The organism is Nostoc sp. UHCC 0870 (assembly GCF_022063185.1).
Lineage (GTDB): Bacteria > Cyanobacteriota > Cyanobacteriia > Cyanobacteriales > Nostocaceae > Trichormus.
In genome coordinates, this window is record NZ_CP091913.1 from 1,816,258 (window position 1) to 1,931,600 (window position 115,343).

A 115,343-nucleotide genomic window follows, 5' to 3' on the forward strand; every position below is an offset into this window, starting at 1 on the left:
CCGTGTAGTCGTAGCCCAACATTCCCCGTTTAGCAACTTTCATTCCTGTGGCGTTAGCAACGATCGCCTGCTCGAATGATATCTTTGAACCATCAGCAAAGCTTGTCACCATGTGGGCTTTTTGTCCCCAACGCTTGGCGAATCCTTCTTGGGTAGTAGGGTTGCGGTAGGGGTCTTGTAAGCCTTTGATGTTACCGCACAATAGGGGAGTCAGACCAATACTTTTAACAAAGCGGTAAAGGTTCATCTCTACCCCTGGTTGGTCGCCATCACAAGCGGAGAGAATCACGCCGGCTTTATCAGCGTAGACTTTGAGAATAGAGCCTACAGTGCCGTCCAGTTCGGCATTCATCATAATAATATGTTTATGATGGGCGATCGCTTCCATGACGATATGTGCGCCAAATTCCACTGCACCAGTCACTTCGATAATGGCATCGATGCCTTCCGCCTGACAGATGAGTTTAGCATCTTCGGTAATAGCATACTGACCTTGAGCGATCGCAGTTTCTAATTCGCCGACACTATTCACAACCTGAATTTCTTCAATCCCAGCTTCTTGATAAGCGCGTTGAGCCTGGTCAATACTCCGGTTGAAAATAGCTACCAACTCCATCCCAGGGACAGAATTAATGATTTGGTTGGCAATTCCCCGACCCATAAAACCAGCACCAATCATCCCCACTCTTACGGGATTACCAGCAGCAGCACGAGCTTGTAGGGCGCGATCGATAATAATCATTTCGTTAATTCCTTTTATTTAATAATTAGAGACAGGAGGCAGAAAAGACGAAGAAGTGTTTTCTTTCAATGCCCAATGCCCATTCCTAACAAACTACTTCCACTGGCTCAGGGCTACCAATGGGGATATTTTCTAATAATGGCCAGTTAGCGTCTTTGTCAGAAATTACTGTGACTTCTAAAGGCCAAGCAATATTAAAAAATGGGTCGTTATAACGTAGTCCTCTTTCGTATCCAGGTGTGTAAAATTCACCTACTTGATACACAACTTCTGCATCATCAGTAAGAGCTTGATAACCGTGAGCAAACATTTCTGGTACGTACAAAGCTCGGTGATTATCTGCGGTCAGTTCTACACCAATGTGCGATAAAAATGTTGGTGATTCAGGACGCATATCAATAATTACGTCATAAATAGCACCTTTAATGCAACGAATTAATTTAGTTTCGGCTGCGGGTCTGAGTTGATAGTGCATTCCTCGCAATGTACCTTTTTTATAGTTATAAGAAAGGTTACACTGAGCAACTGCTGGTTTTAAACCATGATTTGCAAATTCTTGGGCGCAGAAAGTCCGAGCAAAAAAACCTCGGTTGTCTGACTTTTCTTCTAAGTCAATAATAAATGCGTCTTTGAGTTCTGTCTGGGTAAAAATCATAGCTACCTGGAAGAAGATATTGATGAGAACAAATAATTAGTAACTAATCAGTTAGTATTTACGCTAGATAAATTCCTCAACAGGAATTTTATGATATCCCTGACTTCTTGAAGAAGTCGGGGATATTAACACGGGATAAGAACACACTAATCGCTCGGAATTTACTTGATATTCCAGAAGAAATCTTGGTTGATTTGTTCAGTACGAATCAAATACTCTAGTTGCTTTAACCGTGTGAAGCCTCTAAATAAGAAAGTGTCTTCTGTCATGTCGATTTGGCTGAATAAATCAAATAGCTGTCTCGCGCCACGTTGAGCATCCCAATCACACTTAAATCCAGGTAGGATACTGTTGATTTTCTCAAAGGATACCCGATAACTGCGGTTATCTGCACCGTTGTCACCAAAGGATAATTTGCATCCGGGGAAGGTATCAGCAATGATTTGGGCTATTTCTTTAACGCGGTAGTTGTTAGCTGTATCACCAACGTTAAAGATTTGGTTGTGAATAATATCGCGGGGTGCTTCTAAAGCGCAAGCTATGGCTTTGCAAATATCCAATGCGTGGACTAATGGCCGCCAAGGTGTACCATCACTGATCATTTTGATTTCTTTGGTAGTCCAAGCCAAGCCAGACAAGTTATTCAACACAATGTCAAAGCGCATTCTGGGGGAAGCACCAAAGGCTGTGGCGTTCCGCATGAAGGTAGGAGAGAAGTCGTCATCAGCCAGGAGTGTGACATCTCGTTCAACTAAAGTTTTGCACTCGGCGTAGGCTGTTTGGGGATTAACAGGGGATGCTTCTGTGACATCACCTTCGGTAGCTACTCCATAGACACTACAGGAAGACATATAGACGAAGCGGCGCACACCCATTGTTTTCGCCAGATTTGCTAGACGGACAGAACCTAAATGATTGATGTCGTAGGTAATGTTGGGTGATAGTTGTCCGGTGGGGTCGTTGGAGAGTTCCGCCATGTGGACGATCGCTTCTACACCCTCTAACTCTTCGGGGGTGATGTCGCGGATATCTTTGTTAAGGGTTTTAGCAGTGATTGGAGTCCCGTTATATAGCCAGCCAACTTTATAGAACCCAGTATCTATACCAATTACTTCGTGTCCGCGTCCAGCTAACAAAGAGGGTAATAAACAACCAAGATACCCTTCTGTTCCAGTTACTAAAATTTTCATTGTGGTCAATTTCTGTATATTGGGGACTGAGCATGAGGTATAGGGATAAAATCTTCCCCTACCCCTCTGCTGCTTATCTATGCAATAACTACATTCTCTAAGTGCGATCGCGCTGGAATTTGTGCGGCGATCGCTTTGCCAATTTCTAGGGAAGAGGTGGCTGCCGGTGACGGTGCATTGCAAACATGGATCGCATTTTGACTAGGTATAATCAAAAAGTCGTCTACTAGCTTGCCGTCATCCATTAAGGCTTGGGCGCGTACCCCTGCATGGGTGGGGACTAAATCCGACCCTTGGACTTCGGGAATAAGTTTTTGCAGACTTCTGGTAAAAGCTGCTTTGCTGAAGGAACGAATGATTTCTTGGATACCTTCGTCGGCGTGTTTGGCTGCGAGTCTCCAAAAACCAGGGTAAGTCATCACCTCAGCAAAGTCTTTCAGGTCGAAGTCGGTTTTGTGGTAGCCTTCGCGTTTGAGGCTGAGAACTGCGTTCGGCCCTGCATGGACGCTACCATCAATCATTTTGGTAAAGTGAACGCCCAAGAAAGGAAAATCGGGGTTGGGAACTGGGTAAATCAGGGTTTTCACCAGATACCGTTTTTCGGGGGTGAGTTCGTAATATTCGCCCCGGAAGGGTACGATTTTCGCTTTGGGGTTGACTCCATCTAATTTAGCAATGCGATCGCTATGCAATCCGGCACAATTAATCACAAAACGGGTTTCAAAGTTGCCGTTGTTAGTTTCTAGTACGTGATTGCCACCACTGGGGGCAATTTTCAGCACTTTGGTATTGAGGCGTAACTCTCCCCCCTGCTGTTGAATTAATTCGGCGTATTTTAAACAAACTTGTTTGTAATTAACAATCCCTGTGGAAAAAACTCGAATTCCACCTACACAACTAACATGAGGTTCAATTTCTTTGACTTCTTCTGGGCTGATTTTCTGGACTTTTATGCCGTTGTCTACACCACGTTGGTAGAGAGTTTCTAGGCGTGGTAATTCTTGATCATCTGTAGCTACAATTACCTTGCCACAAATCTCATGATCAATGCCATGCTCTTGGCAGAATGCTACCATTGAGTCTCTACCATCACGGCAAAACTTTGCTTTGAAACTCCCTGGCTTGTAGTAAATTCCAGAGTGAATCACACCACTATTATTACCTGTTTGGTGAAATGCCCATTGGCTTTCTTTTTCTAACACTAAAATTCGGGACTGGGGATAGCGTTGACCTAAAGCCATCCCTGTAGATAGCCCAACTATTCCCCCACCGACAATAGCAAAATCGTACATTGGTATTACTGCATTAATGTTGAAATAAGGCAGAAAGCAACAGGCAGTTGGCAAGAAGAAAGAGTTTTGTTACCCCTCGTCTTTCTTTATATGCTTCTACCTATTTGTGCCTTTCTACTCATATAGGTAAAAATTATAACCTCACGGAAATTCACGTATCAAAATCTCAACCTCAAATTATTTTTGAATTTTGACCCTTCACTTCCTTCGAGGGCAAGATTTTGAATTTTGAATTCCGCTTTGCGATATTACCAAACTTTCCAAGGAGCTTGATTATTTTTCCATAGCTCTTCTAGATAATTTTTGTCTCTTAAGGTATCCATTGGTTGCCAAAAACCATTGTGTTTGAAAGCAGATAACTGGTCTAATTCTGCTAACTTTTCTAATGGTTCTTTCTCCCAAGCTGTAGCATCATCAGCAATAAAATCAATAACTGCTGGTTCTAATACGAAATAACCACCATTAATCCAAGCACCATCCCCGTCTTGCTTTTCTTTAAAGCTAGTAATTTTAGTTTGTTCATGTCCTAGAGAAATTGCCCCAAAACGTCCTGCTGGTTGAACTGCTGTGAGTGTTGCTAGGGTCTTTTGTTCTTGGTGTAACTTAATTAGTTCGGTAATATTAACATTACTGACACCATCGCCATAAGTAAAGCAAAAAGTTTCATTACCAAGATGTTCTCGAACGCGCTTTAAGCGTCCACCTGTCATAGTGTTATCACCTGTATTAACTAGGGTGACACGCCAAGGTTCAGCATAACCCGAATGCACATTCATTTGATTAAATCGCATATCAAAAGTTACATCAGACATATGCAAGAAGTAGTTAGCAAAATACTCCTTAATGATGTAACCTTTATAACCACAACAAATAATAAAATCATTAATGCCGTGGACAGAATAAGTTTTCATAATGTGCCAGAGAATTGGTTTACCACCAATCTCAACCATTGGCTTCGGTCTGATGCTGGTTTCTTCACTGAGACGTGTACCCAGCCCTCCAGCCAAAATCACCGCTTTCATGCAATTACCTCAAAGATATGCAGGTCAATTATTATGGAAAATTTATCCGAATGAAGAGGATGCACATAGATGTATGGGAGAAAAACTCATTTATTTCGTAGTTTTATCCGTACATAATCTAACTTTTATTCGAGGTAATTAAATAAAGGAATAGTAAATAAAAGTTTTAAATATATAAAAGCTTTGTAAATAGAAATAAATTAGACAAAAATAATTTAAATCGATGTTTTTAATGTTATTTCTTTGAATTAAAATAGTCTTAATTCCGGTATTTAAGTCTTGTCAAAAAAGACTATTTAGCAAAAAAATCCGATATTAATACCATAAACTTAGACATTATTCAATAAAATTGATATCAAAATAAGCTGCGCCTACAAAGGTAAATTTACTATTTTATTAACGTATACATGGCACTAGATGTTTAGTCCGTAAAAAAAATAAATTTATTGGTTAAAATGTCAAGCTATTTGATGGGTTTGTAGTAAGGACTTTAGTCCTGATTTTTTAAGGACTAAAGTCCTTACTACGAACTTACTGGATTGATTCAGTGAATCGGTATTCTAGTGTGTCAAAAAAACGTATTCCCCATCACCAATCCCTTTTACTGATTTATGTTGAAATTGTTGCTGGCATATCCCAACATAGCAGAACTTTGCAATAAAGCATTACATTTGCTTTCTTCAACGATACAGATACTACTGAGTGCTTGCTGATAAACTTCTGTATCTTCTTGTTCTAAGGAAAGTTGGGCAGCTATTTCTAAATCTTCAATGGCTTGGACATAATCTGGGTTAGAGTTATCACCCATTAGTTGTACAAGTTCATAGCGAACCATACCCCGTTTCAGGTAAACTTTGGCGAGTTTGTCGTTAATTTTTAAGGCTTGATTAAAGTCAACGATCGCCTTTTGGTATTGTTGCAGAGACTCGCTACTATATTGAGCGATGAGATAGTGGACAGAACCACGCTGAAAATAAGCTTCGGATTTGGCAGCATTAAGTTTCAGTGCCTGATCAAAATCTGCGATCGCTTCTTGATATTCTTTGAGAGTGTCGTTGCTATATTTAGCTATCTGGGAGTAGACAATGCCCCTCCTGATATAGGCTTCAGCTTCTTTTTCATTAATACTCAGGGCTTGGTTAAAATCTGCGATCGCTAGTTTATATTCTTTGTCAGGGTCGTTGCTAAATTCTGCCAGCATATAGCGAGCATTACCCCGATTCACAAAAGCTTTGGTTTCTTGGGGATTTAGCTGCAAAGCAGCACTGTAGTCTATCAGTGCGCCGTCGTAGTCTTTTAGGTTGTAGCGGGCATTTCCCCTGTTAACGTAGGCTTTAGCGTTGTTGGGTTCTTGTTGAATGGCTTGGGTAAAGTTTTCTACGGCTTGTTTATAGTCTCGCACTTGGTAAGCAGCATGACCTTGCTGGTAGTAATCAGCAAAACTCAACTTAATACTACCAATTGCAGGCTTTGTCATGAAGCTTTGCTGGGCATAGTTATTCTGAGACACCAAGGGACGCGTCAATTTCATCATCACGTCCAAATATCCCAAAGCCCCAAATCCCAACAAACAACACAATATTGGATACAGCCTTTTTCTGCGCCGATGGCGTTGAGGTGCAAAGTTAGAGGCGGGTAACTGCCAGTTTGTTTGATACAAAGGCATCACTGGCAATGGTAAGCCAATAGGTGGGATCGATTGAGTGTAGAGTCTTTTTTTGGCTGTGATGCGGGGACGTAAATGTTCTTTTTTTTCTATTGCCTGTACTGAAGGAAAGGGATCTCTACCACCCAAGCGTACCGCCCGTTCACACCAGGGACAGCTGTGCAGGTGGTTGCTATAGCTATGCTGGGGATTAGCACTACAAGTAGTGAGGGAGTCTTCAGCTTCCGCGAGGGCAGACAACCAAGCTTGAGCATGGGGACGCTGTTGGCGGGCATAGTGTCCATCCTCAAAACACTGCACAAACAGTTCTTGCAACCTGGGATGAAGCATTTCCCAAGGCGGTGCAATGGGTGTAGGTAGATAGGGGACTTTGCGCTTTTTACTGTAGGTAAAATGTCCAGCAGCAATTCTGGCTTCGTAGGGTGGTGGTTCGGGAATCCCCTGAAAAATACCAGAGAAAGGATGTGTCCCTTCCATTAATAATTGAAAGATCAGTACCCCTAAACCAAATAAATCATGACTCAGATCGCGATCGTGGTGAGCAAAGATTTTATTCTGTAACTCTGGTGGGGTGAACTCTGGTTTACCCACCGGACAACGATAAACTACATCGTTTTCCGAATCGCGCACTTGGAAGGAATCAGTATCTACCAAGGTGACTAGGGCTGTGTCACTGACGAGGATATTCGACTCGTTGACATCACCCACACAGTAACCACTATTATGTAGAGATGCAAAAGCTGCTGCCAAGTTGCGAGCTGTGCGGAGAAGATACTGATAGCTGAATAATGGGCAGTGTTGGCGGCGAGTCTTGGGGTTATAAAAATCGATAATGGGACGCATTCCGCGAATGCGGGGCATTAAAAAGCCAACAATGCCGTTGTTTTCATCTGTCCCCCACAATAATTCTTGAGGCCAAGCAATGGAAATATGCCCCAAATTCGCCGTTGGGTTTTCTGGTGGGTTGGCAAGCATCGCCCGGAGTTTATGGGCATGAGCAACTGTAGATTTGTGATAAACCTTAGCTACTAAATCGCCTGCGGATGGCACAGCATAAATACAAGCTTCACCACCACGCCCCAAACTGACGCTGAGGCTGAGAATTTCTTCCTGGGGAAGATAACGTAGTACCTTCATGATCAATCACGGTTAAGGGTTTTATTGGGAATTGGGGACTGGGGACTGGGGACTGGGGACTGGGGACTGGGGACTGGGGACTGGGGACTGGGGACTGGGGACTGGGTACTTTGCTCCCTGCTCCCTGCTCCTCTGCTCCCTGCCCCTCTGCTCCCCTGCCCCTCTGCTCCCTGCCCCCTGCCCCTCTGCCTCACAAATGGTTAAAGGCAGCTAAAATCAGCGTTAAATCATCCTCAGTACGTTGTGTAATTCGCTCAGAACCTAAAAACCTGACTAACTGTTCTTTTGCTTCTGCTTTATCCTCTACTTTTTCGACAAAATCGAATAAAGGAAAAAAGAAGGGTTTGTGAGGTTCACCAACAACCATATTCAAAGCCAGCATTTGTAGTCCATCAGTGAGGAGTGCAATGTTGACTATGGTTTCGCGCCATAATCTCATTTGGGCTGTATCTAAAGCACCTGGTGAAGTTAAAAAAGTCGTTTCGTTGATATATTCGCCGTTGTTAGGTATGGTCAGTGCTAGTAAGTTGCCCATGTGATCCTTCGCCACTGCCAAACCGTCACCAATTTGTGCTGCTGCTACCATTTCGGGTGAGGCGATCGCAATAATTAAGGTAGTTGCTAAATCCTGGGGCGGTTTTTGGCAAGCCTCCGCTTCATCTTCCACGGCTTTTTTAGCGGCTAGCAAGGCATCATTTAACAGCAATTGCACCGTTTCATCTTCAGCTAGAGAATCTCTAGTTATATCTTTGAGCGATAGGTTTTCTATGGCTGTTTCTACAGCTACCATCGCCCCGACTTTCCCCTGGCTGGCAGAACCCGCGCCATCAGCAGCTGCTGCTATCAACACGTTATCAGGCAATAGTTGCCAGTGGTGAGCATCCTGACACAGCTGCTTATTTTTGATGTGGCTTGTACCACAGACAGAGGCGGCGACTACCTGCCAATGAGGGTTCTGTTTTGATGTTTTCATATATTTGTTTTGTCAGCTAGCTGTGAAAGTGTCAAGCTGCATTTAGATAGAACCCCAGCCAATGGGCGGTAATGCAATTTGCTCATCTATCTGCGAATGGGAAACTGCTGACATACTAGTCGATAACCAAACAAACATCTCAATAAAGTTCAGTCCTTTCAGTTTTAAGGGTGTCCGTACAGCGATTTGATTGAGGCGCATCATATTTGCGTTTTCTACACCCACGCTAAAAAAGGCAACGCGTTTATTGGTTTCATCTCCTTGCAGGCGGATTGCTGCTTGTTCTACTAAATGATCTAGTTCACCTTGTGGTTCACCATCCGTAATCATAAACACCCACGGGCGATAGTAAGCAATACCGTTGGCACGATACAAAGATTTACGCTCTTGCACCATATCCAATGCTTTATGTATGCCCGCCCCCATACTCGTTAATCCTTGTGCTGTCAAAATAGGGGGGTTAAATTGATCAGCTGTGACAAAATCTTGTACTACATTAATATGACTATCAAAGGTAACGATCGCAATTTCTACCCGTCTGGCTGCTATGGAATTTTTTACTAATTCATCCTTCAAACTCAGCAAGCCCTGGTTAAGAGCTTCTATCGCCACGCCTTGCATTGAACCAGATGTATCGAGTAACAACACACAAGGACAACGTGGTTCTGGATTCTCCGCAAACTCTACTACTTCATCTAGTGTTAATGTATCATTCATAACGTTTTGTGTTATGTTATAGTCCAAAGCTCTATGTTCCTTTTTTCAAAGTATATATTTTCCACAGCCGAAGCCGACAAGACCACAGGTAGATGTTTGATGGTGGCTGGTTCACTCTTCATTAAACAAACCATTCTCACCGCAAGTTCTACATATTTAAGGAAATCTTAATCAGGATGTAGATGAAATAAAGATATGATGAAGGGTTTGGATAGAAGACATTAATCATCTACCAAAATTTATATAGCGCAAACACAGAATATAATAAATAATTAGCATTTGCCTACATAAATTTTTAAAGAGTTTATGTGGAATTTTTATTTTTCTATATAGAAATTAAATTCAAAATCATATTCATCAATATGTTCAAAAATACCTATTGTAACTAAGAGAACTTAAAAGCAAAATTTGTAAAAAAATAGAAACCTCAAGTATAGAGTTAGCAATTTGACCAACTATTAATTAAGCACTCAGACAGACTTAATTCTACAACTTGTCTTCCTGTCACCTGTCACCTGTCACCTGTCACCTGTCACCTGTCACCTGTCCCCTTCTTCATATGAATCATTCCGGTACGTTTGCAGCAATACGTCCTCAGCGTTTATTAAGACAACTATCTAGTTGTTTAGACACCACTTGTTTGCAAGCTGTGAGTAACTTCGTTACTTGGTCAATTTATCTGGAAAATGGGACAATCACTTATGCTACCCATTCTGTAGAACCATTTGACAGATTAGAACGTCATCTGCGTCGCCTTAGTCAAGAATTTCCCCTAATAACGGCGGAAGTACGGGTACAGTTACGCTTGTTGTTTGAAACTGACCTATACAATCAAACCAACGAAAATCAAAATCCTGATATTATTCAGCCACAGGATTATCAAGCTATCCAATGGCTTGTTAATCAGAAATATGTAGATACTAAACAAGCTACCGTACTGATTCAGGAATTAGTTAAGGAAGTAACTGAGTCATTTTTGCTGATTAAAACTGGTAATTATCAATTAAGCGATTCATCACAGAAATTACCTGTAATTTGCCTCTTAGATGTCACTAAAGTTATAGAACGTTGTCAAATAAGATTACAAAATTGGCAGACTTATGTACCTAAAATTACCTCTCCTCATCAACGCCCCTATCTATTACTAAATAATACAATCCCTGGTAAAAATTCGACTCAACTCCAGCCAGCATTAACTTACTGGATGAAGGGTTTTAGTCTGCGTCATCTATCCGTGATTATGAATCAAGATGAACTGCAACTAGCACAACATTTATACCCTTACATCGTGACTGGAGAGATTATCTTACATGAACCAGACCCACCATTTGATCAGTTACCCAAGATAGTGACAGAATTTTCATCAACACCTCAATACACAACCGCCTTACTTGAGAAAAAGTTAGTTGATACAGTTGTAGAACTCAGTAGCAATGCTACGCCCATCACCCCAATTGTAGAGAGAGAAAATGTCGCTATTGTCAAGAGATCGCCACAAATTCCCACTCAAACAAAAACAACCAACAAAGAATTAAATAACACGAACTCTGTTCCCGAAAGAGTAACACCGACTACCGTCACCCCGGAAAAGCTTTATAAAATTGTTTCTGTAGATGATAGCCCCACAATTTTAAAAGAAATTACTTATTTTTTAGAAAATGAAAATTTTACTGTCATAGCAATTAATGACCCCTTAAAAGCTGCTATGTCAATTATTAGACACAAACCAGACTTAATCCTACTGGATCTCAACATGGCGGGAATTGATGGTTATGAATTGTGTCGCATTATCCGCAATAATTCTATGTTTAAAAATACACCAATTATTTTCGTTACTGGGTCTAAGGGAATAGTAGATAAAGTAAAAGCTAGATTAGTCGGTGCATCGGGATATTTAACTAAACCGTTTACCCGTGCAGAATTGTTAAAAATGGTTTTTATGCACTTAACTTAATTAAAAAATTGGCTTGCGAGTTTTTAATTAACGTCAGTTCGGGTCAAGAAGATTTATTCAGAAACTCATCCCTATTTATATAATGTGGTGTTGCGTTGCACTGCGTTTTAATGTAACATAATGAATATGTATACTAAGTAATTAAGCAAAATTAATACTTGAGGGGAAGTTTCAAGCTTTGCGTGTGGTCAGGAAATAAAAGTCCTCTCAAGTTTTTATAGAACTGTAGCAATTATTGCTAATGACACTAGAAATTAGCAGTAAAATTTCTGGATGAAGTTTGGTAAAAAAATTCAACTTTCAGCAAACACTGAAATTCCCACTCACAATTTGGGAAATTTGATAGTAACGGCTGTGTGATACAACGCAAAATATCAATGATGAATTCCAACAATTTCCAGAAATTAGTAGCACTTACCAATGAATACGGGATTAATTGCCAGCCAGCCTCAGAAGAGTGCTTGGTTGCATCCTTACCTGGATATGATGATTTTTTATTAGCTTTTACTTGGTCTGGTGCAGTTGAAGGAGAGCCACCAGAGCATGAATTAATTGCAATTAGCGTACAGGATATTACTCAAGAAAGGACAGTGGTAGCTTGGCAGATTCCTACTTATTTATTTGGGAACGTTTTAAGGCAAGCACAGATGCTTGTAGCTGCTCATGTAGATTTTATTAGATGAAGCATAAGCCTGCCAGGTTATTGAGATTGACTATCAAAATCATAATCCCACTTTTTGATGTTTTACAGGAAAAAGCGGGATTATAGTTCTTACCGACTGCTAACTCCATCAGTTGTGCGTCCGCTCATTTCATACTCGTGGATGCGGTAAATGGCGATCGCTTCTGAACGTCCCTCAGCATCAATCCAGGTTCGATTTATAGCAGGTGATAGCGTTTTATTACGTTCTTTGATCAAGTGCATTGCGCGATCAATGTCTGGTTGCTCTGTGAGGCGCGAGGCTCGACCATTTACAATTACGCTGCGCCAATGAAGAGACCCGTGGATTTCTTCCACTTGTAAGCAGATTTCTGGATTCGTATCTATATCATGAGTCTTCATGCCGACCGTTGTAAATAGATAAATGTCCGAATCTTCCAGATAATAATACATTGGCATCACGTAGGGTTTGCCTTCATGTATGCAGCCAAGATGACCGTATTCTACTTGGTGTAGCAGTTCGTGCATTTCTTTTGAACTCATTTCATCAATATCTAACATGACTATTCTTCTAAATATTTATTTGATTAGTAGTATTAAAGACGACTGTGTGTTAGTGTGGCTTTAGACCATATGTTGCAAGCGAATCACACGCTTTGAATAACTTTTCATCACCTCTACAGCAAAGAAAAACTCTAGTCACATAGTTTGGTTTTATTGTGCCGAATTACTGATTTTTTGCTGATCAAATCTCAGTCTACGCAAAATCACTGATTAGTCCCCTGACTTTTTACTAAAATATAAAACATCAAATAATTCTTGTATCTTGCTAGGTAAATAACTTGAATATCATCTATTCCTTTTGGGTGTTTTAATTTTGTATAATTTATACACAATTAAGATATTAAATCCAACAATATAACGCTAATACAAGCTATTCTTTGATTTTTTAGCCCAATATAGTTAAATCTCATCTAATAAATATTTCCATAAACAAATTGAGTTTAAGTACATACCTAAAGATAGATACAAGAAACTTTGAAAAAGTTTACATTGCTGGTATCACTTAGTGAATTTAAGAAAAACACATGGCTGACATTGTTGATACTGCTGTAAACGCTGGTTCATTCAACACCTTAGTTGCTGCGGTTAAAGCTGCTGGGCTAGTTGATACGCTCAAAGGTGCTGGACCATTCACCGTTTTTGCGCCTACTGATGAGGCATTTAATAAACTTCCAAAAGGTACAGTAGATGCTTTACTGAAGGATATTCCCAAGCTTAAGAAAATCCTAACTTATCATGTTGTTTCAGGTAAGGTACTTGCAGCCGATGTAGTTAAGATGAAGTCAGCTACTACGGTACAGGGTTCTGATGTGAAAATTGATGCTTCTAATGGTGTCAAAATAAATGATGCTAATGTGGCAACACCAGATGTTGCTGCTGATAACGGTGTTATTCACGTAATTGACACAGTGTTGATTCCTGCGTAAAAAAACGCTTAAAGAATAGAGAATACTATTCGTGAGGTGGAGATTTTAGAGAATCGCCACCTCATTACTATCTAAATATATTTACTCAGGTATATTTACATATTTATCTATTGCAGATAACAATGTACTTAGACAGTATTTTCAGATATTTATTGTTTTAATGAGTTCGCATTTGTGAGGAGCAACTAGATTTTTATTTGGGCTGAATAATATAGCAAAATGCTAATTTTCTCAAATATTGCCAAGAGTGAGAAAGATGGACTAGTAAGCAAATTCAAGTGTATTTTTTGACTGTATTTGCTCCTATGAGAGTCAACTAAAATTACACAAAGGATTTTATGAAAGCACTATTAATTTACCCTCAATTTCCCCAGTCTTTTTGGTCTTACGATCGCTTTATGCAAATCGCCGGACTCAAAGCCGTCTTACCTCCCCTGGGAATCATTACAGTAGCAGCACTTTTACCGCAGGACTGGGAAATTAGATTTTGCGATCGCAATGTCAATCTGGAAACAGAAGCTGATTGGCTCTGGTGTGACATCGTTATCCTGTCGGCAATGCTGGTGCAGAAACCAGATTTTCATGCCCTGATTCAAAAAGCGGTGCGGTTAGGTAAAAAAGTCGCCGTTGGTGGCCCCTATCCCACCTCTATCCCCCAAGATGCCCTGAACTCTGGAGCGCATTATCTGGTTTTGGATGAAGGGGAGTTGACAGTTCCCCAGTTTCTCGAAGCACTCAAAGAAGGCAAAGAGCGAGGCATTTTTCGTTCCGTGGAAAAACCTGATGTCACCCAAAGCCCCATGCCGCGTTTTGACCTGCTGCAACGGGATGCCTACTTGATGATGGCGATCCAATTTTCTCGCGGTTGCCCCTTTAATTGCGAGTTTTGCGATATTATTACGCTTTACGGTCGTAAACCACGCACTAAAGAACCTCACCAAACCATAGCCGAATTACAATATCTTTATGATTTAGGTTGGCGAGGCTCACTCTTTATCGTTGATGACAACTTTATTGGCAATCAGCGTAATGTCAAACGCTTTCTCACAGAATTGATTCCTTGGGTGAAGCAGCACAACTACCCATTTACCTTTATTACTGAAGCTTCTGTGAATTTAGCAGAAGATGATGAACTGCTACAGCTGATGAAGGAAGCAGGCTTTTATGCTGTCTTTCTCGGTATTGAAACCCCTGACCAAGATAGCTTGCAAGTAACACAAAAACTACAAAATACTCGTAATCCCCTCATTGAAGCCTGTCGTAAGATTAATGATGCCGGGATGCTCATCTATGCCGGCTTTATCCTTGGTTTTGACGGAGAACGCCAAGGCGCAGGAGAACGGATTCAAGCTTTTGTGGAACAAACTAGTATTCCTCAACCGATGTTGGGTATCCTCCAAGCTTTGCCCAACACTGCTTTATGGCATCGTCTGCAAAAAGAACAGCGTTTATTAGAAGGTGTTGGCGTGACTGAGGTGGGAGATCAAAATTCTTTGATGAATTTTATTCCTACCCGCCCCCTAGCAGAAATTGCGCGGGAGTATGCAGAAGGCTTCTGGACGTTATATGAACCGAAAAACTATCTCAGACGCTGTTTTCAGCAATGTCTCAAGATTAATTCGCCTTCTCACCGTCAGCAAACTATGCAATTTTCACCAGGTAAGGGATTGCGGATTGTAGCTCAGGTTATCTGGCTTCAGGGCTTACGGCGACCGGAAATTCGCTGGCAGTTTTGGCGACAACTCTGGACAATTCTGGTGAAAAAGCCTCAAGTTCTCAATATGTATTTAGGTCTATGCGCGGCGGGAGAACATTTTTGGGAGTACCGCGCTTTAGCTAGAGAACGGATTACTCAACAATTAGGCTATGATCCACTCAACGTCCCGGTGTTACCTGAGCCAGAAAGAAGGACTAAAGTCCTCTCTACGAGACGCTACGCGAAGACTACAAACCTTTAATTATTTATTCTGCACTGTAGCTGTAGAGAAGTTCCATGCAACGTCTCTACATCATTTTTTGGTGCAACTTCATAGAGAATTGGTATTAGTTCAAGAAAAATTTGCTTGAGATTGGGTCTTGTTTGAGGGATTGAACAAAATCTTTCAAGGTCATGAATTTGCCATCTAAGGTGAACTTAGGAGTGCCATTTTTAGCAATAATTCTCACTTCACCGTCTTGGATTTGAATCTTATCTTTAATGCTGTCCCATAGAGTATCAAAGCTCTCATCATCCTGGCAACCATTCGCTTCCAGGAAATTTTGACGCACTTCTATTTTGAGCGATCGCGCTTCTGCTACTTGGCTGCGCTCCTCAAAATGCTTAATGACATCTTCATCAACACCTTCTCGCAAGATTTTGTTTTCAGCCTGAACTTCCGCTAACTGAGTTTTGATGGTTTGCAGTTGTGAAATTAACGCGGCTGATCTCTGGTACTCAAGCTTTAAGGCTGCCTTGGCAGCAGTTAATAAGGCTTTATAATCTAACTGCTTTTCTGTTTGAACTTTTTCGGATTCCATATTTATCTCGCGATCGTATTCATTCAGTATTACGCAGAACCAAAGTAAGTAACCAAACAGCATTAATTACTGGACAGCAATTTCAGCATATATATTGGAAAACTGACTCCCGCCACAAATTGAATTTTTAATAGTATCAGCATCAACAACTGATTTATAGAGACGCGATGAATCGCGTCTCTAATTATATGATCCTGGATCTGAAAGATTTGATAAATCAGATGATAATTTGTGTCCATTTTGTATCAAAATTATCTGTAATTCTGTAATTATTCTGGTTTTTGTATGTGACTGGAAAATCTCTATAGCTTGTGCCGTTGATTAATTTCAACTAATCAGCCACAAAATTAATAATGATTATTATTCTTTGGCGTTGGCAACAGACTAAAAAATTGGTGTTGCTGTACTTGATGGGATCTAAAGATTAGTGAGAAAAATTTAACTTTTGTCCAAATTTAATTATTAAAATTTCTAATGTAAAAAGTTAAGTTATTTTAAATAATATATATAACCATGAAAAAAATTGACTAATGCTACCTAGTTGTGCTAACAATAAATATTTGTGACTACCTAATAAAACCTTCAAATTATGTAGCCTGCTGTATATAGTCACAGCCTAGAAATGCTGATAAACTACAACTCCTCAGTACAGCAGCCATATAAAAACAAATAACTAAATAATTGTTAGCCTATCTACTTGGGTGATAGTTCTTGGATGTTTATTATCTTTATACAGGCATCCAAAAGAATAGCCTGTGCTAAAATCAGCGTACCGGCACGACGCAGGTGATGGGAAAAATGCCATGTTTGAACGCTTCACAGAAAAAGCCATTAAGGTAATCATGCTGGCCCAAGAAGAGGCCCGCCGTTTAGGTCACAACTTCGTTGGAACTGAGCAGATCCTCCTGGGTCTGATCGGGGAAGGCACAGGAGTTGCGGCCAAAGTGCTGAAATCGATGGGTGTCAATCTCAAAGATGCCCGCATTGAGGTAGAGAAAATCATAGGCCGGGGTTCGGGCTTTGTGGCCGTAGAAATTCCGTTTACGCCACGAGCAAAGCGGGTTCTGGAACTATCCCTGGAAGAAGCGCGCCAATTAGGGCATAACTACATTGGCACCGAGCATCTGCTGTTGGGCCTGATCCGGGAAGGGGAAGGTGTGGCAGCCAGGGTGCTAGAAAACCTGGGGGTGGATCTATCGAAGGTCAGAACTCAAGTCATTCGGATGTTGGGAGAAACCGCCGAGGTTTCAGCGACCGGTCAATCTGGGCGCACTAAAACACCAACTTTGGATGAATTTGGCTCGAACCTGACCCAAATGGCCACGGATAACAAACTCGATCCTGTGGTGGGACGCGCCAAGGAAATCGAGCGTGTAATTCAGATTTTGGGTCGCCGGACAAAAAATAATCCAGTTTTGATTGGTGAACCTGGGGTAGGTAAAACCGCGATCGCCGAAGGTTTGGCATCACGCATCGCTAACAAAGATATCCCCGATATCTTAGAAGATAAGCGTGTTGTCACCCTAGATATCGGTTTGCTTGTCGCAGGCACTAAATACCGGGGGGAATTTGAAGAACGCCTGAAGAAGATCATGGATGAGATTCGCCAGGCGGGTAATGTAATTCTCGTAATAGACGAAGTACACACCCTCATTGGTGCAGGTGCAGCCGAAGGGGCGATTGATGCAGCGAATATCCTCAAGCCAGCTTTGGCGAGAGGAGAATTGCAATGTATTGGTGCGACAACCCTGGATGAGTACCGCAAGCACATTGAACGGGATGCTGCGTTAGAACGCCGCTTCCAACCAGTAATGGTAGGTGAGCCTTCCGTCGATGAAACAATAGAAATATTATATGGTTTGCGCGATCGCTACGAGCAACACCACAAGCTGAAAATCTCCGACGAAGCTTTAGTTGCGGCAGCGAAATTATCTGATCGTTATATTAGCGATCGCTATCTGCCAGACAAAGCCATCGACTTGGTTGATGAAGCAGGTTCGCGCGTGCGGTTAATTAACTCCCAACTGCCCCCCGCAGCCAAAGAGTTAGATAAAGAACTGCGCCAAATCTTAAAAGAAAAAGATGATGCAGTCCGTTCCCAAGACTTTGACAGAGCCGGGGAACTGCGCGATCGCGAAATGGAAATCAAAGCCGAAATTCGCGCGATCGCCCAAAACAAAACCAACACAGCTGGTGGTGACGGACTAGAACCCGTTGTCACCGAAGAAGACATCGCCCACATCGTCGCTTCCTGGACTGGCGTACCGGTGAACAAACTCACCGAATCCGAATCTGAGAAGTTGCTGCACATGGAAGACACCTTGCATCAGCGACTCATCGGTCAAGAAGAAGCGGTGAAAGCAGTTTCACGGGCTATCCGTCGCGCGCGTGTTGGGTTGAAGAATCCCAACCGACCCATTGCGAGCTTTGTCTTCTCCGGGCCGACTGGTGTTGGTAAAACCGAGTTGGCGAAATCCTTGGCTTCATACTTCTTCGGTTCAGAAGAAGCAATGATCCGCCTGGATATGTCCGAATACATGGAACGCCACACCGTCAGCAAGTTGATTGGTTCACCTCCTGGTTATGTTGGTTATAACGAAGGCGGACAATTAACAGAAGCTGTACGCCGTCGTCCTTACACCGTGGTGCTGTTCGACGAAATCGAAAAAGCCCACCCCGATGTCTTTAATATGCTCCTGCAAATTTTAGAAGACGGTCGGTTAACAGACGCGAAAGGACGCACCGTTGACTTCAAGAACACCTTGCTGATTTTGACCTCCAACATCGGTTCTAAGGTAATTGAAAAAGGTGGTGGTGGTATCGGCTTCGAGTTCGCCGAAGATCAAACCGAATCACAATACAACCGTATTCGCTCCTTGGTGAACGAAGAACTGAAGCAATACTTCCGTCCTGAATTCCTCAACCGTCTAGATGAGATTATCGTCTTCCGTCAATTGAGCAAGCTGGAAGTTACCGAAATTGCCGACATCATGCTCAAAGAAGTATTTGGTCGCTTGACAGAAAAAGGTATAACCTTAGAAGTTAGCGATCGCTTCAAAGACCGACTCATCGAAGAAGGTTACAGTCCCAGCTACGGTGCAAGGCCACTGCGGCGGGCAATTATGCGCCTGTTAGAAGATAGCTTGGCTGAAGAAATTCTGTCTGGTCGTATCAAGGATGGCGATGTCGCCCTAATTGATATTGATGAAAACGGCAATGTGCAAGTTACTTCTCAACAGCGTCGGGAATTGTTACCCCAAGGTGTTGAGTCTTAGTTAAAGTTTGGGATTTGATTCTCAAATAAAAATTAGCAAGCGGTAGAGGGTAAATTCCTCTACCGCTTTTGTTTTCTTGTCGGTTATGGCTAGTACCGCAAGGCGGAATTCAAAATTCAAAATTCAAAATTCAAAATGAATACAGCGTAAGCGTTTCATTGATTTGGAATGGTCTGTTTATTTCCGCCGTGTTGTACTAGGCTGTTGATGTCCAGTATAAAAATATAACTAATGACCGGAATCGAACGTCAAATTATTCTTGATGTTAGACAAGTTGCCAAACACATAGCAGACGCACCTCAAATGCAAAGACTTATTAAACGAGGACTAGCGGCTCATGTATTTGACAGTGATACTACCATGAAGCAAGTCGCTCAAGGCATAATAGAAAATGGAGAGTTCACTGGAATCATTCGCGGCTATGAGCGATACGGAATGTTTTTTAATGAACGGATAGGTTATAGAATCAGTCCAGATGGTAGCCGTATTCCACTTTATTATGGGGAGATAAAAATCAATGCAAACAACAAATACCACGTCATCCCCCGCACCAGACCTAGTGAATAATAACTGGGACTTTACAGAAGTATGGATTGACCCAATGTTATCACCTCCATACCTTCTTTTATTACTCTGTGATAGTAAGCAAAACTGTCAAATTTATGACCCGGCACAGGGTTATAAAATTGTATTTTCCAGTAATAATTATGATGCAGCTAAGTTGTGGTTATTAGAAGATGAGTATGAGCCAATTGAAGGTAGGCTTTTAGCTACAGAATTATTTTAACTGAAGGGATAGGTTATGCAACTTAACTGTGGATATATTCATCCACCTTTTCCTTTAAGTGGTAATTAATCATGCAAATAACTATTCCACCTCATCTACAAAGCACTTATAAATTAATCCAATGCGCTTTTTCTGATGGGATTGAAGCAGAAAATTATGACCTACTTTTAGCATTACTAAGTGAGGAAATGTCAGACAGAAACTTAGCAGAAGTTATCGCCTATTACGTTGGTAAAGATTATAGGATTGTACTCAATGACGTATACCGCGTACAGTCAATTGCTGTTCCGAAAGGTGAAGCTATTAATAATTTAAAAAAAGTTTTACTTAGTTGTGGTTATCAGGATTGGATTCATGAATTATCCTCATGATTTATGAAGCAGCTAAGTTATGGTTACTAGAAGATAAGTATGAGCCAATTGAAGGTAGGCTTTTAGCTGCGGAATTATTTTAATTGAGAGGATAGGTTATGCAACTTAGTTAAAATATATTTAGCAATGATACGAGATTTGTATAATAAATTTTAACCTAGCTTTTCAGATGCTAACCAAATCTGTAATCATATATATGTACTATACTGCTTCTGACGGTTAACTATGACTATCCAGTTTCGGTTTCATCCAGAAAAAGCTGTAGAAGCAGCAGCAAAATTTCTGAAGTTGCATGGTAAGCCTATGAAGTATTTAGGCTTGCTTAAGATGCTATACATAGCTGATCGTATCGCCTTAGATCGCATGGAGCAGCCAATTACGGGTGATCATTATGTGTCAATGGATTATGGTCCTGTTCTGAGTGGTGTTTATGACCTAATTAAAGGTAAACCTGTTGATGGTGCTTTACCTCTTTGGTCTGAGTATATTTATCCTCTCAATGTAAACTTTGTTGACTTACTAAAAGACCCAGGAAATGATGAACTGTGTGAAGAAGAGGAAGAGATTATTCAAGAGGTATATGCAACCTTTGGACATCTTGACCCATTTCATGTTGCTGAATGGACTCATGATTTACCAGAATGGGAAGACCCTCATGGTTCTGCTATTCCCATTCCAGTAGAAGCAATTCTGAAAAATGTCGGTAAATGTGAGGAAGAAATAGAGGTAATTAGACAAGAAGCAAGTCGAGAAGCCTATTTAGATGAGGTTATAAATGTCTAGCATTCCCATTAATGTGGGGGATGCTTTTTTAATAGATACACCTCCCAATGGACAGCATCTTTATATTGCGATCGCACAAACTTCTGATACTAAGTATTTATTCGTCAATATTACCACTCGTAAACCAAATTCGGAAACGGTTTGTATTCTCCTACCTGGTGCAGATGTACCGAATTTTATTGTCCGTGAGTCTGTTGTAGCTTATCAATATGCTCGTGAAATGGATGCTACTATACTTGCAAGTTTAATCACCTCTGGTAGTCCTATTCCCAAAGGTAATTGTTCACCTGCCGTTTTATCAAAAATTCAGCAAGGTGGGTTAATTTCCAAACGTTTAAAAAATAAATATAAAACTTTATTGAAAAGTTATTTGGGCATTGTTTAAATTGAATTATTTGAAGCTATGCTGAAGGCTTATCACTATTAATAATTTTATAGATAACTATAGTAATAGATGCGCTTAGTTTCCGTTAGCTAAAGGCTGGGTGGGAATTTCTATGCAAAACTCACAACCTTTACCAGGTTCAGAAATACACTGAATTTTACCTCCGTGTTCTTCCACAATAATCTTATAGCTAATAGATAATCCTAACCCAGTACCTTGTCCTGGTTGTTTGGTGGTAAAGAAAGGCTCAAAAATCCGCGATCGCACATTTTCTGGAATGCCACAACCATTGTCAGCAATACTAATTAAGATAGTATTATTTTCACTAACTTTTGTAGATATTGTAATTTGGGGATTGACAGTAATTTTAGCCAAAGAGATTGCAGATTTTAGAGCATCAATAGCATTGTTAATAATATTCAAAAATACCTGATTCATCTGCGCTGCATAACACACTACTTTAGGCAGTTCACTATACTCTCTCATAACTTCTATAGCGGGAAAATCATTTTTAGATTCCAGCCGATGTTGTAAGATTAACAGAGTGCTGTCGATACCTTCATGCAGGTCAACAGGCTTCATTTCAGCTTCGTCAAGTCTGGCAAAACTACGTAACGATAAAACTAACTGAGAAATTCGCTCTGCACCTATCATCATTGATTTAAGAATTTTTGGCAAATCATCAGCAATAAAATCTAAGTCTAATTCTGCTAACTGCTCTTGAAATTCTTTCTTAGGCTGGGGAAAATTTCTTTTGTAGCCCTCCACTAATTTAAATAAATTTTCCGTGTGTTCATGAACATAGGTGATATTCCCATAAATGAAGCTAATTGGATTATTAATTTCATGGGCTATTCCAGCTACTAATTGCCCCAAACTAGCCATCTTTTCACTTTGAATTAACTGGCTTTGTGTTTCTTGTAATTCTTTCAGTGCTTGGGCAATTTCTTCTTTTTGTACTTGCACCTGTTGCAAAGCTTCGGCTTGTTGTAGTGCTACTCCTAGCTGTACACCAACTTGAGCTAATAAGTTAGTTTCTTCTTCTTGCCAATAACGCGGTTGAGAGTTTTGATAAGCTACTAGCAACCCCCACAGTTTTTCACCTTGGCAAATCGGGACAAAAATTTCATTACGAGCATACTTACCTGCTTGTGTTTCTGGTAAAAGGAAGCGTTCTGGAATAGGTTGTGGTTTGACTATTGGTTGCCAACCATCAACAATAGAATCAGCTACAAATTCACCACTCCAATCAGGATAAAAGCGATAAATTGCCACTCTTTCGACTGCTAGTAAACCTCGCACTTCTTGAGTAGTGGTTGTAAAAATAGTTTCAATATCTAGAGAGTGGCGGATTTTTTCTACAGTGTTTGCTAATGCTCGTTGGCGTTCCGCAGCTTTGCTGAGTTCGGCTGCTTGGATTTGCGTTTGTTGTAAGTATTCGGCTTGCTGTAAGGCTACACCTAATTGGGTGCTGACTTGAGTAAGTAAGTAAACTTCATCTTCTTGCCAATCACGAATATCAGTATTTTGGTAAACTGCTAACAAACCCCACAGCTTTTGTCCGTGGTATATAGCAATAATTACATAAGCTCTAGCCTGATAAATTTCTAATACTTTGAGGTAGCATTCACTAAAATCTGCATTGTAAATATCATAACAAACCCGATACACTTCGCCTTTCGTGAAGCGACCACCTTCTGTGTCTTGTAAGTAAGTATCTGCTACTGGAGTTTTGGCTAACTCTTTAGCACTACATTCGCTGACATTTTCTCTTAATTCTGGTCGTTGTAACTGTTCATCGATGAGGGAAATCCAACCCTCTCCCACAGATTCAAAGACAAATTCCCCAGTCCAATCGGGATTAAAGCGATAGATGGCTACACGGTCAGCATTGATGAGTTTTCTGATTTCTGCGGTACTGGTGCGAAAAATATTTTCTAAATCCAGGGATTGGCGAATTTTTTCAATAACGATCGCAATTGTTTTTTGCCACTCTGCTGCTTTTTCTCTGGCTTTAGCTTGTGCTAGTTGTGCGGATTGTGCTTTGACTTGTTCTATATAGTCTGCTTGCTGTAAAGCCACTCCTAAATGTTCAGCAATTAATTGCACAAACTCAATTTCGGCAGCTTCCCATTGTCGAGTGCTACTACACTGATGGATGTACAATAACCCCCATAAGTCTTTACCTTTGATTAAGGGAACAGCGATATTGGCGCATACTTGGAATTTTTCTAGCATCTGAAGATAACAATCACTGATTCCAGCTTCATGGATATCAGCCATTGAGGTAATTGTACCTTGGTGATGAAGCCTAGCAAATTCCTCTGTAAGAGAGCGATCGCCCAATTTCGTACCTAATGCAGAAATCCATTGATTTCCCACATCTTCATAGATAAATTCTCCTTCCCATTCCAAGTTAGGAGTAAAACAGAACACCCCAACTCTGTCTGTGTTCAGAGACTGGCGGACTTCCTTTACCGTAAATTTAAAGATGGTATTGATATCCAAAGACTCACGAATTTGGGATATTACTCTAGACAAGGCTGTTTTCATCGTCTGTCTTAAAAATAGGGAATGGGGAATTGGGAATGAATTTATATCTCATAATTCCCTAAGCAGAGGTAAATTTAACGTAGTGAGTGCTGTTAACGGTAGTGTGGGTTTGAGCAGCGTGCTGAGGGGGAGGAAGGATAGCAACTAATGACTTTTACTGTAAAAATTGAGAGACACGATAAATAAATACCGTGTCCCTAGGGAAATATTCTTGGAAAAACTGCGCTTTGTTCCTAGTGAATCATCGCCGCTTAGTAGTGGTGCGTCGGAGTTCACGTTTTTCTTGCTCTTGAAGACGGCGATCGCGCCATCCTGCTAAAGTTAAATAGCCAACACCACCAGTAACTACTACTAGCAGCACTAAGGCGACTAAAGCCAAAATACTCAGAAATGGACTTTCCACGATGCCTCTATAGTCCGTTACGACCCCATACTACCATTGCAATTGACCAAGTAAACACAACTAGTAGTGATACCCAACCCAATGTCAAAATCGCCATAGTTTTACTTCTGAAATGATTTACAAAACGTCTCTAATATTTATCATACTGGTTACTGGGGACTGGGTACTGGGCAATTTTCCCATCTTTATCTCAACTAAAGATGAATCATGAAGCCATACCTAATCTCTCTTCCCAATTTTCAATCTTGATTATGAACCGAATTTTAGATCATCAATACATGGCAGAACGGCTAGAATCCCTTAAAGCCGGAATTATTGGGGGTTTGGCTTTGGGTTTGGCTTTCTTAATTACTAGCTTTGTCAATACCCTGGTGCTGGCCAAGTATTTTCCCATACTCGTAAGTCTGCAAAGAGATTTTAATTGGTATTGGTTAATGAGTGGGGCGATCGCTGGTTTTTCTGGTTTACTATTCGGTGTGACTTACCGCTATATCATCCGCACCGATCAAAATCCACACTTAAACTCTGGTGGTGTGTTGGCTTTTGGTTTGGTGCGTGGCTTAACTCAAATCGAAGGGTTAAATGCTAGTAGTACAGTTTTACCCTTTGTTGTATTAGTAGGTGAAAGTATATTGTGGTTTGCAATGGCTGCGATCGCCCTCGATATCGCTCTCCAACGCTCCTGGGTAAAACCTTTTAGTTGATTTGAACTACGGTGTAAGTGTTGTTGAATGCAGCAACAGCGAAATGAAACTAACTGTAGAGACCTTGCATGATACAACGTCTCTACAGTTATAGGAGAGGGGTTTTCCAGATCCCGTGAAAAGTCATATTTGTGAAACCCTGGAATAAATTTAAAGTGGTAGATAAATTTTAATTTGGAATTTTGATTGGTTCAGGCGATCGCTAACAGTGTTTTATGGTTTTAAATAATCCTTGGGGTTTTCTGCTACCCAACCGAGAGAAGAACTCGAACGAATTTCAAAATGCAGATGGGATTGTTTACCCGTTGGTTGTCCGGTTGTGCCGACAGTTCCTAGTACCTGACCTTTATTGAGTTGTTGACCAACTTTAACTTGAATACTATCAAGATGGGCATAACGGCTTTGCAGTCCACCATTATGGTTAATGATGACGAGATTACCGTAAGTACCCTGTTCTTGAGCAAATACTACCTTACCTGGTGCGATCGCTTCAACAGGAGTTCCCACATCTGCTAACAAATCTATGCCGCTATGGAAGAATACCTCACCTGTATTGGGGTTAATTTGCCAGCCATAGGGTAACGTCACCTCTCTCGCCTGCTGAAAAGGATAGCCAGATAGCTTAACAGAGGTAGTGAACATAGCAGTTTTAGGAGTCGCAGTAAAACCATTAGGCGACCAGTTTACCCCAGGTACAAAGACAATTCTGGGGTCTTGTTGACAACCATTCACCTCAAAGAGTGCATCAGGACGAACTTTAAATCTTGTCGCTATTTGTCGCCAAGTTTGACCGCGAGGTACTTCTACAACTACCCCATTGAAAGGAGGAATTTGTAATTCACTACCCACAGTCGGAAGCGAACCATCCTGAAGAGATGGATTCATACCCACAATCGTTTCAGGAACAAGATTGTAACGCTGTGCAATGCTAACCAAAGTATCACCACGAACCACCTTATGCCGCCGAAAACGAGACAAAGCCGAAATTGGGCAACCCTCAACAGCAGCACTAGCACTATTTGAGTTTGGCATTATAGCTGTTGTTAGTCCAAAAGCACTAACTAAGCCACAAAGGAGAAAAAAACGATAGGGAAAAGTCATGGATACAAGATAAGACAGCCTTAACTTTAGATTTTAGTTTGGGAAATTGGGAATTGTATTTTTTTCCCCCTGCTTCCCCAGTCCCCAGTCCCCAGTCCCCAGTCCCCAATCCCCAATCCCCTTCCTCAAAAAGCTACTGAATGGTGAACTACTCCTAGTTGCCTTGTCTGCGACACGCTGCGCGAACGGCTGAACTAGGAGCTTCTGTAATCGCGGGGGAGTGCCTGAACTTAGACTTTCGCCCAAGAACAGGACTTACCTCCCCTCCTACAGCAGAGACGGTTGAACCTTCCGCCTTGATCATTCTGATACCCTCTGCTCTAATATTTATCGCTGCGTTTCCATCCCTGTCATGATGAGTGTTGCAATGAGGACAAGTCCACTCACGGACATCCAATGACAACTCACCAAGTTGATAGAAACAATTAGAGCAGAGCTTGGAACTGGGAAACCATCTATCAATCTCAACCAACTTTCCACCCTTACGTTCTAGCTTATAGGCTAGAAAGTTGGTGAATGTTCCCCATCCCACATCAGATATTGATTTTGCCAACTTGTGATTACGAACCATGCCTTTGACATGAAGATTCTCTACTATGACAGCTTGGCTATCGCTGACTAACTTATAACTAAGTTTGTGCAGAAAATCTTGCCGCGAATTACTAATTCGCTCGTACACCTTGGCAACAACTCTTCTATATCTATTTCTTGATTTACTTCCTTTTTGTTTACGCGCTAATTTTTTCTGTTTGCGCTTAAGATTTTTTTCATGCTTTGCAAGGTGTTTAGGATTATCATATTTAGAAACATGAACACCGTCAGTTACAACAGCGAAGTGCTTCAACCCTAAGTCAATGCCGTAAATTTTACCCTCTGAAACAACAGGGTTTTCTCCTTCTACCTCAGTGAGTATAGATGCAAGATATTTCCCTGATGGCGTTTTACTCACAGTAACAGTCTTTATTGTCCCTTCAATCGCTCTGTGTATTTTGGCTTTGACTATCCCGATATTTCCGGGGAGCTTGACATCACCATTTACAACCAATACGTTTTGAGGATATTGAATAGACTGTTTTCCAAACTTAGACTTGAACTTAGGAAATCCAGCACGTTTTGCAAAAAAGTTTTTGTAGGCGGTGGTTAGATTGAGTGTTGTAGCCTGTAAAACTTGACTGTAACAATCAGATAACCACACCGTATCTTCGGCTTTTTTGAGTGCAGGTAAAAATGCGTTGAGTGCTGCACGGCTAAGTCCTTTCCCCGTTTCCTTATAAGTCTCAATTGACTTATTTAGAGCGTAGTTCCACCACCAACGAGCGCAGCCAAAAGCCTGTGCTAATTGAATTTGCTGCTCAACTGACGGATATAAACGGACTTGCACAACCTTGTGTAACACTCAACATCACCTCCTTGATATCTGTACTCTACCATAAATGTGTATTGTGGTAAAATACTCAAATAAAATAATTGGGGATTCGTCATACATCTGGAATTTGTTTTTGCATAAGCAAAAAATCAATTCCAGATGCAATCCTCACTTCGTGACGCTCCGCGAACATCCCCCGCTCCCTATCCCCACCTTATGAGTACATTGAAGGTGGGGACTTCCGCGACACGTTAAATTTATCTGTCCACTTCCTGGTGAATTGACTAAACTTATAAATTAGCAACTGCATTGCTGTCCTTCAGCGAAGTCATTATGAATTTATCTTTAAAGCAACTAGCCGCTTACTTGTCTTTATTGGCGATTGGCAGTGGGGCAGGTTTTTTAGGCAGTCGCTATCTTGTACCACAAAATCGCTCGTTTCAACAAATCAAAAATGTCACAGTGGCTTTACCTTCAGAATCTGTGACACCTAACCCTGTGAGTAGCTCTCCAGTGGCTATTGGTGGTGATAATGTCAATTTTATTGCTAATGCAGTACAAAAAGTAGGCCCCGCAGTTGTCAGGATTAATGCTACTCGCAAAGTACCCAATCCTATTTCTAATGCTTTAAACAATCCTTTATTACGGCGGTTCTTTGGCGAGGATGAACAGCCAATTCCCTCAGAACGGATTGAACGTGGTACTGGTTCGGGGTTTATTTTAAGTGAAAAAGGGGAATTGCTAACTAATGCTCATGTGGTGGCTGACACAGATACAGTAGTCGTCACTCTCAAGGATGGCCGGACTTTTGAAGGCAAAGTAGTGGGAGTCGATGATATCACAGATGTAGCTGTCGTCAAGATTCCTGGAGATAACCTACCGACAGTGAAATTGGGAAATTCACAAAATTTAATTCCCGGACAGTGGGCGATCGCGATCGGTAATCCTTTAGGTTTAGATAATACGGTTACTATCGGCATTATTAGTGCCACAGACCGCACCAGCGCACAGGTTGGTGTCCCCGATAAAAGAGTTAGTTTTATCCAAACCGATGCTGCCATTAACCCTGGTAACTCCGGGGGGCCTTTATTGAATGCCCAAGGCGAAGTAATTGGCGTTAATACCGCTATCCGTGCTGATGCTCAAGGATTAGGGTTTGCTATCCCCATTGAAACTGCTGCCCGTATTGCTAACGAACTTTTTACCAAAGGGCGCGTACAACATCCCTTTTTGGGGATTGAAATGACAGATTTATCTCCCAGCAAAAAGCAACAAATCAATCAAGAAAATAAGCTGAATATTCAACAAAAAACTGGCGTTGTGATTAAAGGTGTGCGACCTGATTCACCAGCTAAAGAGGCAGGACTACTCCCTGGCGATATAATTCAAAAGATTAACAATAAACCAGTAAAAACATCAGCACAAGTTCAGAAGCAGGTTGAGTCTAGCACTGTGGGAGATATTCTAGTCATAGAAGTTAACCGCATTGGGAAAATTATCACTGTGCCAGTGCAGTCTGGAGTTTATCCCGCCAAAAAGTAGTCATTAGTGATAGCGTACCCATTTTGGACTATTGACTGTCGTCACTGAGGCTGCGCCAACGCGAAGCGTCCCGCAGGGAAGTGTTGACTATTGACCATTAGACAAATGATCTAACTGCATCCTTTGTTCCATTTGGCGGAGAAAATAACCGGTCATCATAGCCGATGCTAGGATTCCGGCGAGGTTTTCTTTGTCGGTGGTAATTTGGACATTGAAACTTTCTGCGGGGAGCATTCCCACTAACCCTTGCACGTTCTGGGAAATAATTTGTTTTATTTCCGGGCTGACGGACTGAGCAATACGGGCTAGAACTTCTGGAGACTGATGTTGGAGATATTTAAGTAACTGATTGGGGTTTTCCCCAAAGTTGTCAGAAAGCAGTTGGTTGGGGTGTTCCTCGGAGTTATCGTTCAAAAAGTCAGGATCAAACACCATTGGCAATTTTTTTTAGCTTAGTTGCTAATTCTACTCTAAACCATAGTACAAGGGTAGTGGGTAATTGGGGATTGGGCATTGGATTTTCCCCTACACCCCTACACCCTTACACCCCCACACCCCTAATCTCTATTCCCCTGTTTCTAGTTCTAGTTCTAGTTGTTGTTCTTTCTCATTTTGGGCAAGAATTTGGGGGAGTTGTTCAATTTGGAAATATTGATGAAATTTTGGGGTTACTTGTAGCGAATAGGAACGGGATTCGTTATCTCGGCGTTTGCGAATAAAACCTAGTTCGACTAGTTCGGGAACGTGTTGATATACTCCTGAGCCGCGTAGGTTGATTAAATCGCTTTGGAGGATAGGACTATTAAGAGCGATCGCCGCTAGGGTTCGCAATGCCCCTAGTCCTAATTCTACGGGAATCAGCGTTTGTACTAATTCATGGAAGTCAGGCCTTAGTTGCAAGCTGTAACCAGCCGGCGTTTCTACAACTTCCAAAGCACCCTCTCGGTGGGCGTAGTTGTCCATTAGTTCAATTATGCCTTCCTCGACCGTCGCGCGATCGCAGGCGGCATACTCGGCGATTTCACCGAGTGATAAAGGCTTACCCTTCAAATAGAGAATCGCTTCTATCTTAGTCGCTGTGGCTGTATTCATTTATTCCAGAGTCAAGAGTCATTAGTCATTAGTCAATAGTCATTAGTTGTTAGTAATTGACTATTGACTTTAAGCTGCTTTATTTTTTTTCAGGCTGAAAGATTTATGTTTGAGAAATGTGTGGGATTATACCTCTTTTATTATTTTAAGTCAATATTAAAACCCCACAACTGATGGAAATTCACGCCTCATAAGAATGCTTTTTCCCTACTCAGTGCCTACTACTGAGGATAAATTCTGCGATCGCTAAGTCTTGGGGAGTTGTCACTTTCAAATTTGTCTCTTCTCCTTCCACAATTTGCACTGCGATGCCGCATTTTTCAAACAAAGCTGCATCGTCGGTGACTTCCCAACCTTGACTAACGCCTTCAGCGTGGCACTGTTTTAACAGTTTGACATTAAATCCTTGGGGTGTCTGTGCTGCCCAAAGATGACTACGGTCGGGTGTACTTTGAATTATGCCATTTCCATCCACGACTTTGATTGTGTCTTTCACTGGTACAGCCGCAATTAAGCCCGAACATCGACGAATAGCTTGGGCGCAGGCGTTCAGTAAATCTGGTGTTGCTAAACATCTAGCCCCATCGTGAATTAAAACTTGTTCTGCCTCCTGTGGTAGTGCCTGTAAGCCGTTATACACCGATTCTTGACGGGTAGAACCGCCGATAATTAACTCCACTGGTTTAGTTAGCTTTAAGTTGGCGAGAATTTCCTTAAATTCTGGCCAGTCAGTGGGTTGAGAAATAATCCCAATCCAAGTTATTTCGCTGGCTGCTTGTGCAGCTAGGAGAGTCCAAGCCAGAATAGATTGCGATCGCACCTCCAAAAGGAGTTTATTCCGTTGACCTCCCATCCTTTTGCCGACACCTGCGGCTGGAATTAGTAAATACACAGCATTCCTCAAACTTAATATTGGGGATTGGGGACTGGGGATTGGCGACTGAAACCCAATCTAAAATCCAAAATTTAAAATCGAAAATTGAATTACCCAATTCCCAATTCCCAATTCCTAATCGTTAACACCTAATATTCACCTAAAATAAGGAGCGAGTAAGCGTCAATAATTATTATGCGAGTAGTAGCCCTTGTACCTGGTGGAATTGGCGATCAAATTCTCTTCTTTCCGACTCTAGACGATTTGAAGAGATGTTATCCAAACGCACAACTAGATGTCGTTACCGAACCCCGGTCAAAGGCTGCCTACCGGGTGAGTAAGTCAGTCAATGATGTACTGGTTTTCGATTACAAAGACCGTAATAGCCTGGCAGATTGGGGCAACCTCGTAGGCACAATTCGCGATCGCGAGTATGATGCAGCCATTACCGTTGGTCAAAGTTGGTTAGTGGGTCTTTTCCTCTGGTTAACCGGAATTCCCACACGCATTGGCTACCAAGGTAAAGGCTCTGGATTTCTCACCAAAACTGTACCGTTTAACGCATCCCAGTATGTAGCAACAACTTACCATGACTTGCTGCAACCATTAGGTATTAGCACCACTAACCCAGAGTTAGTAGTAAATGTGCCTAAACCTGATATTGAGTGGGCGCAAACAGAACAAAAACGCCTAGGAGTAAATGAAACAAGTTATGTATTGATTTATGGCGGTGCTAGCTGGGTATCCAAACCCCAGGCGTTGGATCTTTACCCGCTAGATAAATGGCAAGAAATCATTCAAGACTTTCAAACTAAACAGCCAGATTTACCTATAGTAGTCATTCAAGGAGCGAATGATGAAGCATTAGTGCGATCGCTCCGAGATTTATGTCCCAATATTAAGGTGACTACCCCTGAAGATATCGGCAAGTTAGCAGCAATGATCGCTGGAGCTAGCTTGATGTTAACTACTGATAGTGTGCCATTACAACTCAGTGTAGCAGTACAGACTTACACCATTGGTCTGTTTGGTTCTACAGAGCCAAGCAAATTGTTACCAAACAGCGACAAGTTTCTGGGTATCAAATCTCCTACCGCAACAGTGGCAGATATTTCTCCCAAAACAATTTTACAAAAAGTCTGGGGAGGGTAAAAAGTGAGTGCTGAGTGCTGAGTGCTGAGTGCTGTTAGCGGTAGCGCGGCGTTTAGCCGGTGCTGAGTAATGAGTAATGAGTTAGGAGTTAGGAGTTAGGAGTTAGGAGTTAGGAGTGCTGTTAGCGGTAGCGCGGCGTTTAGCCGATGCTGAGTAGTTAGTTATGAGTAGGGGACAAGGAAGACAACGGAAAAGAAATGTTTTCCAGTCCCCAATCCCCAGTCCCCAGTCCCCAGTCCCCAGTCCCTCAAAATAGTGCAAAAAAGGCATCATCTAATTCGTAACCTAGCATTTGCGCCATAGATTTAATCCTCGCTTGCCAGGGAATGTCTTGTTGTTTCAACCAGTCACTCAAAAGAAAAACCTTGTGCATCAAAAAGATTTCTAGAGCTTCGGGATTATACTGAATACCTTCTTTTGCACTAAATTGATGCGGTACAAGCATAGCAGTATAACGAGCCAGTTCTCCGGCTTTCCAATCTAATAAAAATGGCAACCAGGGATATTTGGCATCTAACCGTACAAACCACAGGCGTAATTCAGGGATTTCTGACAGTTCGCGAGGATCTCCTGGTTCTAGGGGATAGTTGATATCAAACTGCAACTGCTGTTCATAGTTAGCGTAGACGCTTTGTGTTTTGTCTTGGGTTGCTCCTTCTTGTAGCAGTTGATTAATTACCGTATCGATGGGGGATAAATCCAGGTTGTTAACAGAATCGGTATTGAGTGCGATCGTGATTGTCATAGACTCAACAGCTACTTTTTGTACAGAGTGGTAGACTTGACAATTCACAGTACCAGCTTTCTGCAATTGCCGCTATATTCAATAATTACATTAGCGTAGCGGTGCATAGCCTATTACCAACCAATTTTACTGGTACAGTCGCCAATATCCGTTGGCTTTGCCATAATTAATGATCTAATCAGTAATTATCTATGGCTGCTTGCTAATGACAGACAACCAAGTCAAAATTCACCTGCTCGTTGGTATCCAGGGTTTGACGTTGTTGGTTTTCTATACAGAAGACTGTTGGCAGTTTCGAGTTTTAACCGTGGACGGTGCTGTTTTTGGACAAGGAAAAGTCTATTACAGTAGCCACGCCGCAGAAAAATATGGATGGGAATGGATTCATCAAAATTTTCAGGAATGAATGCTTTTTCTGATCAAACAGGGTGCGATCGCCTAATTTATATACTTTATTTTGGTTGAAATTGAAGTTAATCTGCTGTGGATAATGCCTAAGAAAATTAGAGAGTTAAAACAATGGCTACGTCAAGTAGGTTTTACTGAACTCCCAGGAAAAGGAAGCCACTCTAACTGGATACATCCCTTATATGCTGGAAAACTAACCGTATCAGGTAAAGATGGTGCAGACGCTAAACTATACCAGGAAAAGGATGTAAAACAAGCTATAAAAGAGGTAGAGGAGAAACAAGGGCAGGAGAAGCAGGAATATGAGTAAATTTAAGTATCAAATGTTGATTCAATGGTCAGAACAAGACAATTGCTTCTTGGTTGGATTTCCTGATTTTCCTGGACAGCATTGGCGGACTCATGGTGATACTTATGAAGAGGCTGTGACGAACGGCATTGAAGCCTTAGAGTCTTTAATTATGGCTTATGAAGCAACAAATGAGCCACTTCCAGAGCCAACTGTTAATCAAGCCGCCTAATTGTGCTGGTTGTATAATATCTAAAAACCTGATGCTGATGCTGTCTTCATTTTGAATTTTGAATTCACGGCGGTACTAGGTAGTTTATAAACAACATATTAAATGAAAACCTACGACTGGATTGTAGTTGGCGGTGGAATTACGGGTGCGACACTCGCCTACGAATTAGTCAAAATAGGCTTGAGTGTACTGCTATTAGAAAAAAACGAAATATCAGAAAATGCTACTCGTTACAGTTATGGTGGACTGGCTTATTGGTCAGGAAGCACACCACTAACTTGCCAATTATGCCAAGAAGCGATCGCGCGTTACCAAATTCTGTCTCAAGAGTTAGACGCTGATATTGAGTTACGGGAATTAGATTTATTGCTGACTATTGCTGCCGATAGTGACCCCCAAGCAACGGCTGCATTGTATGCTAACTGTGCCACTCCACCGCGTTTAATCAGTGTGGAAGCCGCTTGTGAACTAGAACCATTGCTAAATCAGGAAGCGGTTTCTGGTGCTTTAACTGTCAAACATGGACATATTCACCCCCAAAAAACAGCACAAGCTTACATCCAGGCTTTTTTACGTGGTGGTGGTGAAATGCAAATCACCGAAGTCTTACAAGTAAAATCAGGTAGTGTTACAACTACTTCTGAAAATTACTCCTGTGGAAATGTGGTTGTGTGCGCTGGCGGATTTAGCCGTAATTTATTAAAAACAGCAGGAATTCCGATCAAACTGTATTTTACCCATGCAGAAATTATAGAAACCCCACCTGCTAATTTACAGCTAAAAACTTTAGTCATGCCAGCCAATCTGCAAAGATTTAAATTAGAAAGTACATCTAAGACAGATGATAAATTATGGGATGAAGTAGGTAATCAACCAGTACCACCAATATTAGATGCAGGTGCAATTCAGTTTCAAAATGGTAGTTTGCGCCTAGGTCAAATTAGTCGTGTGCTGACAGATCCTTATGCAAATGTAAATTCAGAGGAAAGTGAAAATTGGTTAAGAAAAAGTATTACTAAAGTTTTACCTAAATTGGGTAATTTACCAGGAACTTTACATCATTGTTTAGTAGCATTTAGTAGTAATAATCTTCCCTTAATTGGTGCTATCCCAGGATATGATGGTATTCATATTTTTTCTGGGTTTAGTAATCCTTTAGTTTTTGTACCTCCTTTAGCACAGAGATTTGCTAAATTTATTACTAGCAATGAAGATGAGATTATTGTTCAATTAAATATAACTAGGACTAATATTTGATTTTTAACAGATAAATAGTCCAGTAGGGTGTGTTAGCGACAGCGTAACGCACCTTACCCAACGCCTTAGGTGCGTTACTTCTAGCTTTGTGATAATATTAACTATATTGAATTATGAATTACGAGTTAATTCTGGAATTTTTAGCTCAATATCATCAGTAGCAATTAAAGTTGCCGCTTCTTGTAAAAGCTCCTTTTGCTCTTGATGTATAGCTTCTAACCTCAGAGATATTTCTGCTAATCTTTGCTGTTTTCCTTGATTAACTGCTTCAATTAACACTGGTGTTGATTCTGTTGGTTGATGATTTATTGATTTTTGTATAACTGAATTGAAAATTTTAACTAAAGAGGAAAAGCTAAATTTAAGTATAGTTAGAATTAAGTTTAAAGGTACTTGCAGAATTGACCAACTAGCTCTTTCAATTAAGCCCATAATGGCTTTGATAATGCTCCAGATGAGAGTTAGTCCAAACAGTAATGCTACTAAACCAATAATCGGATGATTTGCTGCCCAATCTATTATTTGTACTAAACGCCACAATGTTGGATGCTGTATCAACCAATCATTAAAAGCAGAATTAATCCCTACGCTGGGATTTGCTAAGGCTGTTTGAATAGCTTTTGAGGTCATATGCTTAACTTGTTCAACATTTTGCACACCTTGACTTAATATCTGTGTCGCTGCATCAATAGTTTTATCAGCTGTTGTTGTAGCAGTTTCTTGTAATGATTGCCTAAGTGTCTGTGCAGAGTTAGTCAAAGAATCAATCGTTTGATGTGCTAAACCCTTTGCTGTTTGCCATTGTTGCCAAATTTCTTTGGATAATTTCATATCTATTGCAAGTGTCATAAGCAATTCAACATTTAGAGAATGTTTGAAAAGTTTTGATGGGTCTAACTCTTCTTCATTTTGAATTCAAAAAAGGTCATCGCTCAATAGCTACTTTACCTCGTATTTGTCCTATAGTGGTTCTCGCTTTAGTGATGTACAAGAACCCCACCCCCAACCCCCTCCCCGCAAGCAGGGCTACGGTGTATACACCAGTTATCGAATCACTATCATTCCTCGAATTACCCCACCCTAACCCTCCCCTTGGAAATGGGAGGGAACTAGATTTTCCTGTTTCCCCCCTTTCCAAGGGGGGATTAAGGGGGGTAATTCGACTTCTGTGTACACCGTAGGCAAGCGGGGAGGGGGCTATGATATACCTCATGTGATTAGGAAACCGCTATACTCCCAATACCCAATGCCCAGTCAACAAGAGGAAAAGGGGCTGGGGGCTGGGAGCGAGGGAGAAGAGCGGGAAGGGGCTTGTACTACAAACGAGAAGTGCTATATATTTTCTAATTCTCTGATAATTCCCATTGTCTCTACACTCACCGTGCAGACTCGCAGCAGTAAATCTATCACTTGTTCTTTATAATCTGCAAAGTTATAAGTATTGAACTTTGCCGCTATTGTCGCATCTTTGGGTTTCTTTTCTTTATATTGATCTAATATCCATTCTAAGGCAGAACGATTACCGAGGCGATATTCCCAAGCTATTTGGGGGATACCTTCTAGGCTGGTAATATCATCTAAAATAATGCTTCCCTTGGCTGTATCAGCTTTGAGTTTTGGTTTTGGTGTTTTTTGATGGTTTTGATTTGCAGGTAAATCAATCCTTTTTAAAGGGTATGGTTTTACTGTTTCATAATTGATATGTAAATCCATTAACTTTTGACCGCAGCTAACCCATTGATGAAAGTTTTCATAGAAAGGTATACGGGGAAATTCGCGTTTTAGGTTAATTTCGTATTTGCTGCGATAAGACGGGTGATGTAGAACGGCGTAGGTGTAATGAAATATATCGAGTTTGGTAATGGTAGAATCTTGGTAATGGTTTTGAAATTGTTTTAACCCCCAATCGGTGATATTTTCAATACGGTTTCCTTCTTTGTCGTAGCGGTAAAGAGGAAGACATTGAGTACCGCCAGAAGCAGGACTAACTGCATTCAGATCAACAACCGTATTAGCTGATATTACAGTAAAAGGTTTAGCTTCTGGTTGTCCCATAAAACCAATAACTTTATTTTTTAGTTCATTCTTGGTAAAAATGTTGGACATTTGGTAAGTTCTACCATTAAAGTGATAGTCAAAATAAAGATATTTTTTGATAAAAGGTCTATATAGACTAGAACTAATACATTTAGCATCAAAGTTCTTAGCTATGCTTCTTTTTAAATAACTCAACATATCTTCATCCCATTTGATGTCACAATCTAACTCTTCATTAGTTCTGCGTTTACGTTCATATACATCTACAAAAAACTTCATCTTGTTTTCTAATTTAGACTTGGAGAAGTCATACACCCATTCATCACGTTGAGTCTTAATACCTGAAGAAAATAATTGAAATATAGCCTGTTCAGAGTCACCAGCCTTAACATCTTTACTAACAAGAGGGATGAGATCATCAAAGTCATTATCTGATAAATTAATCCAATTATTTTTATTATCAGGGTGAATATGTTCAAAAGCCAAAGCATCAAATTTAGTTTTAGCTAAAAAATCTAGCTTTGCTTCTGCGGAATCTTCAGCAATATTTATATAGTAAATTTTGCAAGGTACACTAGTTTTACTTCGCTTCTTCACCATAAAGCTAATAGCTGTACCAACTTTCACCCCAAACACACTACCAGACTTATCACCCGTGCGGATATTTCCACCTAAATCAATAATATAAATTTCGCTAAATTCTTCAGCTACAATTTTTCTAAATCCGTCAAAAGTCTTACCATCAATAAACGAAGAATTAGTAATTAAAGCTAAAATCCCATTTTGACTAATCCGGTCAGAAGCCCATCTCATAAAACGGACATACATATCATATAATACAATTTGATTCTGGGCTGTGCCGCGCTTAACGTATGTGTCCTTAATACGCTTATCTACTTCAGGATAGGTACGATTAGCATTTTGATCATTAAAATTTTCCTGTTTAGCATTATAAGGAGGATTACCAATAATTACTGAAATATCAGCTTGATTTTGTCGCTTAATTCTTGCGGTGTTCTCCACACTCATAGCAAACAAATCTAACTGCTTACCTGCAAAAGATGTATGTTCTAGAGAATCAACAAAACAAATATGTTCAAACTCCTGATATTCATCCATCTTTTGTTTATAGGTATATTCAATATTTAAATTAGCAATGTAATAAGGTAAAATTGCCACTTCATTACAATGAATGTCATTTCTATATTTATATGAGAGACTCTGCTGAGGTAAATAATCAATTAATTCGGTGATAAAAGTACCTGTACCCGTAGCCGGATCTAAAATTTCGACATTTTTATCCGCCAGTAACTTACCAAAATTTTTATGTACTAAAAAATCTACACTTTCAATCATAAAGCGTACAACTTCATTAGGAGTATAGACAATTCCTAACTTATCAGCCGCTTTGGGATTATAGGCTTTATAAAAGTTCTCATAAAGTGATTTTAAAAATTTCTGCTTCTCATGATGATTGTAAATATTAGCCGCAGTTCTTCTAATTACGCCATAATAACGCTCAATGGTACTAAGCGTAGTTCTTTTAAGACTACCTGTAAAGAAACTATTTATGACTTCTTGCAAGTCACGAGCAATATTATTTTCCCGATGAAATTGGGATTCATTAAAAATATTGAGAAAGATATCCTCAGTGAGAATGTGCTGAATTATCATTTCCCGCACATCTAATAAAGTTACTTCCGGGTTAATTGATGATTTGCAGATATCCCAAAATTTTGTCCTGGCTGCTTGAAAAGGTAGATTAACTTCAGCTTGATGATCAATCAAAGTTCTGAGAGCAATTAAAATAGTGGGTAAATCTGTCTTAAATTTAGTAATTGCTTCTCGAAAATCTTCAACTTCAGGACGAACATAATTAATAAAATTGGTAATTATTTCATCTAAAGCATCAGCATCTTTCATCGGGATGCGCTGAGTTTCTTGTCCACCCTGAATTAATACGGCTGTTTGGGAATCTTCAAATAAAATGTTACTATCTGGGTAGCCTTTAGATAATTTCTTGTAAATTTCCTGGTCTAAGTTATCATCTTCATCTTTACTTTCCCAGTAACCCCAATCTAGCCGTAAAGCATCTTTAACCGTACCATCAGGATAGACAATTTTACCGCTAGGCGTTCTGTAATCTAATTCAGGAATTAATCTAAATTCTCTGGATTTACAATATTCATTAACTAAGTTTTGAAAAGCTACGCGAATAGATGTTTCTTTGCGTGTTCCGCCGTAATAAATAATCTTGTCTACTTCTGTGTAATATTGCGAAACTAGAAGCTTGGACATACTTTGTAATTTATTTATATTTTTGCGTATGTCTAATTTAATTTCTAGTATCAGAAACTACCTGAGTATAACTACATAATAAGCATCAATTTTGAATTTTTGTGATTTTTTTATCTTAAATTTGACCGTATTTACACTTGAAGAACCGGCTTGACTACAAAGCCTTAACCATATTTCCATATCACCAAGAGGAAATTAACAAGAATATTAAGTTTTTGTTACATATAGTGAGCATTTACTTTTATTATTTATTAATGTTTGTTAATAAAGTTTACGATTTTTATATCGATTTATGTCAGTTACAGGACAAAATGCCCATTGGGTAAGGTTTTTCTGATAAAAAACTGATATTGCCGAACAAAATCTTCAAACTTTGGCGGCATGAGTCGCCAAGAACATCCATTAGAGAACACGCATCAAAGGAGCAGAGGAAGCATGTTCACCCACGTCAAGTCCACCATTAGACACATTGCGCCTGATAACCTAGGCGGACGTAAGTTAATTAAGGTGGTCTATGTCGTGCTTGAGTCCCAGTATCAGAGTGCATTGTCGCAAGCGGTTAGCACGATTAACTCGAACAATACCAACCTGGCGATTGAAATCAGTGGTTATTTGATTGAGGAACTTAGAGATCCTGAGAACTATGAAGAGTTCAAAAGGGAAGTCGAGAGTGCCAATATCTTTATCGCCTCATTGATTTTTATCGAAGACTTAGCACAGAAAGTAGTAGCAGCAGTAGAACCACACCGCGATCGCTTGGATGTAGCGGTTGTCTTTCCCTCGATGCCAGAGGTGATGCGCCTAAACAAAATGGGTACATTTTCTTTGGCACAGTTGGGTCAGTCAAAAAGTGCGATCGCTCAATTTATGCGGAAACGCAAGGAAAAATCCGGTGCTGGCTTCCAAGATGGGATGCTGAAGCTGTTGAGAACCTTGCCTCAAGTGCTGAAGTTTTTACCAATGGACAAAGCACAAGATGCTCGCAATTTTATGTTGAGCTTTCAGTATTGGCTGGGAGGTTCGCCAGAAAACCTGGAAAACTTCTTGCTGATGCTAACGGATAAATACGTATTTAAATCTGTAGATAAACAAAACTCCTCATCTGTCGAATATCAAGCACCGGTAGTCTATCCCGATTTGGGGATTTGGCATCCTTTAGCACCAACGATGTTTGAGGATGTGAGAGAGTACCTCAATTGGTACACAGTCCGTAAGGATATTTCCAGCGATTTGAAAGATCCTTTAGCTCCCTGTGTGGGTTTGGTATTGCAACGCACACATCTAGTTACTGGTGATGATGCCCATTATGTGGCAATGGTGCAGGAGTTGGAATCGCTGGGTGCAAAGGTATTACCTGTATTTGCTGGTGGTTTGGACTTCTCCAAGCCTGTAGATGCTTATTTCTACGAACCCACTACCAAAGCACCGTTAGTAGATGCAGTCATATCTTTAACTGGTTTTGCATTGGTGGGTGGACCGGCTAGACAAGACCATCCCAAGGCGATTGAATCACTCAAACGCCTCAACCGTCCTTACATGGTGGCATTGCCTTTAGTTTTCCAAACTACCGAAGAGTGGTTAGATAGCGATTTAGGGTTACATCCGATACAAGTAGCTCTACAAATTGCCATTCCCGAATTAGATGGCGCGATCGAGCCGATTATATTATCGGGTAGAGATGGCACAACCGGGAAAGCGATCGCCCTCCAAGACCGCGTTGCCGCCGTCGCCCAACGTGCTTTAAAATGGGCTAACCTCCGCCGCAAACCCAAGCTGAATAAAAAAGTTGCCATCACCGTTTTCAGCTTCCCACCGGATAAAGGGAACGTCGGTACAGCAGCTTACCTGGATGTATTCGGCTCAATTTTCGAGGTGATGCAGGGACTCAAAAACAATGGCTACGACGTGCAGAACTTACCAGAAAACGCGCAAGCGTTGATGGAACAAGTCATCCACGACGCGCAAGCACAGTATGCTAGTCCTGAACTTAACGTTGCTTATAAAATGTCAGTGCCAGAATACGAGGCACTTACACCTTATTCCCAACGCCTAGAAGAAAACTGGGGGCCACCACCAGGACACCTCAACAGCGACGGACAGAACTTGTTAATTTACGGTAAGCAATTCGGTAACGTCTTCATTGGTGTACAGCCTACCTTTGGTTACGAAGGCGACCCCATGCGGCTGTTGTTCTCCCGTTCCGCCAGTCCTCACCACGGTTTTGCAGCTTACTACACTTACCTAGAGCAAGTTTGGTGTGCTGATGCTGTCCTGCACTTTGGTACACATGGTTCTTTGGAATTCATGCCAGGTAAGCAAATGGGGATGTCGGGTGAATGTTACCCTGATAATTTAATTGGCACAATTCCTAACCTGTATTATTACGCAGCAAATAACCCCAGCGAAGCCACAATTGCGAAACGTCGCAGTTACGCGGAAACAATTTCTTACCTGACACCACCTGCGGAAAACGCTGGTTTGTATAAAGGTTTGAAGGAACTCAGCGAGTTAATTGCTTCCTACCAAACCTTAAAAGATAGCGGTCGCGGTATCCCCATCGTCAACACGATTATGGATAAATGCCGCATCGTCAACCTGGATAAAGATATTAACTTGCCAGAAACCGATGCCAAAGATATGACACCCGAAGAACGGGATAATATTGTCGGCAGCGTCTACCGTAAGCTAATGGAAATCGAATCGCGGTTGTTACCTTGTGGTTTGCACGTCATTGGTAAACCCCCAAGTGCAGAAGAGGCGATCGCCACTCTGGTAAACATTGCCAGCTTAGATCGTCAGGAAGAAGAAATCCTCAGCTTACCCCGCATTATCGCCAGCAGTATTGGGCGAGACATTGACGAAATTTATCGAAATAGCGATCGGGGCATATTAGAAGATGTCCAACTACTACAAGACATCACCCTAGCTACCCGCGCCGCCGTTCGCGCCTTAGTAGAAGAACAAATCGACGCAGAAGGAAGGGTTTCCTTAATTTCCAAGTTGAACTTTTTCAACATGGGTAAAAAAGAACCTTGGGTAGAATCCCTGCATCAAGCAGGTTATCCCAAAGTTGACACCTCAGCCTTGAAACCCCTGTTCGAGTATTTAGAATTCTGTTTGCAACAAGTTTGTGCAGACAATGAACTCGGCGCATTACTCCAAGGCTTAGAAGGCGAATACATCCTACCCGGCCCTGGTGGCGACCCCATCCGCAACCCGGATGTATTGCCCACAGGTAAGAACATCCACGCCCTAGACCCCCAATCAATTCCCACATCTGCCGCAGTCCAATCAGCTAAAATCGTTGTCGATAGGCTATTGGCACGGAACAAAGCCGAAAACGAAGGTAAATGGCCAGAAACCATCGCCTGCGTTCTCTGGGGAACAGATAACATCAAAACCTACGGCGAATCCCTAGCACAAATTATGTGGATGGTCGGTGTACGTCCAGTTCCCGATGCTTTGGGACGGGTGAACAAGTTGGAGTTAATACCCCTAGAAGAGTTGGGACGACCCAGAATTGATGTAGTCATTAACTGTTCTGGTGTATTCCGCGACTTGTTCATCAACCAAATGAACCTGCTAGACCAAGGGGTGAAGATGGCGGCGGAAGCCGATGAACCCTTAGAAATGAACTTTGTTCGCAAACACGCTTTGAAGCAAGCTGAGGAAATGGGAATTAACCTCAGACAAGCAGCAACCCGTGTTTTCTCCAACGCTTCCGGTTCTTACTCGTCAAATATCAACTTGGCGGTAGAGAACAGCACATGGGACAGCGAAGCCGAGTTACAGGAAATGTACCTCAACCGCAAATCCTTCTCCTTCAATTCCGATAACCCCGGAATGATGGACGAATCCCGACAGCTGTTTGAAAGCACCTTAAAAACTGCTGATGCGACTTTCCAAAACCTGGATTCATCAGAGATTAGTTTAACGGACGTTTCCCACTACTTCGACTCCGACCCCACCAAGCTAGTAGCAAGTCTGCGTGGTGATGGTAAAAAACCAGCATCCTACATTGCAGACACCACCACAGCCAACGCCCAAGTCCGCACATTATCCGAAACAGTGCGCTTAGATGCCCGTACCAAATTGTTAAATCCCAAATGGTATGAAGGTATGTTGTCTCACGGTTACGAAGGTGTACGGGAACTTTCCAAGCGGTTGGTAAATACCACAGGTTGGAGTGCGACAGCCGGCGCAGTCGATAACTGGATTTACGAGGATACCAACGAAACCTTCATCAAAGATGAAGAAATGCAGAAACGGTTGCTAAACCTCAACCCCCATTCTTTCCGCAAGATTGTCTCAACTTTGTTGGAAGTGAATGGTCGCGGTTATTGGGAAACTAGCGAGGAGAATTTAGACCGCCTCCGCGAGTTGTACCAAGAAGTTGAAGACCGAATTGAAGGCATAGAATAGGATTAAATGGGCAGGCTTTACGCCTGCCTTAATCTTTCAGTCTGGAATATCACCATGAATGCTTTAACCGTCAACCTTCAATCAGTATTGGAACTGACAGATGAGCAATTTTTTAATCTATGTCAAGTAAACCGTGACTTGAAATTTGAACGCACTGCTACGGGAGAATTAATTATCATGCCACCCACGGGGGGAGAAACGGGAAATAAAAACGCTAGAATTACTCAACAAGTAATGAATTGGACTGATGCTGATGGTACTGGCATTGCCTTTGATTCTTCTACTTGTTTTAAATTGCCTAATGGTGGCGATCGTTCACCTGATGCTGCTTGGATAAAGTTGTCAAGATGGAATAGTTTAACTGAAGAGCAAAAAGAAAAGTTTCCCCCCATTTGTCCTGATTTTGTCATTGAGTTACTTTTGCCAAGTGATAGTTTGAAGGTTGCACAGGAAAAGATGAGGGAATATATAGACAATGGTGTGCGGTTAGGTTTATTAATTAATCGTAAATCTCGTCAGGTAGAAATTTATAAACAAGGTAAGGAAGTTGAGGTTTTGGAATCTCCTGTTACAGTATCAGGGGAAGATGTTTTAAACGGTTTCGTTTTGAATTTGGGAATGATTTGGTAATTTATTTTTTAGTTATGGATAATTGGCAAGATATGACTGATACTAGATTAGTCAGACCAATACATCCTGGTGAAGTAATTGCAGATATTCTAGATGATTTAGATATCGATAGCACGAAATTTGCAGAAATTTTAGGAGTATCTAATCAAATAGTTAATATTATTTTATATATTAAAATAAAGCCTGCAAGATTAAAATTTGGGCTATATAAACCTTCTTTTCCCGTCTCCTAGGGAATTGCGCCTGGGTGGACTAAGGTAAACCAATTTCTGGTAGATTGGCAACTTGTGGGGTGTTTCTAGCGTCAAGCAGTCAGCAATTACCCTTGCACTCACAAAGAGTGTCGGTAAAATGTCACTATTGTTGAGTACCCTAGTTTAAGTTGCGATCGCCAAATAACCGATGATTGAAGTTGAACATCTCAGTAAAATTTACGGTTCTACCTCAGCAATTACTGATGTTACTTTTAACGTTGAACCGGGGGAAATTGTAGGGTTTCTGGGGCCGAATGGCGCGGGAAAAACTACAACGATGCGAATTTTGGCGGGTTATCTCCCAGCTAGTAGTGGTACAGCTAAAATTGCTGGCTTTGATGTCCATGAAAGTTCTTTGGCTGTGCGTCAACGCATTGGCTATTTACCGGAAACGCCGCCGTTATATCCAGAGATGACGGTGGAGGGATTTCTGCATTTTGTCGCCCATATTAAAGGTATATCAGCAGGCGATCGCGCCGCCAAGGTGAAAGCAGCTATCAAACGTTGCAATTTGCAAGAAAAAAGTCAGGTAATTATTCGCAAGTTATCTAAAGGATATCGTCAACGGGTGGGGATTGCTCAGGCGATCGTTCATGATCCCCCGGCGATTATTTTAGATGAACCGACGGTGGGACTTGACCCCCGACAAATTATTGAGGTACGCAACTTAATTAAAAGCCTCGCCGGGACTCACACAGTTATCCTGTCTACCCACATTCTCCCAGAGGTGAGTATGACCTGTAACCGCGTCACCATCATTAATCGCGGTCAGGTGGTCGCAACTAATACACCAGAAAATCTGATGACGCAGTTGACAGGCGGCGCAGGCTATGAGTTGGAGATTGAAGGAGAAGCCGCCCTAGCCAAGCAGGTATTGCAAAACATCGCGGGTGTAAATTTGGTAGAGTCTGTACCTGTGAATGATCCTAGAGAAAACCGTTCCTACTTGCGGGTGCTTTCACAGGCGGGAAGCGAACCAGGAAAAGATATAGCTACAACTTTAGTCAGTTCTGGATTTAGTTTGCATGAAATGCGGCGTGTTAGTGCCACCCTCGAAGATGTATTCTTGCAACTAACCAGGGAAGAAAAAAATTTAGCCACAATTGATGAATCAGCAGCTAGTGAAGGAGAAACAGCGTAAATGGGTATAGTCCTGAGTAACATTATTGCCATTTATCGGCGAGAGTTACAGACTTATTTTGTCTCGCCTTTAGCTTATGCGATCGCAGGCGTGTTTTGGTTGATCGGCGGTTTATTTTTAGTGATGATTTTGCTGGGGCCGGATGGGATATTACCAGCCGTCGCCTTTATCGATTTACAAGGACAACAATTAAACGTCCCAGTCCCACCTATTGATGTCCCCTACGAATTTATCAAAGCATTTTTAGACCGCATGGGTTGGCTATTGTTATTTATTTTGCCGATTCTCTCAATGGGACTCTATGCTGAAGAACGCAAACGGGGAACTTTAGAACTCCTAGCCACCTCCCCTATTACTAACTGGGCTGTAGCTGTCGGTAAATTGTTAGGGGTGGTGACATTTTTTACTACTTTGATTTTACCGTTAATGGTATTTGAAGCGATCGCTATTAGTAGTTCTAATCCGCCTCTATCACCTGTAATTCCCTTAGTAGGACATTTGGGGTTAATCTTGCTAGCGTCAGCAATTTTATCTTTAGGAATGTTTATTTCTTCTTTAACAGACAGTACAATCCTCTCTGCTGTTTTCACTTTTGCTTTAGTTATATTGTTATTATTTGTTGATTTAATTGCTAAAAGTATTGGTGGGCCAATAGGTGAAATTGTTGGTCATTTTTCTCTGTTAAAACATTACAACACAATGATTCAAGGCATCTTTGATAGTAGTTCCTTAGTTTTATTTGGCAGTTACATCTTTTTAGGTATCTTCCTCACAGCGCAATCAATTGATGCGTTGAGATTTCAGAGACAATAGGGGTTTAGGTGACAGGTGACAGGTGACAGGCTTCCCTGCGGGACGCTAGCGCGAACGCCGTGAGCGTCAGCCGAACGGTGACAGGGGACTGGGGACTGGGGATTGGGGACAAGGAAATGAAACCCCACCCCCAACCCCTCCCCGTGAACGGGGAGGGGAGACAAAGCGTAGCTGTGGCGGGGTGGGGTTCTTCTGGTTTCAGACCTAATGAATAATGAATGATGACTAAATAAAATGACAACTATTAAACAAAAACAACTTTGGAAATATTTATTCTTACTGGGGCCGTTTTTCACTGTAGCGGGTTTAACGGCTGGGTTAGTGGCTGAAAGTTGGGGCGTAATTCCCCTAGTGCTGCTAATTACGGGAATTATTATCTGTGGATTGTGGGTAGTTTGGCAAAGTCAGCGAAGTCAATGGTGGAAACAACGTTCTACTCAGGCTGGTACTAATGCTTTGGTCGCCACTCTGGCGGTATTGGTAATCGTCGGATTGATTAACTTTTTAGCGACTCGCTACCAAGTGCGTACAGATTTAACAGATACGCAATTGTTTACTATTTCCCCCCAATCACAGGAATTAGTCCGTAACCTCAAGCAACCGATTAAGCTTTGGGTGTTTGATGTTAACCAAAATCCTCAAGATAGGGAACTGTTGGCAAATTATCGCCGCCAAAGTTCAAAATTTCAGTTTGAGTATGTTGATCCCCAAAGTAGACCGGGATTAGCAGAAAAATTTGGTGTGAAAGATTACGGGGAAGTATATCTAGAAGCTGGCGACAAGCGGCAATTAGTACAATCAGTAAATGTCAATGAACGCCTGTCAGAGATTAAGTTAACTAATAAACTGCAACAACTATATAGCGATCGCACTGCCAAAGTTTATTTCCTCCAAGGTCATGGCGAAAATCCTATTGTTGCTGGTGAAGGGGGAATGTCACAAGCTATTCAAGGTTTAAGTGATAAAAGTTACACCGCTTCAGCGTTAAGTCTGACAGATAATCCCAAAGTTCCTGATGATGCTGATGTTGTAGTTGTGGCTGGCCCCGAACGCGAACTATTTGATGCTGAGGTCAAAGCTTTACAAGCTTATCTTAATCGTGGTGGCAACGTGTTACTCATGGTTGACCCCAATACCAACCCCAATCTCAACAGTTTGCTACAAGAGTGGGGGGTGCGTCTAGATGATCGTTTGGCAGTGGATGTCTCCGGTGCTGGTGTAGGACTTGGCCCGGCTGCACCTATCGTGAGAGATTACGGACAACACCCCATTACTCAAGATTTTCGCAACGGTATTTCTTTTTATCGTCTAGCTAGACCTCTGGAAATTACTCCAGTCCCTGGTGTGCAGTCTACTCCTCTACTGCAAACTAAACCTTATCCTGATAGTTGGGCAGAAAGCGACCTCCAAAGTGAAAAATTAGAGTTTAACCCTGACAAAGACCTCAAAGGGCCTCTAACTCTAGGCGTGGCTTTAAGTAAAACAATACCAGCCAAACCCTCACCCACACCTGCACCAACTACTTCACCAACACCCGAAAATCAGGCTAGTCCTACACCTTCACCAACTACTTCACCAACACCTGAAAATCAAGCTAGTCCTACTCCTTCACCGACTACATTACCCACACCCCAAAATCAAGCTAGTCCTACTCCTACTCCTACTCCTACTGAAACTCCCCAAACGGAACAGCAATCCGAAAAACCTACTACTGAATCAAGGTTAGTAGTGATAGGTAACTCAGATTTTGCCACAGACAACATATTCCAACAGCAACTCAATGGTGATGTATTCCTCAACTCAGTCACCTGGCTAAGTCAACAAGATCAACAACCCCTTTCGATTCGTCCCAAAGAACCGAAAAACCGCCGTATCACAATGTCAGCCGCCCAAGCCAACTTTCTCACTTTATCTTCTGTAATAGTTTTACCCTTAATTGGCTTTATCGCCGCCGTTGCTATTTGGTGGAAACGGAGATAGGGGTGGTAATAGGTGATAGGTGACAGGTGACAGGTGACAGGTGACAGGTGATAGGGGAGAGGTGATAGGTGACAGGTGATAGGGGAGAGGTGATAGGTGACAGGTGATAGGTGACAGGTGACAGGTGACAGGTGACAGGTGACAGGTGACAGGTGACAGGTGATAGGGGAGAGGTGATAGGGGAGAGGTGATAGGTGACAGGTGATAGGAAGAAATAATGACTAATGATTATTGACTATGAAATTACCAAAGACGACTTTGATTTTAATGTTGCTGGCGTTGGGTTTGGGAGGGTTTGTTTATTTCTATGAAATTCAAGGTGCAACTCAGCGCGAAGAAGCTAAGGCGAATCAGCAACAAATTTTCTCTTTTGCGGAAGATGATGTGCAGGCTTTGACTATAAAGACTCCAAAACTGACCTTGAATTTGGAACGCAACCCTCAGCCTCAACCTAAGTGGTTGCTTAAATCTCCTGTGTCAGAGCCTGCAAATGATGCTATTGTTTCTTATTTAATGGATTTGTTGATTAAGGGGAAGAGCGATCGCGATCTACTTGTTCCTGCTAATCAAACTGGAGACTTTGGTTTAAATCAACCCCAGGCGACTATCAACATTAAACTGAAGAATCAAAAAACTCATCAGATAATCTTAGGTAAAGCTGATTTTAACCGTCGTTTTGTCTATGCTCAAGTTGATCCAATTACCCAAGCTAACGGTAATATAAATCTACTGTTGGTATCTACCGATTTTGAAAATGCGGTAAATCGGGAATTATCTGAATGGAAACAACCCACAAATCAGGTTGAGCAAACACCTACACCCAGCACCACTGAACCAACTCCAACTCAAAGTCAATAATTAATATGAAATAATCTAATTTAGCAGTTATCATCAGTAATTCTGATATCTGTTTGATTTATTAAAAAATCTATCTCTTTTTTATATTTCATATGTAAATTTAACAATTCTAAATACGCTATGGGAACTATGATTGGCCAAAAAACAGTAACAATGCCTATAATTAAGCGAGATATAGAGCGTTGACTTGAACTCATTTCTTTATCTTCCAGGAAGAAAAATAACCATTTTTTAAATAAAAAGTAAGCTATTACTAGGTAAAATACTATTGCAATGTAAAAAAGTGGCGGAAAGTGAGAGATGAAATTTTCATAACTTCTCATATAGATGAGATATTGATTTACTTGTGTTGATACTGAAATCATACTCGACTGATAATCATTATTGATAGAAAATTAAAAATTAATTCTTTTTTTAATTTCTCTTTTGAGAGATATTTTTAATTATTGATTACTCAACATTTATATATGAGCAATTCCACAGCAACTTTACTGATTTCTTGCCCAGATCAACGGGGACTAGTAGCAAAAATTGCCAATTTTATCTATTCCAATGGTGGTAATATTATCCACGCTGATCAACATACAGACTTTGCGGCTGGGTTATTTCTCTCCCGTATAGAATGGCAGTTAAAGGGCTTTAATTTACCGCGAGAATTAATTGGGCCTGCATTTAATGCGATTTCTCACCCTTTAGGTGCTAAATGGGAACTGCACTTTTCTGATACAGTCCCCCGCATTGCTATTTGGGTAAGTCGTCAAGACCATTGTCTTTATGATTTGATTTGGCGACAACGCGCTCAAGAAATGTCTGCGGAAATCTCTTTAATTATTAGTAATCATGCTAATTTAAAACCAATTGCAGACCAATTTAGTATCGACTTTCATCACATCCCTATTAATAAAGACAACAAACCAGAACAAGAAGCAAAACAACTAGAATTACTCCAAAAATACAAAATTGATTTAGTTGTTTTAGCTAAATATATGCAAATTGTTACTCCAGATTTTATTTCTAAATTCCCTCAAATTATTAATATACATCACTCATTTTTACCTGCATTTGTTGGTGCTAATCCCTATCATCGAGCTTTTGAAAGGGGTGTTAAAGTCATTGGTGCAACTGCTCACTACGCTACTGCTGAATTAGATGCAGGGCCAATTATTGAGCAGGATGTAGTCAGAGTTAGCCACCGTGATGAAGTTGAAGATTTAATTAGAAAAGGCAAAGATTTAGAACGAGTGGTGTTAGCTAGAGCAGTACGTTTACATTTACAAAATCGAGTCTTAGTATACGGTAATAGAACAGTAGTGTTTGAATAATTCGTAATTCAGTAATATAGGTTGGGTTTTGCTCACCAAAGGTTAGATATTATCGGCAAAGCCACCTATATTTCCAAAATAAAATCGGATTCCGATATTAAATCATCTCAAATTCTAGTTGATGACTATTAAGAAAATCATGAATGAAATGATCTACGACATTTGTATCAGCGAGTTCTAAATTATAAAAATCTACAAACTCATGTTCAAAATATGGGCCAGCGTGCCAAGTTCCTTCATTTAACTTAATAAAACAATTGCCTGGAATGCGGAAAGCAGCCATTTCTGCTAATACTGGTTCACTCACATCATTATGGGGGGGACAAACTGCAATTAGCCAATCTTTTCCTTCTAAAGAACCTAAACATTGTGTACACTGCACATGGCGAGTAATTTTATAAAACTTGCTCCCTCGCTTGTTTAGTCGCATAATATAAAAGCGCGGAGTGCCATTTTTTAAGTTGAGTTGGGCATCCTCTAAATCAAAAGCTTTACCATCGTTACTAGGAAAAATTACTTGTCCATAACGCCGAAAATTTTCTGGTGTAATTAACTGTGCGTGTAATTGTTCTACTGTTTGTGATGTATTCATAAAAGCATATTTTCTCAAATAACACTTACAACTTTAGATTATTGTAGTAACAAAATGACTATTAATCTCAGGTTGTATGACACTTGATTTCAGTCGCCGTCAATTTGTCTTGTATGGTTCAGTTACCTTTGCTACTATTCACTGTTGAAAGCTTGCAGCCAGCGAACGAAAACCCCAAGAATCAAGAGTGGCAACGGAGAGTTTAAAATAGCGATCGCACAGATGTGGGGGCGACATCTGCGATACATTCACGGTTGTTAAGAGAACGCGTAGGCACAGCCCGCCGCAGGCATCGCGGCGCGGCAATTGTGTATATTTATACTTATTTAGAACTAGTCATGGCAATGAGCGATCGCATTGCGGTAATGTACAATTGTGGCGATTTTGAACGCACAAACCGCCACAATTGAGGCGATTGGTTTGTTGATGGGCGAGGGCTAGTACGTTACGCGGAAGTCAAAAGTCATTTGTCTCAGCAGATATATTTATAAGTAGATATGGGGTTATATTTCTTTATATGAGTTTAAGCAAAATGCTTTTTGCCAATATTTAGGTTGAGCTAAAAGTAGCGGATATTGTATGAAAATAATCAGTTTGGGTATCCTGAACACTAAGGAACAGCAATTGTTGAACAACAATACAGAGAGGATATGAGGAAGTAATGCTAAAAGCAGTAGTTGGACACAGTAACGATCCAGATACTGATGTGGTGATCACGGAAGTATTGGAGCAATGCCTGACTGGACTAGCTGGCATGAAACCTCAGTCCGGGATTTTGCTAGCCGGCCTAGATTTTGATCATGCTGAAATCTTAGGGTGTATTCATCAGACCTTCCCAGGCATTCAATTAATTGGTGGGACAACCGACGGTGAAATGTCCTCAGTTTTAGAGTTTCAGCAAGACTCTCTCATCTTAATTCTATTTTGTTCTGATGAAATAGAATTTCATGCGGCAGTTGGTCGTCATGTCTCCTCCGATCCTATAGCGATCGCCCGAAAAACTGTCCAAACTGCCCAAGCACAGACTCAGTGTCCAACCGCTCTGTGCATTACCACTCCCGAAAGTCTGACCACTAGTGGACTCTCAATCCTGCAAGGGTTACAGCAAGCCTTGGGTGCAGAAGTCCCCATTGTCGGTGGCACAACCTGTGACCAATGGCAATTTAAGCAAACCTACCAATTTTTTGGACAAGAAATCCTCAGTGATGCCCTCCCCATCCTGTTACTCTCAGGTCATGTACTTTGGGGACATGGAGTATCAAGTGGCTGGACACCAGTTGGCAAAAAAGGAACGGCCACGAAAGTCGCGGGTAATGTGCTTTATGAAGTCGATGGACAACCTGCCTTGGAGTTCTATCGAGATTATTTAGGCGACATTCGCCCCTCTCCAGCCTATCGATTAGCAGTCTTTGAACCCAACCGAGATAGTTGGTACATGAGAACCTCCAATGGAGACTACGACCAAACCTCTGGCAGCATTACCTTTTTTGCAGATATTCCGCTCCACTCGGAAGTTCAAGTTGTACGATCTAACCGAGATGAAATGGTGAATTCGGCTCGCCTCTCCATGCAGCAAGCGATTGAACATTATCCTGGAACACAGCCAACCGTAGCGTTATTCTTCTCCTGCACGGGGCGAATGCACGTACTAGGAACTAGAACCAAGGAAGAGTATCAAGTATTGCAACCGGAAATACCTGCTGGGACAACTTGTGCTGGTTTTTATACTTATGGTGAAATTGCACCATTGCGCCCAAATGGTGCAGCGCAATTTCACAATGAAACTTTTGTAACTCTGCTGTTGGGAGTGGAGTAATCGAGCATGGATAATCCTTCTTGTGAGCAACTGCAACAACGGGTGAAAGACTTAGAAAAGCACAATCGTCTGTTGCAGAAAAAATTGGAGCGATCGGAATCCAACCGAGTGGAATTAGAAAACTCCTATGAAATCCAATCAAAGTTAGTCAACAGAGTCATTCAAGGGTTAGAAAAATCGCGAGCAGAAGCTGAAACCCGTAGCCAGGAGCTACAGGAAGCATTCAATAATCTGCAAATGATACAAGCAAAACTGGTGGAATCTGAAAAGATGTCGGCCTTAGGAGTTTTGGTAGCAGGCATTGCACATGAAATTAATAACCCCATTAACTTTATTCATGGCAATATTGATTATGCTTGTAGCTATGTGCAGAGTTTGATAGATGTGCTTAATCTCTATCATGAGATATACCCTGAGCCAGATGATAGGATTCAATACCTGATTAAAGAATTGGAACTTGACTTTGTTGTTAAGGATTTGTTCCAGCTTTTGAATTCAATGAAGACGGGGAGCGATCGCATCAGTAATATTGTCTTAGGATTACGCACTTTCTCGCGGTTGGACGAAGCAGAATACAAAAAAGCAAATTTGCACGATGGCTTAGATAGTACGTTGATGATCCTGCAACATCGGTTAAAGGCTAAAGATGATTTTCCCGGCATTACTGTAATTAAGCACTATGGGCAGTTGCCCCAAGTCCCTTGTTTTGCAGGGCAATTGAATCAGGTGTTTATGAATATTTTGGCTAATGCGATCGATGCAATAGAAGAACTTTATTCCCAACAAACACCACATGAAAATCAACATAACTCTGGTTGTATAACAATTAGTACATCTATCATTGATTCACAATGGGCAAAAATAGCGATCGCTGATAATGGGTTGGGTATGCCTGAACAGGTTCGGCAGAAGATATTTAATCCGTTCTTCACAACAAAACCTGTTGGTAAAGGCACAGGCATGGGCATGGCGATCAGTTATCAAATTATCATTGAGAAACACCGGGGTAGGTTGGATTGTTTCTCTAAAATGGCAAAAGGTACAGAGTTTATTATTCAAATTCCTCTTAAACAGTGAATCTGCAATACAACATGGTTTTGTTTCATCCCAAAAATAAGCGATGGGTTAGGCTTATCCCTAACCCATCCTAAAAATTCTTACAGATTTTCTTGACTACTCAGAAAAACTAACCCAACGCAGACCTTAAATCACTCTGCGCCTGTTCCAATGCTGCTGGTAACTTACTTGCGTCGCGTCCGCCGGCTTGCGCGAGGTTTGGTCTACCACCGCCGCCACCGCCGCAGATTTTCGCCACAGCACCAACAAATTTACCCGCCTGTAAGCCTTTCTTGTTCACTTCTGGACTAAAGGCTGCAACTAAGCTGACTTTCCCCGCTTCGGGAACAGAACCTAACACCACTGCACCGTTACCGATTTTTTGCAGTAAGCGTTCGGCTGCGGTTTTCAATGATTCGGGGTCAACGCCTTCTAACTCGGCGACGATGATTTTATGGTCGCCTAAAGTTGTCGCTGTTTGGAGCAAGCTGTCTGATTTAGCGATCGCTAATTGTCCTTTCAGCGTTTCTAGTTGCTTCTCAGCGTTTCTCAGTTCCGTTTGTAAAGTAGTGATTCTGTCTGGTAGTTCTTCGGGTTTGACTTTAAAGCGATCGCTTAAATCTTTAACTACTTTATCCCGTACATTCAAGTAATCTAGGATAGCTGGGCCGGAAACACCTTCAATCCGTCGTACTCCAGAAGCCACGCCAGCTTCAGTAATAATCTTGAATACGCCAATCTCCGCAGTATTACTGACGTGCGTACCTCCACATAATTCCATCGACACACCAGAAAAATCGATGACGCGGACTTCATCACCGTATTTTTCCCCAAACATAGCTACAGCACCTCTAGCTTTAGCTTCAGCTAAGGGTAATACTTCGATTTTGGCGGCGTGGGCTTCAGCAATCCAGGTGTTAATCTGTTCTTCAACTTGTTGGATTTCCTCTGGAGTTAAACCACGGGGACAGTTGAAGTCAAAGCGCAATCTGTCGAAGGAAACTAAAGAACCGGCTTGAGATATCCCCTCATCCACAAATTTCTTTAACGCTGCTTGGAGGAGGTGAGTTGCTGTATGGTTAGCTTGGGCGCGACGACGACAAGCGCGATCAATTTGGGCGGTGACGCTATCGCCTACGCGCAGTGTACCGCGTTCGATGCGTCCAAAGTGGACAAAGAAATCGGATTCTTTCTTCACATCTTCCACACGTACAACCACGCCGTCGCCGGAAATATAACCGCGATCGCCGATTTGTCCCCCTGATTCAGCATAGAATGGCGTTTGGTTGAGGACAATCTGCACGTCTGTTCCAGCTTCGGCTTCTTCTTGGGAAACTCCACCTACTAATAAAACTTCGACTTTCGCCGTTGCTGCTGGTTGCTCATATCCTATAAACTCGGTGGCGTGGATGTGTTCAGCGAGTTTGTCGAGAGAACCTTGCACTGTTAAGTCGATGGTTTCGTGGGCGGCTTTGGCGCGTTCAACTTGCTTTTGCATCTCGACATTAAAGCCAGCTTCATCAACAGTGAGGTGGTTTTCCTCAGCGACTTCTTGAGTGAGTTCTAGGGGGAAACCGTAGGTATCATAAAGGGTGAAAGCACTTTCACCACTAATTTGGGTTTGTCCTTGCTGTTTCACCTGTTGGATAATTTCTTCTAGGAGTTTCTCACCTCTATCTAAAGTTTTGAGGAAATTGGCTTCTTCCCGTTGCAGTTCCGCTTTGATTCCTGCTTCCCGTTGGCGGACATTGGGGTATGCTGATTCAGAAAGAGCGATCGCAGTTTCAGCGACTTGGTTAATAAATTCCCCAGTAATACCAATTAATCGCCCATGACGCACCACCCGCCGAATTAATCGCCGCAATATATAACCCCTCCCCACATTGGAGGCGCGGATTTCATCAGCAATCATGTGGACAACGGAACGGACATGATCCCCAATGACTTTTAGGGAAACTTTGGTGTTCTCATCGCTGTTGTGGTAATCAATCCCCGCGATTTTGGCGGCTGTTTCGATAATCGGGAAAATTAAGTCTGTTTCATAATTATTCGGCACTTTTTGGAGAATTTGCGCCATTCTCTCCAAACCCATACCAGTATCGATGTTTTTATTTTGCAGAGGTGTTAAGTTACCCTCTGTATCCCGGTTGTATTGCATGAATACCAAGTTATAAAACTCGATAAACCGGGTGTCATCTTCTAAATCTATATTGTCATCGCCCCGTTCTGGGTGGAAGTCGTAATAAATTTCGGAACAAGGGCCACAGGGGCCAGTGGGGCCGGATACCCAAAAGTTATCATCTGCACCCATACGCTTAATTCTGGCTTCCGTTACACCAATTTGATCCCGCCAGATAGCAAAGGCTTCGTCATCTTCTTCATAGACGCTAACTACTAGGCGTTCTTTGGGTAAGCCAAAAACTTCTGTGGAAATTTCCCAACCCCAGGCGATCGCTTGTTCTTTAAAATAGTCACCAAAACTGAAGTTACCCAGCATCTCAAAAAATGTATGATGCCGTTTAGTGCGTCCGACATTTTCAATATCATTAGTACGGATGCACTTTTGGGAAGTTGTCGCCCGGTTAAAATCTGGTGTGCGCTGCCCCAGGAATATCGGTTTAAATGGTAGCATCCCCGCGATCGTCAACAGCACAGTTGGATCTTCTGGTACAAGGGACGCACTAGGTAACGGTTGGTGTCCCCTTTGGGTATAGAAGTTAAGGAATTGAGCGCGGATTTCGTTACCGCCGATGGACTGGGGGTTTGAAGACATGGGAAGAAATGACAAACTAATTTTATTTAAAGGTAAAAGCTAGTACCGCCGTGAAGTCAAAAGTCAAAAGTCAAAAGAAATAATGGTTATATCATGTCCGCTTAATGGCTAATGAAACCAGATTGAAACTCCCCAGCGATCGCTACTCCTCTTCTCCCCTCCCCGTAAACGGGGAGGGGTTGGGGGTGGGGTTCAACGACTCTTGGAAGCATGACTAAGTTATCCGAACCGGGAATAGAGGTGCTTAGGCTAGTATTTTTACTCAGAACGCTGCTCACGCACCCCTCTGCTAACACTCACAACTCAGCACTTTATCTATTTTTGCATTTTGTTTCCCTTGTCTGCCACAAATTTGCACCGCTTCAGCACTTCCATCTCTGCGCGATTTCAGTAATCTATCTTGGAACAGATGCAGGATCAAGACATAATTCTTCAATTTCTAATTGATCTATGGCTTTAGTTAATGGCGTGAGAAAATTCAGTATAGGCGAGTTTACTGAAATCATTTTCTTTAAAAATATAAATTTTCATTATTTGCAATACATGAACAATTAAACATACTTTAAATAACTTGCAGTTTGCGAATGTAATCATTATATTTACTGATGCCTAGCTAGCTTTAATAAATAATTTATTTAATGGGCTTTTAAACTGTGTACAATCACTATTTCTATTCGTATTTTTGAATGAGTTTTATTAAAATTTTACATTTAAAAAAGTATCTAAAATTACAATTTTGTTTTGGTATTTTTTAGGTATTTTCCAGGAAAAAAACATAAAATTAAGCATAAACACTTAGAAGTTTTATGTATACCACAAGATTAAAGAGATACCTTTTTAGTTATTATTACTGATGCTTTAGATTAAGGTTACTATGATATTAAAGGTAAGTTAAATTTGGGTTTATTGGAAACTTAAATTATAACTTTATGGGTATTTTAAATTCAGTGAAATTATCATAACCTCATAAATACATAATTAATATGATTTCTTGGGAGAATATTCAGTATTTTTACTGTTTTAAAAATAAACAAGGAAGTTTTATCTAATCAGAATATGTGGGAATAGCCCAGGTTTTTATATGTTTTATTAAATGTATTAAGAGGATATTAAATTTTTAAGCTTTTACTTATTTAGAAGTAAAACTGTATAGATAAATACAAATATTTTTGGAGAATAATAAATATATAAGGTCTTGGAAAAATAAAGTTGAATATTAGCAAGAATAAAGGCAAAAAGCACACCAATGAAAACCAGCATTCTGGTCTTTGGAAGTCATAACTTTCTTGCCACACTTCCCGATCAAATTCATGATGCCAACACTTTTAATTTAAAAGTGATTAGTGATTTTAATCAGGCGGTGTCGCACATCCAAAATGTGCAGCCCGATATCATATTTGTGCAGACAAGTTGGAAGGGTAGCATAAAAATTTGTAGCTGGTTAAAAGAACAAAACCAGCTATCCTGGATACATTGTATTTTGATAGAGGATCGTCCTCAGCAGCTAGTCAAGAAAAGTCAACGCGGTTGGGAATGGGAGTTTGAGATGACTGCTAACGCACTAAATCAAGGTGCAGATGCTTATATTTGGTTATTAACTGAAGAAACAAACGATCGCCTAACAACTGCAACTAAAAGCTTAATTCTTAGTCAATTAACAGTTGGTGTGCGAAAAGTCCAAAAGTACCGCGATCTGATGAATACAAATGATATTCTCTCAGCGATCGCCTTAGCAGATTCACTAACAGATTTAAACAATCGTCGTGCTTTAGAATGGGATTTACCCAGACAAATCAACAAAGCCCGCACTCAAGATATTTCCTTGAGCTTAATTATTATAGATGTAGACTTCTTTAAAAAAGTTAACGATCAACATGGGCATTTAGTTGGCGATCGCCTTTTGCAATTGCTGTGTAGCCGTCTCCGTCACAATCTACGTAGTCAGGATATAGCATTCCGTTACGGTGGTGAGGAGTTTGTAGTGCTTTTACCTCATACAAATGGTGACGAAGCAATGACAGTAGCTGAACGTCTCAATCGTATAGTTAGAGAACAACCCTTTGCTATCAACAGTAACTTACATCTGCATATCACCATTAGTTTAGGTGTAGCTTGTTTCCAACCTGATGATGATGAAAAAGGAATGAACTTATTACATCGTGCTGATCAGTGTCTCTTGGCGGCTAAAGCAGCTGGACGAAACCAAGTCATTGGCTGGGAACAATACTCCCAAGTCTCCAACCTGGAAGCAGTTTCATAGGGGTATAGGGGTATAGGGGTATAGGGGGAAAGTGAGGAAGAATTCTAAACCCTTACACCCTTACACCCTTACACCCTTACACCCTTACACCCTTACACCCTTACACCCCTTTCACAATCGCATTTTGGCAATCTGTAACTGTACCGCGTTGTCCCATAACTTGGACTAAAGCTTTGTAACTGGACAAATTTTCTTGTAAGAGAGTTTTCGCTTGTAGGGCGTGAAATCTTTGTTTCTGCTGATAGGCTGACGCTGAAAAACCTAAAATCTTTAAAACACTAGCTAATTTACTCTGATCATCAGCACCACCTTCAGCCCGATCAAAGACTAAGTTTTCAGCTGCAATACCCGCCATCCAAACAGTGCAGTAACGATCCACCATTTGGGTACTAATTGTACCTTTCTCTAACTGCAAAGCTAATTCTTGGTCATCAAAAGTCACCCCACCTTGGCCAGATTGACCTTTTTTCCATGCTTCCCACGCGCTGAGAGTATAACCTGTGACGGGAATCCCCAAAAGGTGGGCGACGAGGAAATGTCCAGCTTCATGGTGAATAATGCGATCGCGGTGTTGTGGAGAAAATCGCGCAATCCAATCTAAAACAATCGTCCCCCCCTTACCTTGCAAGCTGAAACTATCAACTGTGGCTATACCCAAAATAGTGAAAGTAGCGATCGCTGGGATGGTAGGGGATAAGTTAATTAACGGCCCCAACAATGTCGATAGCGTTATCAGAAAAACAGATATAGCAACTAGATTGAGGGCAGTTTGGCTCATATTCGTAATTCGTAATGAAACGCGATTTTAAGTATTTTGTGCTTAATCTTCCTTAATTATATTGTTAAATGCTCAATGCTAGAAATGAGAAAGGAGCATGAAATAGTTGAACGATGATGAAAACACGGGTAGAGTCGCAGGGTGAGAATCCTAGAGATTGGTTATGGCCGTTCTGGCCGGCTTTGCCACTTTATCCCTACGGTAGAAGGCGGACGCTTTGCCGAGAAGTAGTTAAAGACAAAATTTGGACATTTGACCAGTTGCACGGCATCCTCTACACCATAGTCCCCATTCGGATGACTGTGATCAAGCTAGAAGCAGGTGGTTTGTTGGTTTATGCACCTGTGGCAGCAACTCCAGAGTGTGTCAAACTTGTTAGAGATTTGGTAGCCCAGCACGGAGAAGTTAAGTATATTATTCTGCCAACTAGTTCAGGTTTAGAACATAAAGTCTTTGTTGGCCCCTTTGCTAGATGCTTTCCCCAAGCCCAGGTATTTGTTGCCCCCCATCAGTGGAGTTTCCCCTTTAATCTGCCTCTGAGTTGGTTAGGGTTTCCGCCAAAGCGCACCCAGGTACTACCAGAAGATAGTAGCCAAGTTCCTTTTGCTGATGAGTTGGACTATGCAATTTTAGACATTAACTTAGGACGAGGCTCGTTTGTAGAAGTGGCGATGTTCCATAAGCGATCGCGGACTCTACTTGTAACTGATATAGTTTTATCCGTATCAGAAGATCCACCAGACATCAGCCAATTAGACCCCTACCCTTTGCTATTCCACGCCAGAGAACACGCACACCAAGTAATTGCAGATAACGCCACCAACCGCCGCCAAGGGTGGCAGCGCATTTGTTTATTTGCCATTTACTTTCGTCCCAGTGCGCTGCAAATTACTAGACTGGGGGATATGTTACGTGATGCAATGCAAGCACCAGATCACTCACCAAAGGCGTACTTGGGCTTATTTCCATTTCACTGGCAAGAAAATTGGCAGCAGTCATTTACAGCACTGCGAGGTAATGGCAGACCATTTGTAGCCCCCATTTTACAAACCCTAATTCTTCCCCAAGCACCAACCCAGGTACTCAACTGGGCGAATCAAGTCGCAAAATGGGACTTTCAGCAAATTATTGCCTGTCATTTTGATGCACCCTTTGCAGCTAGTCCCGATGAATTCCGTCAAGCATTTGCTTTTTTGGAGAAAAACCCCTCTAACTTCAGTAACCAACCTCTACTAGAAACAGATATGCAATTCATCAAAGAATTAGAAAGCAATCTAGTGCAGCGAGGTATCGCCACACCAGCTAAAACTCAGGTGTAGAAAATTGGGAAGGGACATTAGACTGACTCTCTCCTCTTTCACCTGTCACCTATCCCCTAGGGAACACCAAAAAATAAATTATCCGCAATTGATGGTTGGGTAGGGTGCGTCAGTATGAATAATTTCTGAGTATAGTTAGGTTCTATCGCACTGACGCACCCTACAGTTTGGATATTTTTTTATCTGGAAGTCCCCTATCCTCTGTCACCTGTCACCTGTCACCTGTCCCCTATCCCCTATACTCTTCCCGCGTATTGATATCCAATAATACAGCCGGATCATCAAAAGCAACTTTGTTAATTACGCTGTGAAATTCTTGGATAATGTGACGTAAACCTAGAGTTTCCTCGCGAATATTTGCTAAGTGCGATCGCATTTGATGAGCAAACAATATAGGATGCCCCATTTTATTTTGATATATGGGTGCAGTAATTAAGGCTGAATTTTCTTGATGTGCTTGTAATAGTTGTTGATAAATCTTTGCTTCTCTGGGTTGGTCAACTGCGGAAATTGCTAAAATTTTAAAATTGTAGGGAATATGTTCTAACCCTGTCAAAATAGAAGTTGTTTTCCCAGCATGACTATGAGGATTAATCACCGTTAAACTACCAACAAGACAATCCTTTTGTCGGTCAATATTATGTAAACCTAACACTACCACAGGAGTAAAGCCGATACTTAACCACTGTTCTAGTTGATAAGTTAATAAAGTTAGACCTGCACCCCAAGGTAGTGAGGCTTTGCAGATTCCCATACGAGTAGATTTACCCGCCGCTAAAATGAGAGCAAAGTTTGTCAATTTCCTCTTAATGCTGGAGGGAAGTTTCTGAGCGGAAGTAAGTCCGACCGCTCAGGCTTCTGATTTATTTTTAACTTAGCGGATGCGGGGTTTCACAACAGGTCTTGATAAGTTCTGTTGTTCTAGTGTTCGAGGAGTAGGCGAAGGCGATCGCTCTTGCTGGTCTTCCTCAAAAGACATCCCTTCCCTTCCTGGAGTGGTGTTGCCGTAGATATCCAGGTAAACTGATTGTTGAGACAGTCCTGCCGCAGCTGCAATCACTGTCCGAATAGCCTGAATATTCCGTCCACCTCGGCCAAAGACTTTCCCTTTGTCGGTACTGTCAAAGGCAATGCGAATCCAAACCCGTTTGAGAGCTTGAGAAATTTCACAATCAACACTTAAAGACTCTGGAGATTCTAAAAATGGCTGCATCAAAAACTTTACTAGCCCAACATAGTTAGGGCTAGCTGTTGCTGCTGTGGGATTATGATTCGGTTGTAACACTGACCTGTTCAAAGACATTGGCTTTTCTTAAGATGCTACGGACGGTGTCAGTGGGTTGTGCGCCTTGTTGTAGTCGCTTGACGATGCCGGGAACATCCAATCGGACTTCATCGGTTCTAGGGTTGTAGAATCCCAGTTCTTCTAAAGGACGACCATCGCGGCGAGAGAGACTATTCATAGCGACAATGCGGTAGCTCGCTTCCCGCTTTTTACCGTATCGCTTCAAGCGCAATTTGATCATGGTTGAAGAATTATTCTCCTGTTTGTGGATAATTTCAGGAAGCACCTATTTTGAATTCAGAACTTCCTAATACTGAAATGCTAATTTTAGCACTTGCCCAAGGTTTACCGCTATGAGTCTAGGGAGAAATATAAAACCAATTCGCAATTCGCAATGGACTAACGTCCCGCTCCGCTAACGCAATTCGCAATTAATTCAGCCACCCACAAGGGGTGGGGTTTTTACCTGCCTTCTCTACGTTCCCTGCGGGACGCTACGCGAACGCGGAGCGTGTCGTAGACAGAGGCTGCGCCAAGGGAAACAAGGCTTTTTTCTCTACGAGACGCTAACGCGAACGCCCACCAGGGGCGTTCGCGGAGCGGGACGTTCGCGTCAGCGTCTCGGAGAGAAGTACGGTATTAAACCTAACTTTTTCCGATAAATTCAAAATTCAAAATTCAAAATTGTACTCTTCCGCAGTTCGCGGTAGCGTTGCGTAGCAAAGCAAGCTACGCGCTAGCGTCACGCAGTGAATAACCTCTGTAACCTGTAACCTGTAACCTGTCACCTGTCACCTGTAACCTGTCACCTACCTTACAAATTCCCAAACCCTTTTTTCTTCTTATCTTTGGGTTTTTTCTTCTTAGTGCCAGCACCACTATTGTAACCGCGCCAACCGGGGGCTGAGGGGCGATCGGTCATACCGCCACCGCCAAACATTCCTGACATTCCCGGCATTCCTGGCATTCCTGGCATTCCGGGGAAGCGACCTTGACCCATTTGCTGCATGAGCGATCGCATTTTTTGGAAATCTGCTACCAGTTTACTTACATCTGATTCTCTGTAGCCTGAACCACCGGCAATCCGCCGCCGCCGGCTGGGTGAACTAGCTAATAAATCAGGGTCGCGGCGTTCTTGCATGGTCATGGAATTAATCATGGCTTCACAGCGTTTCAGCTGGGTTTCACCCTGTTTGAGCTGATCATCTGAAAGTTTGCCCATCCCTGGAATCATCTTCATGATTCCACCCAGAGAACCCATGTTCTTTAACAGGCGCAGTTGCTTAACAAAATCTGTAAAGTCGAATTTTGCTGACAGGATTTTCTCCTGCATTTGTTCAGCATCGGCCAGGTCAATTTCTTCCTGAGCTTTTTCTACTAAGGTGAGAACGTCACCCATACCGAGAATCCGTGAAGCCATGCGGTCTGGGTAAAAAGGTTGTAAGGCTTCGACTTTTTCACCCACACCCACAAATTTAATTGGCGCACCGGAAATTTGCCGCACTGACAAGGCCGCACCACCACGGCTATCACCGTCCATCTTGGTGAGAATTGCCCCAGTAATGCCGATTTGCTCATGGAAGGTGCGGGTTAGGTTAGCAGCTTCTTGACCCGTCATCGCATCCACTACTAACAGAGTTTCGTGGGGTTGGACGGTGGCTTTGATGCGGGCTAATTCCGCCATCATGTCTTGGTCAATTTGCAGACGACCAGCCGTATCAATAATTACCGTGTTTACGCCTTCAGCCTTGGCGCGTTCAACGCCTTGGCGGGCAATTTCTACGGGGTCTGCATCGCTTCCCAGTTCAAAAACTGGTACATCAATTTGTTTACCCAGGGTGATTAACTGGTCAATAGCGGCGGGACGATACACGTCTGTAGCTACTAACAAACAACTGCGATCTAATTTTCGTAAATGTAAGGCTAACTTAGCTGTGGCTGTGGTTTTACCAGTACCTTGTAAACCAGCCATCAAAACTACAGTTGGTTTTTGTTCAACTTCTGCGAGGGGGACATTTTCCTCACCCATCACCTGCACTAGCTCATCGTAAACAATTTTGATGAACTGCTGGTCAGGTCGCACACCACTAATAACTTCGGCCCCCTGCGCCTTGGCTTCAACTTCGCTAATAAAATCTTTGACTACTTGGAGGTTGACATCTGCTTCCAACAGGGCGCGGCGCACTTCCCGCAAAGCATCTTGGATATTAGATTCAGAAATTTTATCTTGTCCGCGTAGTTTCTTCCAGGCGGATTCTAAACGGTCAGCTAATGCGTCAAACATATCTTAGTTACAGTTATTGAGCCGATGGGGATGTCCGAATCACTGATCAGTGCGATTCAGCAAATTTCAATTTTTAATGTGCTATCTACCAGCTTAGTAGTTTTTTACCCGACTTGGAATGGGGGATGAGTGACAAATCAAGTCAAGTCGCTTCGCTCCAATTCAAAATTCAAAATTCAAAATTCAAAATTAAATACCCCACGGATAAATCCGGGGGCTTGAATTAATGCTGTTTCACTTTTTTCTTCTCCATAAATAAATTTAGGGGCTTGTATCCTTTTTTCTTTGGTCAAAAGTCAAAAGTCAAAATTAAATAACTGGGGACTGGGGACTGGGGACTGGGGAGAGTAACTAATGACTATTGAGGAAGTCTTCTACAGCATTGGCTTGAGTTGGTAACTCAAGGGTTAAAACTTCGCTACTATCATCTGTAACTAAAACATCATCCTCAATGCGGATTCCTCGGACATCGGCAAATTGTGATAAACGTTCCCAATTGACTATATTTTGATATTTTTCGCGGTTATTTGCATCATTTAAAATTGCTGGCACTTGATAAAAACCGGGTTCAATAGTGACTAACATACCTGATTTTAAGGGACGATTTAAACGTAAGTAGCCTAAGCCAAAGCGATCGCTTCTTTTTCTTCCTGCTTCATACCCTGCTAAATCCCCCAAATCTTCCATATCATGGACATCTAAACCCAGTAAATGCCCGATACCGTGGGGAAAAAACAGCGTATGGGCATCCATATCTACTAAATCTTCGGGATTACCCTGTAAAATACCTAAATTTACTAAACCTTCGGCGATGACTGTGGCTGCTAACAGATGAAGATCCTGATATTCTACACCGGGGCTAATTGTAGCGATGCAAGCATCATGAGCCGCCAATACAATATCATAAACGTCCCGTTGCGTAGGTGAAAATTTACCAGAAACAGGCCAAGTCCGGGTGATATCAGCAGCCCAACCCATTGGAGTTTCTGCACCGACATCAGCTAAGAGTAAATCACCTGGTTGCAAAGGATGGTGATATGCCTCGTTATGCAAAACTTCGCCGTGAACAGTGACAATGCTGTTGTAGGAGGTCGTCATATTATGGGCAATGATTACCCCTTCCATTGCGGCGCGGACTGCTGCTTCTAGTTTGGCTTTGGGTGTGGCGGACATCCCGGCTTTGTGTGCCTCAACGCTCACAGCAGCAGCTTTGCGTAACTCAATTAATGCGCCGGTATCGTGGGTGAGACGTAAAGTAGCGATCGCTTTTGCTAATTCCTGGTCTAATCCCTCAAGATGAGAGGGTGAAGATATTTCTCTTTGCAGAATTTGTGACTGTATCAAGGTAGTTCGATAATTCTGCACGGGAATTGATGCTGCATCCCTACCTCGATGCTTCAATTCCGACATGGTTCTGGCAACATCAGCACCAATTGCGGCGGCGATTTCCTCCCGTTTGGGCATTTCTCCATGCCAGAGTGCGCTACTAGGTTCGGGGTTGTCCATGAACAGTTCTAGCTTCCCAGATTCTAGACGAATCGCTGCATTGGGTAAAGGCAATCCCGCAAAATACAGGAAATGACTGCTAGCACGAAATGGAAAGGCATTAGCAGGAAAGTTGCGGGGGTTGCTGTAACCTGACCAGAGAATTACCGGAAAATTAATCAAACTGGCTAGTCTTTGCCGTCGATGCAGTAGAGTTTCAGCGAGGGAACTAGAACTGTTGTGGATCACCATAAATCAAAACTCAAACAACCTCTAGTTTCTATCTTCTTGTTGGGTATCTTGTTCTTCCTCATCGGCCTCATCTTCTACATCAGCCTCATCTTCATCTGGTTCTGTCTCGGTTGGCGATGTTTCAGACTCTATTGTTGGTCGTTCTACTTGAGGCGGAGATGCTTGTTTGCTAATATCGCAACTGACTAAACCTAATAAAACTAACCCCATAGAAATAGTAGCAAAAATATTTTTGCATATTTTTACTTTCCAGTTTGCTGCTTGATTGAACATAGTGTATTCATTCCTAAATACTTCCAGTTGAGATTTTTGCTTGACTTTGAACTTCTCTAGGTTCTTCTTGTAGTTTTCCCCACATTTACCAGACTATTCGCACATAAAATACCAGAAGCAGCCACCGCCGGCACACCGATTCCTGGTAAAGTGCTATCACCCACACGATACAAACCTTGTATCGGCGTGTGTGTACTAGGAAACATTCCTTTACCTGCTGCGATCGCTGGGCCGTAAGTTCCCTGATATCTTCGTAAATAATGAGCGTGAGTTAACGGCGTACCGATGAGTTCTAACACTACACGCTCTCGAATACCAGGGATAATACGCTCTAAGGCACGGTATAAAGATTGCGCTTTCTCTTGTTTTTTCACCTCATACCCATCATTGCGTTCCCATCCGGCGTAAGGTTCGAGGGTGTAAGCATGAACACCATGCTGTCCCTCTGGGGCTAAATTTTTATCCCACACACTAGGAATCGAAATCATGCAAGTATTGCCCGGTGTGCTGATATCTTGGCTGGAATCATGGACTACCACATGATGTCCTGTCAAATTATCTAAACCATCGGCGCGGATACCTAAGTGTAAGTGCATAAAACTCTCTACGGCTGGAGTCTCTAAAGCCGTTTGACGGTAAGCCGCAGGCAAATCTTCAGGGCGTAATAATTGATTATAAGTATCCCAAAGGGTAGCATTAGAAATCACAATTGGGGCTGACAATATTTCACCATTTCGCAACCGCACACCCTTGACTTTGCCAGACTCTACCAAAATTTGTTCAACGTGACACCCTAAACGTAACTTACCGCCCCAACGTTCCAACCCCCGCACCAAAGCATTGACAATTGCTGCACTCCCCCCCACAGGATACTCAACCCCAGCACGGGAACGTTCACCCAACATAAATGCTACTTCAGGGGCAATTGTGCCGTGTGCTTTTAAACCAGAAAGCAAGAAACACTCCAAATCAATCAGTCGCCGCACCCAAGGGTCTTTGACTGTAGCATCCATAACATCACCTACAGAAGACTGCACCAGAGATAAGTAAGGTAGCATTTTCGCCAAAGACGGCAAATAACGTTGCAACAATACTAAAATCACCTGCCAATCTGACCTCAGTGCTATGGTGGGAATACCTTTCATTGCCTCGTATAGTCCCAACAAGCGGTTTTCAAATTGTTCGAGTTCCTTCGCACCTTGGGGTGTAATTTTGTGTATTTCCTGACGATATTGTGCAGCATTGCTATACACTGCAAAACTGACTTCAGGGAAGTGATAATGTCCTAAAGGATCGTAGGGTATAACTTGGATGGATTCACCTAAAGCATCCAGAACCTGTTTAATCGGATTTAAACTTTGGCTGTCAGTTAAACCGCAATAAAAGGAGGGGCCAGAATCAAATTCAAACCCGCGTCGTCTAAAACTATGGGCTGCACCGCCAGCAATTGTATGACTTTCACACACAATTACTCGCTTACCATAACGCGCCAACAAACCCGCAGCGCATAAACCACCGATACCGCTACCGATGATGATGACATCAATAGGGGACAGGGGAGAGGTGACAGGTGACAGGGGAGTCATGAGTGGGTAGTGGGAGGAAGGAGACAAGGAAGCATCCCAATTGTTTCAAAATACAACACAAATAGCTTTAATGAAACCTCTGCGCCCCTCCGCGTGAACCTCCGCGACCCTCTGCGTTAAAAAATGAAATCAAATATGCTGAATGACCAACTACTAATGACTGAACCACTAATTGAACTAAAAGGCATTTCTAAATCCTTTGGGAACAATCGGGTTTTAGATAATGTAGACTTGACGATTTATCGGGGAGAGGCTTTAGGGATTATTGGCCCTTCGGGAACTGGTAAATCAACAATTTTACGCGTCATGGCTGGTTTGATTACTCCTGATGAGGGGGAAGTTTATGTGCAAGGAGTAAAAAGAGATGGGTTGATTGAGGATGCTAAAGACCCGGTTGGTATTGGTATGGTATTTCAGCAGGCGGCATTATTTGACTCGTTGACCGTGGAAGAGAATGTGGGGTTTTTACTTTATCAAAACTCTAACTTGCCGCGATCGCGTATTCGTGATTTAGTCAAAGAAAAATTAGAAATGGTAGGTTTACCGGGAATTAGCCACCTCTACCCTTCTGAACTGTCTGGCGGGATGCGAAAACGGGTGAGTTTTGCCCGTGCAATTATGTCTAACCCCGACAACCCGGAAGAAGGAGCAGAAGTTTTACTGTACGATGAACCGACAGCCGGACTTGACCCCATTGCTTCCACAGTGATAGAAGACTTAATCCGGGACTTGCAAATTACCCAAGGTGTTTGTAGTACCTATGCTATTGTTACTCACCAAGATAGTACAATCCGGCGCACTGCTGATAGACTAGTGTTCCTGTATCAAGGTAAAGTGCAGTGGCAAGGTCAAGTTAGTGAGCTAAACGGCACAGACCACCCATTAATTACACAATTTATGAGTGGTAGTGTGCGGGGGCCAATTCAGGTTGTTGGTTAGTGGGGCAAAAAAGGACAATATGCGCGATTTTATCACCACTCGTTTTGCATCTCGACGAACATTAAGGGAAGGCTCAGTTGGTTTATTACTCTTACTGGGATTAGGAGCATTTTTAGTCATTATCTTATGGCTGAATAGAGTTACCGCATCTCGCAGTTCTTACAAAGCTGTTGTAGAATTTGCCAATGCTGGCGGGATGCAAAAAGGCGCATCTGTACGCTACCGGGGTGTGAAAGTCGGTAACATTGCTCGTATTGAACCCAAGCCAAATGCTGTAGAAGTAGAAATTGAAATTTCCCAACCAGACCTAATTATTCCCCGTAATGTGTTAGTTGAAGCTAATCAAAGTGGCTTAATTAGTGAAAGTATTATTGACATCACCCCAAAAGCATCATTACCCACAGGCACAGAAATAGCTAGACCCTTAGATAAAAATTGTGACCCCAGCCTGATTGTTTGTAATGGTTCTCGGCTGAAAGGTAAAATTGGTATTAGTTTAGATGAATTAATCCGTAGTAGCACGGAGTTAGCAACTGTTTATAATAATCCTGAATTTTATCAAAGGGTGAATAAACTTTTAGAAACATCAGCAGAAGCAGCCACAGGCGTAGCAGCACTTAGCCGAGATGCGAGGAGTTTGAGCAAAAGCTTTCAAGGCCAGTTAAGTACATTTGCTTCTACTGCCAATTCCGTCCAAAGAGCCACCAATGAACTTACTGCTTCTACAAAGAAAACTGTAGATCAATTAGGTGTCACCGCAGGGCAATTTGGCACAACTGCAACTCAAGCCAATAAGTTACTAACTGACTTAAATAGTATTGTCAGCACAAATCGTTCTACATTGGTTGGGACTTTAAACAATCTTTCTGAAACTAGTAACCAACTACGCGCAACAGTCACTAGTCTTTCCCCCGCTATTAGTCGGTTATCCGATGGGGAGTTACTGAAAAATTTAGAAACCCTCTCAGCCAACGCCGCGCAAGCTTCAGCTAATTTAAAGGATGCAACTCAAGCTTTAAATGATCCTAAAAATTCTGTGCTACTGCAACAAACCCTAGATTCGGCTAGGGTGACTTTTGAAAATACCCAAAAAATTACTTCAGATTTGGATGAGTTGACTGGAGACCCTGCTTTTCGGAATAATTTACGGCAGTTAGTCAATGGTTTGAGTACCTTGGTTTCTTCCACAGACCAAATGCAAGAACAGGTCAAAGTGGCTACGACTCTAGAGTCAATGCAAGCAGTAGCCAGTAAATCAGAGTTGGCTTTGACCCCCAAGCAACAGGAAAAACCAATTACCTCTAACCCTCCAGCATCCGTCACCGTTGAAAGTACGGTTAACCCCCCTACGCCCGATAAATCATCTCAACAGAAACTATTGCGGCAATTACGGCAATATAAACGGAATGGGGAATAGGGAATGGGGAGACAAGGTAGATTTTTCCCAATACCCCTGCCCCCTGCCCCCTGCCCCCTGCCCCCTGCCCCCTGCCTAATTCCAATCTTGCTCTTCTCGTTTGCCGCGACTTTTATAAATGCCGCCGATATCATGTAACTGGCGGGTTTTCTCGAATAATTCGGCTTCAGTTATGCCCCATTGTTGTAAAACTTTATCTAGGTCGCTTTGTATGTCCCTTGCGCCGGGGAAGCCTTGATAGCGAATTTTGAGTCTGGCTAATTCTGCTAAATTGTAGTCTGTGGCTGTTTGAGCGAGTAGAATATTAATAAGAGGGCGATCGCGGTTGTAAAGTGGGTGTTGTTGGTCTTTACTTCCGTGCTGTTCAGTCATACTTTATACTTTGGTTAGATTGTTAATTCATTCCGAGTCTAGAGCTAAAATCTACCAAGAGCAACGATAATTAAAGATGACGGCTACCACACCTGAGTCCATACGGCTCTCACCACTGCCACAGGATCATAGATAAAGATACATTATCTTTAAGAAAATACAAAAAAGTTTAGATAAGGGTGAATTTTTTTAGATCACCCAAAGTCCAAGCAGCAAGGGAGCAATAACCCGCTATGTTTGAACACTTCACTTCCGAAGCCATCAAAGTAATCATGCTCGCTCAGGAGGAAGCTCGTCGCCTGGGACACAATTTCGTAGGAACTGAACAAATTCTCCTGGGTTTGATGGGAGAAGGAACTGGGGTTGCTGCCAAAGTGCTGACTGAGTTGGGTGTGACTCTCAAAGACGCACGTCGCGAAGTCGAAAAAATTATTGGTAGGGGTTCTGGGTTTGTACCACCAGAAATTCCTTTTACTCCTAAAGTTAAAAGTCTATTTGAGCAATCATTTAGAGAAGCTCACGGTCTCGGACATAATTACATCAACACAGAACACTTACTTTTGGGATTAACTGAAGCTGGTGAAGGTGTCGCCGCTAAAGTGTTGCAAAATCTGGGTGTTGACTTGAGAAATGTCCGCACTGCTGTGATTCGACGTTTAGGTGAAGACCCCACTGTGGTTATCGGCGGTACTAGTACCAGACGTAACCAAACCCTTACCACAGAAGAATTTGGCAGAAACCTCACCAAACTAGCCCAAGAAGGCAAGCTTGACCCTGTAGTTGGTCGCGAGAAAGAAATTGAAAGGGCAATTCAAATTCTCGGTCGCCGCACTAAGAACAACCCTGTGTTAATTGGTGAACCTGGGGTTGGTAAAACAGCGATCGCAGAAGGATTGGCACAGCGTATTATTAACCAAGATGTCCCTGAAGTGTTGGAAGGGAAGCAAGTTATCAGCCTGGATATGGGTTTATTAGTGGCTGGAACGCGCTTTAGGGGAGATTTTGAAGAACGCATCAAAAAAGTAATTGATGAAGTCCGCACGGCGGGAAATATCATCTTAGTAATTGATGAAATTCATACCTTAGTCGGTGCTGGCGGGACAGAAGGCGGCTTAGATGCGGCTAACATTCTTAAACCAGCCTTGGCGCGGGGTGAACTCCAGTGTATTGGCGCAACCACATTAGATGAATATCGCCAACACATCGAACGGGATGCAGCCTTAGAGCGACGTTTCCAACCGATTTTAGTCGGTGAACCCTCCATAGAAGAAACTATTGAAATTCTCTATGGTTTGCGCTCAGTCTACGAACAGCATCACAGAGTTCAGATTTCCGATGCAGCCGTAGTTGCAGCCGCCGAGTTATCAGACCGCTATATTAGCGATCGCTTTTTGCCAGATAAAGCTATAGACTTGATTGATGAAGCTGGATCTCGTGTGCGTTTACGGAACTCGAAGATTTCCAATGATAAAGAACTGAAGCGCAAACTCATTGAAGTTTCTAAATCTAAAAACGTAGCCGTTAGACTGCAAAACTTTAATCAAGCCGGAGAACTGCGCGACCAGGAAATTGCCTTGGAAGCAGAACTACAAGCCGCTTCCACAGAAAAAACAACTCATCCCATCGTCGTAGACGAAGAAGACATCGCGCAAATCGTGGCTTCCTGGACTGGCGTACCAGTTAACAAGCTGACAGAATCTGAGTCAGAGTTACTGCTGCACCTAGAAGACACCCTCCATAAGCGGCTTATTGGTCAAGAGCAAGCAGTTACATCTGTTGCTCGCTCCATTCGTCGCGCTAGAGTTGGCTTAAAGAACCCCAACCGCCCCATTGCTAGCTTTATCTTTTCCGGCCCTACTGGCGTTGGTAAGACCGAATTAGCCAAGTCCTTAGCGGCTTACTTCTTCGGTGCTGAAGATGCCATGATTCGGCTAGATATGTCCGAATACATGGAAGGACATACCGTCTCCAAACTTATCGGCTCGCCTCCTGGTTACGTCGGTTACGACGAAGGCGGACAACTCACCGAAGCCGTGCGCCGCAGACCTTACACCGTGTTGCTGTTCGACGAAATCGAAAAAGCACACCCCGATGTATTCAATATGCTGCTGCAAATCTTGGATGACGGACACCTCACCGATGCCAAAGGTCGCAAGGTAGACTTCAAGAACACCTTAATTATCTTGACTTCTAACATTGGTTCTAAGGTAATTGAAAAAGGTGGCGGTGGTTTAGGCTTTGAATTTGATAACCAAGCCGACGCTAGTTACAATCGCATTCGTAACTTAGTTAACGAAGAACTGAAAAATTACTTCCGTCCTGAATTCCTCAACCGTTTGGATGAGATTATCGTCTTCACTCAACTGGCTAGGGATGAAGTCAAGCAAATTGCTGACATCATGCTGCGTGATGTAGCTAGCCGCCTGACTGAAAAAGGCATCATCTTAGAAGTGACCGAACAGTTTAAAGACCTAGTAGTCACCCAAGGTTATGACCCCAGCTACGGTGCTAGACCCTTACGTCGGGCAATTATGCGCCTCCTAGAAGACTCCCTAGCGGAAGCAATTCTCTCTGGTGAAGTCGCTGACGGTTGCACAGTTATTGTTGATGTCAATGATGATGGTCAAGTACAAGTACGCCCATCAGAAAAGCGAGAGTTACTGTTAGCAAACACTGGCTATAGCGTTTCCTAATCACATTAGGTACATCATAGCCCCCTCCTTGCTTGCGGGGCTACGGTGTACACACAAGTTATCGAATCACTATCACTCCTCGAATTACCCCACCCTAACCCTCCCCTTGGAAAGGGGAGGGAACTAGATTTTCCGGTTTCCACTGTATGCAATTTTGCACGAGACATATATCTATCACTTGGAAAGGGGAGGGAACTAGATTTTCCGGTTTCCACCCTTTCCAAGGGGGGATTAAGGGGGGTAAAACCCGGATTTGTGTATACAGGTTGGGGTTCTTGTACCTCACTAAAGCGAGAACCGCTATATTAATTTACCCTTGGTATTTATACCGGGGTATTTTTTATTTCCAGATTATAGGGGCTAAAACAGCCATCAGTAACAGAAAAGCAATTTCTAAAACGTAGCTAACAAACACAGTGCGATTGAGCAACCCATCCCACAGATAACCCTGACGTTTAGGCTGGGGGATGCGTTTCAAAGAATGACTCCAACTGTGGTAGATACCAGGAGAGTTGAAACCATATTTTTGAGTCAGGATAAATTCAATTTCAGCTACACGGGGATAGAAACCGCGCTGAAAGTGTTTCCATTGACTTTCCAGAATCCAGAAAAATAGGGGAATAGTACAACCAATAATAGCGATAAGCCTGACGGCATCGCTAACCCTTACCGCGCTAGCAATCGGTTTTTGCTGTAACATCAATGCTAAAACACCCCCAGTCCCAGTAATTCCCAATGCTTTGATTACCCAAATCTGCTTGTTATAGTCTTCGATGGTGTTTTGCAGAAAAAAGTATTCCTCTTTGAGCAAGTCTAATTCAAAATTACTGAGAGGTTGGGGCTGGGGTTCAGTTTGTAATGGGTTAGACATTGGTGTTGGTAGAGTTCACTGAGATGAAATTAATATAATTCGTAATTTGTAATTCGTAATTCGTAATTCGTAATTTGTAATTAAGGCTTAGGTTGGAAAGTCACCGCCTTGGGCGAGTGGCGTTTGACGCAAGGAAACCCAACATTTACCGAGGGTTTAGTGAATACTCGGCGACGGAGTTCTAATACTCGTTCACGAGGTAAAAAGACTCGGCGACGGAGTTCTAATACTCGTTCACGAGGTAAAAAGACTCGGCGACGGAGTTCTGATACTCGTTCACGAGGTAAAAAGACTCGGCGACGGAGTTCTGATACTCGTTCACGAGGTAAAAAGACTCGGCGACGGAGTTCTAATACTCATTCACGAGGTAAAAAGACTCGGCGACGGAGTTCTAATACTCATTCACGAGGTAAAAAGACTCGGCGACGGAGTTCTGATACTCGTTCACGAGAATCTAGAACCCGATAAAGCAGTTATAATTTGACTCAGTAAATTAAACCATATCCCTCACATATTATTACTAGTGGTCTATCAAGTTAGTTTTGACGGTTCGTAGTAAGGACTTTAGTCCTGATTTTTCTAAGGACTAAAGTCCTTACTACAAACTTGCTTATCCCTCAACTCAAATTTGATGGACTACTAGAGGTGAGGTCAAAAATATTTCACCCTTCCCTGTAACCCTTGCCCTTTGCTCAAAATCAGCATCCCACAATTCCGCACACCATGCCATGATCAACTGGAATGACTACCTACAATCACTCTGCAAAGATTATGCCCAAAAGTGTAAATACACGTTAACGGACGTAGTGGGACAGCAGCGAGTTGAGCAGAAACACTCACCGCTACTGTTAGATTTTATGGTGCAGACGGTGCAATCTGGCAAGGAAGAAAGAAGCGCAGACCAGCAAGTTGAGCGTTTAGACGTGCTGGCAGGGTTGCGGAAGTATGCTAAAGAACACGTTTTGCTAGTAGGGCGGCCTGGTTCGGGGAAATCGACAGCGTTGTTGCGGTTGTTGCTGGAGGAAGCGGAGAAACCCCTCCCCCAACCCCTCCCCGAAGCGGAGAGGGGAGCTAATTCTCCCCCTTCCCTCCCCAAAGTGGACAGAGGAGTTAATTCTCCCCCTTCCCTTGCAGGGAAGGGGGTTGGGGGGTTAGGTCAAATCCCCATCCTAGTAGAGTTGCGCTATTACCAAACCTCAGTCCTAGACTTGATTCGGGATTTCTTAAAACGCCATCGCCTACTACTAGACACTGCAACCATAGAACAACTGCTGTGTCAGGGACAATTTTTGCTGCTTGTGGATGGTATTAACGAATTACCCTCAGAAAAAGCGCGGCAAGATTTATCTAAATTCCGGCAAGACAACCAAAAAAGCACGCCGATGATATTCACCACGCGGGATTTAGGCGTGGGGGGTGATTTGGGCATTACTAAGAAGCTGGAAATGCGACCCCTGACAGCAGAACAGATGCAGCAATTTGTCCGCGCCTATCTGCCAGAACAGGGTGAGCAGATGTTGCAGAACTTAGGCGACAGGTTGCGGGAGTTTGGAGAAACACCGTTGCTGCTGTGGATGCTGTGTTCATTGTTTCAGTCCACAGGAGACATCCCGCAGAACTTGGGTTTGGTGTTTCGCCAGTTTACCCAAAGCTATGAACGTAAATTTCGGCAAGATATCCCAGTTACAGATGAGTCTCGGCGGTGGTGGTTCTCGTTATTAAAACATCTGGCGTTTTACATGACCAAAGGGGATAAGCTGACAGAATTAAATGTTGCCATACCCAGATTAAAAGCAGAGGAAGTTTTAACCCAGTTTTTGCAAGCTGAGAAATTTGATAAACCACGCGACAGAGGTTTAAACTGGCTGCAAGACTTACTCAACCATCACTTAATTCAACTTGGGGCAAATGACCAAATTGAATTCCGCCACCAACTAATTCAGGAATATTACACGGCAGAATGTTTGCTCAAGCAGTTACCAAGCCTCAGTGATGATTGCCTCCAGCGAGAGTATTTAAATTATTTAAAATGGACTGAACCATTCAAATTGATGCTGAAATTGGTGGATGATGCGGCGCAAGCAATACGAGTAGTAAAGTTAGCCTTAGAGGTAGATTGGCAGTTAGGGGCAAAGTTAGCAGGAGCAGTGAAGCCGGATTTCCAACAACAGACAGTTGATTTAGTTGCTAGTTTAGAAGTCTCTTTCTTATTTAAAGTTCGGCTTTTAGGCTTAACAAAATCTGAGCAAGCAATATCTTATCTGAATCAATTACTAGAAAATGCAGACTCTGATGTGCGTTCTAGTGTGGCGGAGGCCCTGGGAGAAATAAAATCAGAGGCGGTGATTCCTGGTCTAATTGAATTGCTAAAAGATGACGACTCTGATGTGCGCTCTAGTGTAGTTATCTCTCTGGAAAAAATTAAACTAAAAGCAGCAATTCCTGAACTAATTAATCTTCTTCGACATGAAGACTTTGATGTAAGTCTTGACGCAGCAGAAGCTCTGGGGGCAATGAAATTCAAAGAAGCGATTCCTGAGTTAATTAATCTTATTCAAGATGAAAACTATCTTGTAAGAGTTAGTGCAGCAAAGGCCAAAGCACAAATCGAATTACCTTTAGTAATTCCTAGATACATTAATTTTAACCAATATGATTATAAATTGTCTGAGGTAGTTTCTTGGGTGACATCAGTTTTGAAAAATATCAAGTTCCATGAAGTAGAGTATGAGGTTATCACATCACTTCAAAAGATATTGAAATATGAATACTCTGTATTAGGAAATTATGGATATATTCTTAATCATGCAATTAAAGCACTTGAAGCGATACAAAAAGAATGTAATTACTATAACTACAGACTTACTCAACCAATTGCTGAATCCAAATCCCAACCAGATATCTCACAATCAAACCCAATTAAACCTTCTTTAATGCACATCCTCCACCTCTCTGACCTACACTTTGGCACATCTGACCAAGCCAAACTTTGGTCTAACCAACTAGCAAGCGACTTGCAAAACGAACTCAATATTCTTCAACTTGATGCCCTCATTCTCTCCGGCGACATCGCCAACAAATCAACCCCCGACGAATACGCAGCAGCCCAACAATTTCTTAACGAACTCCGCCAAGATTTCGCCCTCCAACCTGAGCAAATTATCATCGTTCCCGGTAATCATGACCTCAACTGGCAAATCTCAGAGGAAGAAGGTTACATCCCAACACTTCGCAGAAAATATCAAGGGTCAATAAATGAGAGTTGTGTAATTGATGATGGCGGTGCATATATTGCAGTTGTAGATCCAGAAAACCACAAAAGACGCTTTGAACACTTCAGCAACTTCTACCAAACTATCAAAAACCAACCCTATCCCCTAGACTATGACCAGCAATACACCCTCGACCATTTCCCCAACCAAAAGCTACTCATTCTAGGGTTAAACTCCGCTTGGCAATTGGATCATCATTACAAATCCCATGCCAGCATTAACATTAATGCACTCACCAAAGCCCTAACAGAAATTCGCCGCAATCAAGATTATCAAAACTGCATCAAAATTGCAGTCTGGCATCATCCCCTAAATAGTGCTTCTGAAGACCGCATCACTGATCATGGTTTTATGGAACAGTTAGCACAAGCAAACTTCCGTTTTGCTCTTCATGGTCATATCCACAAAGCCGAAACCAGCCTTTACAAATACGATATGAGCGCAAGTGGACGCAAGCTTGATATCATTAGTGCGGGAACTTTTGGCGCACCTGTGTGGGAGTGGGTTTCCGGTTATCCTCTGCAATACAACCTGCTGAAGTTTGCAGACAATAAACTAACCGTCTACACCCGCCGCCGTGAAGAACTTAACGGTGTATGGAAACCCGATGCAAGATGGCTAATGGGTGCGGGACAAAATCCATTACCTTACTACGAAGTTCAGCTATAGAGTTCCTGTTTCCCGGCTTTCAACAAACCCTGCCTTTAGAACAGAAAAGTTTTGGGCGAATAGAATTCGCTACTACACAAGCGAAGTCCACCTCCGTGGACTAAGGAAAAATCAAGGTCTTGAAACCCACGAAGGTGGGTTTTGTCTGTGTAGCCGCGATTTCTAATCGCTGGAGCTAGTTTCTCTGCTTCTAAGATTTAAACTCAGCACTCGTCAACCAATTCGGCAAAATTGGGCTACCGCTTCAACCAATTGGTCGATTTCCGATTCCAGGGTCAAATAGTGGACGGTGGCGCGGGTACAGCTTGGGTCGGCAATTGTCCGGGTTAAAATCTTTTGAGTATCAAGAAATTGCACCAACTTGAGAGAATGGTGGTTAGTGAGTTGGAAAGAAACAATACCGCATTCCGGGGGTGCAGTGCTAAGACATTTCACATCGGGTAATGCAGCTAAACGTCGCCAGAGATATTCACTATTGCGGCGAATTTGGGCGTAACGTTCCTGGGGTGTTCCCCATTGTTGATGAATTGCGATCGCCTCTCGCAAACCAAAATACAATGGGTAAGCTGGGGTAGATACTTCATACCGCCTTGCATCCGGTTTCCAGTCTACAGGTTGAGAGTGGCTATCAACAATAATTCCATACAAGCCAATAAAAGTAGGATGCAGACTGTTTAGCACTTCTGGACGCACATACAAACCCCCCACACCTTCAGGGCCGCATAACCATTTGTGACCTGTGAAAGCATAGAAATCTACCCCCAACTCTGTTAAGTTCAAAGGTAAAGCACCCACAGATTGGGCTGCATCTATTAATAGAAAAGAATTATTATTTCTGCATACCTCCACGATTTTCTCCACAGGTAGCACTTGTCCAGTGTTCCAAAAAACGTGACTTAATACCACTAAGCGAGTCTGGGGGCGCAAATTTTGGGCAATAATTGCTACCGGGTCGCCCTCATTCAACGTGTCTTTTAGGGGACAAATACTCACTTCTACCCCAAACCTGCGGCTAAGTTCTTGGGTAGTAGCAATTACCCCTGGATGTTCGCAGTCTGAGAGTAAAATATGGTCGCCAGCTTGCCAGGATATCCCCCACATGGCGATATTACAACCCACAGTTACATTATCCGTAAAAGCGATTGTATCAGTTGTGACGTTTAACTCAGATGCGATCGCTTCTCTGACGGTTTGCATTTGTGCTGTTAACCAATTACCAGCCTCATTCCCAAAGGGGCCAATATCCTGGATGTGCGCTATAGTTTGGTTAATCGTGTCCATTGTGGCTTTAGGCATCGCCCCCTGCCCACCATAGTTAAAATAAAGCTTATTAGCTAAAGCCGGAAATTGTTCCCGATGGTGATGCAATCTGGCTTGTGCTGTGGAAATAGTAGTCATAAACAACTTAAAATTCAAAATAGCTTGTTTTCTTAGTTTCCCATTCTCAATGCCTAATGAGTAGGAAATGGAGGTGCTAGGTGATAGGTTACAGGTGACAGGTGACAGGTGACAGGTGACAGGTTACAGGTTACAGGTTACAGGGTAATTAATTCTGGGTAGCCTACGGTAAGTAAGCTATAAGCCCTCACTGATTGTCTTTAATTTTGAATTTTAATTCCGCAAACGGTTGACTATACTGAATGTTAATTAATGCTGATCACCTTCTGCAATACCAACGCTGTAAACGTCGCCCTGTTTTAGATATTCACGGTGACAGAAGCCGACGAGATGCGCCTAATGAATTGTTACTCAAACTACAACAGGACAAAAACGCTCATCGCTTGAGTATTTTGGCTCAATTCCCCTATCAAAAACCAGATTACCCTAGAGGAAACTGGGAAGCAGCGCAAGTAGCCACTATAGAATTGATGCAGCAGGGGGTTGATTACATTTATCAAGGGGTGCTGTTAGCTAATTACAGTCAGTTAGTAGACGCAGAAACGGAATACGTTAACCATACCCTCCTCAGTCGTCCTGATTTACTTGTCAAACAGCCCGGAAAATCGCTGCTTGGTGATTGGGTTTATGAAGCTGTGAATATTGAACTGGGTAAGCGTCCCAAACAGGAATACCAAGTTGTTTCCGCGTTTCATACCCAAGTTTTAGCCACAGTCCAAGGCGTGACACCGCCAACAGCTTGGTTAATGCTACGTAGTAAACAGGCACAATACACTGTAGATTTATCGAAATGGACACCGCAAATGCAGGGGATTTTGCAGGAGTTCATGGAGGCTTTGGAGGCAGAAACTAGTCCAGAAATATTTATTTCCCGTCAGAAGTGTAATCTTTGTTCATGGCATAGTCAATGTTATGCGATCGCTCATTCTCAGCAACATCTCTCACTGTTACCGGGAGTAACACCCCTCCGTTACGCCCAATTGCAAACCCTCTCTATTAACACCCTAGAATCTCTCGCTGATACTAGTCCCACTATTTTAGAAAATCTCACGGGTTTTGATTCTGAAGTCGCGGTCAAATTAGTTATCCAAGCCCAATCTGTCTTAGAAAACCGACCATTTATTTTACCATTCCCCCATCCCTATCACGATATCACCGCCAAATCTCCCATCGAATTGTATTTTGATATTGAAGCGCAGCCAGATTTAAATTTAGATTATCTTTTAGGGGTGTTGGTAGTTAATACGCAAACCAACACTGAAGAGTTCTATTGTTTTTTAGCAGAGAACCCAGAACAAGAAGAATTAATTTGGCAACAATTTCTAGACTTAGTCTGGCAATATCCCCAAGCCCCAATTTATCATTTTTGCGTCTACGAACTAGATACAGTCAAACGCCTAGGCAGGTTGTACCATACTCCTCACAAATTAGTCCAGCCAGTCTTGAATCGGTTTGTCGATATTTATGAACACCTCACCCAAACTGTAGCGTTACCCATAGAAAGTTATGCTTTAAAAGCGATCGCTAAATGGTTAGGATTTGCATGGCGTGATCAAGAAGCTAGTGGTGCTAAATGTATTTACTGGTATGATCAATGGTTAGAAACAGGCGATCGCACTTTACTAGAAATCATCAGCCGCTACAACGAAGACGACTGTCGCGCTACCCGTCGTGTCAAAGACTGGCTAGTTGAGTTTCTCAAAGAGACGTATCATTTACGACGCGCTTAATCTCTATTAAATAATTTCTTCCTCAATCCCTCAAAATAGTTAAACCAAAATACTTTTTTTGCGCTAACATGATAACGATTCTCATTCTTTTATTTTTTCTAGTCTACGCAGGTGGACTTAGTTTATATAGCCGCGACTTCTAGCCGTTCGGGTTCAGCCCCAAAAATTTTGCATTTTGAATTGAAAGATATGGTCAGTTCCCTAAACAAGTCCCAGGAAAAATCGCCCCAGCATGATAGCGACCAACTTACACGAATTCGCCACACCTGCGCCCATATCATGGCGATGGCGGTACAGCAGCTATATCCAGGGACAAAAGTAGCAACTGGCCCAGTCACAGAAACAGGATTTTACTACGACTTCGATTGTCCAGTCAGCATTACCCCCGATGACTTAGAAAAAATTGCAGCAGAAATGCGGCGGATAGTCAAAGCCAACCTCCCCATCATCCGCGAAGAAGTGGAACGAGTAGAAATTCGCGCCGAAATTGCCGAATTGAACGAACCTTACAAATTAGAAATCTTAGAACGCATTCCCCCACAAGAAACCATCACCCGCTACTTTATTGGTAGTCCCGAAATTGGTAAGCCGGAATCATCGTTATTTGTCAGCGAAATTCAACCAGCAAATAACTATTGGTGGGACTTGTGTGCAGGGCCTCACATCAACTTTACTGGGGAAATTGCGGCTGATGCTTTTAAATTATTGAATATTGCCGGTGCTTATTGGTTAGGAGATGAAACCAAACCCCAATTACAGCGCATTTACGGTACAGCTTGGGAAACCGCCGCAGAACTACAAGCTTACCTGAAACAAAGAGAAGAAGCTTTGCGCCGTGACCACAGAAAATTAGGTCAAGAACTTAACCTATTTAGCATTCAAGAAGCAGCCGGCGGGGGATTAGTTTTTTGGCATCCTAAAGGCGCAAGTATTCGCTACATTATTGAAGATTATTGGCGCAAATCTCATTTAGAATCTGGTTATCAATTACTCTACACACCCCATGTAGCTAATCTCGATTTATGGAAAACATCGGGTCATTTTGACTTCTATCAAGAGAATATGTTTGACTCAATGGAAGTGGAAAATCAGGCTTATCAGATTAAGCCGATGAATTGTCCCTTTCATGTTTTAACTTATAAACATCAGCTACATTCCTATCGAGAACTACCCTTGAGATGGGCAGAATTAGGCACAGTTTATCGTTATGAACGCTCTGGGGCATTACATGGTTTAATGCGAGTGCGGGGATTTACCCAAGATGATGCTCATATATTCTGTTTACCTCACCAAATCGCGGATGAAATTTTAGGGGTTTTAAATCTTACAGAGCAGATTTTGTCAGACTTTGGGTTTAAAAATTATGAAGTGAATCTTTCCACACGTCCTGATAAATCAGTCGGAACTGATGAAGTGTGGGAATTGGCAACTTTAGCCTTAAGAGAAGCATTGGATGCTAAAGGCTGGGATTATGTTGTTGATGAAGGTGGCGGTGCTTTTTATGGACCTAAAATTGACATCAAAATTCAAGATGCTATTGGTCGTCTGTGGCAATGTTCGACCATTCAAGTAGATTTTAATTTACCAGAACGCTTTGATATGGAATATATTGCGGCTGATGGTAGTCGTCAAAGACCAATTATGATTCATCGAGCTATTTTTGGTTCATTGGAAAGATTTTTTGGCATCTTAATTGAAAACTACGCTGGCGATTTTCCTTTGTGGTTAGCACCAGTACAAGTACGCTTATTACCTGTGAGTGATGATGTTAGAGAATATGCAGAATTGGTAATAGCTGATTTGAAAAAATCTGGTTTTAGGGTGGAAATAGACAACAGTGGGGAACGTTTAGGTAAGCAAATTCGGACAGCAGAGTTAGAGAAAATTCCAGTGCTTGCTGTTGTCGGTAAAAAAGAAGTAGAAAATCAAACTTTGAGTGTTAGAACTAGACAAAGTGGAGATTTAGGAGTGATGAATTTAAGTGAATTGGCACATTTTTTACAAGAGGCTATATTTGCTAAATCTGTAGGTTGAAAATTGCTTTTTTAGGGAATATTTTTCCTCAAAGGAGATAAGAAAGATGAATTTTTCTTTCGATGGCGGAATCTCTAAAGTCAATCATGAAAAAAATTTGCAAGTCAAACAATGGATATATGAGGCTTTAGAGATTGATGCTCAAATTCACATTGCTCTTAGTCAATTAAAGTGCAGAGAACCTAATTGTCCTCCAATTGAAACAGTAATTGCTGTAATGAGTGATCCAATTAAACAGTATAAAATTCATAAGCCAATCGCTGAGATTGAATACGCTGATATCTCTACAATTGTTCACAAACAGAATTGATTTAGTAGATTACAAAAATTTAATTGCAATATGAATACTATCACCGCACCAACTGCAAATACAATTCCTGATATTCCCAAACAGGGAATGCCTGTTACTATTATCACAGGCTTTTTAGGTAGTGGTAAAACTACACTGCTCAATCAAATTCTCAAGAATAAACAAGATTTAAAAGTCGCTGTCTTAGTAAATGAGTTTGGCGATATTAACATCGATAGCCAACTACTAGTTTCTCTCGATGAAGATATGGTAGAACTCAGCAATGGCTGTATTTGCTGTACTATCAATGATGGTCTAGTTGATGCTGTTTATCGGGTGTTAGAAAGAGAAGACCGCATTGATTACATGGTCATTGAAACTACTGGCGTTGCAGACCCATTACCAATTATTTTAACTTTTTTGGGGACAGAACTTCGAGATTTAACTAGCCTTGACTCGATTCTAACTGTAGTAGATGCAGAAACATTTGATCCAGAACATTTTGAAAGTGAAGCCGCTTTAAAACAAGTTACCTATGGAGATATTATTCTCCTCAATAAAACAGACCTTGCTACTCCAGAAAAACTGCAAGAAGTAGAAGGTTACATCCATGATGTGAAAAATGGGGCGAGGATTTTACACACTCAACATGGTGAGGTGGCTTTACCTTTAATTTTAGGTGTTGGTCTAACTCCAAAAGATGATTATACTGCCGATCATGTGGAAGATAATCATGAACATGATCACGACCATGAGCATCATGAACATCATGAACATCATGACCATGAACATCATGACCACGAGCATCATAAACATCATGACCACAAACACCACTCTCATCATTTAGACAATGATGGATTTGTTTCAATCTCTTTTCAATATGATAGACCGTTTGATGTTCATAAATTTGAGAACTTCTTGACCGAAGAAATGCCACCAAATGTCTTTCGTGCTAAGGGGATTTTGTGGTTTAGTGATAGTGAATTGCGCCATATATTTCAATTGAGTGGACTTCGTTATAACCTCCATGCAGATGAATGGCGTACTCCACCAAAAAATCAGGTAGTTTTTATTGGGAGAAATTTAGATTCTAGTCAAATTCACTCACAACTTAACAAATGTTTGATATAATTAAGAAGTGTTAAGCAATCAACCATTTTAGTTAATAGTAAATCATCGATAAGACTCATATTTGATTTTTGATGACCTATTAACTAAATCAATCATCATCTATACCAAGTAAACAAAGAAAATGACTTTATCGATTCGTCCCGATATAAATTCTGCTGCTCAAGTAGTATCATCTTTATCTACTAAGCATTCGCCAACTGTCACCGAAGCAGAAATGGTACAGGCTGTACGTACTTTGTTGATTGGATTAGGAGAAGATCCTGATAGAGAAGGTTTATTAGATACTCCCAAGCGAGTTGTGAAAGCTTTACAGTTTCTCACCAAGGGATATCATGAATCTTTAGATGAACTGCTGAATGGAGCAGTATTTACAGAAGATGCCAACGAAATGGTATTAATTCGGGATATCGATATTTTCAGTTCTTGTGAGCATCATATTCTGCCAATTATTGGTCGCGCTCATGTTGCTTATATTCCCAATGGTAAGGTGATTGGATTATCAAAAATTGCCCGCATTTGTGAAATGTATGCTCGACGTTTGCAAGTGCAAGAACGTCTGACTTTGCAAATTGCTGATGCGCTACAAGGTTTACTCAAACCTCAAGGGGTCGCGGTGGTAGTAGAAGCCAGCCATATGTGCATGGTAATGCGTGGTGTACAGAAACCCGGTTCTTGGACTGTCACTAGTGCAATGCGTGGCGTGTTTGCTGATGATGCACGCACTCGTGAGGAATTTATGAATTTGGTGCGCCACAACGCCAAATTTCATTAATAAGTTTTGGCTAGAGTCGATGTTCCATTAGTGTGTTCTGTGTAGAGATGAGAATTTTTCTTGTCTCTATATTTTTATAGGTGACAGGTGACAGGTGATAGGTGATAGGTGACAGGTGACAGGTGATAGGGTTAAAAGTTTTGTCAGAGGTATTTGTATGGAAATGATGGAGAAGTTGAAGTTTAATGAACAGGGTTTAATTCCGGCGATCGCTCAAGATTATCGTGATGGTAGTGTCTTGATGATGGCTTGGATGAACGCCGAATCAATTCACAAAACTTTATCTACTGGTGAAGCTCATTATTGGAGTCGCTCTCGTGCTGAATTGTGGCACAAAGGGGCGACATCTGGGCATATTCAAAAGGTCAAGGAGTTTTTTTATGACTGTGACGGTGACACTATTCTGCTGAAAATTGAGCAAATTGGTGATATTGCTTGTCATACTGGTGCTAGAAGTTGCTTTTTTAATCCTGTGCTGATCAATAGCCCTCTTGCATAAATGCTGAAGCTGTCATGTTGAGCGAAGCGAAACATCTCAAAGATTATACATTTCATTCAGAATGACACATCTTATTTTCGGACTTTTGCAAGAGGTCTAATAGCCAGTTGCAGTCCTAGATAGTAAATTAGGGTGGGAGTGGGGAGTAGGAATATTTTTCATAACTAACTCCACTCAGCACTATTTTCAAGCTATGGCTAACCAAAATGCGAACAGAGATTTTGGCATTTTGGCAACTTCTCGAAAATTCTATCTGATATTTTGGTACTCATTGCAAGGATGAGTGTAGTTACAACATCAATTACGGCATCAATCGCTGTTCTTGGTGTTAACTTTCTCTATTTTCCTTACAACCTATTAAATTTACTATTTATCCAAGTCCAAGGTGTATTGCCACTTTCAAGCTATTTAGACGGGTGTGACCCGTCTTTTTTTTGTGTATTAGTTAATACTTAAATAACGTAATATCAGTTTTTGCAGTATTTGCATACATCCTATAGGAAGATGCGAAAGGATGAAAATAATAGGTAAATTAATTCGGGATGTTGTTATGCACTGGATTTAAAGAGAGGTTTGGTGATGAGCCAAACCTTTTTTTTTAATAACAGATGAAAAACTACCTTAGACTAGTACCGCAAGTCAGGGGGATAAAGTTAGCTAATAAACTTCGCACTATGATATTTAACCATTCTTGCGGGAAGTTCCCCAATGTAGTGAAACGTCCCGTTGGTGATGAGAGCAAGGATGAAGGATGGTTAAAGGATTTTGGGTATTGAGGATTTGATATTGGGTTTTTTGAGTGCTACGTTAGATTACTTGCCTTCTCAACTGCTCGCCTTAACTCTTCAAAGGTAATACTACCGTCTTCATCTGAATCATACTGTGCTAGTAAGTCCTGGGGGCTAGCGGTATTTGTTTCTGATGAGATGACTGCACTTAAGCCAGGACTTAAAAAAAGCTCGTGAATGGAGATTTTGCCGTTTTGATCGCGATCTAAGCTATTAAAAAGAGTTTGAAGCTCTTGCTCGGTTGTCATAATTTTCTATCTGAATTAATCCTTTACTTTAATGTCTCAAAATTAAACACACTTATATCCTTAGACGTAGAAATAGGTATCACTGGGGCTGAGATTAGCGAACTGGTATAAATGGTGTCTTGTCCTGGGTTAAGGATTTTTGATCTATAAAGCATCAATTAACAGATAAATCATGTAGAGACGTAGCGTTGCTACGTCTCTACAAAAAGATGTGTTTCACATTTAAGACTTAAGACTGATTGTTTTTGCCCCGCTTCGGAGAAATCGGAGTTTGTACATCAACTCACCCTCGTAAATTGGCGAAGGTATTGCTTACTGCTAGCCAATAAGTCAAAGCGCGAGTATAAAAGAGAAACAATAAACAAAACTCGCACTGTAGATTGACAGAGAACGAACATGGCACATCGCTATCCTTCTGGTGACAATCAGCCTACTGTTGGTGTAATTAAGGGTGTTTCCTCCAAACCTCAATCCCGCAAAAGAAAGAGGATGAGGTTGTCTTCAATTATAGCGATCACAATTTTACTTACTGGTACTGGGTTAGTTATCTCTTTTACTTGGATTGGTGTTCTCTTGATTTTCGATCCCCAACAGGTGGGTTGGCTCAATAGTGTTTTACCAGAGTGGGCGCAAATTCCTATGAGTCATAGCGAACACCCCCAAACCATCCAACAAATTCGGGATAGTTTGAGTCACAAACAAAAAATTGTCGGTGACACCATAGCTTTAGATGATGAAGATAACTCTTTTCTCCTCCCAGTGTTGCGCCAGCGTCCCAACTGTCTGTCTGATTGTCAAGAAGTTGTAGAACTTAGGGTCTATCACTTAGAAAACTTACAATATCAAGCACAGCCCGAAAAATATTATCGTTTAACTAACCAACTACCGATCGCAGGAATAGAAGAATCTGTGGCTCTTGCACCCCTAGTTGATCCCACATCAGAAAATCCAGAAGTTAGTGATAGCTTACCTTTGACTGAGGTGCAACGCTTTGAAGGAAAGACACCAGGAAGGGGAGTCTGGTTTTATTTGCGGGGTCAGCGTCAACAAGGTACTCATGCGATCGCCTACGGTCAGATTATCTATTACAATCCAGAACGGGCTAACCTACAAGAAATGGTGTCTTGGACAAGTCCCAACGGTCAACTACCCAAATGGGAACAGGTAACGGGTGATAGTGCGAAAGAACTAGTCATTGATCAAACTGTCGGTTTAGAACCACAGTTACAGGTTTATCAAGTCAAAACCGTCAAACTATACCTCAAACCTCTGCAACTAGAAGCAATTACTCTCACACCATCAGCTATTAAGGATGATTCTTACCAAAATGCTCTCTTCATTGCGCGGAGTGGCTTGTGGACTCCTGCTTTTCAATGGTTGCAATCAATCAAGAAACAACGCCGAGGCGTTTTACCAGCCACAGCGCAAGCACAAATGGATCTAATTCGGTTACACTCCCAGCTTACTAAAACCCAAGCTGATAAAACTTGGGCGAGTCCCAGTCAACAAGTGCTAGCAGATTTAGTTGATGGTCGCTGGGAAAAAGCTTTACAGGTGTTTGAGAACTCACCAGAGAATGCTCAAGAAATTGCCACCCTCTTAAAAGCTGACAAAGACAAAGGTCGATTATGGAAACGAGTATTAGCAGCACTCAAAGTTAATCCCAAGAGAGCAGAAGTTCAAGCTTGGGGTGCGCTCCTCTTAGCCGTCCAGCAAGGGGAAGAACAGGCAAATACTTGGTTAAGACAGCAACCACCCATCAAAACAGCGACTCTGACTAATATTCAAAATCTGGTCAAAAAACTCAACACCAGAGTCACAACTACTCAAACCACTTCTGGGAATGAGGAGTAGAGAATGGTTGATGCTTAGGTTAAGAATAAATTGCTGGCTCTAAAGTCCAAAATTATTTGACTGTTGATTATTTGCTGTTGACTCTGCATAATCGCTGCTGCCAAATTCATTGGCTCGTGCGCTGTGTACTAGTGTCCAACCAGCTTTGAGTAATTTTTGATAAGTTGCCCAACCCTTAGAGCCGCCTGGGACTTGATAATCCGGTACTGAAAATTGTGGGAAAGTTGTATAGGGTCGCCAGGGTTGATGAGGCGCAGTTTGCAGATATAAGATTTTATCCCCGTCACCGCTAGTTTTAGATATCCAACACATTTGTCGATACATGGCAAACTCCTTTGCTTTTTGCTTATTCTGCATATTGGCAGGTTTTTGTCAAGACTTCTTCACCCTTGTGGGATAGTTTTTAATCTTCCCAAAATAGTCAACTTATCTACAATCTAAAATCGTACAATTACTTAAATAAATGTCCGGTATTTAGATTGCTTATCAAAAGCTATATAGATAGACAGGTTGTGCAAATGTTTGTGCTTCAATCTACGGCACGAATAAGATTTTTTTAATGTTATCTGCCGATACTAAAACTGTATGTATCAAGAATTACTATTTTGATAATTCTTGAATTTTTATTACAAAAAGCAGATGATTCAAGATGCTGACAAGCAGACAAGGTAGAAAAATTCTCACAACTCAGCACCGGCTATAGCGTTTCTTAGTTGAGTGAGGTACAAGAACCCTACCCCCAACCCCCTCCCCGCCAGCGAGGCTACGGTGTACACACAAGTGCTACCAGCATACATTTCAGAACCTTGACAAAATTCTCAACTGTCATGTTGAATGTAGCGATAGCGAAATGAAACATCTAGAGACTACGGTGCAAGTCCGAGATTCTTCCTTCCAGTTCCTACCCTACGGGAACGCTGGCGCGAACGCTTCGCTCAGGACTCCACTCAGAATGACATTTCAGGGCTATAAAGCAAGTGTTGACTGGGATTTTAAGACTTGTGTGTACACGGTAGGCCAGCGAGGAGGGGGCTATCACATATGTCATTTGATTAGGAAACGTTATAAACGCCGCGCTACCGCTAACAATACTCATTACTCAGCACTCATTACTCATTACTCATTACTCATTACTCATTACTCACCACTCTATGAATTTCTGCTACTAATTCTTGGTAATACGAATCAGACAAAACTGGGGTTGAACCTTGTAGTTGCAGAGGTGATTCTATATCAATCCATGATTTGCAACCACCATACTCCCCACGATAGGGAATTTCTTGGGCTTGGGGTAATTGATAAGTCCGTAGCAGGAGAATAAATATTGGCTGTTTGGGTTTCCACTTCAGGCGATCGCTGATAAAATTTTCATTCCAGATATGAAAGGGTAATAAGCTCTTGACAATTGACTCGTCACTCACTGGCAAAATATCGGTAATCTCTGCCCAACTACCAATCCGTACTGTTTCTGGATGCCATCCTGGTATAACTGGATGGACAAGATTGGCATATTCAGCTTTAAGTAAGCAAGATTGCTGATGTTCAAAGGTGGGGTAGAGTAAAACCTGCTGATGCGCCACTTGAAAACGGCCTTGCTGTTCATGAATACCACCTTTACGCAGCAACATAATTGTTTTGCCAGTTTCTAAAGCATTAACTGCAACTGCCCACTCTTTGAGCGTATGCACTGTTTGATCTAATTCCATCAGCATGAGCATCTACTGTAACTCTGATTTAATTTTGACCGAAGCCCGTTACAGTATAAAACTATCCAGGGATATGAATTAAGGAAAGGTTATGGAAAAGCGACGACTGGGGACATCTGATGTACACATCACACCAATCCTGATGGGAACTTGGCAAGCTGGTAAAAAAATGTGGGTGGGAATTGAGGATGCAGACTCAATTAAAACTATCCGCGCTGCCTTTGAAGCTGGGATGACTACCATAGACACGGCTGAGGTTTATGGTGAAGGACATTCTGAGCAGATTGTTGCTGAGGCTTTATCTGATGTGCGGGATCAAGTAGAGTATGCGACGAAAGTTTTTGCTAACCATCTCAAGTATGACCAAGTAATTGAGGCTTGCGATCGCTCCCTCAAAAATCTCAAGACTGATTACATCGACCTCTACCAAATTCATTGGCCTTCTGGCTCTTTCAATAGTCAGATTGTACCCATTGAGGAAACCATGAACGCTCTTAATGATCTGAAAGCACAAGGTAAGATTCGCGCTATTGGTGTTTCTAACTTTTCCCGTAGCCAATTAGCAGAAGCCGCCCAGTATGGCCGCATTGATAGCTTACAACCTCCCTACTCTTTATTTTGGCGGCAAGTAGAAAAGGATGCGATGCCCTATTGTGTGGAACATAATATTTCTATCTTGGCTTATTCACCCCTAGCCCAAGGATTGTTAACAGGAAAATTTGCCCCAGGACAGCAGTTTGATCCAGCAGATAACCGCGCTAAAAATAAGTTATTTCAAGGCGAAAACTTTGAACGCGCTCAACAAGCTTTAGATAAACTGCGTCCGATAGCTGAACGCCATAATTGTACTTTGGCTCAGTTGGCTTTAGCTTGGTTAATTGCTCAACCTCAAACAAATGCGATCGCCGGGGCGCGTTATCCTGAACAAGCCAAAGACAACGCCTTAACTGCTAATGTTAAGCTTTATGCTGATGACATTGCCCAAATTGATGCGATCGGCCGCATTGTCACCGACCATCTTGATGATAGTTCCGTCATGTGGAATTGGTAAGAATTCCATGAATTTAGAACCCCGGTTTCTTAGAGAAATCGGGGTTCTCACATTTAAGTTGTTATTGCAAAAAACTACAAAATATCAACTTTAGTAAACCAAGGATTGATCATCACCAAACTCGGTGTTAACTTAAATATCAAGACACCAAATAAGTTAACCCAAACCAATCGGGCAAATGGCTCGGTGTCTCCCGTCATCAGCCCAAGCAGATTTCGGCATATTTATGTCATGTGGTAAAAAGCCCCAAAAAGGCCAAGCCAAATCCCAAAGCGGAAAAACAAAAATTGCTGAATTTGCTAGTTTTAGTGTCCACCTTAGTTAGAAAATTTCTCAATTACTTTTTGATTAAATTTAAAGATTTGAAATCAATACGCATTGAAAAACCTGGTCAACCTGTACCAGGTTTTTCAATGTTATTGTGATTTGAATCACAAATAGTGTTAAGATGTTATGAATAATGCAAGGAGTGTCATCTCAACAATTAAGGAAATGACATTTTAATTCAGGGTTATTTAAGTACCTTAAATAATCTCAAAAAGCCCATTTGTATGGGCTTTTTTTTATCTTGCTGATTGTCTAGCAGGAAATAAAATAGGATATTAGTAAATAAATCCTGCTAGGAGAAGTGAATAAAAAATCATCCTAGGAGGAGTGAATGAAAAATAATTATAGTTTTGTGAAGAACATAACATTAACTCTATTTTTAGCTAGTTTCTGCTTGTCTTGCAATGCTAATACTGATAGAAAATCAGAGCAAGCCAAAGCAGTTGCACAACAACAGAAAGAACCGAAAATTAGCTATGGTAACTTCACTATTAAAGAGGAGTCAGATTATTTGATGATTCCTGTGAATATCTCAGGGAGTTATGACAAGGGAGGTATTTTAGATAGTGACAGTTATAAACGAGGAGATAACACACTTTTATACAACCTAATATTTTATCGTAAACAAGATGGTGATACTCATCTTCTCTTAGATAAACAAGCAATTATAAATTCGTTTCATTTTATAGAAACAAAAGTAGCCGCCAAGCCACCTACAAGAGTTTGGCTTTATCAAATTGTTGACCAAGATACTAACAAAGATAAACAACTCAACCAACAAGATGCGGTGATTGGCTATATTTCAGATTTATCTGGAAAAAATCTCAAGCAAGTCACACCAAACAATACCAAAATCATTAATTGGGTTGTTGTTCCCAGTCAAAATGCAGTTTTTATCAAAATTATCAAAGATTCTAATAACGATAATCAATTTACAGCCGCAGATAAGACTAATTTTGTCCGGGTTAATCTTGAGCAACCCAGTATAGGTACAGAAATTATTAGTGACCAAATAGAACAGAGGATTAAATCTTACATTCTGAAATAAAACCAATTCGCAATTCGCAATTCGCAATTAAACTAAGCCACCCACAAGGGGTGGGGTTTTTATCTACCTTGCGATACAAGGACTGTTTCGCCCAGCAGGGGCGTTAGCGGAGCGGGACGAAGTACGGTTTTGAACCTTCACTTTTTGATCAAGGAAACTCTGGATTCTTCCCTTCGGTCAGAATGACAAAATTACACGCTTTCAGTCAGAATGACCAAATTATGCGTCTTCAGTCAGGATGACAAAATTATACGCCTTCGGTCAGAATAACCAAATTATACCCTTGCGGATTTTTCAAACAAGTTCTTATTGAAAATACTCAGATTTTGGATCGGGAAAGAGTTATCAAAACCAGAGATTGTCCCTCAGTTTGGGCAATAAATACTTTGTAGCCAAATCCAGTCACATCCCAATCCAAAATCTAAATTCATATATTGAATAATCCTAGATTAGTCATTGTCCCATTGTTCACGACCAATGAGATCGCCGATGCGATCGCGTAACAAGAAATCGCACTTCTCTAACTCACACTCTACACAAACCCACTCTCTGGCGGGAATGTATTGGCAGAGTGTATATATTGGCTGCTGTCGGCTAACCATTCCTTTTTCTACCAGTCGGCGTGCTTCGTCCTGAATTACATCTAGAGAGTAGTAATTTATAGAGGGCACCGTATTCACACTCATGGTTTTTACTCACAAATTTACACGTAAATAGTGTTCCCACTAAATCATGGGGAACAAACATGACAAGGATTTAGACTTGCGCTGAAGTTTTTGTAGTTTACTATACGGAACTGATTCCATTTTGACGCTAGACACCCCTAAATTATGTAAATAAATGTTAAGTTTGTCAACTTTCCCTGACATTATCCCCATAACGCCGCTTCTGGCAAAGAACTGGCTATTAAATTTAACCAGTGAGAAAATTGATTAGAACATTAGAACTATTTTTAGGAATACCAAGATTACGTCATAACTACAAAACTAGAAGTTTCTAGGGCAAGTAAGTGTATAAACTATTGCTAATATTATTAATCTAACGGCTACCGTACACTAGGAAAGCTTATTAATAGCCATAAGTTAATAATTTCTTAAAGCCAACTTTAATTTCTGGATTAAGGTCAGTTTTATCTACTAACTAATTGGTGAATATCAACATCTGTCGCTGGGTGAAATCGGATGTTTCTAGAGTAGCAGTAGCTAGTAAAAGTCATATCCAGCTTGAGGAGTAGCTAAGAGGCTGTAAATGTCATAATTATCACTCAGGTCATCATTTGATAACATATGGTTACGTAAGTACATAGCAATAGAATTATGAATTTTTATTTAGTTAGTGGTTTTTGCTGTCAGTGAAATTATCAAGACATGAAATACATTAGTTTTGTTACCAAATTGTAACATTTTCGGCTATAAAAGCTTTAGGGGTTATCACCCCCAATACAAGGAAATAATGAAAACAGACGTGGCTAAAGCACGTCTGTAAATCGTTTGGCGGATTCTTGGGAGATATCCTGACAAAGTGGCAGAAGCTACTTATTCTAAAAGTTGCTCATCACTTTCATCAGTCGTGTCTTGCGATCGCGCATACTCAAGTTTGTTTAATAGAGATAGCACCTTATTTCCCCGTTCAATAGAACGGTCTTCGATAAACATAACTTCCGGCGTGCGACGCAGCCTTACCCGCGCCCCCAGTTCACTCCGCACAAAACCAGTGGCTGACTTCAAACCCGCCATTGTTTCTTCCTTGGCTTCATCTGTACCATATATGCTGACGTAAATTTTGGCGTGTTGGAGATCACCAGAAACATCAACATCAGTTACACTAACCATTCCTGTGCCTACACGGTCATCTTTAATGCCATTGAGTAGCATTTGGCTAACTTCCCGTCTAATCAATTCGGCAACACGGGAAACGCGGCGATTTGTAGCCATATAAATCATGCCTCTCCACAGAGGTTGGACAACAACAAGTATAAGTAATATAGGACAACAGAACTGTCCTTGGGATGAAGAGTGCTGAGTTAAATGTGCTGCGTTCCTTTCGCCAAGACAGATGTAAGTCCATGTTAGCTTGAGAATCACCACTCATGACTCATGACTCAGTACTGAGTTTCGTCAATCCATAATATAGTTTTAGTCTAGATGGTACTCAATCCCAGCATTGCCCGTAATGTAAAAGTGAGCAATGCCAGTCCACCTACAAATAAACCCAACACGGCCACTAAGGTTACTGGACGTTTTAATAGTGGGAAAAACGGCTCAAGGGCGTTTAGCAGAAGACCTAATACGATAGTAATCAAGTAGCGGGGGTAGCGAAAAACGTTATCCCAAAATCCGTCAAACATTTTAATTGAGACTGCCTTGTTATAGACTTAAAGTTTATTTTAGTGTACTTTATCCTCACTTATTGTAATCTATATGTGCTAGAAAACTACTCAGTTAATATAAAATATCCTTCATTAGTTATATTGTGAGAGTTCAGAACACAGCACTCAGAATTCAGGGTGGCTCAGGTTTTGGTATCACGTGTATATTCCTTAGTCGAATTATTTCCTGACTCTGTTTCTGCTCTGACTCCTGTATATTTTCTGAACTCTGATGCTATATTTATTAGCTTATAGCTGAGTTGCAGTGCAATGGTTAGTGAAATCTCTAAGGAAACTTGCCCGCGGCCTTTTTTAAAGTGGGCTGGGGGTAAAAGTAGATTAATACAACAATATATTCCCTATTTACCCAAGAATTATCAAAATTATTACGAGCCATTCTTGGGTGGAGGTGCGCTATTTTTTTATCTGCGACCACAAAGGGCTATTTTAACTGATATTAATGCAGAATTAATCACTGTTTATCGCTGTGTTCGCGATCATGTTGAAGAATTAATTCTGCTTTTAAAAGAGCATAAACTTAGACATGGCAAAGATTATTATTATAGTGTCAGGGCTAACTCTAGCGGCAATGATTTAGAGAAAGCTGCTAGATTTATTTATCTCAATAAAACTTGTTATAACGGTCTATATCGCGTTAATTCTCAAGGTAAGTTTAATGTGCCTTTAGGGAAATACACAAATCCGAATATTTGTCCAGAAGATTTGCTAAGAGCAGCTTCAGCTACACTGTCCACATCTGAAATTAAACAAGGAGATTTTACACATATCCTCAATTATGCCACTAGCAATGAAGATTTTGTGTTTTGTGACCCACCTTATCATCCTATCAGTAACACTAGTTATTTTACGGGTTATCACCAAACTTCATTTAGTGAAAAAGAGCAAGAAAAATTAAGAAATATCTGTGCAGAACTAGCAAGTCGTGGTGTAAAAGTAGTCATCTGCAATTCCGATGCTGATTTTATTAGAAACTTGTATCAAGAAATTAAATTTAAAATTTATATAATAGAAGCTGCACGCTCTATTAATTCTAATATCCAAAAAAGAGGGATGGTTAAAGAATTATTAATTACATCATATTAGAAATTTTTATTCGACCAAGCTATAAATCGATCTAGGGTATGTACTGCTAGTAAATTATGATTATAGTCAACTTGTTTTTTTAACCATTTAATCGCCCCTTCTCGCATACCTTCACCACCAATTACTACTATGGTTGGTGCTGAATAATAGTCTTGAATATTCAGGTTTAAATAAGGAAATTTTTCATCGACAGATCCCCCACTCTCTTGCCATTTACATTCGATAATTAACCCCGAAGGTATGGCTGGCAATCCCATAACATAGAAATCAACTTTGAGAGATGATTGATAAATACCATTACCGATATAAACCTGCTTGGCATAACGTTTGTTTAATAAACTTGCGTTGAGCAAATATTCTTTTGTGACATGATTGCCGATTTGAAAATAGCCATGACCAGTTAATATTGCGTCTACATTACTTTCTAAAATCTTTCCCGCCTGATTTGCCCGTGCGCCTGGAGTCATCATTATCCCCAATCCCTTTGCACAAATCCCACGTATTCCAGGATTTCATGGAAGTGGGCGCAAATGAGAATTACTTAATATGAATTTTTAATTGAGATTATATAAGGCTAAATCTAGAGATTTTTATAGTATTAATGTACTAAAAATATAGCGATCCTCAATTATTTGTGAGATTCAAAAACCCCGGTGCTGAGAAACCGGGGTTCTAAAGTATTCGCCAATAATAGAATTGAATATTTTTGCAGTTGTTATTTTAGCTTCCTTAATAATTTTGCTAAAAACAGAAAATAAATAGGAGGGATGTCGCGTAGGTAATAAAAAACACTGATTTAACTTAGCAGAAAGATACTTTCTGATTAAATTTTTTAGCTTGTTTGCATTTCAGTATGACCGTTGCGGATAGCCCACGCCATATCTAGTAATTGTGTCCAACGCTTTTGTAGTTGCTTAGGGGTGCATTTCAGGGTTTTAGCGATCGCCTGATCACTATGTTTAGCAATTTTTAATTGTAAGAGTTCCTGTTGTTGGGGAGAGATGGTACTTATCAAAGCTTCCCACTGTTGGGCAGATAATCCCAATTTCTGCTCCAAACCCGCGCCTAACCATTGATGTACTAATTGCCAATGATGTTGCTTGGCAAACTTCTGCACATGATATTTAAACCTTTGTTGCAGATAATCACGCTGGCGACTAGTAAGGCCAAGAATTTGGTCAATTTCGGGTGCAGGCAGGTCTTGCAGCTTCAAAGTCAGGTAATCTACACAGTCAGATTGTCCTTGAGAATCTAAATATTGAACTAGTTCTGAGATAATGCGATCGCGTTCTGATTCTTCTGAGGGATCAAAATTAGCTTGAGCGACCATTTGCGCTCTAATTTGTTGTACCGCCGAGTTCCGTTGGTAAGATTCCGCTTCCTCACCTTTGGCAGATTCTACCGCCATTTCAATATCTACAGTTGTCTCTTGGGGCTGACGACGGGCAAAACCTTGAGCGCGTAAAATAACTAACTGTTGATTGTTTCCACCCGGTAAATTAATCCGTCGCTTGGCGTACTGTTCAGTAAACGCCATATACTCAGCTAATTGCAACTGAGTGCGCGGGGTGTAATCTTCCGGTAGTTCGTTTTCCCGCCGAAAAGCTTTAATGGCTTCAATATAAAATGCTTGAAGAAAATCTTCAATCAGACTGTAACGACCATCAAAACCCAACTCCGAACCTGCTATGGTGACATGACGGTAAACCATCGACCCCAAACTACTATGTAATTCCACCCGTCCCCGTCTAGAACCTAGTTGATAATAATGTAGGCATTTTTGCAGACGGTGACGAGATAAACTAATTTGCCAAGACTGAACTTGACCAGATGTTTGAATTCGGGAACTCTTATCACAAATTCGGTTGACTTCTTTAGCAATGCGTTCAGCTATAGCTTCTACACACCGTGGTGTTGCTTTGACTTGAGCTTGCATTTCCTGACATAGCAGTTGCATCAAAGCACTTGTAGCGGATAATTCCTCAGTAACAACTTCGTTGACAAAAGCAGATGTGGAGGTTGGTAGATTTGCAAGATTTAGTTTCATGACTTTTCCTGGGTGTGGTGTTGCACCTTAAAGGCAATGCACAAACAGTACCTGAAGCCAGGTTTGAGTGGAGAACCCCATCAACACCTATTGCAAGCACTGCTAATATACATGACTGTAAGCGATCAAAAAAAGTTACAGAGAAGGTAGTGTGTCGCTTTTTTCACAAGCAACCGAATCGAGGTTAACACAAGCATATTTGCTTTGCCCTCAAAATAGCTAAAAAGCTTAATATGTCTCTATCACTGCCATCCTGTTCTATCCACTCGCAATGCTTGTATGTATGACGATAGGGAAACTGGAGTATTTTTCTGACATAATTCCGAAATCGGCAAGGAAGCCTGTGAAGTTCAATGGTCAAACCCACGCAGCTACTGCTTCCCAACCTAATCCCTGCCTCGTAATCATGGGTTCATCTCCCGTTAAGTCTACGATTGTAGATACTTCATATGTTGGTTCTTGATCCGTATCTACAATCACATCTACTAATTTATCCAAACGATCAAATAGCTCCACGCGTGACAATCTTAATTCTGAATCTAGTGTAAATTTGCCATCATCTATCTCATCAGGTGGTAAATGTGCCGAAGTTGAAATAATCGGGTTTCCTAGAGCTTCTAATAATGCTAAACATACGCTATGATTGGGTACACGAATACCTGTGGTTTTGCGTTTAGGACTTTGTACCAGTTTTGGTACTAATTTAGTTGCAGGTAGCAAAAATGTATAAGTTCCTGGTATTAGTCGTTTCATAATCCGGTAAGCTGTGTCACTGACAAAGGAGTAAGTAGTTACATTTGACAGTGAAGGACATAAAAACGTCAGTGGTTTATCATTCGCTAGCTGCTTAATTTTTCGGACTTTTTCTACCGCAGATTTGACATTTAAATCACAACCGATCGCATAAACGGTATCAGTTGGATATAGCATAACTGCGCCACTAGAAAGCGCAGACCTTATTTCCTCTATTCTGCGAGTTTGTGGATTCTCCGGATGGACAGCGATAATTTTTGCCATAAAATGTTGGGTTGCGGTTAAGTATGGGGCATTGGGCATTGGGCATTGGGCATGGATCATAAAATTGATGCCCTATAAGTGATGTCCCTAGTAGATAGGGATATACTCTTTCAGTCAAGTTCTGTAAACTTAAGCGTTGCACATATTTACATACACAAGCAATTGCATCTTATATTAGGGGACAGGGGACAGGGGACAGAAGGTAGAGAAGACAAGGTAGAGGAGGGAGTTAAATCAGTAAACTGTGAACAGTTATCAAGTGACTGGTAACTGATAACTGATAACTGATAACTATTGGCTTATGAACAAAATTGCTTATCTTCAATGTCCGGCGGGGATTTCCGGTGATATGTGCTTGGGGGCTTTGGTGAGTCTGGGAGTTCCCGTAGAATATTTAACGGAAAAACTCAATGATTTGGGTATTTCCCAGGAATTTAAGTTAAGGGCGGAACTAGTACAAAAAAATGGTCAACAGGCTACTAAAGTTCATGTGGATTTAGTTGAGCATCATCATGACCATGACCATCATCACCACGAACACCATCATGGTCGTCATCTGCCAGAAATCGAGACAATGATTCTCAAAGCAGGGTTGCCATCACGGGCTCAGGCTTGGAGTTTGGCTGTATTTCGACAATTAGCAGTAGCTGAAGGGGCGGTACATGGGATTGCTCCTGAGAAAGTGCATTTTCATGAAGTGGGTGCTGTGGATGCAATTGTAGACATTGTTGGCACTTGTTTGGGATTGGATTGGTTGGATATTGCCAACGATGCAGCAGGATTCCCTTTACTCTATTGTTCCGCATTTCCTACGGGTGGGGGTACTGTGCGGGCAGCACATGGGCAAATGGCAGTACCAGTACCAGCCGTTTTGAAGTTATGGGAAATGCGGAGTTGTCCTGTTTATAGCAATGGGATTGATCGGGAACTAGTGACACCAACAGGAGCTGCGATCGCTACTACCTTGGTTAAAGAGTTTGGCGCACCACCACCAATCACCATTAAACAGATCGGATTAGGAGCTGGTACAATTAATATCCCTATTCCCAATATACTACGCCTGTGGCTGGGTGAAAGTGCTAGTTTACAGGCCAATTTCATCGATTCTGGGGAAACCAGCCCAACTTTAGAAACTATTTCGGTACTAGAAACTCAAATTGATGACCTAAACCCCCAAGCCATAGGTTATGTATTTGAAGCTTTGTTTGCGGCTGGTGCAGTGGATGTCTTTACCCAACCCATAGGAATGAAAAAATCCCGTCCAGGGATTTTACTAACTGTTATTTGCCATCCAGAACAATTACCCCACTGTGAAGCAGTTTTATTCCGCGAAACCACTACTTTAGGCATCCGGCGTACTACCCAACAACGCGCCATCTTAGAACGAGAAATCCAACAAGTAGAAACGAAATATGGGACAGTAAGAATTAAGGTCGCATGGCAAGGACAATCAACAGATAAACATATTGCTAATATTCAGCCAGAATACGAAGATTGTGCGGAATTAGCTCGTAAATATAATCTTCCCTGGCGAGAAGTTCACCAACTGGTTCTACAAAGCTGGGAATACAGTTAATTGTTGGGGAAAGGTAAAAGTGATGATTTCAGAACCCCGGGTTTTTGAAAAAACCGGGGTTCTAAATTTGTGAAGATTGGGCAATTTTTCCTGCCCAATGCCCTATTACTAATGCTCAAAACTAGATTTATCTAGCTTATTTAATTGTTCTATTGACTGCATCAGCTGTATCTTCAGCTCGTCGCTGAATGCTTTTCCCCGTATCTGTTGCTCCACGTTGAACATTTTTCACTAAGTCTTCAGCAGCATTTTGGGTGTTTTCTCTGACATTTTCCAATCCGCGCTGAGTTCCTTTAGCAACGCCTTCACGCACTTCTTCAGCAGAACTACCCACATCTTCACCGAGGTTCTTCACTCTTTCACCTAAAGGTGTACCTTGGCGATAATTGCGGACATATTGTTCTGTGCTATCAACGCCCTTTTGTTCGACATTTCTTTTCGCCATGTCTCGCAAAGCTTTAGCTTTGGCTTCTGCTGCTTTTTCATCGGCTCTGGCTCTGGGATCTACATCACTAAAGTTGTTCATCCCACCTTGAGGTGCGTTAAGAGGATAGCTTTTTGTGGAGTCGTATCTTTCGACATTAGGAGGTTGACCTGCGGGCTGTGATGGTTGTGCTGCTATTCCTGGACGGTTACAAGCCTGTGCTGTTAAGAGAAACACTCCTGCTAAGAAAGCTGTGAAGATTTTTAGAGGACGAAGGTTTTTTAGCCAATCAATAACTCTTTGCATGGGGGTACTCCTTGAATTTTTTTAAATCGATGAAACATTCACCAAAATGAAATTTTGATGCTGGAAAACGGCAAATAATGTTATCTACCAACTGCGGGATTTTTTTGTAACTCAGGTCTTGCACTGGCTTCATCAGCTTTTTCTTTCAAAAAACCAGAAGCCTCTTCCAAATTTTCTTGGACAGTTCCAATCCGTTTTTGAATGCGAGTTCCTACATCTGGTTCACGCTGAATTAAACCACCTGGTTTTGGCTGTTGGTAGTCTTTTTGCGTAATGATTGGCAATTCTCCTTCCTTTAACACTCTCCCTGTTGGTGTTTCTGCACCTGGGTAGAGTAATTCAGATTCTCTATTAGCAGCAATCAATATATGTGTGTTGCTTTGTAGGCTAGCTTGGTCATTTTCCTTACTGGTCTTTGTGTTAGTGATTTTTGGGTCTGTAGACATCCTATATTTGGTATATTTGTCTCCACCATTTTTATAAGGATTATTAGCACCACCAGCTTGTACAGCAGGATTTTGGGGATTCGCACCTTGGGGATTAGCTTGACTACAAGCAGTGCTAAAGATTAACAATAGACCACCAGCTAAAAATACAGTAAAAACTTGACGCAGGCGCAATTTTTTCCATAAAGATATTAGACTGTTCACTACTTACTCCTTTTAACTAATAACAAGCTTACTCACTTATTTATGTGTATTAAATAAGTGGAGCTTTGTGTGCTAGTTTTGTGGTTTTAGTTAACTACTAAATGGACCAATAGTTACTAATATTAGGTGATAAAAACTAACTTTTCCTCTAGCGTAAGTCACATTTTTGTGTTCGCCAATGTGCTATATTTATCTAACTACAGAGAGAGAAAATTAAAAATAATTAGTAATTGTAAATTTATAATTGCTTAAAATATAATGCTTTCATAAGCAGTTTTATTTTATTTTTGATTATTGAAAGCTACAAAATATTAACGATTCAAAGAAGTTAAGGATATTTTTTTACGAATTATAAAATATGAATTTTTTCCAGCATTTTTGGATAAAATATATTCTTTAGCTGATGTAAAATATATACAAGAACCCCACCCCCAACCCCCTCCCCGCTTGCGGGGAGGGGGCTATGATATACCTCATGTGATTAGGAAACACTGTATAGCTTTTGTTGGTTGATTGAGGTACTAACGCACCAAATAAATTGACCAAATAGCCATTGCTCGTAAATATGTACTAGCGCGGAAAGTCCCGACGGGTGTAATGGCTTCTGGGGTACGGAATTGCAAACCATTGCTGTAAATTTGCTGTACTACTGCTTGGGTTAGTCTTAATGCTTCATCTTTCATTCCCATCTGTACCAAAAATGCTGCTAACCCAAAGTTAATTCCTGTCCAAACTTCTAGAGGATGGGTAGCTTTGGGGTTTTCTGGTGAACCATCGGGACGTACACCATTAGCAGCACCAAATTCACCATTGTAGAATTTAAGGAAGCAGGAATCATATATAGTTCTTAAAGCAGAAATAGCGCGATCGCTCGGCACAATCTCCGGTAAATTGAGTAAACCAGCATAAAATTGCCCGCACAATTGATCTGCCATCACTACATCAGAACCGCTTTCACTGTCTAGTCGGTAATATTGACCGTTCCAGAGTTTTTCTTGATAGATAGGTAAGGATTTTGCTAACCAAGTCTCATAAATAGACTTTTGATTGATTAATTCTGGCTGATTTTTGATTAAAATATCGCTAATGGCGATCGCTGCTTCTAACGCTGCCATCCATAAACCACCACAATACGCGCTTACTCCTTGCAGTCGCCAATCATCAAAAGTTTGATCAGGTGCGCCGGAGTTTTCAGGAATGCCATCTCCATCTAAATCAAAGGTTTTGACATAATCTAAGGTTTGGACAATTGCATCCCAACAATCTTTGAGAAACTGAATATCATTTGCACCAGTTAACAGATAATCCCGGTAAACCAGCAAAACAAAATCACAGCCTAAATCCTTCCACAAATTACAGTCTTGATAACTGGTGTAGTTGGTTTTCTCCCAAACGTGTTCATTAGGTGCGCCTAAATCATGGGGTGTTGCACCTATAGATTTACGCACAGCTAGGGGACTTTCTGCGCCGATGGTGTAGTAATAACCAATCACGCGGGGGGTATCATCACCTTGGGGAATTGCCCGCGCAAAGGCACGCATCACCGATTTTTCTAGTTCTGGGAACAGTAACAACAGTCCGAAAGAACCGTATAACCTGACATCTAAACTTTCATACCAACGGTAATCTAAACACTCTAGTACAGCAAACTGACCAATAGGATAGTTTTTGGTGGCTGCACTCCAGAGTGTACCACCACTGGTAAGGTCGTAAAGCTCATTAAATAGAGCCATTTTAAACCAGTTAGGCAAGTCTTCCCGGTCGAGAATCGGTTGTTGCCAAGCTTGTATTTTTTCCTGCCAAGTTGGATACTGTTCTAAAGCAGTAGTAGCGATCGCCCAAGCATTGTTACCATTAGTACCAAAAAAGTCTGTATATCTGCGGTTATAATTCACCCCGGCAGCAAATTCTGTAACTGGGAAATCCCAAGCCAGAACAAAGGGAATTTCTAGACTTTCCCCTGGTTGGAGAGTGAAACGGACTGCGATCGCTGCCCCGATTTGTTCATTTTCTCCGGCTGGGGTAGTATCTATATAATCAGGTAAAGAACCATCCAACCCAAAGCTTTGCCATATCTCATCCCCCTTACCATCGGGATTCCAGCGACTATGATGAAAAACTTCTACTTGGGGATGTTTTTTCGTCGCAATACACCAACTACCCTCACCTTCCTGTAAAGGTTCTGTAATACCCTCCCGTCCTAAAAAGCAACCCAAAGCTTGGGGACTTTCCACTAAATAATTGTAATTACCCCGACTCTCACCCAAACGCGGCTGATATTCATAAACTGGACTACCATCATCCCGCACCTTCACCTCTGGAGATTTAAGGGCATTAGTAAACCAGCCCGTCATGTTCTGCCAAGTCAGCATAATACTGAGAGTGATAGGTGCATTGGTGGGATTATGAGCCTGCCAAACAAACACCGCCACAGGGTAACTAGTTTCTTGGTAATTATCCGCCCAGATAGGGGAAAACTGCTCACAGGTTAGCTGTGTTTGCAAGACATTTTCATACACAAACCAGCTACGCGGATATAGTGCGTGATATGTACCAGTCTCCTGTGTAGCGGTAGAAGCTGGATACCATTGCACAGATTGCAGACTACCATCTTCAGGTGCTGTTGTAGCTAAAGCATAAGCTTGGGAAGATGTGCCATGAGATTCAAACACACTAAATTGACAAGCAGGGATATTTTGGAACAGATGCTCACCGCCGTCAATATGCCAGAGGTTAAAATCTCCCCGCGAAGAACGCCCGATGCAGCCAGCACCGAAGCCTCCCAAGGGCATCCCATGCCAAGCTCCATCATCAATATTACTAGCGTAGCGAACGGTATAAGGCTTATCCCAGCCTAAACCGATAGGACGATTCCAAGTACAAGCAGGAATTTGCGGGGAGAATTGAGTGGTCATTACCTAGTGTCACAGTGCAGTTATGCTAAGGAAGCTTAACGCGATGTGTCAATTTTCTCAAGTAGAGAGTTTGCAATTGAAATGGAGTGGCTTGAGCCATCACATTTCCACTCCCTGGGGGAAAGGGAATAGGTAAAATCTGATTTTAACTACTGGCAAACACTTGTACCACTAGCTTTAGTAACAGAGGAGGCATCAAATTCGCCTCCATCAAATTCGCCGATTACGGTTACTTGATCACCAGCCGATATGTGCCTGGTAGTATTATCTCCACAGATATCATAAGTATCAACTGTGATGGAACGACCACTGGTATTTAAGCGAAATCCATCTTCCCAAACTCGCTGAACTCTACCAGAAAAGGAATTACCTTGATTTTGAGCAAATGCTGGTACAGATGCCAGAATGACAACACCGAGAAATAAGAGTCTTGTGGGGTTTAATCTCATGATTTAACTCCTTAATTCTAGGAAGTATTAAGAATTGCTTAATAATTTCATGCTATCAGATTCAACTAGATTGCAGGATAACCAGTTTCTATCATTGAAATCAGCATAAATCTATCAGTATTGTCAGTTTATTCAGCAATGCGAATAACTGGGATAAGATAATTTGTCAACGTAAACGCATCTACCCCCAATTCTGTACGTTCTTGCGCTGCTAAAATCCCAGCTTGGGCGTGCCACCATGCCGCCGTTGCTACAATATCTTCTACAGGCAATTCTTTAGTAACGGCTTGGGCTAATAATCCCCCAATTAAGCCTGTTAACACATCCCCACTCCCGCCACGGGCTAAAGCTGGGGTACTTTCGGGGTTAATCCAGACTATACCGTGGGGATTGGATATCGCAGTTCTCGCACCTTTCAACAATACTACTGACTCACTCTGGATTGCTGCTTCTCTCACAGATGCTATCCTGTCTCGTTTCGCATCAGGTAAATGAGGAAATAAGCGTTGAAATTCTCCTGTATGGGGTGTGAGTACAGTTATAGCTTGACGCTGTTGTAATGTGGGGATGGTGTCTAGCCCTGCCAGAATATTTAAACCATCAGCATCGAGAATTAAAGGGCGATCGCTGTTTATCACTTCCTCGACAATAGGAGTAGCATCTGTAGTTAACCCAGGGCCACAGGCGATCGCACTATAGGCATTTAAATCGGTCTTCTCTGGTAATTGTAACTGAGCGATCGCACCAGTTTCCGTCTCTGGGCAACCAATAATCAACGCTTCCGGCAAATGGGACACCAAAAGCGGCTTGAGAGACTCAGGTACAGCCACAGACAGCATCCCCACACCACTCGCCCTAGCACCCAAAGCCGTTAAAATTGCCCCACCTGCATAACGCCGCGAACCGCAAATTAACAGTAAGTGTCCTTCCTTATATTTGTGCGTTACTGGTGGACGGGGTAAGGGTAGGGTAGAAAGTGCCGTTACTGGGGTAATGCGTTTAATTTTGTGGGTGTCTCCTAGTACCGCTTGCACATCCGCTAAGGGAATATCAAAATCAATTAACTCAGCTTTACCCACATACTCCAAAGCCTGATCTTGCAATAAACCTAACTTCCACAAACCCAAACACAGGGTATAAGTTGCACGGATAGCCGTCCCCAATACCTCGCCTGTATCAGTATGCAAACCTGAAGGCACATCAATACTAATAATTGGTTTATCCCAGTCATTAAAATGATTAATTGCTGAAGCGATGGGATCAGCGATCGCTCTTTCTAAGCCAAATCCAAATAATCCATCAACTAAAAAATCACAATCAGGCAACTGTTCAATATCTTGATAACAGGGGATACCCAAACTTTGAGCATATTGTAAATGCTGTGAAGTTAATTCCTTAAATTTAGAAAAAGGTGCATACATCCAAACCTTGTAATCTTGAAAATGTAACTCACGGGCTACAACCAACGTATCACCACCATTATGTCCGGGGCCGACAAGGATACCGACACGGCGACTGGAGTAAATATCTTGAATACGCCTAGTGATTAGTCCCGCCACTTTCTCCATTAAAGCGGCTACGGGCATTCCCGCTACAAATATCCGCCCTTCAATGTCGCGCATTTGAGCAGCAGTGACGACAACTTGGGAAATTTGTTCGTTTCTAGTCAGCACTTCACCTTACCATCAATTATGGATTAGCTGGCACATATCAATAATCTATAGCGCAACGCCTAGACAAATTCAGTAAAACAACCCAGAAAAATCAAACTATGTTTTTCCGAAATTGTTGCTATAGCCCCAGTAGTTCTACTTGGTCAATTAAAACACACTCTCATTTCGAGTAAAGGGAGAACAATATGCGAAATGTTTTGTCAGGATGTTTAGTTTTTGCTGGATTAATGTCAGCAACACCAGCTTTGGCGGGGGAAGTACTCATAACTCCCAATTTTATTTTCACCTGTCAAAATCAATGCGTAGTAATACAGTATAGGGATGGCAACCCCGTCCAAGTCCGGGATTCAAACGGCGGGACGGTTGTAGTTGAACAGAGGCGGCAGTACACAAATGCAGTGCAGTAGTTGCTGATTTAGGGTGTTGTACCAAAAATGTACCAAAAACACCACTTGTTAGGGACAGGTTATTGGAGAAAGATGTTATTTTCATCTGAATACCTGTCCCTTTACTGATCCCAAAGCGAAGTTAAAATGCTCACTTAGTGTATCCTCAGCATTTCATTGCCACCACGCTGTAACTCATACTCAACCTTGTTAATTTCACATTGGTATCCCTGCTTTTCTAGCTGTTCTACTATAAATTGCAGGTGCGGCGATCGCTTACCTGCTTTTGAGAGAAGTTATTGACAATGGAAGTTGTTCCTATTGGGACTAAGATCCACCTGAAAACAGTTCGAGCAAAGATTTCCAAACAGTAATGTAAAAATTGCCCCCAATCTCGTTTCGTACCAGTTCAAAAGGAATTCCTTGGCTACCAATAAACGGACGTAACCGCCAACCTAACTGCATTCCCACAATTGCATAAATCACAATCCAGAGGCGGAGTAGGAGATTATTCAAGGGTTGTTCCATGCGAAAGGCAATGTATGACGATCCCCTATACAGGTATCGTACTCCATATATGCCACACAGAGCGAAGATCAGCACGTGCATCAGGATTAAAAACTGGTAGTTATCCGGCGTGGTGAGGGTGAAGAAAAAGGCAATGGGAGCTAAACTTACTAGCAAAATTGTTGTAGTTCCCAAAGTCATCATCATCAGGGCGACAGTTTGAAGAAACTTAAAACGTTGTCCCAGCAATACATTGAAGGTATAGAGTGATGGAACACAAATCAATGCTGTGAATAAAAAGAGAATAGGTAATTTGATTGCAGATGACAATGCTTGCAATACCCCGTTATACATACCCATGACTAGGCCATAAATACTGGATAGCAGGATAGAGAGAACAGACATTGACCAAATAATTCTAGTCAAATCTTTTTGGCTGTGTATCTGCTCAAACAGGGCTGTTTGCGCCCTCAGAATATAGTCGAGAAAGTAAAAAGCCAGGCGAACAACACCGTTATTCTCAATCGCCTGACGCAGTGCTTGAAGTTCTTTTTGGGAATATTCGTAGCGTTCTGCATGAGGTTTAGACGGGCGTTTGGCAGAACCGGAGGTATCCTCAGAGTAGAAGGTAATGATATCAGGCTCTGGGGGTTCTTGTCTTCGATAGCTTGATTCAAAAATGCCTGATTTATCGTGTTCTGGGTCAGAGGGTACTGGGTTATTGTCCTTATTCATACTTTTCTCTCAGAAATCATAATATATCTAAGATAACCAATGATAATTCATTAGAGTTGTTCAGAAATACACCTATGATCCTTGTTTTGTAAGGTTAAAAGCCTAATTTTGTGAAAAGTATATTATAGTAAATACTTTTAGTATTTAAGTCATTAAAGATGCTTAGATTTTTACATGATACTGAGACTTCGATCAGGATATTTTGTCCACCTGATGATAGCTGAATGGCTTGACCGTCAGGCAAACTTACGGGAATTTATGTTGCGATTCCTATCCTGCAATAAGGGACTTCCAGATAAAAAAATATCCAAATTGTAGGGTGCGTCAGTGCGATAGAACCTAACTATACTCAGAAATTATTCATACTGACGCACCCTACCCAACCATCAATTGCGGATAATTTATAAATCATCTCTTATGGTTTAGTAGTAAGGACTTTAGTCCTCAAAAAAGAGCTAGAGCCACTTACTACAAAACTAATTCCCTAAACTAAAAACGGACGTGCTAAGAAAAAGCTGGAAATTGTCTTAGAATCTACAGGTTCTCCTTCCAGAATGGCTTTTTCTAGTTCTTCGGGAGTGAAAAATACAATCTCAATATCTTCGTCTTCGTCTTGTTTGGGTGGTGTGTCTAACTTTTCTACATCTCTGGCGAGGTAGGCGTAGATAATCTCATCGGAATAGCCTGGTGCTAGGAAAAACTCGCCTAATTTGTCCCATTTCTCTGCGCTATGTCCGGTTTCTTCTTGAATTTCACGCTTCACTGTCTCTAGAGGATCTTCGTTGGGTTCTAAAGTTCCTGCGGGAAATTCTAATATTCTTCCTTGAATTGCAAAGCGATATTGGCGTACAAGTATCAGTTTACCTTCCGCAGTCACAGGCACAGCTAAAGCACCGCCGGGGTGACGAATGCACTCCCATTCTCCTTCTGCTTTGTTGGGTAAACGCAAGCGATTCACTTCAAAGTCAAACTTGCGCCCCTTATAGAATAGGCGTTGTTTTAATAGCTGTGGTAATTCTCTACCTAGTGGCATAGTTAAATTCTATTGTTTATAAATGCACAAAATCACACTGGAGTTGGCGATCGCACCAGCGTTTTCTGCGTTGATTGAGTGGTAACTTTAGCTGCTCTTTAACAAATGTACATCAGAACAGTCTACTTTTTTTACCAGTTGTTTGATTGCTAATCCGGAAACTGGCTCTATCCAGTCTGGGGCAATTTCTACCAATGGTACTAAGACAAAGGCTCGCTCGTGCATTCGGGGATGGGGAATCTGGAGGTTTGGGGTATCGAGAATTAAGTCATCGTACAGCAGTATATCTAGATCCAGCGATCGCGCTCCCCAACGTTCTCGACGCACCCGCCCAAATTTCTGCTCTGTCGCTAGCAATGTGTCTAATAATTCCTGGGGACTCATTTTCACTTGCAAGATGATACAGGCATTGATGTAATCTGGTTGTGGCGGCCCTACAGCTTTGGTTCTATACCAACTGGATTTAGCTTCTAGTTCAATGCCTGGAATTGCGGTTAATGCCTGGGTTGCGGCTTCTAAAGTTGCCACTGAATCGCCAATATTACTGCCTAGAGCTAAGGCACTACGGACAACTTCGGCGATCGCTCTATTCTGCATCAAGTCTCTATTTAGGTAGATTGGTAAGGTCTCTAAGATATTTTTTTTTAATACTTTTGATAGTTTTTTGAAACTCAACAATTCATTAAAAGTAATATATTCATCTTGACAAAATAAGCATTAACTGAATGTCCAAATATATTTTGTGTATCAATGAATTCAGTTAATTAATTATGGGATATTATACTAACACGGAAAGTAGTTAGCCAAGCCAAAAACTATCATTTGGTTGCTAGCTTGTAACTACATTCAGCGAAGAACTAATGTGGAGCAACTTACCTCCTAGTTCCAGCAAAAGAAGAAAAGTGACCCAGATAAGGAGGAACTGCGCTTGTCGCCCGGTAATCATTTAGAGAAAGAAGAATCCACAAATGATCAATTACCACCCAACCGGTTGGGGAATACAAGGCAGTTGTTGCATCATATGAGTAGTGCAACATCTGGGATCATACATAGGTTCAGCAGTCGGGAGCGTCCATTTTATAGACGTGTGTGGTTTTGGGCAGGCTTGAGCTTGGGGGGTGGGATTATTGCTTTAAGCTACTTTATCTCCACAATAGATCGTACCTTACCTGATAAATCTGAACTAAAAACTGTCATCCGTGAGCAAACATTAACGATCAAAGCTGTTGATGGCAGTATATTACAACAGCAGGGCGAAGCAACTAGAGAACAACTCAATTTAGAAAAGATACCTGAGCAACTGCAACAAGCTTTTATTGCGATTGAAGATAGAAGATTTCCGCAACATGGGGGGATTGATCCCCAAGGTATTATTAGAGCAGCTGTGAGTAATTTGCGATCGCAAAATGTCGTAGAAGGTGGTAGTACGATCACCCAACAGCTAGCGCGCATTCTCTTCCTGAAACAAGAACGAACAATTTGGCGCAAACTTAAAGAAGTCCGCATAGCCCAAAAACTAGAACAAGAATTAACTAAAGACCAAATTCTAGAGCGTTATTTAAATTTAGTATATTTGGGTTCAGGGGCTTATGGTGTAGCAGATGCAGCCTGGGTGTACTTCAGTAAACCCGTAGACAAGCTGACCTTGGCGGAAATAGCTACCATAGCCGGACTCGCCCCTGCACCTAGTTCCTATTCCCCAGCTAATAGTCCCACATCTGCTGGGCAGAGGCGAAATTTGGTGTTGCAAAGGATGCAAGAAGAGGGATTTATCACAGCCGCCCAAAGACAAGCAGCATCACAAGAACCAATAAAACTCACATTAAGTTTACCGAAGAGGCTGCAATTAGAAGCCCCTTATTTTAGTAGCTACATTCTGCAAGAATTACCGAAGCACGTACCTGCTGATGTCCTGGCGAACGGGGGTTTAATTGTAGAAACTACCCTCAACTCAAATTGGCAAAAAGCAGCCGAAGCAGCAGTTAACAAAACTCTCAAAAATCAAGGTCGCTGGCAAAACTTTAAACAAGCGGCTTTAGTAGCCATAGACCCCCGCAACGGGGAAATTCAAGCAATGGTGGGAGGTAAAGACTTTGGTAAAAACCAATTTAACCGCGTTACCCAAGCCCAACGTCAACCAGGATCGACATTTAAAAGCTTTGTCTATGCTACCGCGATCGCTACAGGCAAAAGCCCCAACGACACATATTTAGATGCGCCTTTTGTCGTCGATGACTACGAACCCAAAAACTACGGGAAAACCTTCCGGGGTTCAATGAGTATGAATGATGCTCTGACGCGTTCCGTGAATGTAGTAGCTCTAAAAGTATTACTTGATATAGGATTCGAGCCTACTATCAATACAGCCCATAATATGGGCATTAAATCTAAACTTATACCTACCTATTCCCTATCTCTCGGCTCGAATGAAGTCAATCTTTTAGAATTAACTAGTGCCTATGGTACTTTTGCTACCCAAGGATTACACGCCCAACCTTATGGTATCCGTCGCATCCTCAACCGCAAAGGTGAGGTGATTTGGTCAGTAGATTCCCAACCCAAGCGAGTCCTTGACCCTACCACCGCCGCCATTATGACTTCGATGTTACGCAACGTTGTCGAATCAGGTACAGGTGCAGCCGCCCGATTAGATAAGCGACCAGTCGCCGGCAAAACCGGCACATCCGATGAAGCCCGTGATTTGTGGTTTATTGGTTACATTCCTCAAATAGTTGCCGGGGTATGGTTAGGAAATGATGACAATCGCCCCACCTCTGGTGCTAGTGGTAGTGCAGCCTACGCTTGGCATGAATTTATGGAAGTAGCGGTGGAGGGAATGCCAATAGAAAAGTTTCCCGATAAACCTAAACTAAAAGGTCGCAAGGGTAGCATTAAAGCTAAACCCATTAAGCCTAAAAAAGTCTTGCATGGTTCTCTTAACTCTGATGAAAAATCAGAAGAACAAGACGATACCCGCTCATCTAGAAGACGCAGAAGCAGCAACCAAGAAACAGATAATAATTCATCAAGAAGACGGCGACGCTATCGTCGTAGTCAAGAATCTAATTCTAGTGCTAATGCAGCAACTCCACCCAGAAGAGAGCGAACTAGAACAGTAGAATCAGGTTCTTCCAGGCCTCGTAGTTCTAGAGAGTCTTCATCCCCAGCTAGTTCTTCATCCCCCACACCTTCTTGGCGTGAAAGGCTAAGACCTAGAAATTAGCAGGGGGTAGGGGAGCAGGGAGCAAGGGAGCAGAACTCTTCAATTTTGAATTTTGAATTTTGTTAGCGCAGCGTAAAGCCTTCTCTACGAGAGGCTTGTCTGCGACACGCTACGCGAACGCCAACGGCATAGCTTCGCTTAGAGCGAGTCATCGAGCGTCATTTTGAATTGATTCGCCCCCTGCTACCTTGTCTCCCCCATACCCCACACCCCTACACCCCCACACCCCCACACCCCTAATTTTTTGCAAAACTGCATAACCTCAACCAGTCTGGAATTAAGAATGAATGTGAGGAGATACTGCTATTGAATTGATTCCAGATACTATGGCTTATGGGTATTGCATTCAGATATTGGCAGCTAGTAAGAATTGATGGGGCAGGAAAACGTAAAATCCAGGAAATTACGCCAGCTAAAGCATTTTTTGCTGATAAATTTCCCAAATATACACCTGACAACGATGTGCCAGATACAGAGGTACAACGAGAACTGCTGGAAATAGCTCAAACTGATAACACAGATAGATCATTGTTAGCAGAACGTTGTTTACTGTGTTTCATATCCTGGCAAATAGAGCAAGTTTGCTGGCAACTAGAAGCTCAATTTGGCAAGGCTCGCGGTTTTAATGGGAATGATTTGCTTCCCTATGTCTTAGATGATGATGGCAAATTAGGACAAACAGGCACTTATGAGTGCTTGGGGCGCAAAATTTTGCAGAGTTTTGACTGGCAAAAAAGTAATCTGACAACTTGGATAAATATTCAGGTAAAACAGCATCCAGAATTGAATAAGTTTTTGTTGGATTTGGGACTGTACCGCGTCACTGATTGGGCAATATTGAATGATACTCAACCGAAAAAACTCCAGAAAGTTTTGGCTGATTTTCATTCTTTAACCTCTAAAGAAATTGAACATTTTCTAGCACTGTTAAAAAGCTACCACATAATTTATAAATCCCAAAGATTGCAGCAAT

General features: G+C 41.7%; 100 protein-coding genes and 1 pseudogene (2 of these 101 only partly in view). 48 read left to right on the forward strand and 53 right to left on the reverse strand.

All coding sequences use genetic code 11. The annotated features are described in order from the left end of the window. The 8 genes from L6494_RS07925 to L6494_RS07960 all read right to left on the reverse strand — a co-directional run. Positions 1 to 742, reverse strand: the 5' portion of a protein-coding gene (locus tag L6494_RS07925) for an NAD(P)H-dependent oxidoreductase (RefSeq protein WP_237993553.1). 572 nt of this gene lie to the left of the window's left edge; only the first 742 of its 1,314 coding nucleotides appear in the window; the start codon lies at positions 740 to 742; the stop codon falls past the left edge of the window. Positions 743 to 827: 85 nt separating this feature from the next. Further along, on the reverse strand, positions 828 to 1,397 hold the full coding sequence (gene rfbC / locus L6494_RS07930; protein ID WP_237993554.1) for a dTDP-4-dehydrorhamnose 3,5-epimerase: 570 nt from the start codon (positions 1,395 to 1,397) through the stop codon (positions 828 to 830). Positions 1,398 to 1,558: 161 nt separating this feature from the next. Continuing rightward, positions 1,559 to 2,587 (reverse strand): NAD-dependent epimerase/dehydratase family protein, encoded by a 1,029-nt coding sequence (locus L6494_RS07935; RefSeq protein ID WP_237993555.1) that lies wholly within the window; start codon positions 2,585 to 2,587, stop codon positions 1,559 to 1,561. A 77-nt stretch (positions 2,588 to 2,664) separates the two neighbouring features. Beyond that, on the reverse strand, positions 2,665 to 3,879 hold the full coding sequence (gene lhgO / locus L6494_RS07940; RefSeq protein ID WP_237993556.1) for an L-2-hydroxyglutarate oxidase: 1,215 nt from the start codon (positions 3,877 to 3,879) through the stop codon (positions 2,665 to 2,667). A 248-nt stretch (positions 3,880 to 4,127) separates the two neighbouring features. Continuing rightward, positions 4,128 to 4,901, reverse strand: a complete 774-nt coding sequence (gene rfbF / locus L6494_RS07945; protein WP_237993557.1) for a glucose-1-phosphate cytidylyltransferase — start codon at positions 4,899 to 4,901, stop codon at positions 4,128 to 4,130. A 601-nt stretch (positions 4,902 to 5,502) separates the two neighbouring features. Further along, the gene (locus L6494_RS07950) at positions 5,503 to 7,704 is read right to left on the reverse strand and encodes a tetratricopeptide repeat protein (RefSeq protein ID WP_237993558.1); all 2,202 of its coding nucleotides are present in this window, start codon (positions 7,702 to 7,704) and stop codon (positions 5,503 to 5,505) included. 190 nt (positions 7,705 to 7,894) lie between these two features. After that, positions 7,895 to 8,677 carry a PP2C family serine/threonine-protein phosphatase gene (locus L6494_RS07955; protein WP_237993559.1) on the reverse strand — a complete coding sequence of 261 codons (783 nt, stop codon included), beginning with the start codon at positions 8,675 to 8,677 and terminating at the stop codon, positions 7,895 to 7,897. 42 nt (positions 8,678 to 8,719) lie between these two features. Then, complete coding sequence (locus tag L6494_RS07960) at positions 8,720 to 9,394, reverse strand: vWA domain-containing protein (protein ID WP_237993560.1); 675 nt, start codon at positions 9,392 to 9,394, stop codon at positions 8,720 to 8,722. A 559-nt stretch (positions 9,395 to 9,953) separates the two neighbouring features. On the opposite strand from L6494_RS07960, the gene L6494_RS07965 reads away from it, so the two are divergent. Beyond that, entirely contained in the window at positions 9,954 to 11,348 is a 1,395-nt protein-coding gene (locus L6494_RS07965; protein ID WP_237993561.1) for a response regulator, read from the forward strand. Positions 11,349 to 11,725: 377 nt separating this feature from the next. Continuing rightward, entirely contained in the window at positions 11,726 to 12,031 is a 306-nt protein-coding gene (locus L6494_RS07970) for a hypothetical protein (RefSeq protein WP_237993562.1), read from the forward strand. A gap of 89 nt (positions 12,032 to 12,120) precedes the next feature. Here the strand turns inward: L6494_RS07970 and L6494_RS07975 are convergent, their stop codons facing one another. Beyond that, positions 12,121 to 12,570 (reverse strand): pyridoxamine 5'-phosphate oxidase family protein, encoded by a 450-nt coding sequence (locus L6494_RS07975; RefSeq protein WP_237993563.1) that lies wholly within the window; start codon positions 12,568 to 12,570, stop codon positions 12,121 to 12,123. A gap of 527 nt (positions 12,571 to 13,097) precedes the next feature. Here L6494_RS07975 and L6494_RS07980 point away from each other — a divergent pair. Both L6494_RS07980 and L6494_RS07985 read left to right on the forward strand, forming a co-directional pair. After that, positions 13,098 to 13,499, forward strand: a complete 402-nt coding sequence (locus tag L6494_RS07980; RefSeq protein WP_237993564.1) for a fasciclin domain-containing protein — start codon at positions 13,098 to 13,100, stop codon at positions 13,497 to 13,499. A gap of 338 nt (positions 13,500 to 13,837) precedes the next feature. After that, the gene (locus tag L6494_RS07985; protein WP_237993565.1) at positions 13,838 to 15,457 is read left to right on the forward strand and encodes a B12-binding domain-containing radical SAM protein; all 1,620 of its coding nucleotides are present in this window, start codon (positions 13,838 to 13,840) and stop codon (positions 15,455 to 15,457) included. 85 nt (positions 15,458 to 15,542) lie between these two features. Here L6494_RS07985 and L6494_RS07990 read toward each other — a convergent pair whose 3' ends face one another. After that, positions 15,543 to 16,016 (reverse strand): hypothetical protein, encoded by a 474-nt coding sequence (locus L6494_RS07990; RefSeq protein WP_237993566.1) that lies wholly within the window; start codon positions 16,014 to 16,016, stop codon positions 15,543 to 15,545. A gap of 803 nt (positions 16,017 to 16,819) precedes the next feature. On the opposite strand from L6494_RS07990, the gene L6494_RS07995 reads away from it, so the two are divergent. The 6 genes from L6494_RS07995 (at position 16,820) to L6494_RS08020 (ending at position 21,617) form a co-directional block, all read left to right on the forward strand. Next, positions 16,820 to 19,291, forward strand: coding sequence for an ATP-dependent Clp protease ATP-binding subunit (locus L6494_RS07995; protein WP_237993567.1), 2,472 nt, complete (start codon positions 16,820 to 16,822; stop codon positions 19,289 to 19,291). 231 nt (positions 19,292 to 19,522) lie between these two features. Beyond that, the gene (locus L6494_RS08000; RefSeq protein ID WP_237993568.1) at positions 19,523 to 19,858 is read left to right on the forward strand and encodes a DUF6972 family protein; all 336 of its coding nucleotides are present in this window, start codon (positions 19,523 to 19,525) and stop codon (positions 19,856 to 19,858) included. After that, positions 19,809 to 20,078 (forward strand): hypothetical protein, encoded by a 270-nt coding sequence (locus tag L6494_RS08005; protein ID WP_237993569.1) that lies wholly within the window; start codon positions 19,809 to 19,811, stop codon positions 20,076 to 20,078. Before L6494_RS08000 ends, L6494_RS08005 begins: the two co-directional genes overlap by 50 nt. Before the next feature lie 71 nt (positions 20,079 to 20,149). Beyond that, complete coding sequence (locus L6494_RS08010) at positions 20,150 to 20,449, forward strand: DUF3349 domain-containing protein (protein ID WP_237993570.1); 300 nt, start codon at positions 20,150 to 20,152, stop codon at positions 20,447 to 20,449. Between the two features lie 225 nt (positions 20,450 to 20,674). After that, complete coding sequence (locus L6494_RS08015) at positions 20,675 to 21,232, forward strand: Panacea domain-containing protein (protein ID WP_237993571.1); 558 nt, start codon at positions 20,675 to 20,677, stop codon at positions 21,230 to 21,232. Next, the gene (locus L6494_RS08020; RefSeq protein ID WP_237993573.1) at positions 21,225 to 21,617 is read left to right on the forward strand and encodes a hypothetical protein; all 393 of its coding nucleotides are present in this window, start codon (positions 21,225 to 21,227) and stop codon (positions 21,615 to 21,617) included. The genes L6494_RS08015 and L6494_RS08020 overlap by 8 nt, the downstream gene beginning before the upstream one ends. Positions 21,618 to 21,692: 75 nt before the next feature. Here the strand turns inward: L6494_RS08020 and L6494_RS08025 are convergent, their stop codons facing one another. From L6494_RS08025 to petN, 3 genes are all read right to left on the reverse strand, one after another. Then, entirely contained in the window at positions 21,693 to 24,170 is a 2,478-nt protein-coding gene (locus tag L6494_RS08025) for a GAF domain-containing protein (RefSeq protein WP_237993575.1), read from the reverse strand. A gap of 241 nt (positions 24,171 to 24,411) precedes the next feature. After that, complete coding sequence (locus L6494_RS08030) at positions 24,412 to 24,573, reverse strand: hypothetical protein (protein ID WP_237993577.1); 162 nt, start codon at positions 24,571 to 24,573, stop codon at positions 24,412 to 24,414. Positions 24,574 to 24,580: 7 nt separating this feature from the next. Next, positions 24,581 to 24,670 carry a cytochrome b6-f complex subunit PetN gene (gene petN / locus L6494_RS08035; protein ID WP_010998401.1) on the reverse strand — a complete coding sequence of 30 codons (90 nt, stop codon included), beginning with the start codon at positions 24,668 to 24,670 and terminating at the stop codon, positions 24,581 to 24,583. Between the two features lie 154 nt (positions 24,671 to 24,824). On the opposite strand from petN, the gene L6494_RS08040 reads away from it, so the two are divergent. Then, positions 24,825 to 25,277, forward strand: coding sequence for a hypothetical protein (locus tag L6494_RS08040; protein WP_237993579.1), 453 nt, complete (start codon positions 24,825 to 24,827; stop codon positions 25,275 to 25,277). A 213-nt stretch (positions 25,278 to 25,490) separates the two neighbouring features. Here L6494_RS08040 and L6494_RS08045 read toward each other — a convergent pair whose 3' ends face one another. Next, entirely contained in the window at positions 25,491 to 26,378 is an 888-nt protein-coding gene (locus L6494_RS08045; protein ID WP_237993581.1) for a peptidoglycan DD-metalloendopeptidase family protein, read from the reverse strand. A 154-nt stretch (positions 26,379 to 26,532) separates the two neighbouring features. Further along, positions 26,533 to 27,774 (reverse strand): transposase, encoded by a 1,242-nt coding sequence (locus L6494_RS08050; protein ID WP_237993583.1) that lies wholly within the window; start codon positions 27,772 to 27,774, stop codon positions 26,533 to 26,535. A 303-nt stretch (positions 27,775 to 28,077) separates the two neighbouring features. On the opposite strand from L6494_RS08050, the gene L6494_RS08055 reads away from it, so the two are divergent. Next, on the forward strand, positions 28,078 to 29,286 hold the full coding sequence (locus L6494_RS08055; protein WP_237993585.1) for an HhoA/HhoB/HtrA family serine endopeptidase: 1,209 nt from the start codon (positions 28,078 to 28,080) through the stop codon (positions 29,284 to 29,286). Between the two features lie 87 nt (positions 29,287 to 29,373). On the opposite strand, the gene L6494_RS08060 is transcribed toward L6494_RS08055, so the two are convergent. From L6494_RS08060 to ispD, 3 genes are all read right to left on the reverse strand, one after another. Then, entirely contained in the window at positions 29,374 to 29,721 is a 348-nt protein-coding gene (locus L6494_RS08060; protein ID WP_237993587.1) for a DUF760 domain-containing protein, read from the reverse strand. A 129-nt stretch (positions 29,722 to 29,850) separates the two neighbouring features. Then, positions 29,851 to 30,378 carry an SMC-Scp complex subunit ScpB gene (scpB, locus tag L6494_RS08065; RefSeq protein WP_237993589.1) on the reverse strand — a complete coding sequence of 176 codons (528 nt, stop codon included), beginning with the start codon at positions 30,376 to 30,378 and terminating at the stop codon, positions 29,851 to 29,853. A gap of 211 nt (positions 30,379 to 30,589) precedes the next feature. After that, the gene (gene ispD / locus L6494_RS08070; protein WP_237993591.1) at positions 30,590 to 31,270 is read right to left on the reverse strand and encodes a 2-C-methyl-D-erythritol 4-phosphate cytidylyltransferase; all 681 of its coding nucleotides are present in this window, start codon (positions 31,268 to 31,270) and stop codon (positions 30,590 to 30,592) included. 177 nt (positions 31,271 to 31,447) lie between these two features. On the opposite strand from ispD, the gene L6494_RS08075 reads away from it, so the two are divergent. After that, positions 31,448 to 32,404 carry a glycosyltransferase family 9 protein gene (locus tag L6494_RS08075; RefSeq protein WP_237993593.1) on the forward strand — a complete coding sequence of 319 codons (957 nt, stop codon included), beginning with the start codon at positions 31,448 to 31,450 and terminating at the stop codon, positions 32,402 to 32,404. 247 nt (positions 32,405 to 32,651) lie between these two features. On the opposite strand, the gene L6494_RS08080 is transcribed toward L6494_RS08075, so the two are convergent. After that, positions 32,652 to 33,149 (reverse strand): CRR6 family NdhI maturation factor, encoded by a 498-nt coding sequence (locus L6494_RS08080; protein WP_237995896.1) that lies wholly within the window; start codon positions 33,147 to 33,149, stop codon positions 32,652 to 32,654. 205 nt (positions 33,150 to 33,354) lie between these two features. On the opposite strand from L6494_RS08080, the gene L6494_RS08085 reads away from it, so the two are divergent. The 4 genes from L6494_RS08085 to L6494_RS08100 all read left to right on the forward strand — a co-directional run bounded on the left by L6494_RS08085 (position 33,355) and on the right by L6494_RS08100 (position 35,335). Continuing rightward, positions 33,355 to 33,555 carry a hypothetical protein gene (locus tag L6494_RS08085; RefSeq protein ID WP_237993595.1) on the forward strand — a complete coding sequence of 67 codons (201 nt, stop codon included), beginning with the start codon at positions 33,355 to 33,357 and terminating at the stop codon, positions 33,553 to 33,555. 84 nt (positions 33,556 to 33,639) lie between these two features. Further along, on the forward strand, positions 33,640 to 33,867 hold the full coding sequence (locus tag L6494_RS08090) for a type II toxin-antitoxin system HicA family toxin (protein ID WP_237995898.1): 228 nt from the start codon (positions 33,640 to 33,642) through the stop codon (positions 33,865 to 33,867). Then, entirely contained in the window at positions 33,860 to 34,078 is a 219-nt protein-coding gene (locus L6494_RS08095; RefSeq protein WP_237993597.1) for a type II toxin-antitoxin system HicB family antitoxin, read from the forward strand. Before L6494_RS08090 ends, L6494_RS08095 begins: the two co-directional genes overlap by 8 nt. Before the next feature lie 102 nt (positions 34,079 to 34,180). Further along, on the forward strand, positions 34,181 to 35,335 hold the full coding sequence (locus L6494_RS08100; RefSeq protein WP_237993599.1) for an NAD(P)/FAD-dependent oxidoreductase: 1,155 nt from the start codon (positions 34,181 to 34,183) through the stop codon (positions 35,333 to 35,335). 111 nt (positions 35,336 to 35,446) lie between these two features. Here the strand turns inward: L6494_RS08100 and L6494_RS08105 are convergent, their stop codons facing one another. Both L6494_RS08105 and L6494_RS08110 read right to left on the reverse strand, forming a co-directional pair. Continuing rightward, positions 35,447 to 36,184, reverse strand: coding sequence for a hypothetical protein (locus L6494_RS08105; RefSeq protein ID WP_237993601.1), 738 nt, complete (start codon positions 36,182 to 36,184; stop codon positions 35,447 to 35,449). A 483-nt stretch (positions 36,185 to 36,667) separates the two neighbouring features. Beyond that, on the reverse strand, positions 36,668 to 39,670 hold the full coding sequence (locus tag L6494_RS08110; protein WP_237993603.1) for a type ISP restriction/modification enzyme: 3,003 nt from the start codon (positions 39,668 to 39,670) through the stop codon (positions 36,668 to 36,670). A 435-nt stretch (positions 39,671 to 40,105) separates the two neighbouring features. Between L6494_RS08110 and L6494_RS08115 the strand changes: the two genes are divergently transcribed. The 8 genes from L6494_RS08115 (at position 40,106) to purU (ending at position 51,090) form a co-directional block, all read left to right on the forward strand. Further along, positions 40,106 to 44,092 carry a magnesium chelatase subunit H gene (locus L6494_RS08115; protein ID WP_237993605.1) on the forward strand — a complete coding sequence of 1,329 codons (3,987 nt, stop codon included), beginning with the start codon at positions 40,106 to 40,108 and terminating at the stop codon, positions 44,090 to 44,092. A gap of 54 nt (positions 44,093 to 44,146) precedes the next feature. Then, positions 44,147 to 44,722 (forward strand): Uma2 family endonuclease, encoded by a 576-nt coding sequence (locus tag L6494_RS08120; RefSeq protein WP_237993607.1) that lies wholly within the window; start codon positions 44,147 to 44,149, stop codon positions 44,720 to 44,722. Between the two features lie 14 nt (positions 44,723 to 44,736). Then, entirely contained in the window at positions 44,737 to 44,955 is a 219-nt protein-coding gene (locus tag L6494_RS08125; protein WP_237993609.1) for a hypothetical protein, read from the forward strand. Between the two features lie 169 nt (positions 44,956 to 45,124). Beyond that, entirely contained in the window at positions 45,125 to 46,117 is a 993-nt protein-coding gene (locus L6494_RS08130; protein WP_237993611.1) for an ABC transporter ATP-binding protein, read from the forward strand. Further along, positions 46,118 to 46,930: an ABC transporter permease gene (locus L6494_RS08135; RefSeq protein ID WP_237993613.1), complete on the forward strand. Its 813-nt coding sequence runs from the start codon at positions 46,118 to 46,120 to the stop codon at positions 46,928 to 46,930. It begins immediately after the preceding gene. Positions 46,931 to 47,164: 234 nt separating this feature from the next. Further along, positions 47,165 to 48,910 carry a GldG family protein gene (locus L6494_RS08140; protein ID WP_237993615.1) on the forward strand — a complete coding sequence of 582 codons (1,746 nt, stop codon included), beginning with the start codon at positions 47,165 to 47,167 and terminating at the stop codon, positions 48,908 to 48,910. A 237-nt stretch (positions 48,911 to 49,147) separates the two neighbouring features. After that, a complete protein-coding gene (locus L6494_RS08145) occupies positions 49,148 to 49,768 on the forward strand; it encodes a DUF4340 domain-containing protein (RefSeq protein ID WP_237993617.1) in 621 nt (206 codons plus the stop codon). A 467-nt stretch (positions 49,769 to 50,235) separates the two neighbouring features. After that, positions 50,236 to 51,090, forward strand: coding sequence for a formyltetrahydrofolate deformylase (gene purU, locus L6494_RS08155; RefSeq protein WP_237993626.1), 855 nt, complete (start codon positions 50,236 to 50,238; stop codon positions 51,088 to 51,090). A gap of 97 nt (positions 51,091 to 51,187) precedes the next feature. Here purU and L6494_RS08160 read toward each other — a convergent pair whose 3' ends face one another. Further along, positions 51,188 to 51,682: an ureidoglycolate lyase gene (locus tag L6494_RS08160; protein WP_237993628.1), complete on the reverse strand. Its 495-nt coding sequence runs from the start codon at positions 51,680 to 51,682 to the stop codon at positions 51,188 to 51,190. Between the two features lie 221 nt (positions 51,683 to 51,903). Between L6494_RS08160 and L6494_RS08165 the strand changes: the two are divergent. The 3 genes and pseudogenes from L6494_RS08165 to L6494_RS08175 form a co-directional block, all read left to right on the forward strand. After that, positions 51,904 to 52,123, forward strand: a pseudogene (locus L6494_RS08165) (heme ABC transporter ATP-binding protein); the annotation flags it as partial. 220 nt (positions 52,124 to 52,343) lie between these two features. Further along, a complete protein-coding gene (locus tag L6494_RS08170) occupies positions 52,344 to 53,498 on the forward strand; it encodes an FIST signal transduction protein (RefSeq protein ID WP_237993630.1) in 1,155 nt (384 codons plus the stop codon). Between the two features lie 6 nt (positions 53,499 to 53,504). Next, positions 53,505 to 54,575, forward strand: a complete 1,071-nt coding sequence (locus L6494_RS08175) for an ATP-binding protein (RefSeq protein WP_237993633.1) — start codon at positions 53,505 to 53,507, stop codon at positions 54,573 to 54,575. A gap of 109 nt (positions 54,576 to 54,684) precedes the next feature. Here the strand turns inward: L6494_RS08175 and alaS are convergent, their stop codons facing one another. Both alaS and L6494_RS08185 read right to left on the reverse strand, forming a co-directional pair. Continuing rightward, positions 54,685 to 57,327, reverse strand: a complete 2,643-nt coding sequence (alaS, locus tag L6494_RS08180; RefSeq protein ID WP_237993635.1) for an alanine--tRNA ligase — start codon at positions 57,325 to 57,327, stop codon at positions 54,685 to 54,687. A gap of 101 nt (positions 57,328 to 57,428) precedes the next feature. Next, on the reverse strand, positions 57,429 to 57,605 hold the full coding sequence (locus L6494_RS08185) for a hypothetical protein (RefSeq protein ID WP_237993637.1): 177 nt from the start codon (positions 57,603 to 57,605) through the stop codon (positions 57,429 to 57,431). A gap of 968 nt (positions 57,606 to 58,573) precedes the next feature. On the opposite strand from L6494_RS08185, the gene L6494_RS08190 reads away from it, so the two are divergent. Further along, entirely contained in the window at positions 58,574 to 59,587 is a 1,014-nt protein-coding gene (locus L6494_RS08190) for a GGDEF domain-containing protein (protein WP_237993639.1), read from the forward strand. 100 nt (positions 59,588 to 59,687) lie between these two features. On the opposite strand, the gene L6494_RS08195 is transcribed toward L6494_RS08190, so the two are convergent. Beyond that, the gene (locus L6494_RS08195; RefSeq protein WP_237993642.1) at positions 59,688 to 60,365 is read right to left on the reverse strand and encodes an ATP-dependent Zn protease; all 678 of its coding nucleotides are present in this window, start codon (positions 60,363 to 60,365) and stop codon (positions 59,688 to 59,690) included. A gap of 113 nt (positions 60,366 to 60,478) precedes the next feature. Here L6494_RS08195 and L6494_RS08200 point away from each other — a divergent pair, with 113 nt between their 5' ends. After that, a complete protein-coding gene (locus tag L6494_RS08200; RefSeq protein WP_442946987.1) occupies positions 60,479 to 61,684 on the forward strand; it encodes a DUF4336 domain-containing protein in 1,206 nt (401 codons plus the stop codon). Between the two features lie 229 nt (positions 61,685 to 61,913). Here L6494_RS08200 and L6494_RS08205 read toward each other — a convergent pair whose 3' ends face one another. The 7 genes from L6494_RS08205 to L6494_RS08235 all read right to left on the reverse strand — a co-directional run bounded on the left by L6494_RS08205 (position 61,914) and on the right by L6494_RS08235 (position 68,849). Next, the gene (locus tag L6494_RS08205) at positions 61,914 to 62,483 is read right to left on the reverse strand and encodes a nucleotidyltransferase family protein (RefSeq protein WP_237993644.1); all 570 of its coding nucleotides are present in this window, start codon (positions 62,481 to 62,483) and stop codon (positions 61,914 to 61,916) included. A gap of 75 nt (positions 62,484 to 62,558) precedes the next feature. Continuing rightward, on the reverse strand, positions 62,559 to 62,987 hold the full coding sequence (locus L6494_RS08210) for a KH domain-containing protein (RefSeq protein ID WP_237993646.1): 429 nt from the start codon (positions 62,985 to 62,987) through the stop codon (positions 62,559 to 62,561). Continuing rightward, positions 62,950 to 63,210 carry a 30S ribosomal protein S16 gene (gene rpsP, locus L6494_RS08215; RefSeq protein WP_237993648.1) on the reverse strand — a complete coding sequence of 87 codons (261 nt, stop codon included), beginning with the start codon at positions 63,208 to 63,210 and terminating at the stop codon, positions 62,950 to 62,952. The genes L6494_RS08210 and rpsP overlap by 38 nt, the downstream gene beginning before the upstream one ends. 573 nt (positions 63,211 to 63,783) lie before the next feature. After that, positions 63,784 to 65,253, reverse strand: a complete 1,470-nt coding sequence (ffh, locus tag L6494_RS08220; protein ID WP_237993651.1) for a signal recognition particle protein — start codon at positions 65,251 to 65,253, stop codon at positions 63,784 to 63,786. A gap of 351 nt (positions 65,254 to 65,604) precedes the next feature. Then, complete coding sequence (locus tag L6494_RS08225; protein ID WP_237993654.1) at positions 65,605 to 66,990, reverse strand: aminopeptidase P family protein; 1,386 nt, start codon at positions 66,988 to 66,990, stop codon at positions 65,605 to 65,607. A 21-nt stretch (positions 66,991 to 67,011) separates the two neighbouring features. Beyond that, on the reverse strand, positions 67,012 to 67,263 hold the full coding sequence (locus L6494_RS08230) for a hypothetical protein (RefSeq protein WP_237993656.1): 252 nt from the start codon (positions 67,261 to 67,263) through the stop codon (positions 67,012 to 67,014). Positions 67,264 to 67,319: 56 nt separating this feature from the next. After that, positions 67,320 to 68,849 (reverse strand): phytoene desaturase family protein, encoded by a 1,530-nt coding sequence (locus L6494_RS08235; RefSeq protein WP_237993658.1) that lies wholly within the window; start codon positions 68,847 to 68,849, stop codon positions 67,320 to 67,322. Positions 68,850 to 69,005: 156 nt separating this feature from the next. On the opposite strand from L6494_RS08235, the gene L6494_RS08240 reads away from it, so the two are divergent. Together L6494_RS08240 and L6494_RS08245 are read left to right on the forward strand one after the other, a co-directional pair. Beyond that, a complete protein-coding gene (locus L6494_RS08240) occupies positions 69,006 to 69,788 on the forward strand; it encodes an ABC transporter ATP-binding protein (RefSeq protein WP_237993660.1) in 783 nt (260 codons plus the stop codon). A 19-nt stretch (positions 69,789 to 69,807) separates the two neighbouring features. Then, positions 69,808 to 71,205, forward strand: coding sequence for an MlaD family protein (locus L6494_RS08245; protein ID WP_237993662.1), 1,398 nt, complete (start codon positions 69,808 to 69,810; stop codon positions 71,203 to 71,205). A 75-nt stretch (positions 71,206 to 71,280) separates the two neighbouring features. On the opposite strand, the gene L6494_RS08250 is transcribed toward L6494_RS08245, so the two are convergent. Next, positions 71,281 to 71,577, reverse strand: coding sequence for a DUF3288 family protein (locus L6494_RS08250; protein WP_237993664.1), 297 nt, complete (start codon positions 71,575 to 71,577; stop codon positions 71,281 to 71,283). 233 nt (positions 71,578 to 71,810) lie between these two features. Between L6494_RS08250 and L6494_RS08255 the strand changes: the two genes are divergently transcribed. Beyond that, positions 71,811 to 74,270, forward strand: coding sequence for an ATP-dependent Clp protease ATP-binding subunit (locus tag L6494_RS08255; RefSeq protein ID WP_237993666.1), 2,460 nt, complete (start codon positions 71,811 to 71,813; stop codon positions 74,268 to 74,270). Positions 74,271 to 74,610: 340 nt separating this feature from the next. Here the strand turns inward: L6494_RS08255 and L6494_RS08260 are convergent, their stop codons facing one another. Further along, positions 74,611 to 75,141 (reverse strand): hypothetical protein, encoded by a 531-nt coding sequence (locus tag L6494_RS08260; RefSeq protein WP_237993669.1) that lies wholly within the window; start codon positions 75,139 to 75,141, stop codon positions 74,611 to 74,613. Between the two features lie 108 nt (positions 75,142 to 75,249). Between L6494_RS08260 and L6494_RS08265 the strand changes: the two genes are divergently transcribed. After that, positions 75,250 to 75,609, forward strand: a complete 360-nt coding sequence (locus L6494_RS08265) for a hypothetical protein (protein WP_237993671.1) — start codon at positions 75,250 to 75,252, stop codon at positions 75,607 to 75,609. A 260-nt stretch (positions 75,610 to 75,869) separates the two neighbouring features. Then, positions 75,870 to 79,082 carry a HEAT repeat domain-containing protein gene (locus L6494_RS08270; RefSeq protein ID WP_237993673.1) on the forward strand — a complete coding sequence of 1,071 codons (3,213 nt, stop codon included), beginning with the start codon at positions 75,870 to 75,872 and terminating at the stop codon, positions 79,080 to 79,082. A gap of 213 nt (positions 79,083 to 79,295) precedes the next feature. Here the strand turns inward: L6494_RS08270 and L6494_RS08275 are convergent, their stop codons facing one another. Next, complete coding sequence (locus tag L6494_RS08275) at positions 79,296 to 80,480, reverse strand: aminotransferase class V-fold PLP-dependent enzyme (RefSeq protein WP_237993675.1); 1,185 nt, start codon at positions 80,478 to 80,480, stop codon at positions 79,296 to 79,298. Positions 80,481 to 80,722: 242 nt separating this feature from the next. Between L6494_RS08275 and L6494_RS08280 the strand changes: the two genes are divergently transcribed. The 6 genes from L6494_RS08280 (at position 80,723) to hisI (ending at position 86,935) form a co-directional block, all read left to right on the forward strand. Further along, positions 80,723 to 82,210 carry a TM0106 family RecB-like putative nuclease gene (locus tag L6494_RS08280; RefSeq protein WP_237993677.1) on the forward strand — a complete coding sequence of 496 codons (1,488 nt, stop codon included), beginning with the start codon at positions 80,723 to 80,725 and terminating at the stop codon, positions 82,208 to 82,210. Positions 82,211 to 82,399: 189 nt separating this feature from the next. Then, complete coding sequence (thrS, locus tag L6494_RS08285; protein ID WP_237993680.1) at positions 82,400 to 84,244, forward strand: threonine--tRNA ligase; 1,845 nt, start codon at positions 82,400 to 82,402, stop codon at positions 84,242 to 84,244. A gap of 46 nt (positions 84,245 to 84,290) precedes the next feature. After that, positions 84,291 to 84,554 (forward strand): hypothetical protein, encoded by a 264-nt coding sequence (locus L6494_RS08290; protein ID WP_237993681.1) that lies wholly within the window; start codon positions 84,291 to 84,293, stop codon positions 84,552 to 84,554. A gap of 30 nt (positions 84,555 to 84,584) precedes the next feature. After that, on the forward strand, positions 84,585 to 85,664 hold the full coding sequence (locus tag L6494_RS08295; protein ID WP_237993683.1) for a CobW family GTP-binding protein: 1,080 nt from the start codon (positions 84,585 to 84,587) through the stop codon (positions 85,662 to 85,664). 121 nt (positions 85,665 to 85,785) lie between these two features. Next, a complete protein-coding gene (folE, locus tag L6494_RS08300; protein ID WP_237993685.1) occupies positions 85,786 to 86,436 on the forward strand; it encodes a GTP cyclohydrolase I FolE in 651 nt (216 codons plus the stop codon). Between the two features lie 163 nt (positions 86,437 to 86,599). Then, positions 86,600 to 86,935 (forward strand): phosphoribosyl-AMP cyclohydrolase, encoded by a 336-nt coding sequence (gene hisI, locus L6494_RS08305; RefSeq protein WP_237995904.1) that lies wholly within the window; start codon positions 86,600 to 86,602, stop codon positions 86,933 to 86,935. An 802-nt stretch (positions 86,936 to 87,737) separates the two neighbouring features. On the opposite strand, the gene L6494_RS08310 is transcribed toward hisI, so the two are convergent. Next, entirely contained in the window at positions 87,738 to 87,971 is a 234-nt protein-coding gene (locus L6494_RS08310) for an EF-hand domain-containing protein (protein ID WP_237993694.1), read from the reverse strand. Positions 87,972 to 88,367: 396 nt separating this feature from the next. Between L6494_RS08310 and L6494_RS08315 the strand changes: the two genes are divergently transcribed. Beyond that, positions 88,368 to 89,825, forward strand: a complete 1,458-nt coding sequence (locus L6494_RS08315) for a hypothetical protein (RefSeq protein ID WP_237993696.1) — start codon at positions 88,368 to 88,370, stop codon at positions 89,823 to 89,825. A gap of 39 nt (positions 89,826 to 89,864) precedes the next feature. Here L6494_RS08315 and L6494_RS08320 read toward each other — a convergent pair whose 3' ends face one another. Beyond that, a complete protein-coding gene (locus L6494_RS08320; RefSeq protein ID WP_237995906.1) occupies positions 89,865 to 90,149 on the reverse strand; it encodes a hypothetical protein in 285 nt (94 codons plus the stop codon). An 806-nt stretch (positions 90,150 to 90,955) separates the two neighbouring features. Beyond that, positions 90,956 to 91,537, reverse strand: a complete 582-nt coding sequence (locus L6494_RS08325; RefSeq protein WP_237995908.1) for a DUF1802 family protein — start codon at positions 91,535 to 91,537, stop codon at positions 90,956 to 90,958. 85 nt (positions 91,538 to 91,622) lie between these two features. On the opposite strand from L6494_RS08325, the gene L6494_RS08330 reads away from it, so the two are divergent. Both L6494_RS08330 and L6494_RS08335 read left to right on the forward strand, forming a co-directional pair. Further along, on the forward strand, positions 91,623 to 92,582 hold the full coding sequence (locus L6494_RS08330; protein ID WP_237993698.1) for an aldo/keto reductase: 960 nt from the start codon (positions 91,623 to 91,625) through the stop codon (positions 92,580 to 92,582). Between the two features lie 658 nt (positions 92,583 to 93,240). Then, complete coding sequence (locus L6494_RS08335) at positions 93,241 to 93,957, forward strand: hypothetical protein (protein WP_237993700.1); 717 nt, start codon at positions 93,241 to 93,243, stop codon at positions 93,955 to 93,957. 449 nt (positions 93,958 to 94,406) lie between these two features. On the opposite strand, the gene L6494_RS08340 is transcribed toward L6494_RS08335, so the two are convergent. The 3 genes from L6494_RS08340 to L6494_RS08350 all read right to left on the reverse strand — a co-directional run bounded on the left by L6494_RS08340 (position 94,407) and on the right by L6494_RS08350 (position 96,304). Continuing rightward, positions 94,407 to 94,643 carry a DUF4327 family protein gene (locus tag L6494_RS08340; RefSeq protein WP_011319422.1) on the reverse strand — a complete coding sequence of 79 codons (237 nt, stop codon included), beginning with the start codon at positions 94,641 to 94,643 and terminating at the stop codon, positions 94,407 to 94,409. Positions 94,644 to 95,492: 849 nt separating this feature from the next. After that, a complete protein-coding gene (rbfA, locus tag L6494_RS08345; RefSeq protein WP_237993702.1) occupies positions 95,493 to 95,891 on the reverse strand; it encodes a 30S ribosome-binding factor RbfA in 399 nt (132 codons plus the stop codon). Between the two features lie 206 nt (positions 95,892 to 96,097). Continuing rightward, a complete protein-coding gene (locus L6494_RS08350) occupies positions 96,098 to 96,304 on the reverse strand; it encodes a DUF751 family protein (RefSeq protein WP_237993704.1) in 207 nt (68 codons plus the stop codon). 291 nt (positions 96,305 to 96,595) lie between these two features. Here L6494_RS08350 and L6494_RS08355 point away from each other — a divergent pair, with 291 nt between their 5' ends. Beyond that, positions 96,596 to 97,429: a DNA adenine methylase gene (locus L6494_RS08355; protein ID WP_237993706.1), complete on the forward strand. Its 834-nt coding sequence runs from the start codon at positions 96,596 to 96,598 to the stop codon at positions 97,427 to 97,429. Here the strand turns inward: L6494_RS08355 and L6494_RS08360 are convergent. From L6494_RS08360 to L6494_RS08370, 3 genes are all read right to left on the reverse strand, one after another. Continuing rightward, positions 97,426 to 97,896: a PD-(D/E)XK nuclease superfamily protein gene (locus L6494_RS08360; protein ID WP_237995910.1), complete on the reverse strand. Its 471-nt coding sequence runs from the start codon at positions 97,894 to 97,896 to the stop codon at positions 97,426 to 97,428. The two genes, L6494_RS08355 and L6494_RS08360, sit on opposite strands and share 4 nt — an antisense overlap. Before the next feature lie 365 nt (positions 97,897 to 98,261). After that, complete coding sequence (locus tag L6494_RS08365; protein WP_237993709.1) at positions 98,262 to 99,476, reverse strand: HetZ-related protein; 1,215 nt, start codon at positions 99,474 to 99,476, stop codon at positions 98,262 to 98,264. A 357-nt stretch (positions 99,477 to 99,833) separates the two neighbouring features. After that, the gene (locus L6494_RS08370) at positions 99,834 to 100,493 is read right to left on the reverse strand and encodes an L-threonylcarbamoyladenylate synthase (RefSeq protein ID WP_237995912.1); all 660 of its coding nucleotides are present in this window, start codon (positions 100,491 to 100,493) and stop codon (positions 99,834 to 99,836) included. Between the two features lie 301 nt (positions 100,494 to 100,794). Here L6494_RS08370 and larC point away from each other — a divergent pair, with 301 nt between their 5' ends. Next, positions 100,795 to 102,069: a nickel pincer cofactor biosynthesis protein LarC gene (gene larC / locus L6494_RS08375; protein WP_237993711.1), complete on the forward strand. Its 1,275-nt coding sequence runs from the start codon at positions 100,795 to 100,797 to the stop codon at positions 102,067 to 102,069. 136 nt (positions 102,070 to 102,205) lie between these two features. Here larC and L6494_RS08380 read toward each other — a convergent pair whose 3' ends face one another. The 9 genes from L6494_RS08380 to folK form a co-directional block, all read right to left on the reverse strand. After that, the gene (locus L6494_RS08380; protein WP_237993713.1) at positions 102,206 to 102,799 is read right to left on the reverse strand and encodes a hypothetical protein; all 594 of its coding nucleotides are present in this window, start codon (positions 102,797 to 102,799) and stop codon (positions 102,206 to 102,208) included. An 80-nt stretch (positions 102,800 to 102,879) separates the two neighbouring features. Next, positions 102,880 to 103,449, reverse strand: a complete 570-nt coding sequence (locus L6494_RS08385) for a DUF6658 family protein (RefSeq protein WP_237993715.1) — start codon at positions 103,447 to 103,449, stop codon at positions 102,880 to 102,882. Between the two features lie 521 nt (positions 103,450 to 103,970). After that, positions 103,971 to 106,364, reverse strand: a complete 2,394-nt coding sequence (locus tag L6494_RS08390) for a GH116 family glycosyl hydrolase (protein ID WP_237993717.1) — start codon at positions 106,362 to 106,364, stop codon at positions 103,971 to 103,973. Positions 106,365 to 106,513: 149 nt separating this feature from the next. Continuing rightward, positions 106,514 to 106,813, reverse strand: a complete 300-nt coding sequence (locus L6494_RS08395) for a hypothetical protein (RefSeq protein WP_237993719.1) — start codon at positions 106,811 to 106,813, stop codon at positions 106,514 to 106,516. Between the two features lie 128 nt (positions 106,814 to 106,941). Then, entirely contained in the window at positions 106,942 to 108,486 is a 1,545-nt protein-coding gene (locus L6494_RS08400) for an NAD(P)H-hydrate dehydratase (protein ID WP_237993721.1), read from the reverse strand. A 282-nt stretch (positions 108,487 to 108,768) separates the two neighbouring features. Next, a complete protein-coding gene (locus tag L6494_RS08405; RefSeq protein ID WP_237993723.1) occupies positions 108,769 to 108,978 on the reverse strand; it encodes a hypothetical protein in 210 nt (69 codons plus the stop codon). Positions 108,979 to 109,199: 221 nt separating this feature from the next. Beyond that, positions 109,200 to 110,114 carry an actin-binding WH2 domain-containing protein gene (locus L6494_RS08410; RefSeq protein WP_237993725.1) on the reverse strand — a complete coding sequence of 305 codons (915 nt, stop codon included), beginning with the start codon at positions 110,112 to 110,114 and terminating at the stop codon, positions 109,200 to 109,202. A gap of 484 nt (positions 110,115 to 110,598) precedes the next feature. Next, positions 110,599 to 111,147 (reverse strand): NUDIX hydrolase, encoded by a 549-nt coding sequence (locus L6494_RS08415; RefSeq protein ID WP_237993727.1) that lies wholly within the window; start codon positions 111,145 to 111,147, stop codon positions 110,599 to 110,601. A gap of 87 nt (positions 111,148 to 111,234) precedes the next feature. Further along, positions 111,235 to 111,744 carry a 2-amino-4-hydroxy-6-hydroxymethyldihydropteridine diphosphokinase gene (folK, locus tag L6494_RS08420; RefSeq protein ID WP_237995915.1) on the reverse strand — a complete coding sequence of 170 codons (510 nt, stop codon included), beginning with the start codon at positions 111,742 to 111,744 and terminating at the stop codon, positions 111,235 to 111,237. Positions 111,745 to 112,075: 331 nt separating this feature from the next. On the opposite strand from folK, the gene L6494_RS08425 reads away from it, so the two are divergent. Together L6494_RS08425 and L6494_RS08430 are read left to right on the forward strand one after the other, a co-directional pair. Further along, positions 112,076 to 114,370, forward strand: a complete 2,295-nt coding sequence (locus tag L6494_RS08425) for a transglycosylase domain-containing protein (protein WP_237993729.1) — start codon at positions 112,076 to 112,078, stop codon at positions 114,368 to 114,370. Positions 114,371 to 114,703: 333 nt separating this feature from the next. After that, positions 114,704 to 115,343, forward strand: the 5' portion of a protein-coding gene (locus L6494_RS08430; protein WP_237993739.1) for a hypothetical protein. 734 nt of this gene lie beyond the right edge of the window; 640 of the gene's 1,374 nt are visible here — the first part of the coding sequence; its start codon is at positions 114,704 to 114,706; its stop codon lies off the right edge, out of view.

Coding starts and splice junctions, on each gene's coding strand:
- rfbC (WP_237993554.1), bottom strand. CDS start 1,397: ATGATTTTTACCCAGACAGAACTCAAAGACGCATTTATTATTGACTTA.
- L6494_RS07935 (WP_237993555.1), bottom strand. CDS start 2,587: ATGAAAATTTTAGTAACTGGAACAGAAGGGTATCTTGGTTGTTTATTA.
- lhgO (WP_237993556.1), bottom strand. CDS start 3,879: ATGTACGATTTTGCTATTGTCGGTGGGGGAATAGTTGGGCTATCTACA.
- rfbF (WP_237993557.1), bottom strand. CDS start 4,901: ATGAAAGCGGTGATTTTGGCTGGAGGGCTGGGTACACGTCTCAGTGAA.
- L6494_RS07950 (WP_237993558.1), bottom strand. CDS start 7,704: ATGAAGGTACTACGTTATCTTCCCCAGGAAGAAATTCTCAGCCTCAGC.
- L6494_RS07955 (WP_237993559.1), bottom strand. CDS start 8,677: ATGAAAACATCAAAACAGAACCCTCATTGGCAGGTAGTCGCCGCCTCT.
- L6494_RS07960 (WP_237993560.1), bottom strand. CDS start 9,394: ATGAATGATACATTAACACTAGATGAAGTAGTAGAGTTTGCGGAGAAT.
- L6494_RS07965 (WP_237993561.1), top strand. CDS start 9,954: ATGAATCATTCCGGTACGTTTGCAGCAATACGTCCTCAGCGTTTATTA.
- L6494_RS07970 (WP_237993562.1), top strand. CDS start 11,726: ATGATGAATTCCAACAATTTCCAGAAATTAGTAGCACTTACCAATGAA.
- L6494_RS07975 (WP_237993563.1), bottom strand. CDS start 12,570: ATGTTAGATATTGATGAAATGAGTTCAAAAGAAATGCACGAACTGCTA.
- L6494_RS07980 (WP_237993564.1), top strand. CDS start 13,098: ATGGCTGACATTGTTGATACTGCTGTAAACGCTGGTTCATTCAACACC.
- L6494_RS07985 (WP_237993565.1), top strand. CDS start 13,838: ATGAAAGCACTATTAATTTACCCTCAATTTCCCCAGTCTTTTTGGTCT.
- L6494_RS07990 (WP_237993566.1), bottom strand. CDS start 16,016: ATGGAATCCGAAAAAGTTCAAACAGAAAAGCAGTTAGATTATAAAGCC.
- L6494_RS07995 (WP_237993567.1), top strand. CDS start 16,820: ATGTTTGAACGCTTCACAGAAAAAGCCATTAAGGTAATCATGCTGGCC.
- L6494_RS08000 (WP_237993568.1), top strand. CDS start 19,523: ATGACCGGAATCGAACGTCAAATTATTCTTGATGTTAGACAAGTTGCC.
- L6494_RS08005 (WP_237993569.1), top strand. CDS start 19,809: ATGCAAACAACAAATACCACGTCATCCCCCGCACCAGACCTAGTGAAT.
- L6494_RS08010 (WP_237993570.1), top strand. CDS start 20,150: ATGCAAATAACTATTCCACCTCATCTACAAAGCACTTATAAATTAATC.
- L6494_RS08015 (WP_237993571.1), top strand. CDS start 20,675: ATGACTATCCAGTTTCGGTTTCATCCAGAAAAAGCTGTAGAAGCAGCA.
- L6494_RS08020 (WP_237993573.1), top strand. CDS start 21,225: ATGTCTAGCATTCCCATTAATGTGGGGGATGCTTTTTTAATAGATACA.
- L6494_RS08025 (WP_237993575.1), bottom strand. CDS start 24,170: ATGAAAACAGCCTTGTCTAGAGTAATATCCCAAATTCGTGAGTCTTTG.
- petN (WP_010998401.1), bottom strand. CDS start 24,670: ATGGCGATTTTGACATTGGGTTGGGTATCACTACTAGTTGTGTTTACT.
- L6494_RS08040 (WP_237993579.1), top strand. CDS start 24,825: ATGAACCGAATTTTAGATCATCAATACATGGCAGAACGGCTAGAATCC.
- L6494_RS08045 (WP_237993581.1), bottom strand. CDS start 26,378: ATGACTTTTCCCTATCGTTTTTTTCTCCTTTGTGGCTTAGTTAGTGCT.
- L6494_RS08055 (WP_237993585.1), top strand. CDS start 28,078: ATGAATTTATCTTTAAAGCAACTAGCCGCTTACTTGTCTTTATTGGCG.
- L6494_RS08060 (WP_237993587.1), bottom strand. CDS start 29,721: ATGGTGTTTGATCCTGACTTTTTGAACGATAACTCCGAGGAACACCCC.
- scpB (WP_237993589.1), bottom strand. CDS start 30,378: ATGAATACAGCCACAGCGACTAAGATAGAAGCGATTCTCTATTTGAAG.
- L6494_RS08075 (WP_237993593.1), top strand. CDS start 31,448: ATGCGAGTAGTAGCCCTTGTACCTGGTGGAATTGGCGATCAAATTCTC.
- L6494_RS08080 (WP_237995896.1), bottom strand. CDS start 33,149: ATGACAATCACGATCGCACTCAATACCGATTCTGTTAACAACCTGGAT.
- L6494_RS08085 (WP_237993595.1), top strand. CDS start 33,355: ATGACAGACAACCAAGTCAAAATTCACCTGCTCGTTGGTATCCAGGGT.
- L6494_RS08090 (WP_237995898.1), top strand. CDS start 33,640: ATGCCTAAGAAAATTAGAGAGTTAAAACAATGGCTACGTCAAGTAGGT.
- L6494_RS08095 (WP_237993597.1), top strand. CDS start 33,860: ATGAGTAAATTTAAGTATCAAATGTTGATTCAATGGTCAGAACAAGAC.
- L6494_RS08100 (WP_237993599.1), top strand. CDS start 34,181: ATGAAAACCTACGACTGGATTGTAGTTGGCGGTGGAATTACGGGTGCG.
- L6494_RS08105 (WP_237993601.1), bottom strand. CDS start 36,184: ATGACACTTGCAATAGATATGAAATTATCCAAAGAAATTTGGCAACAA.
- L6494_RS08110 (WP_237993603.1), bottom strand. CDS start 39,670: ATGTCCAAGCTTCTAGTTTCGCAATATTACACAGAAGTAGACAAGATT.
- L6494_RS08115 (WP_237993605.1), top strand. CDS start 40,106: ATGTTCACCCACGTCAAGTCCACCATTAGACACATTGCGCCTGATAAC.
- L6494_RS08120 (WP_237993607.1), top strand. CDS start 44,147: ATGAATGCTTTAACCGTCAACCTTCAATCAGTATTGGAACTGACAGAT.
- L6494_RS08125 (WP_237993609.1), top strand. CDS start 44,737: ATGGATAATTGGCAAGATATGACTGATACTAGATTAGTCAGACCAATA.
- L6494_RS08130 (WP_237993611.1), top strand. CDS start 45,125: ATGATTGAAGTTGAACATCTCAGTAAAATTTACGGTTCTACCTCAGCA.
- L6494_RS08135 (WP_237993613.1), top strand. CDS start 46,118: ATGGGTATAGTCCTGAGTAACATTATTGCCATTTATCGGCGAGAGTTA.
- L6494_RS08140 (WP_237993615.1), top strand. CDS start 47,165: ATGACAACTATTAAACAAAAACAACTTTGGAAATATTTATTCTTACTG.
- L6494_RS08145 (WP_237993617.1), top strand. CDS start 49,148: ATGAAATTACCAAAGACGACTTTGATTTTAATGTTGCTGGCGTTGGGT.
- purU (WP_237993626.1), top strand. CDS start 50,236: ATGAGCAATTCCACAGCAACTTTACTGATTTCTTGCCCAGATCAACGG.
- L6494_RS08160 (WP_237993628.1), bottom strand. CDS start 51,682: ATGAATACATCACAAACAGTAGAACAATTACACGCACAGTTAATTACA.
- L6494_RS08170 (WP_237993630.1), top strand. CDS start 52,344: ATGCTAAAAGCAGTAGTTGGACACAGTAACGATCCAGATACTGATGTG.
- L6494_RS08175 (WP_237993633.1), top strand. CDS start 53,505: ATGGATAATCCTTCTTGTGAGCAACTGCAACAACGGGTGAAAGACTTA.
- alaS (WP_237993635.1), bottom strand. CDS start 57,327: ATGTCTTCAAACCCCCAGTCCATCGGCGGTAACGAAATCCGCGCTCAA.
- L6494_RS08190 (WP_237993639.1), top strand. CDS start 58,574: ATGAAAACCAGCATTCTGGTCTTTGGAAGTCATAACTTTCTTGCCACA.
- L6494_RS08195 (WP_237993642.1), bottom strand. CDS start 60,365: ATGAGCCAAACTGCCCTCAATCTAGTTGCTATATCTGTTTTTCTGATA.
- L6494_RS08200 (WP_442946987.1), top strand. CDS start 60,479: ATGATGAAAACACGGGTAGAGTCGCAGGGTGAGAATCCTAGAGATTGG.
- L6494_RS08210 (WP_237993646.1), bottom strand. CDS start 62,987: ATGTCTTTGAACAGGTCAGTGTTACAACCGAATCATAATCCCACAGCA.
- rpsP (WP_237993648.1), bottom strand. CDS start 63,210: ATGATCAAATTGCGCTTGAAGCGATACGGTAAAAAGCGGGAAGCGAGC.
- ffh (WP_237993651.1), bottom strand. CDS start 65,253: ATGTTTGACGCATTAGCTGACCGTTTAGAATCCGCCTGGAAGAAACTA.
- L6494_RS08225 (WP_237993654.1), bottom strand. CDS start 66,990: ATGGTGATCCACAACAGTTCTAGTTCCCTCGCTGAAACTCTACTGCAT.
- L6494_RS08230 (WP_237993656.1), bottom strand. CDS start 67,263: ATGTTCAATCAAGCAGCAAACTGGAAAGTAAAAATATGCAAAAATATT.
- L6494_RS08235 (WP_237993658.1), bottom strand. CDS start 68,849: ATGACTCCCCTGTCACCTGTCACCTCTCCCCTGTCCCCTATTGATGTC.
- L6494_RS08240 (WP_237993660.1), top strand. CDS start 69,006: ATGACTGAACCACTAATTGAACTAAAAGGCATTTCTAAATCCTTTGGG.
- L6494_RS08245 (WP_237993662.1), top strand. CDS start 69,808: ATGCGCGATTTTATCACCACTCGTTTTGCATCTCGACGAACATTAAGG.
- L6494_RS08250 (WP_237993664.1), bottom strand. CDS start 71,577: ATGACTGAACAGCACGGAAGTAAAGACCAACAACACCCACTTTACAAC.
- L6494_RS08255 (WP_237993666.1), top strand. CDS start 71,811: ATGTTTGAACACTTCACTTCCGAAGCCATCAAAGTAATCATGCTCGCT.
- L6494_RS08260 (WP_237993669.1), bottom strand. CDS start 75,141: ATGTCTAACCCATTACAAACTGAACCCCAGCCCCAACCTCTCAGTAAT.
- L6494_RS08270 (WP_237993673.1), top strand. CDS start 75,870: ATGATCAACTGGAATGACTACCTACAATCACTCTGCAAAGATTATGCC.
- L6494_RS08275 (WP_237993675.1), bottom strand. CDS start 80,480: ATGACTACTATTTCCACAGCACAAGCCAGATTGCATCACCATCGGGAA.
- L6494_RS08280 (WP_237993677.1), top strand. CDS start 80,723: ATGTTAATTAATGCTGATCACCTTCTGCAATACCAACGCTGTAAACGT.
- thrS (WP_237993680.1), top strand. CDS start 82,400: ATGGTCAGTTCCCTAAACAAGTCCCAGGAAAAATCGCCCCAGCATGAT.
- L6494_RS08290 (WP_237993681.1), top strand. CDS start 84,291: ATGAATTTTTCTTTCGATGGCGGAATCTCTAAAGTCAATCATGAAAAA.
- L6494_RS08295 (WP_237993683.1), top strand. CDS start 84,585: ATGAATACTATCACCGCACCAACTGCAAATACAATTCCTGATATTCCC.
- folE (WP_237993685.1), top strand. CDS start 85,786: ATGACTTTATCGATTCGTCCCGATATAAATTCTGCTGCTCAAGTAGTA.
- hisI (WP_237995904.1), top strand. CDS start 86,600: ATGATGGAGAAGTTGAAGTTTAATGAACAGGGTTTAATTCCGGCGATC.
- L6494_RS08310 (WP_237993694.1), bottom strand. CDS start 87,971: ATGACAACCGAGCAAGAGCTTCAAACTCTTTTTAATAGCTTAGATCGC.
- L6494_RS08315 (WP_237993696.1), top strand. CDS start 88,368: ATGGCACATCGCTATCCTTCTGGTGACAATCAGCCTACTGTTGGTGTA.
- L6494_RS08320 (WP_237995906.1), bottom strand. CDS start 90,149: ATGTATCGACAAATGTGTTGGATATCTAAAACTAGCGGTGACGGGGAT.
- L6494_RS08325 (WP_237995908.1), bottom strand. CDS start 91,537: ATGCTGATGGAATTAGATCAAACAGTGCATACGCTCAAAGAGTGGGCA.
- L6494_RS08330 (WP_237993698.1), top strand. CDS start 91,623: ATGGAAAAGCGACGACTGGGGACATCTGATGTACACATCACACCAATC.
- L6494_RS08335 (WP_237993700.1), top strand. CDS start 93,241: ATGAAAAATAATTATAGTTTTGTGAAGAACATAACATTAACTCTATTT.
- L6494_RS08340 (WP_011319422.1), bottom strand. CDS start 94,643: ATGAGTGTGAATACGGTGCCCTCTATAAATTACTACTCTCTAGATGTA.
- rbfA (WP_237993702.1), bottom strand. CDS start 95,891: ATGGCTACAAATCGCCGCGTTTCCCGTGTTGCCGAATTGATTAGACGG.
- L6494_RS08350 (WP_237993704.1), bottom strand. CDS start 96,304: ATGTTTGACGGATTTTGGGATAACGTTTTTCGCTACCCCCGCTACTTG.
- L6494_RS08355 (WP_237993706.1), top strand. CDS start 96,596: ATGGTTAGTGAAATCTCTAAGGAAACTTGCCCGCGGCCTTTTTTAAAG.
- L6494_RS08360 (WP_237995910.1), bottom strand. CDS start 97,896: ATGACTCCAGGCGCACGGGCAAATCAGGCGGGAAAGATTTTAGAAAGT.
- L6494_RS08365 (WP_237993709.1), bottom strand. CDS start 99,476: ATGAAACTAAATCTTGCAAATCTACCAACCTCCACATCTGCTTTTGTC.
- L6494_RS08370 (WP_237995912.1), bottom strand. CDS start 100,493: ATGGCAAAAATTATCGCTGTCCATCCGGAGAATCCACAAACTCGCAGA.
- larC (WP_237993711.1), top strand. CDS start 100,795: ATGAACAAAATTGCTTATCTTCAATGTCCGGCGGGGATTTCCGGTGAT.
- L6494_RS08380 (WP_237993713.1), bottom strand. CDS start 102,799: ATGCAAAGAGTTATTGATTGGCTAAAAAACCTTCGTCCTCTAAAAATC.
- L6494_RS08390 (WP_237993717.1), bottom strand. CDS start 106,364: ATGACCACTCAATTCTCCCCGCAAATTCCTGCTTGTACTTGGAATCGT.
- L6494_RS08395 (WP_237993719.1), bottom strand. CDS start 106,813: ATGAGATTAAACCCCACAAGACTCTTATTTCTCGGTGTTGTCATTCTG.
- L6494_RS08405 (WP_237993723.1), bottom strand. CDS start 108,978: ATGAAAATAACATCTTTCTCCAATAACCTGTCCCTAACAAGTGGTGTT.
- L6494_RS08410 (WP_237993725.1), bottom strand. CDS start 110,114: ATGAATAAGGACAATAACCCAGTACCCTCTGACCCAGAACACGATAAA.
- L6494_RS08415 (WP_237993727.1), bottom strand. CDS start 111,147: ATGCCACTAGGTAGAGAATTACCACAGCTATTAAAACAACGCCTATTC.
- folK (WP_237995915.1), bottom strand. CDS start 111,744: ATGCAGAATAGAGCGATCGCCGAAGTTGTCCGTAGTGCCTTAGCTCTA.